The sequence below is a fragment of the Cryobacterium shii genome, from assembly GCF_004402595.1.
GTDB lineage: Bacteria > Actinomycetota > Actinomycetes > Actinomycetales > Microbacteriaceae > Cryobacterium > Cryobacterium shii.
The window spans coordinates 1-112,419 of record NZ_SOFY01000077.1; the positions used below are offsets into that span (position 1 = coordinate 1).

General features: G+C 68.6%; 108 protein-coding genes, 1 tRNA gene and 1 pseudogene (1 of these 110 only partly in view). 68 read left to right on the forward strand and 42 right to left on the reverse strand.

The window, feature by feature from the left end; genetic code table 11:
• The coding region (locus E3O49_RS13990; protein WP_134451799.1) for a 2-oxoglutarate dehydrogenase E1 subunit family protein at window positions 1-280 on the reverse strand (280 nt) is incomplete at its 3' end.
• A 132-nt stretch (window positions 281-412) separates the two neighbouring features.
• On the opposite strand from E3O49_RS13990, the gene guaB1 reads away from it, so the two are divergent.
• From guaB1 to E3O49_RS14005, 3 genes are all read left to right on the forward strand, one after another.
• On the forward strand, window positions 413-1,852 hold the full coding sequence (guaB1, locus tag E3O49_RS13995) for a GMP reductase (RefSeq protein WP_134366163.1): 1,440 nt from the start codon (window positions 413-415) through the stop codon (window positions 1,850-1,852).
• 181 nt (window positions 1,853-2,033) lie between these two features.
• Window positions 2,034-3,395, forward strand: a complete 1,362-nt coding sequence (locus E3O49_RS14000) for a hemolysin family protein (RefSeq protein ID WP_134366162.1) — start codon at window positions 2,034-2,036, stop codon at window positions 3,393-3,395.
• On the forward strand, window positions 3,388-4,449 hold the full coding sequence (locus tag E3O49_RS14005; RefSeq protein WP_134366161.1) for a hemolysin family protein: 1,062 nt from the start codon (window positions 3,388-3,390) through the stop codon (window positions 4,447-4,449). The genes E3O49_RS14000 and E3O49_RS14005 overlap by 8 nt, the downstream gene beginning before the upstream one ends.
• 20 nt (window positions 4,450-4,469) lie before the next feature.
• Here the strand turns inward: E3O49_RS14005 and E3O49_RS14010 are convergent, their stop codons facing one another.
• Window positions 4,470-5,561, reverse strand: a complete 1,092-nt coding sequence (locus E3O49_RS14010) for an NADH:flavin oxidoreductase/NADH oxidase (protein WP_134366160.1) — start codon at window positions 5,559-5,561, stop codon at window positions 4,470-4,472.
• A gap of 73 nt (window positions 5,562-5,634) precedes the next feature.
• On the opposite strand from E3O49_RS14010, the gene E3O49_RS14015 reads away from it, so the two are divergent.
• Both E3O49_RS14015 and E3O49_RS14020 read left to right on the forward strand, forming a co-directional pair.
• Window positions 5,635-6,495 (forward strand): ADP-dependent NAD(P)H-hydrate dehydratase, encoded by an 861-nt coding sequence (locus E3O49_RS14015; RefSeq protein WP_134366159.1) that lies wholly within the window; start codon window positions 5,635-5,637, stop codon window positions 6,493-6,495.
• 46 nt (window positions 6,496-6,541) lie between these two features.
• Window positions 6,542-7,439 (forward strand): IS5 family transposase gene (locus tag E3O49_RS14020; protein ID WP_134366158.1). Its coding sequence is split into 2 segments (ribosomal slippage): window positions 6,542-6,892 and window positions 6,894-7,439, totalling 897 coding nucleotides; the frame shifts between segments, so codons are not numbered across the junction.
• Window positions 7,440-7,608: 169 nt separating this feature from the next.
• Here the strand turns inward: E3O49_RS14020 and E3O49_RS14025 are convergent.
• On the reverse strand, window positions 7,609-8,751 hold the full coding sequence (locus E3O49_RS14025; protein WP_420898206.1) for an IS701 family transposase: 1,143 nt from the start codon (window positions 8,749-8,751) through the stop codon (window positions 7,609-7,611).
• 281 nt (window positions 8,752-9,032) lie between these two features.
• On the opposite strand from E3O49_RS14025, the gene E3O49_RS14030 reads away from it, so the two are divergent.
• From E3O49_RS14030 to E3O49_RS14040, 3 genes are read left to right on the forward strand one after another with little or no spacing between them, the layout of a single operon-like run.
• Window positions 9,033-10,331, forward strand: coding sequence for a glycosyltransferase family 87 protein (locus E3O49_RS14030; protein ID WP_160141118.1), 1,299 nt, complete (start codon window positions 9,033-9,035; stop codon window positions 10,329-10,331).
• A gap of 2 nt (window positions 10,332-10,333) precedes the next feature.
• On the forward strand, window positions 10,334-10,690 hold the full coding sequence (locus E3O49_RS14035) for a thiamine-binding protein (protein WP_134368185.1): 357 nt from the start codon (window positions 10,334-10,336) through the stop codon (window positions 10,688-10,690).
• A gap of 54 nt (window positions 10,691-10,744) precedes the next feature.
• On the forward strand, window positions 10,745-12,022 hold the full coding sequence (locus E3O49_RS14040) for an MFS transporter (RefSeq protein WP_134368184.1): 1,278 nt from the start codon (window positions 10,745-10,747) through the stop codon (window positions 12,020-12,022).
• Between the two features lie 257 nt (window positions 12,023-12,279).
• On the opposite strand, the gene E3O49_RS14045 is transcribed toward E3O49_RS14040, so the two are convergent.
• From E3O49_RS14045 to E3O49_RS14080, 8 genes are all read right to left on the reverse strand, one after another.
• Window positions 12,280-12,945 carry a response regulator gene (locus tag E3O49_RS14045; RefSeq protein ID WP_134368193.1) on the reverse strand — a complete coding sequence of 222 codons (666 nt, stop codon included), beginning with the start codon at window positions 12,943-12,945 and terminating at the stop codon, window positions 12,280-12,282.
• Window positions 12,946-13,001: 56 nt separating this feature from the next.
• Complete coding sequence (locus E3O49_RS14050) at window positions 13,002-14,285, reverse strand: spermidine synthase family protein (RefSeq protein WP_134368183.1); 1,284 nt, start codon at window positions 14,283-14,285, stop codon at window positions 13,002-13,004.
• A complete protein-coding gene (locus E3O49_RS14055; protein WP_134368182.1) occupies window positions 14,282-15,451 on the reverse strand; it encodes a sensor histidine kinase in 1,170 nt (389 codons plus the stop codon). Before E3O49_RS14055 ends, E3O49_RS14050 begins: the two co-directional genes overlap by 4 nt.
• The gene (locus tag E3O49_RS14060; protein WP_174776169.1) at window positions 15,397-16,167 is read right to left on the reverse strand and encodes a hypothetical protein; all 771 of its coding nucleotides are present in this window, start codon (window positions 16,165-16,167) and stop codon (window positions 15,397-15,399) included. The genes E3O49_RS14055 and E3O49_RS14060 overlap by 55 nt, the downstream gene beginning before the upstream one ends.
• A gap of 21 nt (window positions 16,168-16,188) precedes the next feature.
• On the reverse strand, window positions 16,189-17,685 hold the full coding sequence (locus tag E3O49_RS14065) for a DUF4389 domain-containing protein (protein WP_134402620.1): 1,497 nt from the start codon (window positions 17,683-17,685) through the stop codon (window positions 16,189-16,191).
• 53 nt (window positions 17,686-17,738) lie between these two features.
• Window positions 17,739-18,965, reverse strand: a complete 1,227-nt coding sequence (metX, locus tag E3O49_RS14070; protein ID WP_134368180.1) for a homoserine O-acetyltransferase MetX — start codon at window positions 18,963-18,965, stop codon at window positions 17,739-17,741.
• A 236-nt stretch (window positions 18,966-19,201) separates the two neighbouring features.
• Entirely contained in the window at window positions 19,202-20,533 is a 1,332-nt protein-coding gene (locus tag E3O49_RS14075) for a bifunctional o-acetylhomoserine/o-acetylserine sulfhydrylase (protein WP_134368179.1), read from the reverse strand.
• A gap of 117 nt (window positions 20,534-20,650) precedes the next feature.
• Window positions 20,651-21,799, reverse strand: a complete 1,149-nt coding sequence (locus tag E3O49_RS14080) for an acyltransferase family protein (RefSeq protein ID WP_241975857.1) — start codon at window positions 21,797-21,799, stop codon at window positions 20,651-20,653.
• Between the two features lie 50 nt (window positions 21,800-21,849).
• Here E3O49_RS14080 and E3O49_RS14085 point away from each other — a divergent pair, with 50 nt between their 5' ends.
• Window positions 21,850-22,629, forward strand: coding sequence for an SDR family oxidoreductase (locus tag E3O49_RS14085; protein WP_134368177.1), 780 nt, complete (start codon window positions 21,850-21,852; stop codon window positions 22,627-22,629).
• 18 nt (window positions 22,630-22,647) lie between these two features.
• Here E3O49_RS14085 and E3O49_RS14090 read toward each other — a convergent pair whose 3' ends face one another.
• The 4 genes from E3O49_RS14090 to E3O49_RS14105 all read right to left on the reverse strand — a co-directional run bounded on the left by E3O49_RS14090 (window position 22,648) and on the right by E3O49_RS14105 (window position 27,851).
• A complete protein-coding gene (locus E3O49_RS14090; protein WP_134368192.1) occupies window positions 22,648-23,703 on the reverse strand; it encodes a 2,3-butanediol dehydrogenase in 1,056 nt (351 codons plus the stop codon).
• A gap of 137 nt (window positions 23,704-23,840) precedes the next feature.
• On the reverse strand, window positions 23,841-25,484 hold the full coding sequence (locus E3O49_RS14095; RefSeq protein WP_134402619.1) for a solute symporter family protein: 1,644 nt from the start codon (window positions 25,482-25,484) through the stop codon (window positions 23,841-23,843).
• Complete coding sequence (locus E3O49_RS14100; protein ID WP_134368175.1) at window positions 25,481-25,837, reverse strand: DUF485 domain-containing protein; 357 nt, start codon at window positions 25,835-25,837, stop codon at window positions 25,481-25,483. The genes E3O49_RS14095 and E3O49_RS14100 overlap by 4 nt, the downstream gene beginning before the upstream one ends.
• A gap of 79 nt (window positions 25,838-25,916) precedes the next feature.
• Window positions 25,917-27,851 (reverse strand): AMP-binding protein, encoded by a 1,935-nt coding sequence (locus E3O49_RS14105; RefSeq protein WP_134368174.1) that lies wholly within the window; start codon window positions 27,849-27,851, stop codon window positions 25,917-25,919.
• Window positions 27,852-27,939: 88 nt separating this feature from the next.
• Here E3O49_RS14105 and E3O49_RS14110 point away from each other — a divergent pair, with 88 nt between their 5' ends.
• Genes E3O49_RS14110 through E3O49_RS14145 form a run of 8 tightly spaced genes read left to right on the forward strand, consistent with a single transcriptional unit; the run spans window position 27,940 to window position 34,870 of the window.
• A complete protein-coding gene (locus E3O49_RS14110; RefSeq protein WP_241975856.1) occupies window positions 27,940-28,638 on the forward strand; it encodes a GntR family transcriptional regulator in 699 nt (232 codons plus the stop codon).
• 12 nt (window positions 28,639-28,650) lie between these two features.
• Window positions 28,651-30,189: an MmgE/PrpD family protein gene (locus tag E3O49_RS14115; RefSeq protein ID WP_134368172.1), complete on the forward strand. Its 1,539-nt coding sequence runs from the start codon at window positions 28,651-28,653 to the stop codon at window positions 30,187-30,189.
• Window positions 30,189-31,100 carry a methylisocitrate lyase gene (gene prpB / locus E3O49_RS14120; RefSeq protein ID WP_134368171.1) on the forward strand — a complete coding sequence of 304 codons (912 nt, stop codon included), beginning with the start codon at window positions 30,189-30,191 and terminating at the stop codon, window positions 31,098-31,100. The genes E3O49_RS14115 and prpB overlap by 1 nt, the downstream gene beginning before the upstream one ends.
• 34 nt (window positions 31,101-31,134) lie before the next feature.
• Entirely contained in the window at window positions 31,135-32,265 is a 1,131-nt protein-coding gene (locus E3O49_RS14125) for a bifunctional 2-methylcitrate synthase/citrate synthase (RefSeq protein WP_134368170.1), read from the forward strand.
• 14 nt (window positions 32,266-32,279) lie between these two features.
• Window positions 32,280-32,855 carry a phosphoribosyltransferase gene (locus E3O49_RS14130; RefSeq protein WP_134368169.1) on the forward strand — a complete coding sequence of 192 codons (576 nt, stop codon included), beginning with the start codon at window positions 32,280-32,282 and terminating at the stop codon, window positions 32,853-32,855.
• Entirely contained in the window at window positions 32,852-33,571 is a 720-nt protein-coding gene (locus E3O49_RS14135) for a Type 1 glutamine amidotransferase-like domain-containing protein (protein WP_134368168.1), read from the forward strand. Before E3O49_RS14130 ends, E3O49_RS14135 begins: the two co-directional genes overlap by 4 nt.
• Before the next feature lie 7 nt (window positions 33,572-33,578).
• Window positions 33,579-34,265, forward strand: coding sequence for a uracil-DNA glycosylase (locus E3O49_RS14140; RefSeq protein ID WP_134368167.1), 687 nt, complete (start codon window positions 33,579-33,581; stop codon window positions 34,263-34,265).
• A gap of 26 nt (window positions 34,266-34,291) precedes the next feature.
• Window positions 34,292-34,870, forward strand: a complete 579-nt coding sequence (locus tag E3O49_RS14145) for a GNAT family N-acetyltransferase (RefSeq protein WP_174235713.1) — start codon at window positions 34,292-34,294, stop codon at window positions 34,868-34,870.
• Between the two features lie 23 nt (window positions 34,871-34,893).
• Here the strand turns inward: E3O49_RS14145 and E3O49_RS14150 are convergent, their stop codons facing one another.
• Window positions 34,894-35,724: an SDR family NAD(P)-dependent oxidoreductase gene (locus E3O49_RS14150; RefSeq protein WP_134368166.1), complete on the reverse strand. Its 831-nt coding sequence runs from the start codon at window positions 35,722-35,724 to the stop codon at window positions 34,894-34,896.
• A gap of 39 nt (window positions 35,725-35,763) precedes the next feature.
• Here E3O49_RS14150 and E3O49_RS14155 point away from each other — a divergent pair, with 39 nt between their 5' ends.
• Together E3O49_RS14155 and E3O49_RS14160 are read left to right on the forward strand one after the other, a co-directional pair.
• Window positions 35,764-36,126: a hypothetical protein gene (locus E3O49_RS14155; RefSeq protein ID WP_134368165.1), complete on the forward strand. Its 363-nt coding sequence runs from the start codon at window positions 35,764-35,766 to the stop codon at window positions 36,124-36,126.
• A gap of 45 nt (window positions 36,127-36,171) precedes the next feature.
• Complete coding sequence (locus E3O49_RS14160; protein WP_134368164.1) at window positions 36,172-37,608, forward strand: amidase; 1,437 nt, start codon at window positions 36,172-36,174, stop codon at window positions 37,606-37,608.
• A 115-nt stretch (window positions 37,609-37,723) separates the two neighbouring features.
• Here the strand turns inward: E3O49_RS14160 and E3O49_RS14165 are convergent, their stop codons facing one another.
• On the reverse strand, window positions 37,724-39,835 hold the full coding sequence (locus E3O49_RS14165) for an MMPL family transporter (RefSeq protein WP_134451803.1): 2,112 nt from the start codon (window positions 39,833-39,835) through the stop codon (window positions 37,724-37,726).
• 62 nt (window positions 39,836-39,897) lie between these two features.
• Between E3O49_RS14165 and E3O49_RS14170 the strand changes: the two genes are divergently transcribed.
• The 3 genes from E3O49_RS14170 (at window position 39,898) to E3O49_RS14180 (ending at window position 42,591) form a co-directional block, all read left to right on the forward strand.
• Complete coding sequence (locus E3O49_RS14170; RefSeq protein ID WP_241978717.1) at window positions 39,898-40,476, forward strand: MarR family winged helix-turn-helix transcriptional regulator; 579 nt, start codon at window positions 39,898-39,900, stop codon at window positions 40,474-40,476.
• An 85-nt stretch (window positions 40,477-40,561) separates the two neighbouring features.
• On the forward strand, window positions 40,562-41,098 hold the full coding sequence (locus E3O49_RS14175) for a Fur family transcriptional regulator (protein ID WP_134368162.1): 537 nt from the start codon (window positions 40,562-40,564) through the stop codon (window positions 41,096-41,098).
• A complete protein-coding gene (locus E3O49_RS14180; protein ID WP_134402615.1) occupies window positions 41,095-42,591 on the forward strand; it encodes a catalase in 1,497 nt (498 codons plus the stop codon). Before E3O49_RS14175 ends, E3O49_RS14180 begins: the two co-directional genes overlap by 4 nt.
• A gap of 130 nt (window positions 42,592-42,721) precedes the next feature.
• On the opposite strand, the gene E3O49_RS14185 is transcribed toward E3O49_RS14180, so the two are convergent.
• The 8 genes from E3O49_RS14185 to E3O49_RS18875 all read right to left on the reverse strand — a co-directional run bounded on the left by E3O49_RS14185 (window position 42,722) and on the right by E3O49_RS18875 (window position 51,049).
• Entirely contained in the window at window positions 42,722-43,144 is a 423-nt protein-coding gene (locus tag E3O49_RS14185) for a DUF302 domain-containing protein (RefSeq protein ID WP_134368160.1), read from the reverse strand.
• A 131-nt stretch (window positions 43,145-43,275) separates the two neighbouring features.
• Window positions 43,276-44,118: an SDR family NAD(P)-dependent oxidoreductase gene (locus tag E3O49_RS14190; RefSeq protein WP_134368159.1), complete on the reverse strand. Its 843-nt coding sequence runs from the start codon at window positions 44,116-44,118 to the stop codon at window positions 43,276-43,278.
• 30 nt (window positions 44,119-44,148) lie between these two features.
• A complete protein-coding gene (locus E3O49_RS14195) occupies window positions 44,149-44,508 on the reverse strand; it encodes a Fe-S oxidoreductase (RefSeq protein ID WP_134402614.1) in 360 nt (119 codons plus the stop codon).
• Window positions 44,509-44,729: 221 nt separating this feature from the next.
• On the reverse strand, window positions 44,730-46,178 hold the full coding sequence (locus E3O49_RS14200) for a dihydrolipoyl dehydrogenase family protein (protein ID WP_134368157.1): 1,449 nt from the start codon (window positions 46,176-46,178) through the stop codon (window positions 44,730-44,732).
• A gap of 81 nt (window positions 46,179-46,259) precedes the next feature.
• Entirely contained in the window at window positions 46,260-47,078 is an 819-nt protein-coding gene (locus tag E3O49_RS14205; protein ID WP_241978718.1) for a crotonase/enoyl-CoA hydratase family protein, read from the reverse strand.
• 129 nt (window positions 47,079-47,207) lie between these two features.
• On the reverse strand, window positions 47,208-48,041 hold the full coding sequence (locus tag E3O49_RS14210; RefSeq protein WP_134434854.1) for an arginase family protein: 834 nt from the start codon (window positions 48,039-48,041) through the stop codon (window positions 47,208-47,210).
• A 120-nt stretch (window positions 48,042-48,161) separates the two neighbouring features.
• Entirely contained in the window at window positions 48,162-48,893 is a 732-nt protein-coding gene (locus E3O49_RS14215; protein ID WP_134368155.1) for a PspA/IM30 family protein, read from the reverse strand.
• 80 nt (window positions 48,894-48,973) lie between these two features.
• Window positions 48,974-51,049 (reverse strand): TPM domain-containing protein, encoded by a 2,076-nt coding sequence (locus E3O49_RS18875; RefSeq protein WP_134451805.1) that lies wholly within the window; start codon window positions 51,047-51,049, stop codon window positions 48,974-48,976.
• Window positions 51,050-51,285: 236 nt separating this feature from the next.
• Here E3O49_RS18875 and E3O49_RS14225 point away from each other — a divergent pair, with 236 nt between their 5' ends.
• The 3 genes from E3O49_RS14225 to E3O49_RS14235 all read left to right on the forward strand — a co-directional run bounded on the left by E3O49_RS14225 (window position 51,286) and on the right by E3O49_RS14235 (window position 54,132).
• Window positions 51,286-52,083, forward strand: a complete 798-nt coding sequence (locus E3O49_RS14225) for a gamma-glutamyl-gamma-aminobutyrate hydrolase family protein (protein ID WP_134368153.1) — start codon at window positions 51,286-51,288, stop codon at window positions 52,081-52,083.
• Between the two features lie 300 nt (window positions 52,084-52,383).
• Window positions 52,384-53,715 (forward strand): M20/M25/M40 family metallo-hydrolase, encoded by a 1,332-nt coding sequence (locus E3O49_RS14230; protein WP_134368152.1) that lies wholly within the window; start codon window positions 52,384-52,386, stop codon window positions 53,713-53,715.
• A 15-nt stretch (window positions 53,716-53,730) separates the two neighbouring features.
• A complete protein-coding gene (locus E3O49_RS14235) occupies window positions 53,731-54,132 on the forward strand; it encodes a DUF1294 domain-containing protein (RefSeq protein WP_134402609.1) in 402 nt (133 codons plus the stop codon).
• 135 nt (window positions 54,133-54,267) lie between these two features.
• Here the strand turns inward: E3O49_RS14235 and E3O49_RS14240 are convergent, their stop codons facing one another.
• Entirely contained in the window at window positions 54,268-54,651 is a 384-nt protein-coding gene (locus tag E3O49_RS14240) for a DUF1304 domain-containing protein (RefSeq protein WP_134368150.1), read from the reverse strand.
• A gap of 136 nt (window positions 54,652-54,787) precedes the next feature.
• On the opposite strand from E3O49_RS14240, the gene E3O49_RS14245 reads away from it, so the two are divergent.
• Window positions 54,788-55,996 carry a sulfatase-like hydrolase/transferase gene (locus E3O49_RS14245; RefSeq protein ID WP_134368149.1) on the forward strand — a complete coding sequence of 403 codons (1,209 nt, stop codon included), beginning with the start codon at window positions 54,788-54,790 and terminating at the stop codon, window positions 55,994-55,996.
• Between the two features lie 229 nt (window positions 55,997-56,225).
• The gene (locus E3O49_RS14250) at window positions 56,226-56,639 is read left to right on the forward strand and encodes a GreA/GreB family elongation factor (protein ID WP_134368148.1); all 414 of its coding nucleotides are present in this window, start codon (window positions 56,226-56,228) and stop codon (window positions 56,637-56,639) included.
• 172 nt (window positions 56,640-56,811) lie between these two features.
• Here E3O49_RS14250 and E3O49_RS14255 read toward each other — a convergent pair whose 3' ends face one another.
• Window positions 56,812-58,830 (reverse strand): glucose PTS transporter subunit IIA, encoded by a 2,019-nt coding sequence (locus E3O49_RS14255; RefSeq protein ID WP_198416058.1) that lies wholly within the window; start codon window positions 58,828-58,830, stop codon window positions 56,812-56,814.
• Between the two features lie 261 nt (window positions 58,831-59,091).
• Here E3O49_RS14255 and E3O49_RS14260 point away from each other — a divergent pair, with 261 nt between their 5' ends.
• From E3O49_RS14260 to E3O49_RS19055, 3 genes and pseudogenes are all read left to right on the forward strand, one after another.
• The gene (locus tag E3O49_RS14260) at window positions 59,092-59,535 is read left to right on the forward strand and encodes a bleomycin resistance protein (protein WP_134404209.1); all 444 of its coding nucleotides are present in this window, start codon (window positions 59,092-59,094) and stop codon (window positions 59,533-59,535) included.
• A 45-nt stretch (window positions 59,536-59,580) separates the two neighbouring features.
• A complete protein-coding gene (locus tag E3O49_RS16715) occupies window positions 59,581-61,179 on the forward strand; it encodes an FAD-binding oxidoreductase (RefSeq protein WP_241978719.1) in 1,599 nt (532 codons plus the stop codon).
• Window positions 61,160-61,864: pseudogene (locus tag E3O49_RS19055) on the forward strand (class I SAM-dependent methyltransferase); the annotation flags it as partial. The gene E3O49_RS16715 and the pseudogene E3O49_RS19055, both read left to right, overlap by 20 nt.
• Before the next feature lie 267 nt (window positions 61,865-62,131).
• Here E3O49_RS19055 and E3O49_RS19060 read toward each other — a convergent pair.
• Window positions 62,132-62,725 carry a DUF6431 domain-containing protein gene (locus E3O49_RS19060; RefSeq protein WP_198417496.1) on the reverse strand — a complete coding sequence of 198 codons (594 nt, stop codon included), beginning with the start codon at window positions 62,723-62,725 and terminating at the stop codon, window positions 62,132-62,134.
• A 312-nt stretch (window positions 62,726-63,037) separates the two neighbouring features.
• Window positions 63,038-63,232, reverse strand: coding sequence for a nitroreductase/quinone reductase family protein (locus E3O49_RS14275; RefSeq protein ID WP_134368187.1), 195 nt, complete (start codon window positions 63,230-63,232; stop codon window positions 63,038-63,040).
• Between the two features lie 180 nt (window positions 63,233-63,412).
• On the opposite strand from E3O49_RS14275, the gene E3O49_RS14280 reads away from it, so the two are divergent.
• A complete protein-coding gene (locus E3O49_RS14280) occupies window positions 63,413-63,856 on the forward strand; it encodes a DUF6326 family protein (RefSeq protein WP_241975851.1) in 444 nt (147 codons plus the stop codon).
• A 111-nt stretch (window positions 63,857-63,967) separates the two neighbouring features.
• Window positions 63,968-64,483 (forward strand): GNAT family N-acetyltransferase, encoded by a 516-nt coding sequence (locus E3O49_RS14285; protein ID WP_134368144.1) that lies wholly within the window; start codon window positions 63,968-63,970, stop codon window positions 64,481-64,483.
• A gap of 52 nt (window positions 64,484-64,535) precedes the next feature.
• On the opposite strand, the gene E3O49_RS14290 is transcribed toward E3O49_RS14285, so the two are convergent.
• Window positions 64,536-64,988 (reverse strand): hypothetical protein, encoded by a 453-nt coding sequence (locus tag E3O49_RS14290; protein WP_134368143.1) that lies wholly within the window; start codon window positions 64,986-64,988, stop codon window positions 64,536-64,538.
• A 234-nt stretch (window positions 64,989-65,222) separates the two neighbouring features.
• Here E3O49_RS14290 and E3O49_RS14295 point away from each other — a divergent pair, with 234 nt between their 5' ends.
• The 3 genes from E3O49_RS14295 to E3O49_RS14305 all read left to right on the forward strand — a co-directional run bounded on the left by E3O49_RS14295 (window position 65,223) and on the right by E3O49_RS14305 (window position 68,519).
• Window positions 65,223-67,076: an ABC transporter ATP-binding protein gene (locus E3O49_RS14295; protein WP_134368142.1), complete on the forward strand. Its 1,854-nt coding sequence runs from the start codon at window positions 65,223-65,225 to the stop codon at window positions 67,074-67,076.
• Window positions 67,073-68,029 carry an NUDIX hydrolase gene (locus E3O49_RS14300; protein ID WP_134368141.1) on the forward strand — a complete coding sequence of 319 codons (957 nt, stop codon included), beginning with the start codon at window positions 67,073-67,075 and terminating at the stop codon, window positions 68,027-68,029. Before E3O49_RS14295 ends, E3O49_RS14300 begins: the two co-directional genes overlap by 4 nt.
• Before the next feature lie 61 nt (window positions 68,030-68,090).
• A complete protein-coding gene (locus tag E3O49_RS14305; protein ID WP_134368140.1) occupies window positions 68,091-68,519 on the forward strand; it encodes a GNAT family N-acetyltransferase in 429 nt (142 codons plus the stop codon).
• An 859-nt stretch (window positions 68,520-69,378) separates the two neighbouring features.
• Here E3O49_RS14305 and E3O49_RS14310 read toward each other — a convergent pair.
• Both E3O49_RS14310 and E3O49_RS16625 read right to left on the reverse strand, forming a co-directional pair.
• Window positions 69,379-69,450: transfer RNA gene (locus tag E3O49_RS14310), tRNA-Arg, on the reverse strand.
• A gap of 141 nt (window positions 69,451-69,591) precedes the next feature.
• Window positions 69,592-70,230, reverse strand: a complete 639-nt coding sequence (locus E3O49_RS16625) for an iron ABC transporter ATP-binding protein (protein ID WP_160141119.1) — start codon at window positions 70,228-70,230, stop codon at window positions 69,592-69,594.
• 70 nt (window positions 70,231-70,300) lie between these two features.
• Between E3O49_RS16625 and argS the strand changes: the two genes are divergently transcribed.
• The 10 genes from argS to pdxH all read left to right on the forward strand — a co-directional run bounded on the left by argS (window position 70,301) and on the right by pdxH (window position 83,011).
• Window positions 70,301-71,977 (forward strand): arginine--tRNA ligase, encoded by a 1,677-nt coding sequence (gene argS / locus E3O49_RS14315; protein ID WP_134367635.1) that lies wholly within the window; start codon window positions 70,301-70,303, stop codon window positions 71,975-71,977.
• Between the two features lie 2 nt (window positions 71,978-71,979).
• Entirely contained in the window at window positions 71,980-72,756 is a 777-nt protein-coding gene (locus E3O49_RS14320; protein ID WP_134367637.1) for an LmeA family phospholipid-binding protein, read from the forward strand.
• An 88-nt stretch (window positions 72,757-72,844) separates the two neighbouring features.
• Window positions 72,845-73,132 carry a hypothetical protein gene (locus tag E3O49_RS14325; protein ID WP_134367639.1) on the forward strand — a complete coding sequence of 96 codons (288 nt, stop codon included), beginning with the start codon at window positions 72,845-72,847 and terminating at the stop codon, window positions 73,130-73,132.
• 171 nt (window positions 73,133-73,303) lie between these two features.
• A complete protein-coding gene (lysA, locus tag E3O49_RS14330; RefSeq protein ID WP_134367759.1) occupies window positions 73,304-74,758 on the forward strand; it encodes a diaminopimelate decarboxylase in 1,455 nt (484 codons plus the stop codon).
• Window positions 74,755-76,092 carry a homoserine dehydrogenase gene (locus tag E3O49_RS14335; RefSeq protein ID WP_134367641.1) on the forward strand — a complete coding sequence of 446 codons (1,338 nt, stop codon included), beginning with the start codon at window positions 74,755-74,757 and terminating at the stop codon, window positions 76,090-76,092. Before lysA ends, E3O49_RS14335 begins: the two co-directional genes overlap by 4 nt.
• Window positions 76,092-77,213 (forward strand): threonine synthase, encoded by a 1,122-nt coding sequence (thrC, locus tag E3O49_RS14340; RefSeq protein WP_134367643.1) that lies wholly within the window; start codon window positions 76,092-76,094, stop codon window positions 77,211-77,213. The genes E3O49_RS14335 and thrC overlap by 1 nt, the downstream gene beginning before the upstream one ends.
• Window positions 77,210-78,163, forward strand: a complete 954-nt coding sequence (thrB, locus tag E3O49_RS14345) for a homoserine kinase (RefSeq protein ID WP_134367645.1) — start codon at window positions 77,210-77,212, stop codon at window positions 78,161-78,163. Before thrC ends, thrB begins: the two co-directional genes overlap by 4 nt.
• Window positions 78,164-78,613: 450 nt before the next feature.
• Complete coding sequence (gene rho / locus E3O49_RS14350) at window positions 78,614-81,172, forward strand: transcription termination factor Rho (RefSeq protein WP_134367647.1); 2,559 nt, start codon at window positions 78,614-78,616, stop codon at window positions 81,170-81,172.
• Window positions 81,172-82,251, forward strand: coding sequence for a peptide chain release factor 1 (gene prfA, locus E3O49_RS14355; protein WP_134367649.1), 1,080 nt, complete (start codon window positions 81,172-81,174; stop codon window positions 82,249-82,251). Before rho ends, prfA begins: the two co-directional genes overlap by 1 nt.
• Window positions 82,252-82,369: 118 nt before the next feature.
• Window positions 82,370-83,011 (forward strand): pyridoxamine 5'-phosphate oxidase, encoded by a 642-nt coding sequence (gene pdxH / locus E3O49_RS14360; protein WP_134367651.1) that lies wholly within the window; start codon window positions 82,370-82,372, stop codon window positions 83,009-83,011.
• Between the two features lie 8 nt (window positions 83,012-83,019).
• Here pdxH and epsC read toward each other — a convergent pair whose 3' ends face one another.
• Both epsC and cysK read right to left on the reverse strand, forming a co-directional pair.
• Window positions 83,020-83,598 (reverse strand): serine O-acetyltransferase EpsC, encoded by a 579-nt coding sequence (gene epsC, locus E3O49_RS14365; protein ID WP_134367653.1) that lies wholly within the window; start codon window positions 83,596-83,598, stop codon window positions 83,020-83,022.
• A 27-nt stretch (window positions 83,599-83,625) separates the two neighbouring features.
• Window positions 83,626-84,564: a cysteine synthase A gene (gene cysK / locus E3O49_RS14370; protein WP_134367655.1), complete on the reverse strand. Its 939-nt coding sequence runs from the start codon at window positions 84,562-84,564 to the stop codon at window positions 83,626-83,628.
• A gap of 134 nt (window positions 84,565-84,698) precedes the next feature.
• Here cysK and prmC point away from each other — a divergent pair, with 134 nt between their 5' ends.
• The 14 genes from prmC to E3O49_RS14440 all read left to right on the forward strand — a co-directional run bounded on the left by prmC (window position 84,699) and on the right by E3O49_RS14440 (window position 97,023).
• The gene (gene prmC / locus E3O49_RS14375; protein WP_134367761.1) at window positions 84,699-85,541 is read left to right on the forward strand and encodes a peptide chain release factor N(5)-glutamine methyltransferase; all 843 of its coding nucleotides are present in this window, start codon (window positions 84,699-84,701) and stop codon (window positions 85,539-85,541) included.
• Window positions 85,542-85,598: 57 nt separating this feature from the next.
• A complete protein-coding gene (locus E3O49_RS14380; RefSeq protein ID WP_134367657.1) occupies window positions 85,599-86,399 on the forward strand; it encodes an L-threonylcarbamoyladenylate synthase in 801 nt (266 codons plus the stop codon).
• A 3-nt stretch (window positions 86,400-86,402) separates the two neighbouring features.
• Window positions 86,403-87,626: an MraY family glycosyltransferase gene (locus E3O49_RS14385; protein WP_134367659.1), complete on the forward strand. Its 1,224-nt coding sequence runs from the start codon at window positions 86,403-86,405 to the stop codon at window positions 87,624-87,626.
• Complete coding sequence (locus E3O49_RS14390) at window positions 87,623-88,096, forward strand: Cg1360 family ATP-synthase-associated protein (RefSeq protein ID WP_134367661.1); 474 nt, start codon at window positions 87,623-87,625, stop codon at window positions 88,094-88,096. Before E3O49_RS14385 ends, E3O49_RS14390 begins: the two co-directional genes overlap by 4 nt.
• 173 nt (window positions 88,097-88,269) lie before the next feature.
• Window positions 88,270-89,058, forward strand: coding sequence for a F0F1 ATP synthase subunit A (gene atpB / locus E3O49_RS14395; RefSeq protein ID WP_134367663.1), 789 nt, complete (start codon window positions 88,270-88,272; stop codon window positions 89,056-89,058).
• A gap of 50 nt (window positions 89,059-89,108) precedes the next feature.
• On the forward strand, window positions 89,109-89,342 hold the full coding sequence (atpE, locus tag E3O49_RS14400; RefSeq protein WP_134367665.1) for an ATP synthase F0 subunit C: 234 nt from the start codon (window positions 89,109-89,111) through the stop codon (window positions 89,340-89,342).
• A gap of 29 nt (window positions 89,343-89,371) precedes the next feature.
• Entirely contained in the window at window positions 89,372-89,920 is a 549-nt protein-coding gene (locus E3O49_RS14405) for a F0F1 ATP synthase subunit B (protein WP_134367667.1), read from the forward strand.
• Complete coding sequence (locus tag E3O49_RS14410; protein ID WP_134367669.1) at window positions 89,920-90,714, forward strand: F0F1 ATP synthase subunit delta; 795 nt, start codon at window positions 89,920-89,922, stop codon at window positions 90,712-90,714. Before E3O49_RS14405 ends, E3O49_RS14410 begins: the two co-directional genes overlap by 1 nt.
• Before the next feature lie 87 nt (window positions 90,715-90,801).
• Window positions 90,802-92,439: a F0F1 ATP synthase subunit alpha gene (gene atpA, locus E3O49_RS14415; RefSeq protein WP_134367763.1), complete on the forward strand. Its 1,638-nt coding sequence runs from the start codon at window positions 90,802-90,804 to the stop codon at window positions 92,437-92,439.
• Between the two features lie 124 nt (window positions 92,440-92,563).
• The gene (locus tag E3O49_RS14420; RefSeq protein ID WP_134367671.1) at window positions 92,564-93,466 is read left to right on the forward strand and encodes a F0F1 ATP synthase subunit gamma; all 903 of its coding nucleotides are present in this window, start codon (window positions 92,564-92,566) and stop codon (window positions 93,464-93,466) included.
• A gap of 19 nt (window positions 93,467-93,485) precedes the next feature.
• Window positions 93,486-94,949, forward strand: coding sequence for a F0F1 ATP synthase subunit beta (gene atpD / locus E3O49_RS14425; protein WP_134367673.1), 1,464 nt, complete (start codon window positions 93,486-93,488; stop codon window positions 94,947-94,949).
• A 2-nt stretch (window positions 94,950-94,951) separates the two neighbouring features.
• Window positions 94,952-95,218: a F0F1 ATP synthase subunit epsilon gene (locus E3O49_RS14430; RefSeq protein ID WP_134367675.1), complete on the forward strand. Its 267-nt coding sequence runs from the start codon at window positions 94,952-94,954 to the stop codon at window positions 95,216-95,218.
• A 5-nt stretch (window positions 95,219-95,223) separates the two neighbouring features.
• Window positions 95,224-95,994 (forward strand): YaaA family protein, encoded by a 771-nt coding sequence (locus E3O49_RS14435; RefSeq protein ID WP_134367677.1) that lies wholly within the window; start codon window positions 95,224-95,226, stop codon window positions 95,992-95,994.
• A gap of 57 nt (window positions 95,995-96,051) precedes the next feature.
• Window positions 96,052-97,023 carry a malate dehydrogenase gene (locus tag E3O49_RS14440; RefSeq protein WP_241980991.1) on the forward strand — a complete coding sequence of 324 codons (972 nt, stop codon included), beginning with the start codon at window positions 96,052-96,054 and terminating at the stop codon, window positions 97,021-97,023.
• A gap of 52 nt (window positions 97,024-97,075) precedes the next feature.
• Here the strand turns inward: E3O49_RS14440 and E3O49_RS14445 are convergent, their stop codons facing one another.
• The 3 genes from E3O49_RS14445 to E3O49_RS14455 form a co-directional block, all read right to left on the reverse strand.
• Window positions 97,076-97,663, reverse strand: coding sequence for a DNA-3-methyladenine glycosylase I (locus tag E3O49_RS14445; RefSeq protein ID WP_134367681.1), 588 nt, complete (start codon window positions 97,661-97,663; stop codon window positions 97,076-97,078).
• Complete coding sequence (locus E3O49_RS14450) at window positions 97,660-98,160, reverse strand: methylated-DNA--[protein]-cysteine S-methyltransferase (RefSeq protein WP_134367683.1); 501 nt, start codon at window positions 98,158-98,160, stop codon at window positions 97,660-97,662. Before E3O49_RS14450 ends, E3O49_RS14445 begins: the two co-directional genes overlap by 4 nt.
• 124 nt (window positions 98,161-98,284) lie before the next feature.
• Complete coding sequence (locus E3O49_RS14455) at window positions 98,285-99,451, reverse strand: N(5)-(carboxyethyl)ornithine synthase (RefSeq protein ID WP_134367685.1); 1,167 nt, start codon at window positions 99,449-99,451, stop codon at window positions 98,285-98,287.
• A 58-nt stretch (window positions 99,452-99,509) separates the two neighbouring features.
• Here E3O49_RS14455 and E3O49_RS14460 point away from each other — a divergent pair, with 58 nt between their 5' ends.
• From E3O49_RS14460 to E3O49_RS14490, 7 genes are all read left to right on the forward strand, one after another.
• On the forward strand, window positions 99,510-100,472 hold the full coding sequence (locus E3O49_RS14460; RefSeq protein WP_134451809.1) for an aldo/keto reductase: 963 nt from the start codon (window positions 99,510-99,512) through the stop codon (window positions 100,470-100,472).
• Window positions 100,473-100,661: 189 nt separating this feature from the next.
• On the forward strand, window positions 100,662-101,825 hold the full coding sequence (locus tag E3O49_RS14465) for an acyltransferase family protein (protein ID WP_241980990.1): 1,164 nt from the start codon (window positions 100,662-100,664) through the stop codon (window positions 101,823-101,825).
• Between the two features lie 9 nt (window positions 101,826-101,834).
• Window positions 101,835-102,425, forward strand: a complete 591-nt coding sequence (locus E3O49_RS14470; RefSeq protein WP_134367690.1) for a TetR/AcrR family transcriptional regulator — start codon at window positions 101,835-101,837, stop codon at window positions 102,423-102,425.
• 8 nt (window positions 102,426-102,433) lie between these two features.
• A complete protein-coding gene (locus E3O49_RS14475) occupies window positions 102,434-104,167 on the forward strand; it encodes an ABC transporter ATP-binding protein (RefSeq protein ID WP_134367692.1) in 1,734 nt (577 codons plus the stop codon).
• Window positions 104,164-106,140, forward strand: a complete 1,977-nt coding sequence (locus tag E3O49_RS14480) for an ABC transporter ATP-binding protein (protein WP_134367694.1) — start codon at window positions 104,164-104,166, stop codon at window positions 106,138-106,140. The genes E3O49_RS14475 and E3O49_RS14480 overlap by 4 nt, the downstream gene beginning before the upstream one ends.
• Before the next feature lie 309 nt (window positions 106,141-106,449).
• Window positions 106,450-106,803: a YidH family protein gene (locus E3O49_RS14485; protein WP_134367696.1), complete on the forward strand. Its 354-nt coding sequence runs from the start codon at window positions 106,450-106,452 to the stop codon at window positions 106,801-106,803.
• Window positions 106,800-107,135 (forward strand): DUF202 domain-containing protein, encoded by a 336-nt coding sequence (locus E3O49_RS14490; protein ID WP_160141121.1) that lies wholly within the window; start codon window positions 106,800-106,802, stop codon window positions 107,133-107,135. The genes E3O49_RS14485 and E3O49_RS14490 overlap by 4 nt, the downstream gene beginning before the upstream one ends.
• A gap of 39 nt (window positions 107,136-107,174) precedes the next feature.
• On the opposite strand, the gene E3O49_RS14495 is transcribed toward E3O49_RS14490, so the two are convergent.
• Together E3O49_RS14495 and E3O49_RS14500 are read right to left on the reverse strand one after the other, a co-directional pair.
• The gene (locus E3O49_RS14495; RefSeq protein WP_134367700.1) at window positions 107,175-107,561 is read right to left on the reverse strand and encodes a TraR/DksA family transcriptional regulator; all 387 of its coding nucleotides are present in this window, start codon (window positions 107,559-107,561) and stop codon (window positions 107,175-107,177) included.
• Window positions 107,562-107,670: 109 nt separating this feature from the next.
• Window positions 107,671-109,284 carry a molybdopterin-dependent oxidoreductase gene (locus E3O49_RS14500; RefSeq protein ID WP_134367702.1) on the reverse strand — a complete coding sequence of 538 codons (1,614 nt, stop codon included), beginning with the start codon at window positions 109,282-109,284 and terminating at the stop codon, window positions 107,671-107,673.
• Between the two features lie 105 nt (window positions 109,285-109,389).
• On the opposite strand from E3O49_RS14500, the gene E3O49_RS14505 reads away from it, so the two are divergent.
• Together E3O49_RS14505 and E3O49_RS14510 are read left to right on the forward strand one after the other, a co-directional pair.
• Complete coding sequence (locus E3O49_RS14505; protein WP_134367704.1) at window positions 109,390-109,830, forward strand: DUF6325 family protein; 441 nt, start codon at window positions 109,390-109,392, stop codon at window positions 109,828-109,830.
• 64 nt (window positions 109,831-109,894) lie between these two features.
• Window positions 109,895-110,245, forward strand: coding sequence for an SHOCT domain-containing protein (locus tag E3O49_RS14510; protein ID WP_134367706.1), 351 nt, complete (start codon window positions 109,895-109,897; stop codon window positions 110,243-110,245).
• Window positions 110,246-110,383: 138 nt separating this feature from the next.
• Here E3O49_RS14510 and E3O49_RS14515 read toward each other — a convergent pair whose 3' ends face one another.
• The 3 genes in view from E3O49_RS14515 to E3O49_RS14525 are tightly spaced (at most 47 nt apart) and all read right to left on the reverse strand, a layout consistent with a single transcriptional unit that may run on beyond the window.
• Entirely contained in the window at window positions 110,384-111,082 is a 699-nt protein-coding gene (locus E3O49_RS14515; protein WP_134367708.1) for an AI-2E family transporter, read from the reverse strand.
• A gap of 47 nt (window positions 111,083-111,129) precedes the next feature.
• Window positions 111,130-112,281: a glycosyltransferase gene (locus E3O49_RS14520; RefSeq protein WP_134367709.1), complete on the reverse strand. Its 1,152-nt coding sequence runs from the start codon at window positions 112,279-112,281 to the stop codon at window positions 111,130-111,132.
• 32 nt (window positions 112,282-112,313) lie between these two features.
• Window positions 112,314-112,419, reverse strand: partial view of a glycosyltransferase family 39 protein gene (locus E3O49_RS14525; RefSeq protein ID WP_134367711.1) — the final stretch only. It continues 1,412 nt past the right edge of the window; the window shows 106 of its 1,518 coding nt (coding positions 1,413-1,518); its start codon lies off the right edge, out of view; its stop codon occupies window positions 112,314-112,316.

The window sequence follows — 112,419 nt, forward strand, 5'->3', positions numbered from 1 at the left end:
GCTCGGCGGCCGGTGTCGCGGCGGCCGGCGCTGCGGCGCTCGGCGCCTCGGCAGCCGCGGCGGTCAGTGCGGTCTCGGCGCCGGCTGCGGGGGCGCCGGTTGCGGCAGCCGCTCCGTTCGCGGTCTGGTGGTAGCTCTCGAGGACGGGCCACCAGGACTCGTCCACCAGGTTCTTGTCGACGAGGTACCGCTCGTACAACTCATCGACGAGCCACTCGTTCGCTCCGAATTCACCCGACCTGGTCTCGTCGGATCCACTACCGGTCAACTGGCTTGACACAGCCGGTTCCCACTCTCTACGTTGATTTTGAATGTACCGGGCGCACACGAAGGCCCGGATCGGTCTGCCCATTCAGCCTAATCCCATCGGGCATGGCTGCGGGCATCCGCGCGGGGCGCTAGCGTTATTTCCATGCAGTTCTATGGAGCGGTTCCCAGCCACGACCTCACGTATTCGGACGTTTTCCTGGTGCCGAGCCAGTCGGCGGTCACCAGCCGCCTCGATGTCTCCCTCGCTCCGGGCGACGGCACCGGCGCCACGATCCCGATCGTCTCCGCGAACATGAACTCGGTCACCGGGCACCGCCTCGCGGCTTCCCTGGCACGCCGCGGCGGCCTGGGAGTGCTGCCGCAGGACATGCACCTGCAGGACCTCGACGCTGCCATCCGCTGGGTGAAGGCCCAGTCGACCCGGTTCGACACCCCCTTCGTGTTCGGTCCGGACGACACCGTGGCGCTGGCGCTGCGCCAGGTGCCGCCGGTCGCCGGCCAGGGGCTGGTCATCAACGACCGGGACGACACCTACCTGGGCTGCATCGACGCGTCCCGCCTGGCCACGGCCCTGCCCGACGCGCTGCTCGGCGACCTGCTGCACGGCAACCTCACCTCCCTCGACGCCGACGATATCGAGGGCCCGCGCCGCGCCTTCGACGTGATGACCGACGCCGATCTCGACTTCGCCACCGTGCTGCACCACGGCGCCATCATCGGCACGCTCAGCCGCAAGAGCGCGCTGCGTTCCACGCTCTACCAGCCCGCGCTGGACGCCCACGGACGCCTCCGGGTCGCCGCCGCGGTCGGCATCAACGGCGACATAGCGGCCAAGGCGATCGCCCTCGTCGCCGCCGGGGTCGACGTGCTCGTGATCGACACCGCGCACGGCCACCAGGACGGCATGCTGCGGGCGATCAAGATCGTCGCGGATCTCGGACTGGGGATCCCGATCGTGGCCGGCAACGTCGTGACGGCGGATGCCGTCGGCGACCTGGTCGGAGCCGGCGCCACCATCGTGAAGGTCGGTGTGGGCCCCGGCGCCATGTGCACCACCCGGATGATGACGGCCGTGGGCCGGCCCCAGTTCTCCGCCGTGCTGGAGAGCGCGGTCGCCGCGCGCGAGCTCGGCGCGCGCGTCTGGGCCGACGGCGGGGTGCGCTACCCGCGTGACGTGGCGCTCGCGCTCGCCGCGGGCGCGGCATCCGTGATGATCGGCTCGTGGTTCGCCGGAACGATCGAGGCGCCCGGCGCCCTGGACCGGGATGCGGCCGGCGGCCTCTACAAGGAAAGCTGGGGGATGGCATCCACCAAGGCCGTACGCGAGCGCTTCGACCGCCTGGACGCGTACGACCTGGCCCGCAAGACCCTGTTCGCCGAGGGCATCTCCAGCTCGAAGATCTACCTGGACCCGCTGCGGCCCTCGGTCGAGGATCTGCTCGACATGATCACCTCCGGGCTGCGCAGCTCGTTCACCTACGCCGGTGCGACCAACGTGGAGGAGTTCCACGCCCGTTCGCGGGTCGGCATCCAGTCGGCCGCGGGCTACGAGGAGGGCAAGGCGCTGCCCGTCTCCTGGTGAGCCCTGGTGGGCCCGGCTGGTGAGCCCTGCTGGTGAGCCCGGCCGCGAGCGTCGGCCGCGCGCAGTAGACTTAGCGGAATAATGGACGACCCCCCTCCTGCGAATTCGCCCAGCCACTGTTCTCGTCACTCGAACGGTCACTCGCCCCTGATCACGATCCTGATCCCGTTCGGCGGTGGCCATGTTTGAGTGGCTCATGCTCGGCGCGGGGCTCCTCCTCACGGTCGGCACCGGCCTGTTCGTCGCGAGCGAGTTCGCCCTGGTCAACCTGGACCGGTCGGAGCTCGAAGCCCGCCGCGACCGCGGGGAGACCCGTCTCGGCCTGACGATCTCGGCCCTGAAGATCACCTCCACGCACCTGTCCAGCGCCCAGCTCGGCATCACGCTCACCACCCTGCTCACCGGTTACACGATGGAGCCGGCCCTGAGCGCCCTGCTCTCCCCGCCCCTGACGGCCCTGGGCCTGTCGGCGGCGGTCGTCCCGGTGGTCGCGGTCACCACCGCGGTCGTCCTGGCGACGCTGGCGTCGATGATCATCGGCGAACTGGTTCCGAAGAACTTCGCCCTCGCGCTGCCGGTCCAGACCGCGAAACTGGTCATCCCGTTCCAGACGCTGTTCACGACCGTGTTCAAGCCCGCGGTCGTCGTGCTCAACGGCAGCGCCAACGGCGTGCTGCGCTCCATCGGAATCGAGCCGAAGGAGGAACTCTCCGGCGCCCGCACCGCCGAGGAGCTCTCCTCCCTGCTGCGCCGCTCGGCCAGCGCCGGGATGCTCGAGAAAGACACCGCGACGCTGCTGCACCGCACCCTGCTGTTCTCCGGGCACACGGCGTCGGACGTGATGACGCCCCGTCCGCGCGTGGCCAGCGTGCAGCGCACCGACTCAGCCCAGGCGGTGATCGACCTCACCCGCCGCACCGGGTACTCCCGTTTCCCCGTCGTCGACGAGGGCGTCGACGACATCGTCGGGATCGTGCACGTGAAGCAGGCGGTGGCCGTGCCCCGGCACCGCCGGGCGGATGTCCCGGTGTCGGCCCTCCAATCGGAGGCCATTCGCGTGCCGGAGACCATGAAACTCGACGGGCTGCTGGTCGAGCTGCGTGCCCGCGGCTACCAGATGGCGATCGTCGTCGACGAGTACGGCGGCACGGCCGGCGTGGCCACCCTGGAGGACCTGGTCGAGGAACTCGTCGGGGAGGTCGCCGACGAACACGACCGCGCCAGGGCCGGCGTGGTGCTGTCCCCGACCTCGCTGACCTTCCCCGGCATGCTCCGGCCGGACGAGCTGTTGGAACGCACCGGCGTCGCCGTGCCGGAGGACGGGCCGTACGAAACGGTGGCCGGGTTCGTGATGAGCGAGCTGGGACGCCTGCCCGTGGTCGGCGACACCGTGCGCCTCGACGCCGGAGAGCTGTCGGTGGAACGGCTGGACGGCCGGCGCATCGACCGGCTCCGGTTCACCCCCGACACGCCGGCTACGGACGAGGCGGGCACAGACGAATCAGCGGCACGGAAACAGGGCGGGGTGAGTAATCATGAGTGACTGGATGGGACTCGTCTGGCTGGTCGTGCTCCTCGCCGGCAACGCCTTCTTCGTCGCGGCCGAATTCGCGGTCATCTCCGCGCGCCGGTCCCAGATCGAACCGCTGGCCGAGGCCGGCAAGATCAGGGCCATCACGGCCCTCTGGGCGATGGAACACGCCACACTGATGCTGGCCACCACGCAGCTCGGCATCACGGTGTGCTCGCTGCTGATCCTGAACGTCTCCGAGCCGGCCATCCACCACATGCTCGAGATCCCCCTCGGCGCGACCGGGCTGCCGGAGGAGGCGATCACCGCCATCGCGTTCGCCATCACCCTGCTGCTGGTCTCCTACCTGCACGTCGTGTTCGGGGAGATGGTGCCCAAGAACCTGTCGTTCTCCATCCCCGACAAGGCCGTCCTCATCCTCGCGCCGCCGCTGGTGTTCTTCGGCCGCCTGGTCAAGCCCGTGATCGTGGTGCTCAACGCCACGGCCAACGTGGTGCTTCGGGTCTTCGGGGTTCAGCCCAAGGAGGAGGCGACGAGCACCTACACGCTGGACGAGGTGGCCACGATCGTCAGCCAGTCGACCCGGGAGGGCGTGTTGAGGGACGGCACCGGGGCGCTCAGCGCGACCTTCGAATTCACCACCCGCAAGGTGAAGGATGTCGCCGTGCCCCTGGCCGGCCTGATCAGTCTGCCGGAGACGGCCACCCCCGCCGACGTGGAGCGGGCCGTCACCAAGCACGGCTTCTCCCGTTACGTGATCGTCACCGACGGCGGCGAACCGACCGGGTACGTGCACCTCAAGGACGTCATCGACCTGGACGGGGACGCCGCGACCCAGGCCGGGCAGGGCAGTTACCAGGAGCCCATCCCGGGCAAGCGCATCCGTCAGCTGGTGTCCATCTTCGAGGACACCGACCTGGAGGACGCCCTCGCCACCATGCGGCGTTCAGGCGCGCACCTGGCCCGCTCGTTCACCGCCGTCGGCGCCACGAAGGGCGTGCTGTTCCTGGAGGACATCATCGAGGAGCTCGTCGGCGAGGTTCAGGATGCGACCCGCCGGCTCTGACCGGCGTCGACGGCCGCCGCTCAAGCGGCGGGCCACCGGGCCCGCAGGTACTGCGGCGGCCAGTAGTCGAGGCTGACCCCGAGCTCGTGCGCGGCCCGCAGCGGGAAGTGCGGGTCGCGCAGCAGCTCCCGGCCCAGCATGACCGCATCGGCCTGGCCGGACGCGAGGATCTGCTCCGCCTGTGCCGGTTCCGTGATCAGGCCCACCGCGCTGACCGGGACATCCGCCTCGGCCTTCACCTTGCGGGCGAGGGGCACCTGGTAGCCGGGGCCGAGCGGGATCCGCACCCCGGTCACGTTGCCGCCGGAGGAGATGTCGAAGAAGTCGGCTCCGGCGTCGGCGGCCCAGCGGGCGACCGCGGCGGTCTCGTCTTCGTTCCACCCGCCCGGCGCATAGTCGGTGGCGGAGAACCGCACGAACAGGGGCACGTCCTCGCCGATCGCCGCGCGCACGGCGGCCACCACGGCCAGCAGCAGCCGAGCCCGATTCGCCAGCGGCCCGCCGAACTCGTCGGTGCGACGGTTGCTCAGCGGCGACAGGAACTGGTGCAGCAGGTAGCCGTGCGCGGCGTGGATCTCGACCACGTCGAACCCGGCGCCCACCGCCCGGCGCGCGGCTGCGGCGAAGTCGCCGATGACGCCACGGATGCCCGCGGCGTCCAGGGCGGCGGGCGCGGCGTAACCCGGGAACGGCAGGTCGGAGGCCGACACGGTCTGCCAGCCGCCGGCATCCGTGGGCACCGTGCCCTGCCGGTCGCTGCCCCACGCCGGCCAGACGGACGCCTTGCGGCCCGCGTGCGCCAGCTGGATGCCGGCCTTCGCCCCCTGGGCGTGCAGGAACCGGACGATCCGGGACCAGGCGGCCGCCTGCTCGTCGTTCCACAGGCCGGTGTCGCGGTCGGTGATGCGGCCCTCGGGGCTGATGGCACTCGCCTCGGCGATGACCAGGCCGGCGCCGCCCGCGGCGATGGCCCCGAGGTGCACCAGGTGCCAGTCCCGGGGCACGCCGTCCTTCTCCTCGATCGAGTACTGGCACATGGGCGCGGCCCAGATCCGGTTGCGGATGGTGACGCCCCGCAGGGTGAGCGGTTCGAACAGGGCGGCAGCGGCCACGAAATCCCCCAGAGTCGGTTGGGGTCGGCAGCAGGACCGACCCGCAGTGCTCAAAACAACCTATCGTGAGTGCATGAGCGAACCGCGGGGATGGCTGGAATGGGACGCCGAGCAGGCGGGCGATTGGATCGCGGTGCCGCGGGCGACGGATGACAAGTACACCCGCGGGGTGCTCGGCGTGCTGACCGGCGGTCACGACTATCCGGGCGCGGCGGTGCTCGGGGTCGAAGCGGCCATGCGCACCGGCGTCGGCATGGTGCGCTACCTGGGCCCGCCCCGCGCCGCCGACTTCGTGCTGGCGCGCCGGCCGGAGGTCGTCACGGTTCCCGGCCGGGTGCAGGCCTGGCTGCTGGGGTCGGGGATGAACGCCGACCAGCGGGATGAGCAGACCACGGCCGCGCTGCGGGCGGCGCTCGCCGAGGGACTGCCGACGGTGTGCGACGCCGGCGCCCTGGACCTGGCTCGGGGGTGGCAGGCCGGGCCGCTGGTGATCACCCCGCACTACCGGGAACTGGCCCGGCTCCTGTCCCAGGACGGGATGCAGGTGACCGGCGCCCAGGTGGCCGCCGACCCGGGGGACTGGGCGACGCGTGCCGCCGCCGAGCTCGGCGTCACCGTGTTGCTCAAGGGGTCCGTCACCCGAGTCGTGTCCCCGTCCGGCCCCCGGCTGACGGTGTCGCGCTCGCCGGTCTGGCTGGCGACGGCCGGCTCCGGGGACGTGCTCGGCGGCATCATCGGCGCGCTGCTGGCCACCCACGCGGCGGCGATCCGCACGGATGCCGAGGCGCTCACCGACCTCGCCGCCACCGCTGCCCGCATCCACTCGCTCGCCGCGATCCGGGCGTCCGCCGGCGGCCCGATCACCGCACTCGACGTGGCCGAGGCCGTGCCGGCCACGGTCGCGGCCCTGCTGGGTCACACGCCGCCCCACTAGGGCGTGTCTTCTAAAGCCTGGTGAGTGTTTTTGGCAGAATTGGCGCATGTCTCGTACTGCTGTGTTGTCTGAGAGTGAGTGGGCTCGGATCGAGCCGTTGATGCCGTCATCGTCTGGTCGTCCTGGTCGCCCGTTTCAGGACCACCGGCGGGTGATGGAGGGCATCATTTACCGGTATCGGGCGGGGATTCCGTGGCGAGATCTACGCGAGACTTTTGGTCCGTGGCAGACGGTGTGGAAGCGTCATCGGCGATTCAGCGGCGATGGCACCTGGAACAGTGTTCTGGCCCGGTTGCTGGCCGAGGCCGATGCGGCGGGCAAGATCGATTGGGAGGTGTCGGTGGACTCGACGGTGAATCGGGCGCATCAACACGCGACGAATCTTCCGCGCATCACGGGGGGCTCTGTCGACTTACACGAATCTGCTGGAAGAGCCTCCTGATCATGCCATTGGCCGGTCCCGCGGTGGTTTGACCACCAAGATCCACCAGCTTTGCGACGGAAAGATGCGCCCGCTCGTGGTCTTTCTGGGCACCGGGCAAGGCGGCGATTCGCCCATGCTCCCGGAGATCATGGCTTCGCTCAGCGTCGACCGGATCGGACCCGGACGAGCCCGCACCCGACCCGACCGGGTGCTGGCGGACAAGGCCTACTCGGCCAAAGCGCACCGGGCCATGCTGCGAAAACGGGGCATCCAGGTCGTCATTCCAGAACGCTCCGACCAGGTCGCGAACCGGAAACGCCGCGGACGAAACGGTGGCCGCCCAGTCGACCTCGACAAAGAAGCCTACAAACGCCGCAACGTCATCGAACGCTCATTCAACACCCTCAAACAGTGGTGCGGACTCGCCACCCGTTACGACAAACTCGCCCTCACCTACCGGGGCGGCGCTGTCCTGAGCGCCATCATCGTCTGGTTACACGAATTAGGAGACACGCCTTAGTACTACAGTCGCGTTTGTGGGATGTGACCGCGGGCTTTGTAGTGGCATTGCTGGGCGCGGTGTTGATGTTTTCGTCGCCAGAGGGAGCAGCGGATCACGTGGCAGGGGTCTGATTCCCGGTGCCAGACGATCCGTGTGATGAGGTGCCTGATTTCGGGCAGTGAGAGCCTTACCAACTGGTCGGAGCCTGGATGTGGGCCCCTTTTTTTGAGCGGATGACGCTGAGGAAGGCGTGGGCGAACATGGAGAGGGTGATGTGCCGGTACCAGCCGCCATATTGCCGCACCTGGTAGTGGTCGAGCCCGGTTTCGCCTTTGGAGGTTTGGAAGGTTTCCTCGATGGCCCAGCGGGCCCCGGCGACCCGGGCCAGCTCGATCAGGGTGACGTTCTCGGGTGTGTGGCAGATGAAGTAGGCCAGGTCGGTGGGGTCGTTCAGAGAGCGACGGGCCAGCAGCCAGTGTTCCCCTGTCTCGGCGGGGCCGTTGATGCGGATCCTGGCCCAAGAGTAGAGCCGTTCGCCCTTGGTCCCGGTGCCGGCGGTGCGGGTGCGCCAGGCCCTCCCGTCCAGGGCGGCGAAGAGTTGATCGGCCCGCCCTTCGGCGCCCAATGAACCCGGGGTCGGGGTGATGGCGCGCTGGTTCATGGGCACGGCCATCACGTAATGCATGCCGCGGGCCCCCAGCCGGCGGCGCAGCTCGGCGTGTTGGCCGTAGACGGCATCCCCGGTGGTCCATTCGGCCTCGATGCCGGCGTCTAGGGCGCGCTCAATCATCTCGGCGGCCAGCACGGGCTTGGTGGCCATCACCCGGTCCTCGGGGATTCCCGCCCGCTTGCACCGCTCGGAGTCGTCGATCCAGGCTTTGGGCAGGTACAGCTCCCGGTCCAGGAAGGTCCGCCCGGCCGGGGACGCGTAGGTGAGGAACACCCCGATCTGGCAGTTTTCCACCCGCCCGGCGGTGCCCGAATACTGGCGGGCCACCCCGGCCGACGCCGTCCCCTTTTTCAGGAATCCGGTCTCGTCAATCGCCAAAATCCCCTTGGGGTCGCCCAGATGCTTTTTCACGTAGCCGAACAAGGCATCGCGCACGGTATCCGGGTCCCAATCCGTGGTCGAGAGCAGCCGCTGTATCCCATCAGGGGTGCCATGGCCGGCCCGCTCGGACAAGGTCCAGGAGTTCTTCCGCTCCTCGTCCGAGAGCAGGCCGCGAATGTAACTGACCGCGTTGTTCCGCGGTTCCGAGCGTGCAAACTCGTCCCCAATCAACCCGCGGATCTCCTCGAGGCCCTGCGCCCATTCCTGGATCTCTGCCACCCAAATATCATCGCTCACTCGTCATGATTAACAGGATTCGGGGCAAAAGTCCGATTAAAACGCCGATACAGCCAAAAATAAACGCGACTGTAGTACTAGTCCGCCCGCCTAGTTTCCCCCCGAGTCCACCCCCCGCCCGCGGTTCCCTGACGAATTCGACGGAGATTTTGCCCGAATCGGCCACAAACAGCCCGCAATCGCCGTTTTACGGGAAGATCTCCGTCGAATTGGTTCGGCGCCGGACACCGCGCTCCGGCCTCGGCGGTGTGGGACAGTGGAGGGTGCCCGAATCCACCCCAGGACCGACCGCTGCCGCCGCGACGGATGCCACGGCGCACCCCCGCGGCTGGGTGCGGCCGGCGCTGCTGTGGGCCGGTTTCGCGGCCGTGCACGCCGCGCTGGCCTGGCTCTGCTTCGCGTCGACCGGCTGGCCGCTCGGCGATGTGGAGCGGTCCTACCTCGGCTGGGCGACCGACGCGGTCACCGGCGGCGGCGTCGTCGGGATCAGCGCCCCGTTCGTCTACCCGATCCTCGCGATCCTGCCGATGCTCGCCGCCCTCGCCTTTGGCCCCGGGCTGTACTCCCTCACCTGGCTCGGCCTCGTCACACTGCTCGACGCGGTGGCCTTCGCCGTGCTGCTCGGCCCCGGCCGCGACCCCCGGGCCCGGCTCGCGGCCGCTTGGTGGCTGGGCTTCCTGCTGCTCCTCGGCCCCATTGCCGTGGGGCGGATCGACGCGATCACGGTGCCGCTGGCCATCCTCGCCGTGCTCGTGCTGCGGTCCCGCCCGGTCTGGGGCACGATGCTGCTGACGCTCGCCGCCTGGATCAAGATCTGGCCGGCCGCCGTGATCGCGGCGCTGTTCCTGGTCTCCAGGAAGCGGTGGCCGGTGGCGGCCGCCGCGGCGGGGACCAGTCTGGGCATCGTCGTGATCGCCCTGTTCCTCGGCAGCGGCCTGAACGTGTTCAGTTTCGTCAGCGAGCAGACGAACCGGGGAATCCAGATCGAGTCGCCCGTCGCCGGGCTCTGGATGTGGCAGGCCGCGCTCAAGATCCCGGGCAACTACATCTACTACGACCAGCAGATCCTGACCTACCAGGTGATCGGCACCGGCACCCAGGTCGCGATCGCCGTGATGACCCCGCTGCTGCTGGCCTGCATCGCGGCGGTGCTGCTGCTGGGCTGGCAGGCCAACGAGGCCGGGGCGTCCTGGCCCCGGCTCTTCCCGCCGCTCGTGCTGGCGCTGGTGCTGACGCTGATCCTGGTCAACAAGGTCGGCTCGCCGCAGTTCACGGCCTGGCTCGCCGCACCCGTGATCCTGGGGCTCGTGCTGCGCGGGCGCGCCTGGCGGCTGCCGGCAGTGCTGGCCCTCGCGGTCGCGGCCCTGACCCAACTCGTCTACCCTCACCTGTATGACTGGCTGATCGTGGCCGATCCGCTCCTGGTCCTGGTGCTCAGCCTGCGCAACCTGCTCGAGGTGATCCTGCTCGGCTGGGCCGTGCGGGAGGTCCACGCGTCCGGGGCTCGGTCCGAGCATCCGGAGCACGATCTCGTCCCTCCCACCCCGAATCTGAAGGAGTAACCATGCTGGTTGCATTTTCCGTCGCCCCGTCCGGCTCCAGCGACTCCGGCTCCAGCGACGGCGACGGGGAGGGGTCCGTGCACGACGCGGTCGCCGCGGCCGTGCGCATCGTGCGCGACTCCGGCCTGCCGAACCACACCGACTCCATGTTCACCACGATCGAGGGCGACTGGGACGAGGTGTTCGCGGTGATCAAGGCGGCCACCGAGGCCGTCGCCGCGTGGGGGCCGCGGGTGTCCCTGGTGCTCAAGGCGGACATCCGTGGCGGGCGCACCGGGGAGTTGACCGGCAAGGTCGAGCGCCTCGAGAGGGCCCTGGCGGCCGCCACCCCGCCGCCGGCCGCGACCTCCGCCCCGTAGCGCCGAGCCGTCGAGGGAGCCCGTCGGGGGTGGCACGCCCCTTAGGCTGGAGGGATGCGCGCACCCACCAACGGGCCGGTGACCTTGTCCCCGACCCGCATCCGTTTCGCCCTGCTCGCCCTCGCCCTCGGCGGGTTCGGCATCGGCTCGACGGAATTCGTGGCCATGGGCCTGCTGCCGAACCTGGCCAGGGACCTGCTTCCGGCGCTCTACGGCGCGTCACCGGATGCCGCGAACGCGCAGGCAGGCTGGCTCATCTCCGCCTACGCCCTCGGCGTGGTCGTCGGGGCCCCGACGATCGCCGCCGCGGCCGCGCGGTGGCCGCGCAAGCAGCTGCTCCTGGGACTGCTGGCCGCCTTCACCCTGAGCACGGTCGCGTCGGCGCTGTTGCCGACCTTCGGACTGGTGCTGGCGGCGCGGTTCGTCGCCGCGCTCCCGCACGGCGCTTACTTCGGGATCGCTTCGCTCGTCGCCGCGGACCTGATGGGCCCCGGCAAGCGCGCCCGCGGGGTCGCCCTCGTGCTCAGCGGGCTGACCATCGCGAACATCATCGGCGTTCCCAGCATCACCTGGCTCGGCCAGACCGCCGGCTGGCGGGCGGCCTACCTGGTCGTGGCGGCTATCTTCGCCGCCACCTTCGTGGCGGTGGCCCTGCTCGTGCCCCTGCAGGCCGGCAATCCCCACGCGACCATGCGGAGCGAGCTGCGGGCATTCGGCCGGCTGCAGGTCTGGTTCGCCCTGTCGATCGGAGCGATCGGTTTCGGCGGGCTCTTCGCCGTGTACACCTATGTGGCCCCGCTGGTGATGGAGGTCACCGGGCTCGGCGCCGGGGCGGTGCCGCTCGTGCTCGTCGTGATCGGCGTGGGCATGACGATCGGCAACCTCGTCGGCGGTGTCTTGGCCGACCGGAGCGTGCGCCGCACGATGTACGCGTTCTTCGTGCTGATGCTGCTGGCCCTGGCCGGACTCGCGCTGTCGGCCCAGCACCTGCCCGGTCTGCTGCTCGGAGTGTTCTTCGTGGGAGCCGCGGCGTCCGGGCTCTCGCCGGCGATCCAGACCCGGCTGATGGACGTCTCCCACGACAGCCAGTCGATCGCCGCGGCGCTCAACCACTCGGCGCTGAACGTCGGCAACGCCCTGGGCGCGTTCCTCGGCGGCCTCGCCGTCGCAGCCGGGTTCGGCTACGTCGCCCCGGTCTGGATCGGGTTGGGCCTGAGCGTGATCGGGCTGCTGCTCACCGTGGCCTCGTTCCTGCTGGACCGCACGCGGCGCCGCAACGGCGTGCTGCTGCCGTACGGGACCGAGGCGATCGCCGTGGTCCCGGCCCCCTGACCCCCGGCCCGCAGACACCCGCAGCCCCGCAAACCCGCAAACCCGCAAACCCGCAGCCCGCAGGTGCAGCCCGCAGCCCCTCGACGGAGCCCGCTTATCGCCCCCGCCCCGATCGAATTCGACGGAGATTTTGCCCCAAACGGTGCCAAACAGGCCGAAAGAGCGTTCTTAGAGCAGAATCTCCGTCGAATTGGTTCAACGGCCGACGGATGCTCGGCCCACGCCTGCCGGGCCGGGCATCGGCGGCAGGGCGGGTGTTAGTCGCCCTGGAGCAGGATGCCGTCGTGGATTGCCTGCTTGCGCAGCGCCACCTTGGTACCCACGTCGAAGCCCGCGAGGCGGTACTTCTCGCGGATGCGCTTGAGGTAGGACTTGGCGGTCTCCTCGGAGATGCCGAGCTGGTGCGCGACGGCCTTGACCGGCTCGCCCGCGCCGTAGAGCGCCATCACCCGGCGCTCCTGAGCGCTGAGCCGGGGTGAGCCGTTGGCTCCGTTGCTCAGCGCTTCGTCCAGTTCGGCCGAGATGAAGGATTCGCCGTCGTACGCGGCCCGGATCGCCTCGACGATCATGGTCGCCTCCTCGCTCTTCACAAGGTAGCCGAGGGCGCCGGCGGCGAGGGCTTCGCGCACGAGTCCGGCCTCGGAGTAGGTGCTCATCAGAACGGTCTTGACGCCGGCCGTCTTGAGCGTCGAGATCTTCAGCGACACCGGGATGTTGTCTTTGAGGTCCAGATCGAGGAGCACGACGTCGACCGGGAACTCCGGGTGGGTCAGCAGTTCGGGCCAGGTGGTGACCGCGGCGACCATGCTGATGTCGTCCGCTGCGCCCCGGATCCATTCCGTGAGTGCGCCCAGCAGCATCCGGTGGTCGTCGACGAGGGCCAGCCGGATCGGGTTTTCCTTGCTCGGTACCGCACTGGTCATGGTGCTCGTGTTCGTCACTTCTGCCTCCTCATGCTGCTACCCCCGATTCACAGACACTAAGCATCCGCGGGATTGTCGACACTGCACTCGATCTCCACGCACAGACTTCCGTCTCGGCTGGAATCGACGTGAGGGCCTACCACACGGATAGCTTGCCACGTCTCCGGGTCTACCCGACGCCGTGGCACACCCTCGGTGGTCAATTCGATCGGAAATCGTAACTTCTGACCCGCGGTGAGGCCGTGAGCGGGCCGGATCGGTCCGAGGGAAAGCGACACGGATGCCTCAGACCGGTGCGTATCGCTGATCAGCAGCCAGATCGTGCGGAGCAGGGCGTCGCGCTGTGCCGGGTCGAGCATCCCGGCCAGGCCGGCCGGGTCGTTCAGGCTCACCGACGGGCCGAGGAACTCGGATTCGGTGATCGCGTGGTGCAGCCAGGTCTCCCGGCGGCCGCGGATCAGGTGGAGCCGGAGCTGTGTGGCCAGGGAAGCCGCGGTGGTCGATTTCGCCGGGCTGAGCGGCAGCGCCGTGCGCCCCTTCGCGACATCGTCCAGCAGTGTTTCCGCGTCGAGGTCGATCCGGGCCAGGGCCTCGGAGGCGAGCATGCCCAGGGCGAACTGCGGCTGGGACACGGTGCTCTGCACCAGTACCAGGTCGAGTTCGCGCTGGGCCATGCGGCGGAACGAGCGCACCACCGCGACGCCCAGCAGCGGCGGCAGGACCGCCAGGGCGATCGTCAGGAACTCCGGGGCGACGGTGAACGGGTCGATCTGGGTCTCGGCGAACGCCCCGGTCAGGAGCAGCAGGCCGAGCACGATCGCGGCCGTGACGACGTCCCGGCCACGCCGGACCGTGACCAGGGAGATGAGCAGGGTGCCGACGGCGGCGGCCGCCGTGGGGTACACGTTCGGTCCGGTCGCCGCCCCGACCAGGTCGAGGGTCACCACGACGGCGCCGCTGCCGAGCGCGGTGGCGAAGAGCCAGTCCGGCATCCGCGCCGACAATCGCTGCACCGTGACGAGGACCAGCCCCGTCGTCGCCATCAGCAGGGACCAGGCGACCAGGCTGGGAGTCGGGGTCTCGTAGGCGAACCACTGGAAGGCGAACCGCCAGAACAGGAACAGGGCGATGAAGCCGCCGCTGAGCGACAACCCGATGCCCAGGTGGCGGCCGCCGAGGCCGCTCTGGTTCGCGCGGGTGGTTTTGACCGTGCGCTCGGGGCGTCGGAAACTGCGGCCCCGGTCCTGGCGTTCCTGGTCCGCGAGCTTGTCGGCGCCCTTCAACCGCGCGGCCGCACGGATGTCCCGGCGCAGCGCATCCACCATGCCCGGTCTGCTCACTTGGGAACCTCCAGCACGACCGTGGTGCCCGAACCCGGAGAGGAGAACAGCCGGGCGTTGCCGCCCACATCTCGCAACCGGGCCACGACGGATTCGGCGAACCCGAGCCGCTCGGAGCTGACCCCGCGGATGTCGAAGCCGACCCCGGCATCGGTGACCATGGCGCGAACGGTGGAGTCGTCATCCGTGATCGTCACGTCGGCCCGGGCGACGCCCGCGTGCCGGCGCACGTTCTCGAGGCACTCGCCCAGGGCGAGGAGGAAGGAATCGAGGACGTCGCTGGGCAGGAGGACCTGACCGCTGCCGTGCCAGTCGACGTCGAGCCCCATCCGGCCGAACCGTTGCTTGACGGATTCGAGGGTGCTGCCGAGGGTGGACTCGGTGGCCGGTTCGAGCGTGTAGACCCCGGACCGGCGGGGAGTGGGCAGGCCGCCGAGGCGCAACTGGCGGAGGAGTCGGGCGTCGTCTGCGGCCTGCAGGCGGAGGGCGGCCGGGCTGACGCCGACGCCGGAATGGGCGAGGAGGGTGAGGGTGGCGAGCACGGTGTCATGCAGCAGCCGGGCATCCTGTCGGCGCTGCGCTTCGAGCTCGCTGGCGTGCCGTTCCGCCAGGTGGGCGCGGCCGATGGCGGCGATGCGCTCCATCACGCGGGGAACGCTCTGGGCGACCCACCAGCCGACCAGGGCGACCGAGAACCAGCCGCTGGTGGTCAGGGCGAGCGGCACGAGCGACCCTTTCGTGCCGCCGGTGGCCGCGAGGACGCCGGCGAGGGTGACGCCGAACGCGGCCAGGAGCCCCACCAGGCGTGCCGAGCTGACGACGAGGACCAGGGCGACGGAGCTCATCGCGCACGCCGCCACACAGCCGATCACGGTCTCCTCGACCAGGTTCAGCCCGCTCGGGTGCGTCCCGGTCAGGCCGACCGCCAGGATGATTCCGACGCCCGCCAGCACGATCAGCACCACCCAGCGCATCCGGCCGCTCCGGCCCAGCAGGTACAGGCAGTAGACCATCACCAGCAGGAGCGGCAGGCACCAGAACAGGGCCGTCAGGCTCAGCCCGCCGGGCACCAGCATCACCAGGAGAGCCGCGGTTGCCCCGGCGAGGCCGGTCAGGCGCGCGGCTCTGCGCAGCAGGCGGTCGCGCTCCTTGAAGATTCGTTGCATGGCGGCTGGCTTACCCCTCGTTGCACTCTATACAGCACACTAGCGGGCCGATCCGGCGCGCGGGGCCCCACGGTCGCCGGCCGCCGGGCGCCGAGGAGACGGCCCAGGGCCAGACCGGTGACCAGGGCCATGCTCCCGGCCATCAGGATGCCTGCGAAGACCCCGATCAGCAGCGTGAGAACCGGTGGCTGTCCCGGCTGCCACAGCGGAGGCGCGACGAGGAAGAACACCGCCAGGCCCACGCACCAGGCCGCCGCGCTGGCCGCGATCCAGCGTGCGCTGTGCGGCAGATGGCGGCGCAACTCCAGCCACTGGGCGAGCCCGATCGAGCACAGCAGGAGGCTGCCCGTTGCGGCCGCCGCCACGATGATCAGCGGCACCGGCCACGCCGTCCAGACGTCGGCGGAGGCGGAGGCCTGCAGCCCGAGAAACCACGAGAAGGCCGCGGCTGCAGCCGTGCCGCCGATCCAGTTGCTCCTCGACACGGCGGGGATGCGGCTTCGGAGCACCCGCGTCTGCGACCAGCCGAGGACCGCGCCCTCCACCGCCCCGGCGGCGACCATGCTCGGCAGGGCGGCGGCGGGCAGCGACGCCGTGGCGAGCTGGGCCAGGGCTGGGGCGAGGAAGCCCACGCTCTCACCCAGGCTCACCCACACCAGCCAGGAGTGGAGGAAATGCGGGCTCTCCCGGCCGGACCGGGGCTCCGGGTCTGACACGGCTCTCTCAGCGATCGTTGGTCAGGGGGCGGTCGAGGCCGGTGGCGGCATCGTCTGCGTCGCCGGCGGGCTCGCCAGGGGCATGGCGTTCCGGGACGGAGGCTCGGCGGGACCCTGGTCCAGGCGGAACGGCGGGTAGTCGTCCCGGAAGAGCGCCGTGTAGGCGAACACCCGGAAGATCCACCGGTCGATGCCGAGGATCAGGTCGAACAGGCCACGCCGGTACCGGTCGGTGAAAAGCAGGATCACCGCGGCGATCAGCACGAGCACCCCGATCAGGGACGGAGTGCCGGTCGTGACCCCTCGGCCCCAGTCGCCGGACTGCCAGCTCGTGGCGCTGCCGGTGAACGCCGCGACGACCAGCAGGTGCGGGATGGCCAGGAGCCACGACTTGACCAGCACGAGCCCGTGCGAGAGGTGTTCCGGGTAATCGATCTCAAGGTCGGCCGGGTAGTCGGCCGCCGGTTCCAGGCTGAACGGCGGGTAACGGTCCGTGCCGAGCGCGGAGTAGGAGTAGAAAGCCACCCGCCAGCTCCAGCGGAGCACCCCCACGTTGTAGCGGAACAGGCTGACCGGGTACCGTCCCGTGAACAGGATGGCCACCCCCGCGACCACGGTGGTCACGAAGAACCCGAACCAGAAGAACCACAGCACGACGACGTGGGGGATGACCAGGATCCACTTGACCAGCCACAGCCAGCGGGACAGGCCCTCATCGAGGGTGCCGGTCAGCCTGGCCGGGTACGGTCTCGTGTCACTCGTGTCACTCGTGTCACTCGTGGCGGGGCCTGCGGCGATCCCCGCTCCGGGAGGTCCGGCGCCGGCCGCCGGGACGCCTCCGGCCGGGGGCGGGCCGTTCCGGCCCAGACCGATGGCCCCGAACACGGTCAGGACCAGTCCGAGCACCAGGAGGGACACTCCGAGGAGCAGCAGGCCGACGGCCAGCGGGCCGAGGTAGCGAATGAAACCGAGGTGGGCGCCGGCCTGCACGGCCACGTCGACGCCGGGGCTCGCGTCGGCGTTCATCACCACGATCGCCCAGTTTCCGGGGTCGAGCCGCCAGGTGATCTGCTGCGGCCCGGATCCCTCGGCGGATTCCGTCCAGAAGCTCTGGTCTCCCGGGGCGCCCGGCACCGCGTTGCCGGGGATGTCCCGGTAGCCGACGCGGAAGGGACTGCCGGTCACGGTCCTGACCTCGGTGTGGTTCACGCCGGCCAGGTACCGGTCGACGTCCGCCTGCGGGGCGATGCCGACGAAGACGTCGTTCCCGTTCGAGGTGGAGGCCCGCAGCCGCAGGGTGACGAGATCCGACGGGACGCCCTCGCCCTCGACCGCCATCCGGGGCGACGTCAGCGCGTACGCCTCGGTGGAGAGCGGCGCGGCGGGGGTGGTGAAGTAGCCGCTGTCGTCTCGGGTGCTGCCGGCCGCAGCCCCCACCGTGCCGGCGACGGCGAGGGAGAACCCGAGCAGGGAGAGGATGGTGCCGAACACCAGCATGACGACGAATCCGGGTTTCATGGCGCGTCCTCTCGGTCGAGTGGAATTCACGCTCGCCCCGAAGCCGCCTTCTGTCAACCCCGGTGCGGGGGAACCGGCTCCGTCAGGACTCGGGACAGTTGGGCGCCGACCGCCTCGTTCTCGATCAGGAACCCGTCGTGGCCGTAATCGGACCGGATGACCACGGCATCCGTGCCGTCGATGTTCCCCGGCAGGTGCGCCGCGATGAGGCGCTGGCCCTCGACCGGGAACAGCCGGTCGCTGTCGATGCCGACGACGACTGTTCGTGCGGTGATCAGCGACAGAGCGGATGCGACGCCGCCGCGGCCGCGGCCGACGTCGTGCGAGTTCATGGCCTCGACCAGGACGAGGTAGCTGTTCGCGTCGAAGCGACGGGTGAACTTGTTGCCGTGGAAGTCCAGGTAGGACTCGACGGCGAAGCGGCCGCCGGCGCCGATCGGGCTGATTTCGCTCTGCCAGCCCCGCTCGAAGCGCAGATTGAGCTCCTCCGGGCTGCGGTAGTTCAGCAGGGCCATCCGTCGGGCCAGTGCGAGGCCGCGGGTCGGGCCGTCGCCGTCGGCGGCGTCGTAGTAGTCCCCGAACCGGAAGCAGGGGTCGCAGCGAACCGCTTCCATCTGTACGGAGTTCAGGCCGATCTGGTCGGCGGTCGTCACGGGGGGCGCGGCGAGGATCGCCAGCCGGGCCACTCGCGAGGGTGCCCCGATCGCCCACTCGAGCGCGTGCATCCCTCCCATGGAGCCGCCGATGACCGCGGCCCAGCGGTCGATCCCCAGCCGGTCGGAGAAGGCGACCTGGGCGGCGACCTGGTCACGGATGGTCAAATGCGGGAAGCGGGCGCCCCACTCCGAGCCGTCGGGCGAGAGGGACGCCGGGCCGGTGCTGCCCTGGCAGCCGCCGAGCATGTTCGGGGCCACCACGAACCAGCGGTCCGTGTCGATCGCCAGGCCGGGCCCGACGATGCCGCCCCACCATCCGCTCGTCGCGTGGCCGTCGCCGGAGGGCCCGGACAGGTGGCTGTCGCCGGTGAGGGCGTGCAGCACGAGCACCGCATTGTCGCCGGCGGGGGACAGCTCCCCCCAGGATTCGTACGCGATGCGCACGGCATCGAGGCTGCCGCCGGACTCGAAGTGGAGCGGCCCGACGTCGAGGAACCGGCGGTTGCCGACGGGGTCGCCGTCGCGCCAGGCGCCCGTTGCCGGGGGTTTGCCGAGGAGCGACCGAGCCTGGGCTTCCGTGACGAAGCTCGAGGGGACCGTGTCTGCAGCGAATTGCCAATCCATAGGCCCCCTATTCTGCCGGTTGAACGGCACCTCCGGGTGATTGTTACCGCGCAGGCCTGTCGCGCCTGCTCGGCGGATGCCGGCGTCACCACTCCTGCCCGGCGCGCCCGCGCGCCCGGCCGGCACCGGTCCCGGTCCCGCCCGAACGAATTCGACGGAGATTCTGCGCAATCAGACCGAATATGGCCTGAAACACCCGCGTGGGGGCAGAATCTCCGTCGAATTGGTGAAGAGGGTCAGGCGTTGGCGCGGGACGCCTGCACCACCGCGCGGGCGGCCGCGAGGCCGAGCTCGAGGTCGGCCTTCAGGTCGGCGATGTTCTCGATGCCGACCGACAGGCGCACCAGGCCCGGCGTCACGCCGGCCGTGAGCTGCTGCTCGGGGGTGAGCTGGGCGTGGGTGGTGGACGCCGGGTGGATGACGAGCGAGCGCACGTCGCCGATGTTGGCCAGGTGGCTGAACAGCGAGAGGTTGTCGACCAACGCGCGGCCCGCGTCGACGCCGCCCTTGAGCTCGAAGGACAGCACCGCGCCGACGCCCTTCGGGGCGTAGGTGTTCGCGGCGGCATACCAGGGGCTCGACGGGAGCCCGGCGTAGTTCACCGAGGCGATGTCCGGGTGGTTCTCGAGCCACTCGGCGATGTCCTGGGCGTTCTGCACGTGGCGTTCGATCCGCAGGCTGAGCGTCTCGATGCCCTGGATCAGCTGCCAGGCGCTCGCCGGGGCGATCGCGGAGCCCAGGTCGCGCAGCAACTGCACGCGCGCCTTGATGATGTACGCGATGCCGTCGCCGACGGCACCGGTGTAGCTGACGCCGTGGTACGACGGGTCGGGCTCGGTCAGGCCGGGGAACTTCTCGACGTTCTTTGACCATTCGAACGTGCCGCCGTCGACGATGATGCCGCCGATGACCGTGCCGTGGCCGCCGAGGAACTTGGTCGCGGAGTGGATGACGATGTCGGCGCCGTGCTCGAACGGGCGGATCAGGTACGGGGTGGCGATCGTGCTGTCGACGATGAGGGGCACGCCGTTGGCGTGGGCCACGTCGGCCACCAGCCGGATGTCGAGCACGTTGATCTTCGGGTTGCCGATGGTCTCGGCGAAGAACAGCTTGGTGTTCGGGCGCACAGCGCGGCGCCATTCCTCGGCGTCGTCCTGGTTCTCGACGAAGGTGGTCTCGATGCCCAGCTTCTTCAGCGTGTACTTGAACAGGTTGTAGGTTCCGCCGTAGATCGAGCTCGACGACACGATGTGGTCGCCGGCCTGGGCGATGTTCAGCACGGCGAACGTCGAAGCAGCCTGGCCGGACGAGAGGAGGAGGGCGGCGGTGCCACCCTCGAGGGCGGCGACGCGCTCTTCGACCACGGCCTGGGTCGGGTTCATGATGCGGGTGTAGATGTTGCCGAACTCGGCCAGCGCGAACAGGTTCTGCGCGTGCTGGGCGTTGTTGAAGACGTAGGAGGTGGTCTGGTAGATCGGGGTGGCCCGCGCGTTCGTGGTCGGGTCGGGCTGAGCACCGGAGTGCACCTGCTTCGTTTCGAACTTCCAGGCTGCAGTGTTGTCGCTCATGAGGTGGTCTCCCTGATAATCCTCGACGAGCGTGGACCGTCCATCGCTCTGGCAGCGAGTTTAGGCAGGCGGCCGGCGACGTGGCAACGAGGTCTGCAACACGGCGTCACACGCCGTTCAGCGGGCCGCCGCCGGCGGGGCATCGCCCGGCGCGGAATCCGGCGCCGCCGGCGACTCGAGCATCGTGCCCGACGGCCCCAGGTGCGGCAGCACGATCGTTCCGGTGTCGGTCGACGCGTGCTTGCGGAACATCCAGCGCGCACGCGGCTCCACCAGCGGCCGGAACACCTTCTTCACGACCGGGTGCGACAGCACGATGGAGATCAGCACGCTCAGCAGGATCACCCCCGGCAGGACCCAGGCCGGCTGCGGCCCCTCGAGCACGCCGGACTCGCGCAGCGGGAACAGCAGGAAACTGTGCAGCAGGTAGATGTACATGGTGGCCGCCCCGAACGTGCTGAACCAGGTGGTGCGCCGCGGCACGAGCAGCAGGAAAGCGACGATCAGGGCGAACGCGAGCAGCATCAGGCCCAGACGGATGCCGCCGGCCCAGATTTCGTCGAAGCCGAAGACCGGATACGCCTCGTTGTAGAGCAGGAACCGGCGCACCTTCAGGGTGCGCAGCAGCTCGATGTTCATCACGATCACCCCGAACAGCGCCGTGAACAGGGTGAGGGCCCCGATCCGCCACCGCCACACCGCCCCGGCGGCCAGGCCCAGCCAGATCGGGGTGAGCTGCCACTGGCGCAGTTTCCAGCCGAACACGAAGAAGGGCAGCAGGCCCAGGGTGCGGGAGATCGAGAAGCCGGCGTCGATGGATTCCAGGTAGCCGGAGCCGATCGAGATCAGGATGCTGATCAGGAGCGGGTAGCGCAGCAGAACCAGGAACGGCAGCATCAGGCGCCAGATCAGCAGCGCGATCAGGAACCACAGGGTCCAGGACGCGGTCGAGAAATCGGGCACGAAGGCGCCGCCGAGCAGCCAGCGGATGACCGTCCAGATGCTCTCGAAGATGATGTACGGAAACACGATGTCCGTGAGCAGCCGGTGCAGCTGGCGGGTGCCCGGGGGGCTGGATCTGGCGAAGTACCCGCTGACGGCGACGAAGAGCGGAACGTGGAACGCGTAGATGAAGAGGTAGACCTCGTAGGCGACGTTCGACTCGCCGATGAGCTTCAGGATGGCGTGGCCGATCACCATCAGCGTGATGGCGATCCAGCGCCCGTTGTCCCAGAGCGGCACCCGTCGCTTCCGGACCTGGGTCATTCCTGCTACCTGTGAACTCATCGTCCTTCTTCCCCCGCCAGAATAGAGCCATGGCTACCAAGAGAGTTGTTGTGACCGGTGCGAGTTCCGGAATCGGGGCGGCGACCGTTCGCCGGTTCCGCGAGCAGGGCTGGGCCGTGGTCGGGGTCGCACGGCGCGCCGACCGCCTCGCCGAGCTGAAAGCCGAGACCGGTGCCGACGTCTTCACGGCCGATCTCACCCGCCAGGCCGACGTCGACGCCCTGCGGGACTACCTGGCCGAGTCGGGGCCGGTGCACGCGCTCGTCAACAACGCGGGCGGCGCGATGGGCCTGGACAGCGTCGAGGACTCGCGGACCGAGGACTGGGCCTGGATGTTCGAGATCAACGTGCTCGCGGTCAAACGGGTGACAAGCGCGCTGCTGCCCCTGCTGCGGGACGGGATCCGGATGGATGGCGGTTGCGCCGACATCGTCACGGTCACGTCGATTGCCGGTCATGTTGCCTACCTCGGTGGTGGGGGCTACAACGCGGCGAAGTTCGCCGCGCACGCCCTGATGGAGGTGCTGCGCCTGGAACTGAACGGGGAGCCCATCCGGGTGATCGAGGTTGCCCCCGGCATGGTGCAGACCGAGGAATTCGGCCTGGTGCGTTTCCGCGGCGACGCCGAGAAGGCCGCAGCGGCTTACGCGAACGTGCCCAATCCGCTCACCGCGGAGGACATCGCGGAGACGATCGTGTCGAGCGTCGAGCGCCCCGCCCACGTCAATCTGGACCTGATCGTGATCAAGCCGGTCGCCCAGGCGGCCCCCACGCGAATCGCGAGAGGGCCGCTGACGCCGAAAGACTGACGCGGGCATGGCTTCGACCTACGGGTGAACCAGGATCTTCACCGCGGTGTCGTTGTGGTTGACCAGGGTGTCGAAGCCCTCGGTGACCAGGTTCTCCAAGGCGATCCGGCCCGTGATGAACGGCCTCAGGTCGATCGTGCCGGACTGCACCAGCTTGACGGTCTCCTCGTGGTCGCGTACGTAGGCGATCGTGCCGCGCAGGTCGATCTCCTTGAGCACAATCTTCTGCATGTCCACGGTGGCCGGGTGCCCCCAGATGGAGACGTTGACGAGCACGCCGGCGGGACGCAGGGCATCGAGCATGGCGTCGAGCACGGCGTTGACGCCCGCGCACTCGAACGCGACATCCGTGCCGACGCCACCGGTGATCTCGAGGACGCGGGCCTTGAGGTCATCGACGGTCGGGTCGATCACATAGTCGGCGACGCCGCTGGAGATCGCCTTCTCCTTGCGGGCCGCACTGAGCTCGGAGATGATCGTGGTCACGCCGATGCCCTTGAGGATCGAGGCCGTGAGCAGCCCGATGGGTCCGGCGCCGCCGACGATGGCGACGTCTCCGGACTTCGCGCCGCTGCGGACGACGGCGTGGTGCGCGACGGAGAGCGGCTCGATCAGGGCGGCCTCGTCGAGGGGGATATCCCCGATCGGGTGCACCCAGCGCTGGTCGACGACGACCTTCTCGCTCAGGCCGCCGCCGCCCCCGGCGAGGCCGATGAAGCCCATCTTCTCGCACAGGTGGTAGTTGCCGGCCTTGCAGGGCGGGCACTCGTCGCAGACGAAGTAGGGTTCCACGACCACGTTGTCCCCGACGTTCAGGCCCTCGACGCCGTCGCCGACCTCTTCGATGGTTCCGGAGAACTCATGGCCGAGCGTGACGGGCAGGGATTCGTGTGAGAGCGGATGCGGGTGGCCCGGCGCGGAGATGAAGATCGGGCCCTCGAGGTACTCGTGCAGGTCGGTGCCGCAGATGCCGCACCAGGCGACAGCGATCTTCACCGTTCCACTGCGGGTTTCCGGTTCCTCGATGTTCTCGATCCGGATGTCTTTCTGGCCGTAGAAGCGCGCAGCTTTCATGGGAATGATCTCCATTTTTGTCGTGGGCTCGACACAGGCGAATGGCCTGGCCCTCTAGCCCGCGGACGACACTACTCCCCCCCGGCTGAGGGGCGGCCGAGGGGGAGTAGTGGTGGTGCGATGGTGTTGGTTGTTCCCTAGTGCTCGACGGCTTCCTCGGCGCCGAACCCGGTCAGGGACCGGACCGACATCTCGGCGGCCAGCAGCGGGTCTTCCCTGGTCGTCGAGGTGACCGACCCGAGCCAGCCGAGGAAGAACCCGAGCGGGATGGAGACGATGCCCGGGTTGCTCAGCGGGAACCAGGCGAAGTTGACGTCGGCGCCGAACATGGACGTTTCGGTGCCCGAGAAGACCGGCGAGAACACGATCAGCACCATGGTGGCGGCGAGGCCGCCGTACATGCTCCAGACCGCACCACGGGTGGTGAAACCGCGCCAGAACAGCGAGTACAGGATGGTCGGCAGGTTAGCGCTCGCCGCGACGGCGAACGCCAGGGCCACCAGGAAGGCGATGTTCTGCCCCTGCACGCCGATTCCGCCGGCGATGGAGAGGATGCCGATCACCACGACGGTGCGGCGGGCCACCTTGACCTCGCTGTCGGGGTCGCCCTTGCCCTTCTTGATCACGCTCATGTAGATGTCGTGCGCGAAGGAGGTCGCCGCGGTGATCGTGATGCCGGCGACGACCGCGAGGATCGTCGCGAAGGCGATCGCCGAGATGAAGCCGAGCAGCAGCGGTCCGCCGAGTGCGAGCGAGAGCAGCGGTGCGGCCGAGTTCACGCCGCCGGGAGCGGCCAGGATGGTGTCGGCTCCGACGAGCGCGACGGCACCGAAGCCGAGCACCAGCGTGAACAGGTAGAACGCGCCGATCAGCCAGATGGCCCAGACGACCGAGCGACGGGCTTCCTTGGCCGAGGGAACCGTGTAGAAGCGCATCAGCACGTGCGGCAGGCCGGCGGTGCCGAGCACGAGGGCGACGGCGAGCGAGACGAAGTCCAGCGGGTTGGTGCCGTACTTCAGTCCGGGCACCAGGATGGCGTCGGCGGGGGTGCTCCCGGACGCGGCGACGGCCGTCTCGAGCAGCGCGGAGAAGTTGAAGCCGTTCAGGGCGAGCACCCAGACGGTCATCGCGAAGGCCCCGATGATCAGCAGGAACGCCTTGATGATCTGCACCCAGGTGGTGCCCTTCATGCCGCCGATGAGCACGTACATGATCATCAGGCCACCGACGACAGTGACCACGATCGACTGGCCGACCTTGTCGTTGATGCCGAGGAGCAGCGACACGAGGCCGCCGGCGCCGGCCATCTGGGCGAGGAGGTAGAAGAAGCAGACCGCGAGGGTGGTGGTGGCCGCGGCCACGCGCACGGGGCCCTGCTTCAGCCGGAAGGAGAGCACATCGGCCATGGTGTACTTGCCGGTGTTGCGCATCAGCTCGGCGACGAGCAGCAGGGCGACGAGCCAGGCGACGAGGAAGCCGATCGAGTACAGGAAGCCGTCATAGCCGCTGACGGCGATCGCCCCGACGATGCCGAGGAACGAGGCCGCGGAGAGGTAGTCGCCGGCGATGGCGAAACCGTTCTGCGGCCCGGTGAACGAGCGGCCACCGGTGTAGTAGTCGGCCGCGGTCTTGTTATTGCGGCCGGCCCGGATCACCACGATCAGGGTCACCGCCACGAACGCGAGGAAGATCGAGATGTTCAGCACCGGGTTGTTCTCAACCGGTTTGACTGCCTGGGCCAGCTGGCCCGGCAGGGACTGCAGAATGCCGGGTGCGATCATTTCTTGTCCATCCCCTCAAGCTCGGCACGCAGCTCGGCCCCGAGGGGGTCGAGACGACGGTTCGAGTACGACACGTACCACATGGTGATTCCGAAGGTGGTGACGAACTGGCCGAGGCCGAGCACCAGCCCGAGGTTGAACCGCCCGAAGACGGGGATCGCCATCACGCCGGGCAGGTAGGCCGCGACGAGGACGAAGACGAAGTACCAGATGAAGAAGAACGCGGCGAGCGGCAGGACGAACCTGCGGCGCTGCCTCTTCAGCTCCAGAAAACGCGGCGTCTTCTCATAGGCCACGTAGTCGATGGTGGATGCTGCTCCGTCCGGACGTGCATCTTTCAGTGATTCCGTCATGCGGGCTCCTTTGCTCCGGGTGAGGGGATGTGATTGCTGTGAGTGGTGCGGTGGTGAACTGTGGGTGATTTGTGGGGGCTCAACCGTCGTGGTCGGTGCCGTGGACGGCCAGTTTCAGCGCGTCCAGAACCGTCGGATCTTCGATCGTGGGCGGAACCGTGTACGGCTCCCCGTCCACGATCTGACGGATGGTCTTGCGCAGGATCTTGCCGGACCTGGTCTTGGGCAGCCGTTCCACGATGGTCACGTCGCGGAACGCGGCCACCGGCCCGACATGATCCCTGACCAGCCCGATCAGTTCCCGGACGAGGGTGTCATGGTCGATGGACGCGCCGGCCTTGAGGGTGACGAAACCGGCCGCGCGCTGCCCCTTGAGCGGGTCGTGCACACCCAGGACCGCGCACTCCGCGACGGCGGGGTGCAGGGTCAGCACCTCCTCCAGCGAGCCGGTGGACAGGCGGTGCCCGGCCACGTTGATCACGTCGTCGGTGCGGCCCATCACGTAGAGGTAGCCGTCCTGATCGAAGTGGCCGGAGTCCCCGGTCGCGTAGAAACCCGGGAAGGCCGACAGGTAGGAGCTGGCGAAGCGGTCCTCGCTTCCCCAGACCCCGAGCAGTGTGCCGGGCGGCAACGGCAGACGGATGGCGATGTTGCCTTCCTTGCCGGGACGCGTGACGGGCTTGCCCCTGGAGTCGAGGATGACGACGTCGTAGCCGGGCACCGGGAAGGTGGCCGAGCCCGGTTTGGTGGGGATATCGGCGATGCCGCGCGGGTTGGCGCAGATGGCCCAGCCGGTCTCGGTCTGCCACCAGTGGTCGACGACCGGGCAGTGCAGCCCGTCGTTGGCCCAGTGGTAGGTTTCGGGGTCGAGGCGCTCGCCGGCCAGGAACAGCCCGTGCAGGCTGGACACGTCGTGCTTCGCCAGCTCCAGCAGGTCAGGGTCCACCCGGCGGATTGCGCGGATGGCCGTGGGCGCCGTGAACAGCACCGAGACCGCGTAGTTCTCCACGACCCGCCAGAACGCGCCGGCATCCGGCGTGCCCACCGGTTTGCCCTCGAAGATGACCGTGGTGGCGCCGACCAGGAGCGGGGCATAGACGATGTAGGAGTGGCCGACCACCCAGCCGACGTCGGAGGCGGCCCAGAACACGTCGCCCGGCTTCACGTTGTAGATGTTCGCCATCGACCAGGCCAGCGCCACGGCGTGGCCGCCGTTGTCGCGGATGATCCCCTTGGGGTTGCCCGTGGTGCCGGAGGTGTACAGGACGTAGAGCGGGTCCTCGGAGCGCAGGCTGACCGCCGCCACGGGGGTGGCCTCGGTTTCCTCGTGCGCCCAGTCCAGCCAGGCCACGTCGCTCCTGCCGGAGTAGTCGGCCGCGCAGCCGGGGATCATCTCCCGGTCGCGCACGATCACGGTTCGCACGGAGCCCTTGCTGCGGGCGAGCGCCCGCTCGACCAGCGGCAGGTATTCGACCGCGCGACCCGGTTCCAGGCCGCCCGAGGCGGTCACGATCACGGTGGGGCGCGCGTCGTCGATCCGCACGGCGAGCTCGCTGGCGGCGAAGCCGCCGAAGACGACGGAGTGGATGGCGCCGATGCGGGCGCAGGCCAGCATGGCCACGATCGCCTCCGGGATCATGGGCAGGTAGATGATGACCCGGTCGCCCTGGTCCACGCCGTTGGCGCGCAGCACGCCGGCGAAACGCTCGACCCGGCCGAGCAGCTCCCGGTAGCTGAGGCGCACCCGGGTGCCGGACATCGCCGAGTCGTAGATGACGGCGGTCTGGTCGCCGCGGCCGGCGAGGACGTGGCGGTCGAGGGCGTTGTAGCTGGTGTTCAGCTCTCCGTCGGGAAACCAGCGCCAGGTTCCGGGGGAGCGCTCCTCGAGGGCGACGCGCGGCGGGGCCGTCCAGTCGATGGCCTGCGCGGCCTCCAGCCAGAAGTCCGAGCGCGTGTCCGCGTCGATGCTGCGCTGCCACAGGTCGTGATAGCCGACCGCTGGTTCCCCTGACATCCTGAACCTCCCCGTTGAAGTTCCTATGTATACATAGAATCGGTGAAGTCTTGCACAGTGTGGGCGCAAAGGGAATAACATGTCAGTTGTGTATACAGAAACCCCAACGGCGGGGGTTGCGCCGCCGGTCCGCGCGAGTGAACGCGCCTACCGTCAGCTGCGCGGGGAGATCCTCGACGGACTGCTGGCGCCCGGTGCCGGACTCCTCGAGGTCGAGCAGTCGGCCCGGATCGGGGTGTCACGAACCCCCCTGCGCGCGGCGATCGCCCGCCTGATCTCCGACGGTCTGGTGGCCGGGCGCCCCGGCCGCGGCTTCATGGTGACCGAGATGTCGGTGGACAGCATCCGCGAGCTCTACGAGGTGCGGCGGGCGCTGGAGGAACATGCCGCGCGCATCGCCGCCGAGCGCCGGGACCCGGCCGTCTTCGAGGCGCTGCGGGCGCAGTTCGTGCAGGCCCCCGGCCTGCTCGAGCGGGGGCCGGCGGGCCTGAGCCGCTACTACGAGCTGATCACCGAGTTCGACGACGCGCTCGATGCGGCCGTGATGAACCCGTTCCTGGTCGGGGCGCTCGCCGGGGTGCGCACCCACCTCGCCCGCATCCGTCGGCTGGGCCGGGACAATCCCGGCCGGCTGCGGGCCGCAGCGGCCGAGCACCTGCTCATCATCGAGGCCATCCTGGCCGGCGACTCGTCGCTGGCCGCCCATGCCACCCACGTTCACCTCCACCAAAGCCTCACGAACGTCCTCGCGGCGATCCAGGGGCACGCGGCCGATCCGGCCGGCTAATCGAAAGGATCCATCGTGCAGCTTCACCACGTTCGTGTTCACCGCAGTGACGAGAATCTCGCCCGGACGGACCAGCTCGCCTGGAAGATCGCCGAAGTCGCCGCCGACCCGGTCGCGGTCACGGACGAGGTGACCGAGATGATCATCAACCGCGTCATAGACAACGCCGCGGTCGCCGCGGCGTCGCTCACCCGTCGCCCGGTGGTCGCCGCCCGCTCGCAGGCGCTGGCGCATCCGCGGTCCTTCAACGGCGTCGGCGCGACCGTGTTCGGGGAGCAGCGCTCCCGCCGGGTGTCGCCGGAGTGGGCCGCCTGGGCCAACGGCGTGGCCGTGCGCGAGCTCGACTACCACGACACCTTCCTCGCCGCCGAGTACTCCCACCCCGGCGACAACATCCCGCCCGTCGTGGCCGTGGCCCAGCACCTGGCCAACGCCCGCGGCCTGAGCGGGAGCGACCTGGTGCGCGGCATCGCCACCGGGTACGAGATCCAGATCGACCTGGTCAAGGGGATCAGCCTGCACGCGCACAAGATCGACCACGTCGCCCACCTCGGCCCGTCGGCCGCGGCCGGAATCGGCACCCTCCTCGGCCTCGACGTCGAGACCATCTTCCAGGCCGTCGGCCAGGCGCTGCACACCACGACGGCCACCCGGCAGTCGCGGAAGGGCGAGATCTCGAGCTGGAAGGCGCACGCCCCGGCCTTCGCCGGAAAGATGGCGGTCGAATCCGTCGACCGCGCGATGCGCGGCGAAACCAGCCCCACCCCGATCTACGAGGGCGAGGACGGCGTGATCGCCTGGCTGCTCGACGGTCCGGACGCCGCCTACGAGGTGTCGCTGCCGGAGGCGAACGAAGCCAAGCGCGCCATCCTGGACAGCTACACCAAGGAGCACTCGGCCGAGTACCAGGCGCAGGCCTGGATCGACCTGGCCCGGAAGCTGCACCGCGAGCACCCCGAACTGGTCGACCCGGCGAACATCGCCTCCGTGGTCATCCACACCAGTCACCACACCCACTACGTGATCGGCTCGGGCGCGAACGACCCGCAGAAGTACGACCCGACCGCCAGCCGCGAAACCCTCGACCACTCCATCCCGTACATCTTCACCGTCGCACTCCAGGACGGCAGCTGGCACCACGTGGACTCCTACCGGCCCGAACGCGCCAATCGTGCCGACACGGTGGCCTTGTGGAACAAGGTGACCACGACGGAAGACCCGGAGTGGACCCGCCGGTACCACTCCCTCGACCCGGCCGAGAAGGCATTCGGCGGCCGCGTGGAGATCGAGCTCACCGACGGCACCCACGTGATCGACGAGATCGCCGTCGCCGATGCCCACCCGCTCGGCGCCAAGCCGTTCGGCCGCGCCGAGTACATCAACAAGTTCCGTACCCTCGCGGCGGAGGTGCTGGAGGAGGGCGAGATCGTGCGCTTCCTCAGCGCCGCCGAGCGCCTGCCGAAACTCGGCGCCGGCGAACTCGGCCAGCTCACCATCGTGGCCCGCAACGGCCTGCTCGCCTCCCTCCCCACCCCGAACGGAATCTTCTGATGTTGTACTCGACGCTCACCCCGGCCGACAAACGCGCCGGGTTCCGCGCGGCACTGGCCACCGGCCGGCTGCTGCGCTTCCCGGGAGCCTTCAACCCGCTGTCCGCCCGGCTGATCGCGGCCAAGGGATTCGAGGGCGTCTACATCTCCGGCGCCGTGCTCTCGGCCGACCTCGGCCTGCCGGACATCGGCCTGACCACCCTGACCGAGGTGGCCGGACGCAGCCAGCAGATCGCCCGGATGACCGACCTGCCGACGATCGTCGACGCCGACACGGGCTTCGGCGAGCCGATGAACGTAGCCCGCACGATCCAGACCCTCGAGGATGCCGGCCTGGCCGGCATGCACATCGAGGACCAGGTCAACCCGAAACGGTGCGGGCACCTCGACGGCAAGCAGGTCGTGGACGATGACACGGCGGCCAAGCGCATCCGAGCGGCCGTCGACGCACGGCGCGACCCGAACTTCCTGATCATGGCGCGCACCGACATCCGTGCCGTCGATGGATTGGCCGCGGCGGTCGACCGGGCGAAGAAACTCGTCGACGCCGGTGCGGACGCGATCTTCCCCGAGGCGATGGCGTCGCTGACCGAGTTCGCGGCCATCCGTGCCGCCGTGGACGTGCCGGTGCTGGCGAACATGACCGAGTTCGGCAAGGGCGAGCTGTACACGACCGCGCAGCTGGCGGACGTGGGCATGAACATCGTGATCTTCCCGGTCTCGCTGCTCAGACTCGCCATGGGCGCCGCCGAGCGCGGACTCGACACCATCGAGGCGGAGGGCTCGCTGACCACCCTCCTGCCGGAGATGCAGCACCGCGCCAAGCTGTACGAGCTGCTCGACTACGAGTCCTACAGCCACTTCGATTCCGGCGTCTTCAACTTCACCCTCAACCCGAACGTCGCCTCGTAGCGACATTGCATTTTTCTCTACGCAAAGGAGCGACATGAGTCAGAACGAACCGACGGTCTTCAAGGGCCTGGCCGGCGTCGTGGTGGACCGGACCGCAGTGTCCAAGGTCAACCCCGAATCGAATTCCCTGCTGTACCGCGGCTACCCGGTGCAGGAACTGGCGGCGCAGAAGAGCTTCGAGGAAGTGACGTACCTGCTCTGGCACGGTGAGCTGCCGACCGAGGCGCAGCTGGCCGAGTTCGAGGAGCTGGAACGGGGCTTGCGCCACCTGGCCCCCGCGGTGAAGCGCGTCATCGACGAACTGCCGATGACCGCCCACCCCATGGACGTGGTGCGCACCGCCGTCAGCCTGATCGGCGCCAACGACCCGGATGCGGCCGACCCGTCACCGGAGGCCAACCGGGCGAAGGGGCTGCGCCTCTGGGCGCAGATGCCCGCGATCGTGGCCTACGACCAGCGCCGCCGCCACGGCCTGGACCTGGTCGAACCCCGGGACGACCTGGGCTACTCGGCCAACTTCCTGTTCATGACCTTCGGCGAGGTGGCGGAACTCGTGGTCGTGAACGCGTTCGACGTGTCGATGATCATGTACGCCGAGCACTCCTTCAACGCGTCGACCTTCACCGCCCGGGTGATCACCTCGACCATGTCCGACCTGCACTCGGCGATCACCGGTGCGATCGGCGCGCTCAAGGGGCCGCTGCACGGCGGCGCCAACGAGGCCGTGATGCACATCTTCGACGAGATCGGTTTCGGCCCGGGAGCCGGGGAACGCGCGGAGACCTGGCTGAATGAGACCCTCGCCGCCAAGCGCAAGGTGATGGGCTTCGGCCACCGCGTCTACAAGCACGGTGACTCCCGGGTGCCGACCATGCAGACCGCGCTGCTCACGCTGGTCGAGCACTACCAGCGGCCCGACCTGCTCGAGCTCTACGATTCCCTGGCCGCGGGGATGACGGCGCGCACCGGCATCCAGCCCAACCTGGACTACCCGTCCGGGCCGGCGTACCACCTGATGGGGTTCGACACGCTCACCTTCACGCCGATCTTCGTCGCGGCGCGCCTGGCCGGCTGGACGGCGCACATCATCGAGCAGACCGCGGCCAACGCACTGATCCGGCCACTGTCGCTCTACAACGGCCATGAGGAGCGGCACCTGTCGTGACCTAGCATTGGACAATGGCATTCGACGCGGACGACGCAGCAGCAGACCTGGCCGACACCCAACGGGAGGTCCTGGACTGGGGCGTGTTCGCTGACGCGTCCCGCCAGCTGGCGACGGACGTGCTTGCCAGTGGTTTTCAACCGGATGTCGTGATCGCCATCGCCCGCGGCGGGCTGCTGCTCGCCGGGGCGATGTCGTACGCGCTCGGCACCAAGAACTGCGGCAGCATCAACGTGCAGTTCTACACCGGGGTCGACGAGCGCCTCCCGGTACCCGTTCTCTCCGGCCCCATGCTCGACGCGCCGTCCCTGACCGGCCTCCGGGTGCTTCTGGTCGACGACGTCTCCGACTCCGGGAACACGCTCGCCATGGTCGTCGCCCTGCTCCGCGAAGCCGCCTGCGAGGTGCGCACGGCGACCCTGTTCACGAAGCCGCGCACGGTGCTCGTGCCCGACTTCACCTGGTGCGAGACGGACCGCTGGATCGTGTTCCCCTGGTCTTCGCTGCCCGCCGTGACCGTCCCGGTGGACACCACCGCGCCTGCCGTCGCCGTCACCGCTGCTGCCGCTGCCGAGAAGGTCGTCGCGTGAGCGTTCACCTGGTCGGCGGGGGCTGGAACCCCGGAGCCTTCGCCGACGTCTTCGGCCCGTTCCTGGCCGAGGCCGGCCGCCGGGCGGAGGCCGCGGGCCGGGCCGAGCCACGCATCGCCATCATCGCCGTGCGGGACGGTGACGCGGCCGAGCACGCCGCGAACCTGGTCGAAGCGGTCGCCGCCGCCGGTGCTTTCGAGCCGAAGGTGACCGCCGTGGCCCACGGCGACACCGCAGCCCTGACGGCCGTGTCCGAGGTCGACGGCATCGTTGTCGGCGGCGGGCTCACTCCGGCGTACCTTGCGGCCGTCGCACCGATCGCGGGCGAGATCCGCCGCCAGGTGGCCGCCGGCATCCCCTACCTGGGTTTCTCGGCCGGAGCCATGATCGCCGCTGAGCGCGCCCTGATCGGCGGCTGGCGGATGGGCGGGGTCGAGGTCAGCGCCGAACACGCCGCGGAGGGCCTGGACGAGATCACGATCGAACCCGGCATCGGCCTGCTCGACGTCACCGTCGAGGTGCACGCCGCCCAGTGGGGCACCTTGTCCCGGCTGGTCGCCGCCACCGAGGCCGGCCTGATCGACGGCGGCCTGGCCGTCGACGAGAACACCGCGCTGGTCGTCGGCGAGGGCGCGCTCAGCGTCGTCGGAGCCGGCAGCGTCTGGCGGGTCAGCCAGTCCGACGGCGGCGTGCTCGTCAGCACCTTCGGCGCCTGACGCCGGGATGCCCTTCACCTTGCAGGCACTGGCGCGCAGCCGCGCCATGGATCCGGGCTGGGCCGCGGCACTCGAACCCGTCGGGCCCGAGATCGACGCCATGGCCGCGTTCCTGCAGGGCGAGACCCGGGCCGGCCGGCCCTGGCTGCCGGCGCCCGAGAACGTGTTCCGAGCCTTCGCCGAGCCGTTCGACGCCGTGCGCGTGCTGATCGTCGGCCAGGACCCGTATCCGACCCCGGGGCATCCGATCGGCCTGGCCTTCGCGGTCGACCCGCACGTGCGACCGCTGCCGCGCAGCCTGCAGAACATCTGCCGGGAACTGCACGAGGATGTCGGCGTCACGGCCGCCGACGGCGACCTCACGCCCTGGTCGCGCCAGGGCGTGCTGCTGCTGAACCGGGTGCTCACCGTGCAGCAGGGCGTGGCCGGGGCGCACCGCCGGAACGGCTGGGAAGCCGTCTCGGAGCAGGCCATCCGCGCGCTCGTCGCCCGCGACCGGCCCCTGGTCGCCATCCTCTGGGGGAGGGACGCCGCCACCCTCAAGCCGCTCCTCGGGGACACTCCCATGATCGAGTCCGCGCACCCCAGCCCGCTGTCGGCGCGGCGCGGATTCTTCGGTTCCCGGCCCTTCAGCCGGGCCAACGAGCAGCTCCGTCTCGCCGGGGCGGCCCCGGTCGACTGGTCGCTCGGGTAATCTGGAATCTCCCGGAGGAGTCAGCTGTGCTTGAAGAGGAATACCAGCCGCGTCGGCAATTGCCCCGGCATCTGCGACCCGCGCCCCCCGAGGAGGCGCCGTTCGAATACACGATGCGCGACGCGCAGATCACCGACCTGCCGTACATCCGGGAGATCTACAACTACTACGTGGCCAACAGCACGGTCACCTTCGACGTCGACCCGATGACCCTCGCCGCCTGGCGCAGCAAGTTCTACTACCTCGGCAAGCTCGGCATGCCCTTCATCGTCGCGGTGTCGCCGGCGGGGCAGCTCCTGGGCTACGCGCTGGTCAGCCCGTGGAAGGAGAAGCGGGCCTACCGGTTCACGGTCGAGAACTCGATCTACCTCGGCGCGGCCTCCACCGGCAAGGGGCTCGGCCGGGTGCTGCTGGGCGAGCTGATCGACCGGTCGAAGTCGGCCGGCCTCAAGGAGATCATCGCGGTGATCGCGGACCAGGGCGCCGACGCGTCGATCAAGCTGCACCGCGACTTCGGTTTCGACGAGATCGGCCGGATGGGCAAGGTCGGCTTCAAATTCGACCGCTGGCTCGGCACCGTGCTGATGCAGAAGAGCCTCAAGTAGCCTGACTCTCACGTAGCGCGGACTCAGCGCCCCGGGCGGCGGTGGCCCAGCGCGGACAGCCGGCCGACGAGGCCGAGCGAGAAGCGGTGCGGGAGGACGCCCACGATCCGGGCGAGAACGGCGTTGCGGCGGCCGCTGACCACGTACGGCGGCGGGTCGGCCAGGTCCAGCGCGTCGAAGGCGGTGCGCATCACGTCATCCACCGTCAGGACCCGCCGGAACCGGTGCACGTTGCCCGCGATGCCGGCGAACTCGGTGGCGACGGGGCCGGGGCAGAGGGCGGTGACCTTGAGCCCGCCGGCCCGGGTCTCGGCCCAGAGCGCCTCGGTGAAACGCAGGACGAACGCCTTGGTGGCGCCATAGACCGCCATGTGCGGGACCGGCTGGAACGCGGCCGTGCTGGCCATGTTGACGAGGGCGGCGGAGCCGGGCCGTTCCCGGAGGGTTCGGAGCAGATCCGGCAGGAGCGCATGGGTGAGGTCCGTGAGGGCCTGCACGTTCAGAGCCACCTGCTCGTGCGCCCGGTCGGCGTCGGAATCCCGGACGTCGCCCCAGCTGCCGAATCCCGCGTTGTTGACGAGGGTGCCAACCGTGATGTCCCGGCTGTGCAGGTCGGCGACCAACTCGGTGACGGCGCCGGGGCGGGCCAGATCCAGGGGGATCACCGTCGACACGGTGCCGTACTTCTCGGCCAGTTCCACCGCGAGCTCTTCGAGGCGGTCCTGGCGGCGAGCGGTGAGCACGAGGTCCGCCCCACGCTCCGCCAGCTCGCGCGCGAACCCGCGGCCGAGGCCGCTCGAGGCGCCCGTGACGAGTGCGGTGGTGCCGATCGGGTTGAAGATTGTCCGCTTCATGCGGCAAGGCTAGTCCGTCGGGCCGCGTAGGGTCGGAGCATGACCGATGCTCCTCCTGACCTGCCCGAACGCCACACGGTGCTGCGGTCCTTCGCCGGCCATCTGGAGGCCGGCCCCGACGTGGTGTTCCGGCGGCTCGCGGCGGCCCTGGCTCCCAGAGGGGAAGCCGGCGGGACCCTGTACACGGATGCCGAGCGCCGCCTGATCGTGCTGCGGCGCGGCTGGTGGTATCGCGGCGAGTACCAGGTGCGGCCCGAGGACGAGACCGGTTCGCTCGTGCAGTACGAGATCGTCAACGTGGCGCAGCCCCTGCCGTGGGCCGCGACGTGGGCGGCGGCATCCGTGCTGCGTGCCGCGCCGCGCGCCTTCCAGGCGTTGCTGACCGGCCTCTCCCGCTCCTGAGCCGGTGTTGAGCCGGGGGGAGGGCGCGGTGACTAGGCTCGGGGGATGGCCGCTCCGCACGAACTGACCGCTCTCGAACAATGGCAGGCGCTGCAGCGCGGCGAGCTCAGCCCCGTCGAACTGACCGATCACTACCTCGGCCGGATCGAGGACCTCGATCCCTGCCTCGGCGCGTTCGTGACCGTCACGGCGGACGCCGCCCGGGAGCGCGCCCGGTTCGTGCAGGACCACGTGCCGCGCACGGCGCCGCTCTGGGGGCTGCCGTTCGGCGACAAGGATCTCCAGCGCCGCGCCGGCGTGCCGGCCCGGTTCGGGTCCCGGCTGATGCGGGACTTCGTGCCGGACGAATCCGACGGTCTGGTGCAGGCGCTCGACATGGCCGGCGGCGTGAGCCTGGGCAAGACGAACACCCCCGAGTTCGGGCTGCCCTCCTATACCGAGAGCCTCGCCTCGCCGCCCGCCCGCAACCCGTGGGACCGATCCCGCGGGGCCGGGGGCTCCAGCGGCGGGGCCGCGGTCGCCGTCGCGGCCCGCCTGCTGCCGTTCGCTCCCGGGTCCGACGGCGGCGGCTCCGTCCGGATCCCCGCGGCGGCCTGCGGACTCGTCGGCCTGAAGCCCTCGCGCGGCCGCGTGCCGACGTCCTCCGGCATCGACGCCCTCGGCGGCCTCAGCGTTGCCGGACCGCTGGCGCGGACCGTGACGGATGCCGCGCTCCTCCTCGACGCGATGGTCACGCCGCGGGGCGGGCATCCGAAGCACCAGTTCGCGCTGCGCCCGCCCGGCGACGACGCCCCGCTCCTGGCCGCCGCGGTGCGCGGCGAGGGACGATTCCAGCTCGGGGTGATGACCGCATCCGCGTGGGACGACGCCTACCCGATCGAGATCGCGCCGGAGGCCCTGGCCGCGCTGGCGACGGCCACCGACGAGTTCGCGGCCCTGGGCCACGGCCTGGAGGACACCGCGCTCGAACCCGACGACAGCTACTCGCCGGCCTTCCGCACGATCTGGCAGGCCGGAGCCGCGGGCATCCCCGCCGAGACGCCGGCGGAGGAATCGCTGCTCGAACCGCTCACGCTCTGGCTGATGCGCCGCGGGCGTGCCCTGTCGGCCCGTGACCTGGCCGAGGCGCTCGCCGCCCTGGCCGCCTACGAGCGCTCGTTCATCCGTCAGCTGTCACGCTTCGACGCGGTGCTCACGCCGGCCCTCGCGCTGACGCCCCGCCCGCTGGGCTCGTATGACCAGGCGGACGGGGAACGCAACTTCGCGCAGCAGGTGCAGTACACGCCGTTCACCTCGATGGTCAATGTGACCGGGCTGCCCGCGATCGTGCTGCCGGTCGCCCAGACCGGGGAGGGCCTGCCGATGGGGGTGCAGCTGATCGGGCGGCCGGGCGGCGAGGCCACCCTGCTCGCCCTCGGCGCGCAGCTCGAGCGCCGCCTGCGCTGGCAGCACCGCACGCCGCCCGAGCCCCGGCGTCCCTGAACCAATTCGACGGAGAAACTGCTTTAAAAACACGATTACGGACTGTTTGGGACCGATTCGGGCAAAATCTCCGTCGAATTCGTTAGGAGCGGGGCCGGGCGCGCGGGCTCGCCGGCTAGACGCGCTGCGTCGTGCGGGGGGCCGCGGCGCTGGACGGACGCTCGGCCGGTGCCGCGTTCGCGGCCGGGCGGGACGGCCACCAGAACCGGTCGCCGGTGAGGAACACCAGCGCGGGCACCACCAGGGTGCGCACCACCAGGGTGTCCAGCAGCACGCCGATGCAGACGATGACACCGATCTGGGTCAGCGCCACCACGGGCAGCACGCCCAGCACCGCGAAGACGGCGGCGATCAGGATGCCGGCGCTCGTGATCACCGCGCCGGTCGACGAGAGGGCGCGAACCATGCCCTCCTTCGTGCCGTGCGCCATGCTCTCTTCCCGGGCCCGGGTGGTGAGGAAGATGTTGTAGTCCACGCCCAGGGCCACAAGGAACAGGAACGCGAACAGCACCACGTTCGTGTTGAAGGCCGGGAAGCCCATCAGGTTCTGAAAGATCCAGTTGGAGGCGCCGAGGCTGGCGAAGAAGGTGGCCAGAACGCTCCCGATCAGCAGCACGGGGGCCACCAGCGACCGCAGGAGCAGGGCCAGGATGGCGAACACGATGGCCAGGATCATCGGGATGATCAGGTCCTGGTCGGACCTGGCGCTCGTCTTGTTGTCCAACGCGGTGGCGTCGCTGCCGCCGACCAGCGCCTTCGACGCCTCGCCGGGCGCGTCGGCGTAGACCCCGCGGAGGTTTCCGATGGTGGCGAAGGTCGCGTCGCTGCCCGGTTCGCTCGCGAGGGAGAGATTGAGGCGGGTCAGGCCGTTCGCGCTCTCGCCCGGCTGCACTGAGTCGATGCCGGGGGTCTGTTCGGCGAGCGTGCCGGCCTCGGCGGCCGCGGCATCCGGTACCAGAACGATGGTCTGGCTGGTCAGACCGGCCGAGAAGGATTCTTCGACGATGGCCTGCGCCTGAACGGACTCGGGCTTGCCGAGCAGTTGGTCGGCCTGGGAGAGGCCGACGGATGCGCCGATCAGCCCGAGGCTGAGGGCGCCGAGCCCAACGATGGAGACGGCAGTGATCAGCACCGGTCGTCGCTGCACGCCGCGGCCGAGCCGGGTCCAGAACCCCGGGCGCAGCTCGGTGCCGGCCCCCGGCACGAACCGCGGCACGAACGGCCAGAACAGCCCGCGCCCGCAGACCACGAGCGCGGACGGCAGCACGATCAGGGCGAAGAGGATGGCGATGACCACGCCGATCGCGCAGGCGAAGCCGAGCGCGCGGTTGCCCGACAGTTCCGCGAACAGCAGGGTGAGCAGGCTCAGCGCCACCGTGCCGCCGCTGGCCGCGATGGCCGGGCCGGCGCCGCGGACCGCGGTCAGCATGGCGTCGTTGCGGCTCTCGGTGCGGAGCAGTTCCTCGCGATACCTGGCCACGAGCAGCAGGGCGTAGTTGGTGCCGGCGCCGAAGACCAGCACCGACTGGATGCCGGCCACCGACGGGTCGAGGGTGATGCCGAACGGTTGCGCGAGGGCGCCGACGACGACCGCGGCGAGGCCGTCGGCCAGGCCGACGACGACGAGGGGGACGATCCAGAGCACCGGGCTGCGGTAGGTCACGATCAGGAGCACGGCCACCACGATCACGGTGACGAGCAGCAGTCGCAGGTCGGCCCCGGCGAAGGCGTTGGTGATGTCGGACTGGAACCCGACGGCCCCGGTGGCATAGGCGGTCAGACCCGCCGGGAGATCCTTCGACGCGGCGGCACGGATGTCGGCGGCCGTCTGCCCGATGTCGGCGTTGGCCGTGTCCGCATCCAGGGGCACGACGCTGAGGGCGGCCTGCTGGTCCGAGCTGAACTGCGGCGTCGTGGCCCGCGGCGCGGTGGACTGCTCGCCGAGGGCGGCGCCGCGCTCGGTGATCGCGGCGATGTCCGCGTCGGTCAGCTCGGCGCCGTCCCGGCTCCAGACCACGATGGCGGAGGTTTGCTTCGCGGAGGGGAACTCGGTGAGGAGCTTGTCGACCTGGGCGGCCTGGCTCGAGGAGGGGAGGCCCGAGCTGGGAAACTCCTCCGAATCATTGGCCGGGAGGAGCGTGAACAGCAGGCCGACGGCGACGGCCGTCGCGGCCAGGACGATCCAGGCCGTGCCTCGACCGGTGATGAACCGCAGAATCGCAATCACGATTTCCTCCAATTAGCCTGATTGCTAGGCGCCCTAGCTATGTCTCGTAATAGTATGGCCATATGGATGAACGCCGCAAGTTCGTTCCCGGGTCTGAGACGGGCGCTTCCGGTGCGCCCGCAGGCGTCACCCCGGCCACTGCCGCCCGCCCGGGCCCGGCCGCTGCCTCACTGCCGCCCGCCGCCGCGATCGGAGTCTGTCTGCACGAGATCGTGCAGCTCTCGCGCGCCTTTGAACGCCAGGTCGGGCAGGCCCTCGAGGTGAACTCGACCGACCTCTCCGCGATGGAGCACCTGATGCAGGAGGGGCCGCTGACCCCGAGCGAGCTGTCGCGCCGCCTGGACATCTCGACCGCGGCGACCACCCTCGTGGTCGACCGCCTGGTCGCACTCGGGCATGCGCAGCGGCATCCGCACGCCTCGGACCGCCGCAAGGTGGTCGTGGTGCCGGCCCCCTCGTCGGTGGTCCGCGCCTTCGAGGAGCTGCGGCCCGTGATCGGCGGCGTGGCCGCGCTGGCGGAAGACCTGTCGGCGGCCGAGCGGAACGTCGTTGCGGAGTTCCTCGCGCGGGTCGTGGGTGTCTATCGCGACTCCCTGCTAGACGGCGGGCCGGCGCTGCCCGGCAGTCGCCCCGCGGCCTAGCCGAGACCGGCCCGCCCGCCGCGGGCGGGGCGTGGTGAGGGTGGCCTTGTTTTGAGGGAATCAAAACAACTGTTAGCGTGGAGGCATGACGGGGACAGAGGTGACGCAGGCCGGGGCGCCGGAGCCCCTCGACGCGAGCATCCGTGCGTCGAACCTCAAGGTCACCGCGCCCCGCCTGGCCGTGCTCCGGGCCTTGACGGATGCCCCGCACTCCACGGCAGAACGGCTCTTCACTGCCGTGCGGCTGCAGCTTCCCGGCACGTCCCTGCAGGCGGTCTACGGTGTTCTGGCGGCCTTCACCGCTGCCGGAATCGCGCGCAAGATCGAGCCCGCCGGGTCCTCGGCCCTGTTCGAGCGCCGGGTCGGCGACAACCACCACCACATCGTCTGCACCCGCTGCAACGCCGTGCACGATGTGGACTGCGCCGTGGGCGACGCCCCCTGCCTCACTCCCGCCAACGCGTCCGGCTTCGCCGTGCACACGGCCGAGGTCACCTACTGGGGCCTCTGCCCCGACTGCCAGAGCGAAGCGGCCGGCACCGACCCCACCCCGATCGGCGCCACGCCGGTCGACCCCACACTTACCGCACCTGCCCAGCTGTCGAACAAAGGAGCACGATGACTATCAAGCCCACCACCACGCAGACGGGAACCCCCGTCGCCAGCGACGAGCACTCCCTGACCGTCGGAACCGACGGTGTCACGGCCCTGCACGACCGGTACCTGGTCGAGAAACTAGCCCAGTTCAACCGGGAGCGCATCCCGGAGCGCATCGTGCACGCCAAGGGCGGCGGAGCACACGGCGTCTTCGAGGTCACCGGGGACGTGTCCGCGTACACCCGCGCCGCGGTCTTCCAGCCCGGCACCACCACCGAGACCCTGCAGCGCTTCTCCAGCGTCGCCGGCGAGCAGGGCAGCCCCGACACCTGGCGCGACGTGCGCGGCTTCTCGGTGAAGTTCTACACCTCCGAGGGCAACTACGACATCGTCGGCAACAACACCCCGGTGTTCTTCATCCGCGATGGCATCAAGTTCCCCGACTTCATCCACTCGCAGAAGCGCCTGCCGGGCTCCGGCCTGCGCGACGCGACCATGCAGTGGGATTTCTGGACTCTGTCCCCGGAGTCCGCGCACCAGGTCACGTACCTGATGGGCGACCGCGGTCTGCCGCGCTCGTGGCGCGAGATGCCCGGCTTCGGCTCGCACACCTACCAGTGGATCAACGCCGCCGGTGAGCGCTTCTGGGTCAAGTACCACTTCACCTCCAACCAGGGCAACATCGAGATGGAGGGCTCGGAGGCCGAGCTCATCGCCGGCGCCGACGCCGACTACTACCGTCGCGACCTCTCCGACGCCATCGATGCCGGCGACTTCCCCTCCTGGGACGTGTCGGTGCAGGTCATGCCCTACGAAGAGGGCAAGACCTACCGCTACAACCCGTTCGACATCACGAAGGTCTGGCCGCACGCCGACTTCCCGCTGATAAAGATCGGCACGCACACCCTCAACCGCAACCCGGAGAACTTCTTCGCCGAGATCGAGCAGGCGGCCTTCTCCCCGGCGAACTTCGTTCCCGGCATCGCGGCCAGCCCCGACAAGATGCTGATGGCGCGCATCTTCTCCTACCCGGACGCCCAGCGATACCGCGTCGGCACGAACTTCGCCGAGCTGCCCGTCAACGCGCCGAAGTCGCCGGTGAATAACTACTCGCAGGATGGCGCGGCGCGCCACCACTACAACCCGCCGACCGCGCCGAACTACGCGCCAAACTCGCTCGGCGGCCCGGTGGCCGACCCGCTGCTCGCGGCGGAAGGCGGCTGGGAGAACGACGGCGAGCTCCTGCGCGCCGCGGCGAAGCTGCGCAGCGATGACAGCGACTTCGGCCAGGCCGGCACGCTGTACCGCGACGTCTACGACGACGCGGCCAAGGCACGTTTCCTGGACACGATCACCGGCGCCATCAGCGGGGTCCAGCGCCCCGAGGTGACCGAGCGGGCCATCGCGTACTGGACCAGCGTCGACGCCGACCTCGGCGTGAAGCTGCGCGCGAACCTCGCGACCTGGGCCGAAGCCGACCTGCTGGCCGAGGCCGCATCCGGTTACCCCGTCGAGTAGCGGGACCCGCGGCACCGCGGCATCCGTTCGCACGCAACGCCCGGTCTCTCTCGAGGCCGGGCGTTGCGCGTGCCCGGGGCGCCGCCCGGATGGGCACGCGGAGGGGCAGGCACGCGTGGAGTCGCCGGCTTCAGGCGCGGGCCGGGCCGCCCTGCACCGCGAGGAGGGCGGCCCGCAACCGGCTGTCCGCATCGGCCGCGACGGACGCGATCTCCGGGGCGTGGCTGAGCTGCACCATGATGGCTGGATTGATGGCTTGCACGGTGGTGGCTTCGGCGTCGGGACCGCGTCGCACGACCACATTGCAGGGGAGCAGGGCGCCGATCTCGGGGTCGGCCATGATCGCCCGCCGTGCCAGCCCCGGGTTGCAGGCGCCGAGAATCAGATAATCGCCGACCGTCTGGGCCGCGTCCGCGCCGAGTTTCTCCGCGAAGGTGGCGTGCACGTCGATTTCAGACAGCACCCCGAAGCCCTGGGCGGCGAGGGCCACCCGGGTCAGCTGGACCGCCTCGTCGAACGGTGCGTCCACCGTGATCGTGTGTGCGTAGGTCATCGTGTCCTCCTGTCGGCCGGGCCCGCGTTCAGGGTCGGGCGGCCTGTTCTGGAACCATCATGCGCGCCAGACCACCCGCGCGCCACCGCGCCGGGTGACCAACACGAATCCGGTGTGAATCGCGCGTGGATCTAGCCGGGCAGGGGCGCGGCGTGCCCGGTGACCAGGGCGGCGCTCTGCTCCCAGAGCGCCGCGGCCAGGGCAGGGTCGTAGGCCTGCTTGTTGGCCTTCTGGATGACGCGCTTCTCGTAGTACTCGCCTGACACCCAGTCGGTCCCGGGCTTCGCGGTCGCCAGCCAGACCAGGGTGTCGGCGCCCTGTTCCGCCCCGAGCAGCAGTCGCTTGAGCGGGGTGCGGTAGATCAGCCGCATCAGGGTGGTCGACCCGGTGGAGAAGCTCGTCGCGACCACGCCGGGGTGGAAGGCGGCCGTGCTGATTCCCTGGTCGTGGAAGCGGTGGTGGAGCTCTCTGGTGAAGAGGATGTTCGCGAGCTTGCCGTCGCCGTACGCCTTGTTGGCGGAGTACTTCGTCTCGGCCTGCAGATCGTCGAGGTCGATCTTTCCGAAGAGCAGGTTGGCGGCGCTGGACGTGTTGATCACCCGGGCCTGGCTGGCGACGAGCCGCTCCATTAGCAGCGTGGTCAGCAGGAAGGGGGCCAGGTGGTTGACCTGGAAGGTCAACTCGTAGCCATCGACGGTCGTTTCGCGATTGCCCATGATGCCGCCGGCGTTGTTGGCGAGCACGTCGATCCGGGGGTAGCGTTCCAGCAGCTGCGCCGCGAGGGTGCGCACCTCGTCCAGGCGGGCGAAGTCGGCGACGAAGAAGTCCGCGCCGAGCTCCGCGGCCACGGCGGCGGTCTTGGCGGGGGAGCGGCCCACGATCACGACGCGGTCGCCGTCCCGGCCGAGGGCGCGGGCGGCGGCGGTGCCGATCCCGTCGCTGGCGCCGGTGATCAGGATTGTTCGTGCGGTCATTCTGGTCCCCCTGGGTCGAGTGATTCGGTGTTACCTGGCATAGCCGCCCTTCTCGAGGCCGGCTTCGATCTCGAAGCGGTTGCGCAGCGGATTGCGGCCGGCCACCAGGTAGAGCAGCGGAAAGACCATGCCGAAGCGCTGCCACTGGCGTTTGTGCACGGCCTCGTGCTCGAGGATCGCCGTCGACACGTTCTGGTTGGTCAGGTAGCAGGCGCCGACGCAGGATCCGCCGCGGCCGAAGGTCCAGGCGGGCATCCCACGGAAGACGACGAGGCCGCCTCGGCGCTCGACCGTGCCGGTGCTCCAGATCGAACCCCAGACCAGGCCCACCGTGGTGGCGTAGAGGTAGCCGGCCCGGCTGATGGGGGAGTCGAACAGGATGCGGCGCACCCCACCAGCGTAGGCGGCCCCCGCGGCAGAAGGCTGAGTATCCGATGATCCTCGACGGTGACGCTCGACTGTGACTCCGCGGCGCAGGTTGAGCGTGGCGGCGGTGGTTCTAGCCCGCGCCCGCGTCCACAACGTGCGCCGCGACGGGCGGGAGCCTTCGGGGCACGAGGGCGAGGGGGCCGAGGGGACGGGGGACGGCGGCCGGCGGCCCGGCCCGCCGATCAGGGGCGCCCGTACTCCTCGAGCAGGCGCAGCCAGACCTCGCTCAGGGTCGGGTAGCTCGGAACGGCGTGCCACAGCCGGCGGATCGGCACTTCGCCGACCACGGCGATGGTCGCCGCGTGCAGCAACTCCGCGACATCCGGCCCGACGAAGGTGACGCCGAGCAGAACCTCGCGGTCCAGGTCCACGATGGCACGCGCCGACCCGGTGTAGTCGTCGGCGTGCACGGATGCCCCGGCCACCCAGCCGAGGTTGTAGTCCAGCACCCGGATGTGGAACCCTGCCCTCTCGGCAGCGTCCCGGGTCAGCCCGACAGACGCGACTTCGGGGTCGGTGAAGGTGACCTGCGGCACGGCCGCATGGTCGGCGGTGGCGGCGTGGGTGCCCCACGGTTGGTCGTCGACGGGCGTGCCGGCGGCCCGGGCCGCGATCACATCGCCGGCCGCCCGCGCCTGGTACTTGCCCTGGTGGGTGAGCAGGGCCCGGTGGTTGACGTCGCCGGTGGCGTAGAGCCAGGCCCCGGCCAGCTCGGGGGAGGAGCCCTGCACGAGCAGGGTGTCGTCGACCTCGAGCCAGTCGCCCGGGACGAGGCCGACCGTCTCCAGCCCGACGTCCCGGGTGCGGGGCAACCGGCCGGTGGCCACGAGCACCTCGGTCGCGGTGACCCGGGTGCCGTTGGAGAGGGTAAGGGTCACGTCGCCGTCACCGTTGCGGGCGGCCCCGGTGGTCGAGACGCCGGTGAGCACGGTGACGTCGCCGGCCCGCAGCGCCGCCGTGACGAGTTCGCCGGCGAAGGGCTCCTGTGTGCTCAGCAGGCCTCCGCGCACGATCATGGTGACCTCCGCGCCGAGGGAGGCGTACGCGGTGGCCATCTCGGCGGCGACCACGCCGCCGCCGATGATGGCCAGGCTGTCCGGGATGCCCCGGGCGCTGGTCGCCTCGCGGCTGGTCCACGGCGAGACGGAGGCCAGGCCGGGGATGTCCGGCAGCAGGGCCGCGGATCCCGTGCTGATGACCACCGCGTGCGTGGCGGTCAGCACGGTCGCCCGGCCGTCGGCGGAGGTCACGGTCACCTCGCGCACGCCGCTGAGGCGGGCGTGGCCGCGCACCAGGGCGATCCCGGCCTTCTCCAGCCAGCGAACCTGGCTCTCGTCCGACCAGTCGTGCGTGATGGCGTCGCGGCGGCGCAGCACCGCCGCGACATCCACGTCGCCGGTCACAGCCTCGACGGCCCCGCCCACACGCCGGGCTGCGGCCAGGGCGGCGCCGCTGCGCAGCAGGGCCTTCGATGGCATGCAGGCCCAGTAGGAGCACTCGCCGCCGACCAGTTCGGCCTCGACGATGACGGTGCGCAACCCGGACGAGCTGGTGCGGTCGGCGACGTTCTCACCCACGGCGCCGGCGCCGATCACGATCACGTCATAGGTGCTGCTGCTGGCGGCGGGCATCCGTCTCTCCTCGGTCAGTGGTGCGGTCAGTACTTCGGTCAGTGCGTCGGTCAGTGCGTCGGTCGGTGCTTCGGGAGCGGCTCAGCGGCCGACGAAGGTCGCGGGCTTCCGGGTCACGAAGGCTTCCATGCCGATGAGGGAATCTTCGGTCGCGGCCAGGCGGGCCAGGGCTGGCTGCAGCTCCGCCTCGGCGGCCGCGGCGCCGTCGCGCACGGCGGTGCGGGCGTTCGCGAGGGTCGCCTGCACGGCGAGCGGCGCCTGGGCGGCGACCCGCTCGGCCAGTTCCAGCGCACGGTCGAACTGGGTGCCGTCCGGCACGACCTCCTGCACGAGACCGATCCGGTGAGCCTCCGCGGCGTCGAACATGTCGCCGGTGAGGAGCCAGCGCATCGCATTGCCCCAGCCGGCGGCGCGCGGGAAGCGAATGGTGGCGCCGCCGAACGGCAGGATGCCGCGGGCCACCTCGATCTGGCCGAACCGGGTCGACTCGGCCGCGACGGAGATGTCGCTGGTGAGCATGAGCTCGATGCCGAGGGTGAGGCAGGTGCCCTGCACCGCCATCACCACCGGTTTGGACACGCTCCGCCCGTCGACCTGCCACGGGTGGATGCCGCCTTCGGGCACCATGTCGAGGCCGTCCGGCCCGATCCTCGGCCCGACGTCCGCCAGGTCGAGACCGGCCGTGAAATGGTCGCCGACGGCGTAAACGAGGCCGACCCGCAGCTCGGGGTCGCGTTCGAGCTCACCGTAGGCGAGGGCCAGCTGCTGCAGCAGGGCGAAGTCGGCGGCGTTGCGCTTCTCCGGTCGGTTGAACCCGATCAGGAACACGTGTCCGCGCCGCTCCGTGATGATCCTTGGTTCGGGACCGGACTGCTCGGAACCGGAAATCTGCTCGTTCACGGATGCCTCCTTTGGCGTCGTGACGCTCGGCGCGTCGGTCCTATGCTACGGGTGTGCCGCCGGGTCGGTGAGCGCAAGGCCGGGTCAGAGCGGGTTAATGGGGCCTCGGTCGAGACCGGGCCGACTTCGTCAGCGGGTCAGGGCGCCGATGATGCGCAGGATGCTGGGGAGGTCGTCGCTGGCCGCTTCCGGTGACGACGGCGAGAAGCCGGCGATGGTGGCTCCGGCCAGCTCGAAGTTCGCCCGCAGGGCGGTGATCGCCGCGTTCAGCGCCTCGACGCTCAACCCGAACGGGTACAGGTCGGCCAGGCCGCCCAGCACGGACGGGTCCAGCACGTTCAGGTCCAGGTGCAGGTAGAACGCCGTTGCCCCGGTGGCGAGCACGGCGGCGACCAATGCATCGGGGGTGTCCAGGTCCCCGATCGGGAGGCTCACGATCCGGAGTTCCTGAATCAGGTCGGCTTCGGCCGGGTCGATGTCCCGGGCGCCGCCGATCACGACCCGCTCCAGCGGGATGCGGTCGTCGGCGCCGAGGGTCAGACCCTCGGCCCCCTCGCCGGTGATGGCCCGCAGCACCATGCCGGCGAACCCGCCGGAGGGCGAGGACTCCGGGGTGTGCAGGGCCGGGTGCGCGTCGAGCCAGACCAGGGCCAGGTGACCCGGATGCTCCCGCGCGGCGTGTTCGACGGCGGCGAGGGAGATCCCGTTGTCGCCGCCGATCGTCAGCACCGCGTCGGTGCTGCCGCGGAGCGTGGCCGCGAGGCGCTCCCGCACCGTGACCAGGGTGGAGAAGCGGTCGATGCCGGTGCCCTGCGAATCTCCGGCCTCGACCGGCACGGGAACCTCCCGGGTCGCCGACGAGGGAAGGTCGCCCCGGATCGCCTCCGCCCCGTCACTCAGGCGCATCGCGCGCGGAGAAACCGAACCCTGCCACTGCGGCACAACAACGAAGGTGGGAGCCATCTCCTCAGTATGCTCCAAGACCCTGATTCCGCGGGAGATTTCTGCGGGCACAGAGACGGGCGCCGGCGGGATGTTCCCGTCGGCACCCGGTTGCGCCCCGAGCGGAGGCCCGGAGCGTTGCTACTGCGTGATGGAGCTGGTTCCGCCGGCCTTCATGGCGGCGAGCCGGGCGTCGACCTCGGAGAGCTCGCCGAGGTCTTCGAGGCTTTCGAACTGGGCGTCCAGGCTCGATGCGGCCAGCTCGTTGGCACCGCGCACGCGGGCTTCCTCGCGGCGGATCTTGTCTTCGAAACGGCTGACCTCGCTGGTGGGATCCATGATGTCGATGCTCTTGACGGCATCCATCACCTTGGTCTGCGCCTCGGCGGTCTTCGAGCGGGCGATCAGTTCGTTGCGCTTGGAGGAGAGCTGGTTCAGCTTCTCCTTCATCTTGTTCAGGCCGTCCTTGAGCTGGGCGACGACGGCGGTCTGCGAGGCGATCTGCGGCTCGGCCTGCTTCGCTTCCTTCTCGGACTGCATCTGGCGTCCGAGGGCCACCTTGGCGAGGTTGTCGAAGCGGTCCGCGTCGGCCGCGTTGCCGGCCGAACGCAGTTCATCCGCTTTGCGGCTGGCTGCCAGGGCCTTGCTGCCCCACTCGCTCGCCGCCTCGACGTCTTCGCGGTAATCGTCCTCGAGCAGGCGCAGATTGCCGATCGTCTCTGCGATGGCGCTCTCCGCGTCGGCGATGCTGTTGGTGTAGTCGCGCACCATCTGGTCGAGCATGCGCTTCGGGTCCTCCGCGGAGTCCAGAAGCGCGTTGATGTTCGCCTTGGCCAGCTGGGAGATGCGGCCGAAGATTGACTGTTTCGTCATTGCGGTGTCCTTTCGAATGTCCGGATGAACGGATGTTTCCATTGTGTCGGGAAGTGGTGTGAAACGGATGTGCCCGGCGCCTAGAACCTGCCCCCGCCGCCGCGGCGTGACCGGGCGCCCGCGCCGCCGAAACCGCCGGGGATGCCGAAGCCGCCGCCCCCGCCTCGGCGACCGCCCCCGCCCCCGCCGCCGAACATGCCGCCGCTCCGGCCGCCTCCGCCGCCGGACAGGATCGAGCTGATCAGGATGCCGCCGAGGATGGCGCCCATCGTGCCGTTGTCGCCGCCTCCGCCTCCGTAGCCGGCACCGCGGGCGCCCTGGCCGGCGAACCCGTCCACATCGTTTCGGGCGCGGGCGATGGCGTCCGCGGCGAGGGCGTTGGCGCGCTGGGAGGCCGCGAGGGCTGCGGGAGGGTCGGTGGCCGCCGTGGATTCGGCTTCGACCAGGAGCCGTCCCGCCTCGGCCAGCCGGGTCCGGGCCTCCGCGCCGACGGCCCCGCGGCGGGCGGTGATGAAGTCCTCCGCGGCCGACACCCGGCCGCGCGCCGCCAGCAGGTTCTGGTTCAGGGCGGCCTGGGCGCGCTGGGCCTGGGCGACGGCGTCCCGCACGCCCTGCAGCGCGGCATCCATCTGGGTGTTGGCGGCGTCGAGCAGGCGCATCAGTTCCAGCGGATTGACGTGGCCGGCGCCGAGCCGGGTTGTGACCTCGGCCAGCGTCTGCTCGGCCTGCTCGATCGCTCCGGGCAGCGCGGCCGACGCGGGGGTGTCGGTCGGCAGGCCGCGCGCCGTGATGATGTCGGACTGCAGCTCGGCGACCGTGCCGGCGACGCTCTGGTCGGCCGCCTGCAGGTCGGCACCCAGCCGGTCCACCGCGTCGAGCAGCAACGTCGCCTGGTCGACGGATTCCTCGGCGGCACGGATGCCGACGGCGGCGGCGGCCGTGTCGCCGCCGGCCAGCCGCGTTCCGCCCTCGGTCAGCGCGGTCGAGGTGAACGCCAGCCGCTCCCGGGCCTCGCGGGCGTTGTCGGCGACCGTGCCCAGCACTTCCTCGGAGTAGCGGGCCCCGAGCGCAGCGAGGGCGGCCTCGGCGGACGCCACTCGGTCGGAGACGGCGGCGGCCTTCCGGGCGACGGATGCCGCCATCTCCGGCGCGTTCTTCTCCAGCTGGCGCAGCTCGTCGAAGCTGTCGGCCTGCGCGTCCAGGGCGGCGTTGGCCTGGCCGCAGAGGTCGATGATCGCGCCGTACCAGGCCCGCTTCTGCTCCTCGGAGTCGGGGATGGCGTCGTCGAGCTGCTGCTGCAGTTCGAAGGCCTGGGTGAGCTGGGCCTTCGCCGTGACCAGGGTGGCCTGGAAGGCATCCGTGGCGGCGGCGCCGTACTGGGCGATCGCGAAGCCGAGTTCCTGCTCACTGGAACGGATCGCGTCGTCGGTCTGCACCAGGGTGCTCGCGGCGCGCCGTTTGAGTTCGGGGGTCGGCAGCGCCGGGAGCCCGGTCGCCGGAGCGCCCCCGGCGGACAGGGCGCCCTTGCGGCGGCCGCGGAGGACGAAGTACAGCACCAGGCCCACGATCAGGAGCACGATCACGGCGATGACCACGAACGCCAGGACGAGGAAGCCGCCGCCCCCGCCGGCCCCGCTGCCGCCGGGGGCGCTACCCGGCGTGATCGCGGGCGCGGTGACCGGTTGGCCCTGCAGGCTGGCGGCGAGGCCGTCGGCGGCCCCGATGGCGGCTCCCGCCCAGTCGTTCTCGCGCAGGGCCGGTTCGATGGCGACGGTCTCGACCTCGGTCAGCTGGGCATCCGTCAGGGCGAAGTCGGGTGCGACCGACAGCTGGTACTCCCGGTCGCCGGTGGCGACGGCCAGCAGCACGTCGTTCGTGCCCAGCCCGTTGTTGTCGGCGGTCTTGTCGGCCCACTGCGTGCGGTCTGAGACGCCGGTGAAACTGTCGACGTAGACCACGAAGAGGTCGGTTCCGGTGTCGGCATACAGCTTGTCCAGGGCCGCGGTGACCTCGTCGCTGCGTTCGGTGACGGCACCCGCCGGGTCGGCGATGTGGCTGGCCCCGAACGTGACCGGGTCCTCGGCCCACGCGACCGTGGGAGGGGCGCAGACGCAGGCCGCTGCCACGACTACCGGGATCAGCCACCGTGACCGCATGGGCCCACTTCCTCACACAGTATCGATGCTCAGGGGTTCCTTTTTCGAGCATAGAGCGGTGTGCGGGGCGAGTCCACCGTGCGCGGCGCGCTGCGGGTGCGCGGCCGGTGCGCGGTTGCGCGGGCTGCGTTGCGCCCGGTCTGTTGCGCCCTGTTACGGCTCCGCGGGGCCCGCGGGCGGGTTCCCTGCAGACTGGTGCGACACCCCACCCCCGGAACCGGCAGCGGAAGGCGACCATGACCTCAGCATTCAGCTCGCCGCCCTACCCCGCCTCCGCTCCCGCCTCCGCGCCGCGGCTGGCCGTCGTCGAAGTCACCCGTCACCGGCCCGACCTGCCCGAGTACCACGCCAAGGTGCAGGTGCTGATCGGGAACGCCGTGACCGCCGGGGAGCGCGGCGGCTGGCAGGTCACCCGGGTGGCCGCGGCCGACCTGACCACCCCCGAGCTGCTCACGGCGACGGATGCCTGCGACGCCATCCTGATCATGGGCGGTGAAGACATCGCGCCCCGGTTCTACGGCGGCTACACCGGGTACGAGGGCGAAACCCGCCACTACGAGACGGCGGATGCCGGCCAGATCGCCCTCGTGCGGCGGGCCCTGGACCGCGGCACCCCGCTGCTCGGCATCTGCCGGGGCCTGCAGATCATCAACGTGGCCCTCGGCGGCACGATCGTGCAGCACATCGAGGACGGCATCCACCGCAACGTGGGAGTGCCCATCGACCGGATCCTGAGCGAGCACCCGGTTCGGCTGATCGCCGGCAGCACACTACAGGGCAGCCTCCGCGCCACCCGGATCTCGGTGCAGAGCGCGCACCACCAGTGCGTGGGCCGGCTCGGCGAGGGCCTGTCGCCGGCCGGCGTGGCCCCGGACGGTCTGGTCGAGGCCATCGAGCACGCCTCCGCCCCGATCACGGGCGTGCAGTGGCACCCCGAGGCCCCGGATTCCCCCGCCGAGCAGCTGCCGCTGCTACTGGCCGCCCTGCAGACCCAGCTGGCCCCGGCCCGCGTCGCCGAGCAGCTCGCCGCCTGAGCCCCCTCGCCGCGCACGCCACCCCGCACCCCAAGCCCCGCCCCTAACGAATTCGACGGAGATTTTGCCCCAATCGGGCCCGAACACCCCTGAAAACGCCCTTTTTCGGCAAAATCTCCGTCGAATTGGTTCGGCGCCCACCCGGCGGGCGGACCGGTGCCGGAACGGGCGCACCGGATGCCGCGCCTCGGCATGCGACGCGTCATCCGCCGGCGACGGCACCGGGTAGAGTTCAGGCACTTCCGAAAGGACCGGTCCCATCATCGAACCGAATGCCGTGCCCAGCGGCCGCACCCGCGCATGAGCGACCAGGAAGCCCTCACCCGGCAGACCATCAACCTGCTGCGCGACCTCATCCGCAACGCCTGCGTCAACGACGGCAGCCCCGATTCGGGCGGCGAGATCCGCAGCGTGCGCACGCTGGAAGGGTTCTTCGCCGGGTCCGGGCTCGACCTCGAGGTCGTCGAACCGCACCCGGGACGCGCGTCCCTGATCGCCCGCATCCCCGGCACCGACCCCACGGCGCCCTCGCTCGCCCTGGTAGGCCACCTCGACGTGGTCCCGGTCAGCGACGGCGGCTGGACCCGCGACCCGTTCGCGGCCGAGATCGTCGACGGTGAAATCTGGGGGCGCGGCGCCCTCGACATGCTCTACCTGACCGCCAGCTACGCGGTCGTCACCCGCGCCATCGCGACGGGTTCGTTCCGCCCCCGCGGCGACCTCATCTTCGCGGCCGTCGCCGACGAGGAGGACGGCAGCCGGCTCGGGGTGGAATGGCTCACCGAGAACCGGCTCGACCTGATCGACGCCGACTACGTGCTGACCGAGTCCGGCGGCGCCATGGTCGGCCCCCGGCCGTTGATCTCCGCCGCGGTCGGCGAGAAGGGCATCGCCGGGCGACGCCTGGTCGTGCGCGGCACACCGGGTCACGGGTCGGCCCCGTGGGGCGCCCGAAACGCCGCCGTGATCGCAGCGGATGCCGTGCAACGGCTGGCCCGTTACCGCGCCCCGGTGCAGATCACCACCGACTGGCGGCACTACGTCGCGGCCCTGCACCTGGACGCACCGCTCGCCGAACGGCTGCTCGACCCCGCCCGGATCGATGACGCCCTGAACGAACTCGGCGTGCTGGCGGGCTTCGCCCACGCGTCGACGCACACCACCATCTCGCCCAACATCGTGCGGGCCGGCGTCAAGGACAACGTGATCCCGGCGCTCGCCACGATCACCCTCGACATCCGGGTGCTGCCCGACATCGCGGCCGCCGACGTCGACGCCTACCTGCGGGACGCCCTCGGCGACCTGGCCGACGACGTCACAATCGAGGGGGACGACTTCGCCGCCGCCACCCGGTCCCCGGTCGACACGCCGCTGTTCCACTCGCTCGGCAAGGCCGTGCGCCGCGCCTATCCCGACGCCGACCTGCTCCCGGTGCTCAGCGTCGGCGGCTCCGACGCCCGCTTCTACCGCCGGCGCGGCATCCCCGCCTACGGGTTCGCGCTGCTGAGTCGCCACTGGGACTACGGCACGTTCCGCCAGCTGTTCCACGGCAACGACGAGCGCATCGACATCGGTTCCATCGCTCTCACCGTCGCAGCCCTCGACACCGTCGTGCGCGACTTCCTCGACTGACCCGTGAATCGAACCATGCAGACCAGGCGGCGACGGATGCGCTCCCGCGCCAACTCCGGAGCCGTCTCCTACCTCGCCATCCCCGCGTTCCTGGCGATCTACCTGGTCGTCGGCCTGTACCGGCCGGTGCCGCTCTGGGTCGCCGGGCTCTACCTCGTCGTGAGCGTCGCCTGCTTCGTCTTCTACGCGGTGGACAAGTCCGCCGCACAGAACGGCCGCTGGCGGGTCTCGGAGAGCACTCTGCTCCTGCTGGGGCTGGCCGGCGGCTGGCCCGGCGCGATCGTCGCTCAGCAGACGCTGCGCCACAAGACCCAGAAGGCCAGTTTCCGCTCCGCATTCTGGGGGAGCGTGATCGTCAACGCGGTGGTCTTCGTGGCCTGCTTCTCGCCGCTGCTCTACGGGGTGCTCGCCGGCTGACAGGCTCGCTCAGTACCCCGGCTCGCTTGCGAGCCCCGCCGAGTTCGACACTTGCGGTCGAGTTCGACCGGCGTGCGAGGCGAACTCGACCGGAACGGGCGAACTCGGCGCGCGCCGGGGAGCGCGGGGCCGGTTTCAGCGCGCCAACGCGAACAGCACGAATCCGATCAGCGGCAGCGTGCCCTGGATGAGCGCCGCCCGTAGGTAGCCGGGTCCGGTCGTGGTGAGCACGGTGGCCGCGAGCACCATCGCGCCGGTCGTGAAGAGGATCAGGGCTGCGCCGGCGGCAGTCTCGCCGCTGAAGTACAGGACCAGGCCGATGGCCGCACCCACGCCGAGGAACAGATTGTAGAAGCCCTGGTTGTAGGCCAGGGAACGGGTGGTGTCGGCATCCGCCTGGCTGGTCAAGTTGAAGCGTTTCCAGGTGGCCGGTCTGGTCCACCAGACGCTCTCCATCAGGAAGATGTAGCCGTGCAGGATGGCGGCGAGGGCGACGAAGACGCCGGCAAGGATGCTCATCCGAGCAGCCTAAGGGGACGAGGCCGCCGCCGGTCCAGAAGCGCCGTAACCACTTGACACCTTTTCCCCGCGTGCAACCCTGCTAGATGTCTCAGTCTTGGCGCCGCGCCTGGTCTCGAGCGACCTGGAGGATGTCATGGGAATTGTGGAATACGAGCCCGGAACGCCGTTCCCCGGCGTGATCGGCCGAACGACCGACGAGTCGAGTCCGGCCTGGCCGGCGCCCATCCGGGCGAAGAAAGATGCCCCGAACGTGCTGACCATCGTGCTGGACGACACCGGCTATGGCCAGCTCGGCTGCTACGGCGGCCCGATCGCCACACCGAACTTCGACGCCCTCGCGGCATCCGGGGTGCGGTACAACAACATGCACACGACGGCGCTGTGCTCGCCGAGCCGTTCGTGCATCGTCACCGGGCGCAACCACCACAGCAACGGCATGGCCGCGATCACCGAGCTCGCCTCGGGGTACCCCGGCTACGACGGGGTCATCCCGTTCGAGAACGGATTCCTCTCCGAAATGCTGCTCGAGCAGGGCTACAACACCTTCATGGTGGGCAAATGGCACCTGACGCCGAGCAACCAGGAGACCGCCGCCGGTCCGTACACCCGGTGGCCGCTTGCCCGGGGGTTCGAACGTTTCTACGGCTTCCTGGGCGGCGATACCAGTCAGTGGTACCCAGACCTGGTCTACGACAACCACCAGGTCGACCCGCCGAAGACCCCGGAGGACATGGTCCCCACCCTGCTCGACCTGCTCGAGGTCAAGCCCCCGGCCACCAGCAGGGGCGTCACCCAGTCGCCCCTGCAGGGGGTGAGTTTCGTCGACACGCTCAACGACCAGTCGGCGCCCACCCGGCACCACACCCAGTACTTCGAGATGCTCGGCCACCGGGCGATCTACCATGACGGATGGCGCGCCGTCTGCCCCTGGCCTGGCCCGTCGTTCGCGGAGGCCGGGATGCCCTTCGGTGAGCCCATCACCGCGGAGAAGCTGTCCGAGCTCGACGCGACCGGCTGGGAGGTCTACCGGGTGGCGAGCGTCCCGGCGGAGCCAGGTTCGCGGCGCACCCTGTGGACGCCGGCGCAGCATAGAACGTGCGCCGGCGCCCATAAGGTGCGCCGTGACACCGCCGCGAGCAAAAGCCCGCGCGTCCGGCACAGCGGAGTGGCGCACACTGGATGGATGACAGAAATCGGGTTCGACGGTGATGGGCTGGCCTGTCCCGCCTGCGGCGTCGAGATGACGGAGGACGGCGTGGACACCGCCGAGGGGCTCGAGTCCTGTCATCGCTGTCCGCGATGCCGCCTGGTGGTCGTCGTGCCCGGCCTCTGGTCGACCTGAGCCAAATCTCCGCCGAGCCGTGACTTTCGCCCCCTTCTCTTAAGCTTTAAGGAGATCTGCTCACGGCTCGGCGGACCCGACAGGGGTGCTGCGGCCCAACGGCGTGCGTGAACGAACACGCCCACTCAGGCCGATTCCGCCTGGATCACGCCTCACGCGAGTAGCCTGTTGCATTCATCATTGCGCGGAGCAATGGCCGTTCGCGAAGTTCGAAGTTACGGAGCAACCCATGACCGCCGAATCAGTCTGGATACCACCCAACGCGCTCGCTCACTTGACGGAGGAACTCGCGCGCCTGGCCACCCACCCCAATCCCGACCGCGCCACCCTCGAGCGGGTGCGCGAACTGCGCAAGACCCTCAGTCAGGCAGAAGCCTCGATCAAACCGGATGACGGCCTGGTGGAACCCGGGATGAGGATCACGGCGATGATCTCCGGGGACACCCGCGCCACGGTCTTTCTTCTCGGCCAACGGGAACTCGTTGCACTCGACCCTAACGTGGGAGTCGATGTCTACTCCCCGTCGTCCCCGGTCGGCCAGGCCATCATCGGAAGCCGGGTCGGCGACATCGTCACCTACGACACCCCGGCCAGAGCCGGCATTCAGATCGAGATTCTGGCGGCCGCTCCCTACAAAGGATAGTCGGAGAGAAAATCCACAGGCGCGGGCGGCCGTTCCTGACCGAGCCGGCCACATTCATCCGTGGGCTTGAGTCTGAAGCGCCTGTCGCGGAACCACCGCCGGTCTAGACAGCAAAAGGTGGGCAGAGAATTCTCTGCCCACCTTTTGACTGGGGGTGTCCTACTGAGTTGTCTTACTTGGCAGCGACCGTGATGAGCGGGGCTCCGGCCGTCACCTGACCAGAGGATACCTCGTCGATCGAGCCGAACTTGCGGGGGTTCGTCACCAGGACCGGGGTCACCAGCGAGTAGCCGGCATCCTCGATCACCTTGCGGTCGAAGGTCACCAGCGGAGTGCCCGCCTCAACCCGGTCCCCCGCGGCTACCTTCACGTCGAATCCCTTGCCGGCCAAGTTCACGGTGTCGATGCCCACGTGAATGAGCAGTTCCACACCGCTGTCGAGCAGCAGGCCGAAAGCGTGACCGGTCGGCTGAGCGACGACGACCTTGCCCGCAGCGGGTGCATAGACGGTGTCCTCGGTCGGATCCACTCCGACTCCGATTCCGACGATGCCCTTGCTGAACACGGGGTCGGGAACGTCGGCGAGCGGAACCACGATACCGGCGACCGGTGAACCGATCGTTGCCAGCAGGGTGGCGACTGCGGTCGCCGTGCCGGTGCCACCGGCAACAACCGGTGCTGCAGCGTTCGAGGCAAATGCCGCGTCTTCATTCGACTCAGCGGCCAGGGCGATCGCAGCGGAAGCTTCCGCCTTCTGCTCGGGAGTCTTGTAGCCGGAGATGATCACGAGGACCATCGCGGTGATGAAGGATGCAGCGACGGCACCCGCATAGAGCGGGATGTTGTCGAACGCGGGGATGGTCAACAGCGAGGTGAAGACGAATGCGCTTGTCTTCACGCCACCGCCGAGGCCGATGATGACGCCACCGACGAGGCAACCGACGAGCATGCGCGGGTAGATGCGCTTGAACCGCAGGTGGATTCCGTAGAGCGACGGTTCAGAGATGCCACCGAGGAGGCCGGCCGCGAGCGCGCCCGTTGCCGTCTGCTTCATCAGGCGGTCCTTTTCACGGATGGCGAGGAACAGCACGCCGGCAGTTGCGCCGAAGCACGCGAAGTTCCATGCACCCATGGGGCCCTGGATGAAGTCATAGCCGAGGGACTGGATGTTGAGAAGCATGATCGCGTTCAGGGGCCAGTGCAGGCCGAGCGGAACCATGAACGGGTAGGCCAGCGGAATGACAACCGCGAAGATGAACGGCGAGAAATCGTTGATCGACTTGAGGAAGTTACCGAGACCGGCACCGCCGTAGACGCCCATCGGGCCGATCAGGAAGGCGGTCAGCGGGATCATGATCAGCATGCTGAGGAACGGCACGAAGATCAGCTGCACGCTGGACGGAATGATCTTCTTGAGACCCTTCGTCAGTAGACCGAGCACAGCGGCCATCATCAGCGGCGGGAAAACCTGCGAGCTGTAGTCTGTGACGGTCAGCGGCAGTCCGAAGATCTGAACGACGGATGCGTGGCCGCCGAAGACGGATTCTGCACCTGCCGTCTGTCCCAGAGCGGCGAAGCCCGGCAGCATGACGACGGCCATGATTCCGAATCCGACCCAGGGGTCGGCGCCGAGCCGCTTGGAAGCGTTGTAGGCAACCATGAGCGGCAGGAAGACGAAAACGCCCTGCCACATCAGGTTGATGAACTGCCAGGACGGGTCGAGGGTCACGCCCGGGGCGTTCCAGGCCGGAATGACGCCGAGGGTTGCCATCAAGGCCATGAACGTGATGAACAGGGATGCGCCCAGCAGCGCGCCCAGGATCGGGCGGAAGGAGTCGGACAGGATCTCGAAGAAGGTGTCGAGCGCGGCGAATTTTCCGCGGGGGCCCTTCGCGCGCTCCGCGGCCTTCACATCGGCAATGCTGTCGCCCGTGCCGTGATTCTTCATCTCGGGAAGCGCCATAATGTCGTTGTAAACGGTCTCGACTGCTCCGCCGATGACAACCTGGTAGCGGTTGCCCGTCTGCGGAACCGCACCCAAGACCAGGGGTATCGCCTCAACGGCCGCTTGATCGATCCCCGATGCGTCCTTCAGCGTGAAACGCAGTCGGGTGGCACAGTGGGTGAAGCCGACGATGTTGTCGGCCCCTCCAATACTATTAATTATGTCTGCAGCGGGTTTCGATGCCACCTGGGGCTCCTTAGGGTGTTGAAGCGAGAGATGTGATTCCCGCATGGTGCAGCTCTGCACGACGGTTCTGGCGAGCAGAGCAGATCGTGTCGAGTAACACGTATCATTAGCAATGGTAACGGTTTATTCGCCTACCTGAGAATTTCCCTTGTCAAGGCCTTGTCGATTGGAAGTCGTGAGCGCGGGTCTCGGCCAGAGACACGGACGAGCTCCGGGTCGCAGAAAACGCGTGCGATCAGGACGGCATGACACCATAACTGGATGACTACCGGGATAGACCCAGGGCTGGTGCCGGAACTTTTGGTGCGGAACATTAAAGCCAGCATCGGATTCTGGTGTGCGCTCTGTGGCTTCGAGATTAGGTACGACCGCCCGGACGAAAGCTTCGCGTACATCACCCTGGGAATGGCCCACCTGATGCTCGAACAGGCCGACGTCGGGAGAAGCTGGATCACGGGGCCGCTCCAGGTCCCTTACGGACGGGGCGTCAACTTTCAGGTGGCCGTGCCCGACGTCGAGCCGATCCTGGCGGCATTGCGCGAAGCCGACGTCTCGCTGTTCATGCAGCCCGAGACCAAGTGGTACCGCATGGCCGACCAGGAAGCCGGTGTGCGTCAGTTCCTCGTCACCGATCCCGACGGATACCTGATTCGGTTCCAAAGTTCAATCGGCCGGCGCGGCCGCACTGACGGAGGACTAGCTTGAACGCGTGTCCCCTTCCGCGATCGACGCACCGCTCACGCTGCCGGCGTGGAGCGCCTTCTGGAGAGCTATCGAGCGGTGCCGCCGACGGCGTCCGTTCGACTCGCCAAGCCCACCTCGAACCTGTTCCGGTCACGCACGAAGCCGAACGCCAGGGGCCTCGATACCTCGGGTTTGACGGAAGTGATCGCGGTGGACCCGGATGCGCGCACGGCCGACGTGAGCGGCATGTGCACCTACGAGAGTCTCGTCACTGCGACTCTGATTCACGGGCTGGCGCCGCTGGTCGTGCCGCAGCTGAAGACGATCACCCTCGGCGGCGCGGTCACCGGCCTCGGTATCGAGTCGACCTCGTTCCGCAACGGCCTGCCGCACGAGTCCGTGCTGGAAATGGACATCCTCACCGGTGCGGGTGAAGAGGTCACCGCCTCGCCCGACGAGCACGCAGACCTTTTCCGCGCCTTCCCGAACTCTTATGGCACCCTCGGCTACGCGGTGCGCTTTCGAATCGAGCTGGAGCCGGTGGCGCCGTTCGTCGAGCTCCGGCATCTGCGGTTCCACGCGCTCGCTGACCTGGTCGCGGCGACGGATGCCATCATCGCAACCGGTGTGCTGGACGGAGCTCGCGTGGACTACCTCGACGGAGTGGTGTTCAGCGCCGAAGAGAGCTGCCTCTGTGTGGGCACGCAGACCGCGGCGCCCGGGCCGGTGAGCGACTACACCGGCCAACAGATCTACTACCTCTCCATCCAACACGATTTCGGCATCAGGCACGACCGGCTCACGATCCACGACTATCTGTGGCGGTGGGACACGGACTGGTTCTGGTGTTCGGAGGCGTTCGGCGCCCAGCGGCCACGCATCCGAGCGCTCTGGCCGCGCACGCTTCGGAGCAGCGGTTTCTACTCGAAACTGATGCGCTACGAACAACGATTCCACATCGGTGATCGCATCGAGCGCCTCCACGACCGCCCGCCCCGTGAACGCGTCGTGCAGGACGTCGAGGTGCCGATCGAGCGATGTGCAGACTTCCTCGGCTGGTTTCTCGACACCGTGCCGATCCAGCCGATCTGGTTGTGCCCTCTGCGGTTACGCGGCCACAGCGGCTGGCCGCTCTACCCGATCCGGCCACAGGAGACCTACGTCAACGTCGGCTTCTGGTCCACGGTGCCGAGAAACCAGACGAGGAAACTCACCCTCTCCGAGATCCTGGAGATCCTCACCGGCGGGCAGCTTCCACTCCGATTCACCGCCTACGACGGGAGTTCGGCGGGCCCGCCCGACGCCCCGCTCGGACTGGAGCTGAGAACGCCGCGGGGTACTTACTATCTGGCAACCGGCCGCGGAGACCTGGGCCTGGCCCGCGCGTACATCGCCGGGGACCTCGAGGTCCACGGGGTGCACCCCGGCGACCCCTACGAACTCCTCAGGGCCCTCGCCGGCGACCTCGTCTTCAAGCTGCCGCCGCCGCGAGTGATGGCCACCATCATCCGTTCCATCGGTCTGGAGAACCTGCGCCCGATCGCGCCGCCCGCCCAGGAAGGGCCGCCGCGCTGGCGCCGCGTCGCCGGGGGGACTGCGGCACAGCAAGACCCGGGATGCCGAGGCCATCCACCACCATTACGACGTGTCGAATACCTTCTATGAGTGGGTGCTCGGGCCGTCGATGACCTACACCTGCGCGTGCTACCCGCGCCCGGACGCATCGCTGGAGGAGGCGCAGGAGAACAAGTGCCGGCTGGTTGTCGAGAAGCTGCGGCTGAAGCCCGGTGATCGGCTGCTCGACGTCGGGTGCGGCTGGGGCGGCATGGTGCGCTATGCCGCTCGCCGAGGCGTCGAGGCCACCGGCGTGACGCTGTCGGAACAGCAGACCGCCTGGGTGCAGCGGGCCATCGCCGCAGAGGGCCTGACAGGTCTGGCCGAGGTCCGGTTCGGCGACTACCGAGACATTCAAGAGACCGGTTTCGACGCCGTGTCGTCGATCGGGCTGCTCGAGCACATCGGTGTGCGCAACTATCCGTCGTACTTCGATTTTTTGCAGTCACGGATGCGTCCCGGCGGCCTGTTGCTCAACCACTGCATCACCCGGCCGGACAACCGATCCGAAGCGTCCCCTCGCGGGTTCATCGACCGCTACGTGTTCCCGGATGGCGAGCTCACCGGCTCGGGCCAGATCATCAGCGCCGCGCAGGATGTCGGGCTGGAGGTGATGCACGAGGAGAACCTGCGCACCCATTACGCGATGACACTACGCGACTGGTGCACCAATCTGGTCGAGCACTGGGATGAGGCGGTCGCCGAGGTGGGGCTGCACACGGCGAAGGTGTGGGGCCTGTACATGGCTGGGTCGAGGCTCGCCTTCGAGACCGGTGGGATCCAGCTTCACCAGGTGCTGGCGGTCAAGCCGGATGCCGGTGGCGGCGTCGACCTGTTGTCCGTCACGTTGAATGACGATGAGGCTTCATCCAGTTTGACGATGAGTTTTGGGGGTGTGGTCGGCACGGTGACGTGGTGGTCGTCAGCGGTGACGGCGGGGATCGTCGTGGTCGTCACGATGACGGCGGTGTTCGGGCACGCGAGAGCGCCCCAGCGCTGGATCTCAGGTGCGCAAGGGTGGGGGCAGGAGCCGGCCTCGGGTGAACATGCCGATCAGCGTCCACACTGGCAGCGGGGAATCCCAACGCTGCTGGCAGGCCAGCGCCGCGCCGGCGAGGAGATTCAGTGCGTCCCCGAGCGGAGTCGGCCAGACCAGGTCGCGGTTCAGGATGTCAGGATCGGCACGGTACGCGTGCTGCACGCCCTGTTCCTGCAACCAGTCGGCGTGTGGTTCCCGCGCCCGCCGCAGCCAGCGGCGCACCGTGGAGACCGGGCGGTCCAGCTGGGCCGCGATCGTGCGGTGCCCGTCGCCGCGGGCCTTCGCAGCCAGGGCCGTGCCGATCACCTGGGCCGTGTCTGCCCGGCGCAGAACCAGTCCGGCGGGCAGCAGCACGTGCGTGGCCGCGCAGGAGAAGCAGCGGGCACGGCGGGGTCGCACCGTGACCGGTGCCTCGCCGAGGCTGCGCACCCTGCGGATGCGGCCATACCCGCGCGGGCGTAACGCCCCGGGACAACCGGGACAGCCCAGCTGCCCCGCGTCGAGCAGGGCCTCGGCCTGCTCCGGCGAGGCGACCACGATCATCGCGTCCGGCTCCATTCTGCTGCCACAAGGTCATGCCAGCAACTCTTGACTACCACACCCGGCCGGGGAAGGGGCCACCTCGTGTTGACGATGTGGCGGCCGCCGTCACCGCGCCGACCAGCCCGGCCAGGCTCAACGCGACGACCCCGGCCCGAGCCTTCCTCCGAGACCATCGCTGCTCGTCACGATGACGCCGCCGACGTCGACAACCCCATCGTCACCCACCGCGACGCACAACCCCGGCCTCATCGTCACCCACGGAGACGTACAACACGTCGACCTGCCGCTGCGGCCGTGGTGGACGCCCTAGTCCGCCAAGGGAGTCGCTCACGTCACCGGTTCGAAGACCTCCACGGCCGTCTCCGTCGGCCTACGACGGGCGTACCCGTCGAGGTCCTTGTCCAGCGACCGCCACCGGGCCCATAGCCGGTCCCGCTCCGCTCCCGTCGCGGCGTGGGCGACGACCTGCCGTTTCCCGTCGGCGAGCTGGACCCGAGCCTTCGGATGCGCCTGGAGGTTCAGCCACCATGCGGGATAAGTGGCTTACGCCCCGGCCGTTTGGAACCTCCACGGCGGGACCCTTGTCCCCTCGCCGAGCACTCGTCCTTGTGAGACCATGCAGATGGCCGCCCTTGAGGCAACCCTCGGGGCGACTCTTCGGGCGTCGCCGCCCGTGGTGCCCAACGAGAGGATCAGATCCCCGTGACCACGACATCAACCAGGCAGTACCGAGATACCAAAGTCGATGTGAAACTCGTGCTCTGCGCTCTGTGGATCGCGATACTGTTCGTGTTCGCCTACGTGGATATCTTCGGGTTTCTCCGCGCTGATGTTCTCAACGCTGCGCTGGATGGCAAGGTGGCGACCACGGGATTCGCGATCAACCAGGTATTCCTCATCTTCACCCTGATCTACATCCTGCTTCCGGCCCTGATGGTGGTCCTGTCACTCGTGCTCAAACCACGAGTCAACCGGACCGTCAACATCGTCGTTAGCGTCCTCTACATAATCACCATCATCGGTTCGACCATCGGCGAAACGTGGTTTTACTACTTCCTCGGTAGCTTCATCGAAGTGATACTCCTCGTCGCCATTGCCCTGACCGCCTGGAAGTGGCCGCCACCTGAGATCGCACCCCGACGCTAAGCCGCTTGACGCGGACTCTGGCACGCCCCAGATCGAGCCGGCCCCACTCGCGAAGCGCCTCATCGTGATTGTCGTTCCTCACGCCGTCGCACCAGTCGGTATGGTCGGGGCATGACTATCGAGCTGCTCGCCGTATCCGCCGACGACTGGCGGGCCTGGCGGTCGGTGCGGATCGCGGCGCTGACCGACGCGCCCGGCGCCTTTGGCTCACGCCTGCAAGACTGGGCAGACGCGCCGGATGGCCGCTGGCGTGAACGCCTGTCGATCCCGGGATCGATCAATCTCCTGGCCGTCGACGTCGACGGGAGCGCTCCTGTCGGCATGGCCACTGGTACCCCGGCCACGGACCGCGGCAGCCGCGCCGAGCTCATCTCAATGTGGGTCGACCCCGCCGTTCGCAGTCGTGGTGTCGCCACTGCGCTCATTACTGCGATCGCACGCTGGGCAGCGAGCACTGGCGCGGCGACGCTGGCCCTGTCCGTGAGGCCGAACAATGTCGAAGCCCGACGAGCCTACGAAAGAAACGGTTTTACCGTCTCCGACGAACTCGGCGATCTGCTCCCGGGTGGCCAGCGGGAGCTCGTCATGCTCCGCGATCTCAGCCCCGAGCGCACCGTGAGCGACTAACGGCAGCTGCCGAACACGATTCGAGGTATCCGGAGACTGGATCTGCACGGGTTCACGAGAGGGTTGCGTTCGATGATCTCGGTTCAGGCGGTAGAGGAGCACGGTGGACGGGCCGTGCGAGGATCAGAACGCTAATGAGGGCAGTAGCGGCAATTGGTACCGCCAGGAAGTAGCTCAGTTGCGGGAAAAGTGTGTTTCCCGCGAAGAAGGTGAGGCCCCCAACCAGAGCCGCCGGGATGGCGACCAGAATGCAGGCCCATAGCGGGACGTGCATCAAGCGCGCCCAGCCCGCACCGACGAATAGGCCGATCGAGCCGCCAAGAATCAGCAGGTTGCCCGTCCGAGCTTCCGCGAGTTCCTCCCCGGTGGGTTCGAAGTGGAGCGTCATGTGTGCACCGCGACCCAACAGCACAGTGCAGGAAACGACGAGGGCCGACCACGGAATGAGGATCCCTGCCCAGGCCATGACTGAGCCCGCGTACCAGCGTCTGACCTGGATGTCCATGCGTTCAGGGTATCGACGACAGAGATATCCGTGCGTGTAATTTGGGCCGCATATTTCGAACCTTCAGCGGGGACCCACTGTCGGCGGGGTGCTTGTGGAGCACTCGGGGAATTGCCATTACACGGGCGATGTGGGCCGGGGTTGGACGATCCGGACGATCCGGATAACTTCAGAGCGGAGGAAGTCTCATTTTATTCGTTCTGGGTGGGCAGGTTGCTAAGAAGGAGGCTCCTCGTGTTTATCCCCTTGTGGCGGTTCCGGCATTCCATGGCGCCGAGAGCCTGGGCGTTGACCGGGGGCGTCGGCCTCGTTATTCTGGCCGCGGTCATGCAGGTGGCGTTGCCCTGGCCCTTGAAAGTAGTCGTGGACAACGTCCTCCAATCCTCGGGCAAGCCCCCGGAGAACGCCCTGCTGCGGGTCTTCGGCGCCGAAGGGATGGACCGCCTGCAACTGCTGACCGTCGCACTCGCGGGGCTGCTGGTGTTCACCCTGATCTACGCCGGCGCCAGCTACCTCGGGTCACGGCTGTTGAATGGCGTCGGGGAGAGGATCACGGCCAGCATCCGGGTTGACGTGTTCGCCCACCTTCAGCGATTGTCGCTGTCTTTCCACGACAAACAACGCCTGGGCGACCTGGTCACTCGAACGACGACGGACGTTGACTACCTGCGCACCATGATCATCTCGATGATGGCGGTGCTCGTGCCCAACGTCCTGATTCTGGGTTTCATCGCGACCATCTGTCTGGTCGTGGACCCTGCCTTCGCACTGATTGCGCTTGCCGTCGCGCCACTCCTGTTCGCCACGGTGCTGGTCTATCGGCCGCGAGTGAAGTCAGCCTCACGGGCGGCACGAAGCAAGGACAGCGATATCGCGTCAGCAATGACGGAGACCTTCTCCTCGGTGCGGGCAATGCAGTCATCAACCAGCGAAGGGCGCCATGAGGCCGACTTCCGGGATCGGAATATCGCACGGATGAACGCGGGCCTGCGGCTGGTCAGACTCCAATCGGCGCTCTCACCACTGGTGGATGTCATCGTTGTCCTCGGAACAGTCCTCGTTCTCTGGGTGGGTGTGGGCCGGGTGCTGGACGGCACGATGACGCTGGGTTTGCTGCTGGTCTTCCTCGCCTATTTAAAGGCGCTCTACGATCCGATGAAGGAACTGGCCAAGCTGACCACGGTCATCAGCCGGGGTCAGGTGAGCGCAGAACGGCTGCTCGAGATCCTCAGCACGGCCCCGGCAATTGTGGACCGCCCCGGCGCCAGGCCGGCCCCGCGGCTGAAAGGCGCGGTCGAGCTCAGGGAGGTGAGCTTCGGCTACGCCGGTTCCGAGATTCTGCACGCGATCAACCTTCGGGTTGAGCCCGGCCAGATGGTCGCGATCGCCGGGCCGACCGGCGCGGGAAAGTCAACGGTTGTCAGTCTGATTCCGCGCCTGTACGACGTCACCCACGGGTCCGTTCTGCTGGATGGCATCGACGTCCGGGACCTGCAGCTCGCGACGGTTCGGAAGCAGATCTCCATGGTTCTGCAGGACTCGATCCTGTTTCGAGGCACCATCTACGACAACATCGCCTACGGCGCGGACCACCCCACTCGCGAGCAGGTGCTCGCTGCCGCGGAGGTTGCCAACGTCGACGAATTCGTCCGAACGCTGCCGCTGGGCTACGACACCCCCGTGGCCGAGCGGGGGGTGAGCCTGTCCGGCGGCCAGCGCCAGCGCATCGCGATCGCCCGTGCGCTGGTTCGCGACACACCTATCGTGATCCTTGATGAGCCGACGTCGGGCTTGGACGCGATCTCCGAACAATACGTCATGCGGGGCCTCGACCGGCTGATGATTGGCCGAAGCGTGATTGTGATCGCCCATCGGCTCTCCACTCTCCGTCGCGCGGACGTCATCCACGTTCTTGACCACGGTCGGATCGTCGAAACAGGCAGTCATCGTGAGCTGGTCGCCGCCAACGGCCTCTACAGTCGGCTCGACGGGATTCAGCACGCGCCTGACATCCCTCGGCTGGTGAAGCCGTTGCCGACCGCGGTTGGTATGACACCGTTGTCAACTGAATTTGGAACAGGACCATGAGCGGCTCAGGCACGATGGATCGAACGTGGACGAGGACCTCGGGCGCCCTTCCCTGGCGCATCGGCCCGGACGGCAATCTGGAGGTCCTCCTTGTGCACCGGCGCAGCCGCGACGACTGGTCGATCGCCAAAGGCAAAGCGGAACCCGGCGAGTCCGATCAGGACTGTGCTCTCCGCGAAGTGCGTGAGGAAACCGGATTCGACTGCCGGCCGGGTGCGGAACTGCCCAATATCGTCTACCTTGATCGACGGCGGCGAGTCAAGACTGTCCGTTTCTGGGCCGCCACAGTCCAGGCCGGTGTCTTCACGGTCAACGACGAGGTGGATGCCGCCCGCTGGCTCACCCTGCCGGTGGCCGTGCGCACGCTGACACAGGCGAGGGAACGATCCGTTGCCCTGGCCCTCGGCTTTATGCTGGCCGGGCATCTGGGCATCTCGCCCGTTCCAGCCAAGGAGCGGATGCTGCTGCTTGTGCGGGGTGCCGCGGCGATGCCGCGAGAAACGTGGAGCCTGGCCGAGGAGGACCGGCCCCTCGCGCCGGAGGGCAGGGCCATGGCGCTCTCGCTCCGGGCGCTTAGCGCGTTTTTTGAAATTGACCGGATTCTCTCCGCGCCCGCCGCGCGGTGCATCGAAACGGTTGAACCGCTTGCGCGCAGCGAAATTCTCCGAGTGGACGTCTCTCCCCATCTGTCCGACGGGCCGATCGACAGGGCAATGGAACTCATTGAGGACGCCCGCGGCACCGGCACCGTTCTCTGCACGCATGAGGAGGTCGTTTCGGGGATCCTCACCGAGCTGGCCAGGCAGGACCACACGAGGGTGGAACCGCACCCTGGCCGTCGGCGCGGCTCCGTGTGGGCTCTCATGGGCGACCACGCGCGCTACACGTCCGCGTACTACCTCCCGCTGCCGGAATTGAGCCGCATCGGTGGTGAACTGAAGGTTCTGCGGTGAAACTCGGCACCGCCCGGCGATTGGTCGGGCCCAGTCCGCCTGATACCGATTAGATGGGGGGATGGATTCGAAGTATCGGTTCTCAGCCGACGTTGCAGATATAGACCGTGACCAGGTGCACCGCTGGATCAGCGGCCAGTCTTACTGGGCTCCCGGGAGGTCACGTGCCAGGCAGGATGCAGCCATAGACGGCTCACGAAACTTCGGCGTCTACGACACTGAATCGAAGAGGCAAGTCGCCTACGCCCGGGTCATTACGGATGGAGTGACTTTTGCATGGCTCTGCGATGTGTTCGTCGACCCCGAGGTTCGCGGCCTCGGCATTGCCGGGGTCCTCATCGCGGGAGTCCTGGAAGTGTGCGAGCCGCTCGGTCTGCGGCGCATCGCTCTCTCGACCGATGATGCGCACGGCTTGTATTTCAAGTCCGGGTTCACCGCTTTGGGTATCCCCGAGACGTGGATGGAACGCATCGGCAACTTGAGCGCTTAGTCATCGGCAGACCAGAAACGCCACGGCTTCGGGTTGAGAACTCACCGATGCCGGCCCGCCAGGTTGGGTGTTGCGAGGGAACCAGGAACGCGTCAACTACTTCATAGTCCGACTGTCCTACCCGGCACGCCGCTGGACCCATCTGGTGGGCCAGCGACGCATTCCCCAGATCGTGCAGGATCTTAACTTGCCCGCACGGTTACCTTTCCCGACCAATTGGCGTTGATGGTTACGCTCCCAAGGGTTTCTGTGGAGCCCTCGAAACGGCCATTGTGGCTAGAACCATCAGTCGGTGCGGCCTCGTTTGGACATCAGTAACTCCGCGGCCGGCACGTAGAACAGGACAGGCACCAGCCGGGCGACGCTTGTCAGCCACCCCGTCGGAGAGAGCGGTCCCTCCGCAGGCACTACCGCGAAGCCGCAGAGTAGGGATGTGATCGCACAAAGAACAGCAATCCAGCCTAACCACTCGGGAAAGGCCCGGCGGGTGAGTGGGAGGGCGGCCGATCTCCCCGCAGTGCTCGGTGAGCCAGGGCGGTAGCTGTGCACGAAGCTATGAGACTCAGCGTCCGCGAAGTGATGAGATTTAGTGTCCACGATGTCACGAAATATCACACCAACTCGCCGGACTGCCGCTACCATCAAGCGCTACTCGCCACCTTCGCCATCGGCGCCTCTACTGGATCCCTGCGCGAATCTGACGCACCTAACGATCGAGTGATCGGTTTGGCTTCCAGCGGAAGTCGCGGGCCGATGGCGCGGCTACGCGCGGCCTGCAAAGCCGAAGTTGTTCCGATTTGATCGCGGTTGTCCGAACTAGGTGGCAAAAGTCCGAACTAGCGTGTCACACGACACAATGTGCCCCCAGGCAGATTCGAACTGCCGCCCCTGCCTCCGGAGGGCAGTGCTCTATCCCCTGAGCTATGGGGGCCAGGGAAAACACTAGGTTATCAGCATCTCGGAGCCCGATGTGCCGCATCGAGTTCCACGGATGCGTCCGAGCCCGCCCGGCATGCCGCCCGAACTCGACCGAAAGTGTCGAACTCGGCGGCGGTCGAGCCGGTCAAGCCGGTTACTGCAGGTTGGCCAGTGCCGCGGATACGACCTTCTCGGCGTCACCGGGCTCACCGAATACCGGCGAACTCAAGGTTACCCAGTAGGTCTCTGTGAAGACCTGCACCTCGCCCTTGCCGCCGGAGGTGCCGAAGTAGCCCTCCACGGCGGGCGGGGTGCCGTAGGTCGGCACGATCTGCCCGGCGGAGGCGGCCGTGTTCTTGAGCTGGTTCAGGAGCACGTCGTTCGGCTGAGCCACCGAGATCTCGATCATTTCGCCGCTGGTCTGGTTGAGCAGGCCGCAGGTGAGTCCGTCATACTCGACGGCCTTCTTAGCGAGAGCACCGCCCGGTTTGAAGTCGGGCGCCGTTCCGTAGTTCGGGTTGAACTCATACACATCGTCGAGCGTGAGCACCTGGTCGCAGGCGAGCGTGACCGGGGTGCCAGAGGGGGTCGGCGTCGGCGTCGGGGCAGCCGAAGGAGTCGAGGTCGCCGCCGCGGTCGCCGACGCCGTGGCTGTGGCTCCGGGGGTCTTCGCCGGCGCGGAATCTGAGGAGCAACCGGTCAGCGCCACCAGCGCGACCGTGCCGGCGGCGAGGAGCAGGCCGGCACGCAGGCGCCGCTCCTGACGGAACGTGGGCGCAAGAAAGTCATTCACGGGTTGACTTTACCAAGACGGATGCCCGCAACCCGGCCGGTCAGGACCGCGCCGGGTAAGATCGGTCTTTGTGACTCCCGCTGAGCTTTCCCAATCCCTGTTCGACCTCATCCTCCAGTTGAGCGAGCGTCGACGCGCGGCCGGAACCGAGGTGGCCGACCTCGGCCTGACCGTGGCGGACGTCACCCTGGAACGGCCGAGGAACCGCGACCACGGCGACTGGGCCTCCAGCATCGCGATGAAGATCGCCAAACCCCTCGGCGCCAGCCCGCGTGAAATCGCCGCGGAACTCGCCGCCGGCCTCGAGCAGCTTCCCGACATCGCATCCGTCGACGTGGCCGGACCCGGCTTCATCAACATCCGTCTCGAGGCGGCCGCGGCCGGCGCCCTGGCCAGGACCATCGTCGAGGCCGGCCCCGCCTACGGCACCGGACACCTGTACGACGGCATCAGGATCAACCTCGAATTCGTCTCGGCGAACCCCACCGGCCCCATCCACATGGGCGGCGTGCGCTGGGCGGCCGTGGGCGACAGCCTGGCCCGCGTGCTGCAGGCCGAGGGCGCGGATGTCACGCGCGAGTACTACTTCAACGACCACGGCTCGCAGATCGACCGCTTCGCCCGCAGCGTCCTCGCCGGCTACCACGGCGAGGCCACCCCGGAAGACGGCTACGGCGGAGCGTACATCGGTGACATCGCCGACCAGGTGGTCGCGAAATACGAGGGCGACATCGCAGTGCTGGCCCGCGACGAGCAGCAGGAAGTCTTTCGCAGCGTCGGCGTCGACCTGATGTTCACCGAGATCAAGGAAAAGCTGCACGGCTTCGGCGTCGACTTCGACGTGTACTTCCACGAAGACTCCCTGCACGAGTCCGGCGCGGTCAACCGTGCGATCGAGCGGCTGCGTGAACAGGGCCATATCTTCGAAGAAGACGGGGCCATCTGGCTGCGCACGACCACCTTCGGAGACGACCGCGACCGGGTCATCATCCGTTCGAACGGGGAGCCGGCCTACATCTCCGGTGACCTCGGCTACTACCTCGACAAGCGCGAACGCGGCTTCGACCAAAACCTGATCATGCTCGGCGCCGACCACCACGGTTACGTCGGCCGCATGATGGCGATGGTCGAGGCGTTCGGTGACGTGCCCGGCGTCAACCTGCAGATCATGATCGGCCAGATGGTCAACCTGCTGCGCAACGGCGAACCGGTGCGGATGAGCAAGCGGGCCGGCACCATCGTGACCCTCGACGACCTCGTCGACGCCGTCGGCGTGGACGCCGGGCGTTACTCCCTCGTGCGCTCCAGCAGCGACACCCAGCTCGACATCGACCTCGACCTGCTCGGAAAGCGCACCAACGAGAACCCGGTGTTCTACGTGCAGTACGCCCACGCCCGCACCTGCTCGGTGGCCCGCAACGCGGCCGCCGCCGGTGTGGAACGCACGGCGTTCGCGCCCGAGCTGCTCACCCATGAGAGCGAGTCGGCCCTTCTCGGCGTGCTGCAGGAGTACCCGCGGGTCGTGGCCCAGGCCGCGGAACTGCGGGAACCACACCGCATCGCCCGGTACATCGAAGAGGTCGCCGGCTACTACCACCGCTGGTACGACAACTGCCGGGTCATCCCGCTCGGTGACGAGCCGATCACCGACCTGCACCGCACCCGGCTGTGGCTGAACGACGCCACCGGCCAGGTCATCCGCAACGGCCTCGGCCTCCTCGGCGTCGCCGCCCCGGAGCGCATGTAACCGTGGACGCGAGTGCCAGGAGAACACGGCGCCGAGGCCTCGGCGCCCAGATCGTGGTCGGTCTGAGCCTGCTCGGGCTGGTCGCGGCCTTCTTCTTCGTCGACGCCGGGATGCGCGGCTACGCCGAACGCCAGGTGAAGCAGGAGATCGCCTCGAACCTGCCGAAGACGGTGACCGGCGACGTGTCCGTGTCCATCGGCGGGCTGTCGGTGATCTGGCAGTACCTGGCCGGCAGCTTCGACCGGGTCGACCTGAAGTCCTCGGCGCTGAGCGTGGACGGCGTGCCGGCATCCGTGCATGTGGTGGCGACGGATGTCCCGCTCGACCGCTCCCGCCCCGTGGGCGACGTGCGCGGCATCGTCGACCTCGGCCCGGCCGCCCTGAACACCCTGCTGAGTGACTCGCTGCTCAGCGGGGCGGCCGACGCCGGCCTCGAACTCGGGCAGGACGAGGTCAGCTACACCGGCAGCATCGACCTGCTCGGCTTCCCGATCGACTACCGGGCCACGGCCAGCCCGACCGTGGACGCCGGCTCCGTCCTGCTCAGGCCCACCGGCGCCCGCATCACCTCCGGCGCCGGCGGCTTCGACGTCGGCGACCTGCTCTCCCAGGTGATGGGCGAGAAGCCGGTCCGGATCTGCGTGGCCTCGTACCTGCCCGACGGAGTCACCCTGTCCGGTGTCACGGTCACGCCGGAGCGGGCCCGACTCACCCTCCAGTCGAGCAGCCTGACCCTGAACCGCGCATCGCTCACGACCCTCGGCAGCTGCGCGGGCTGAAGTCCCCCATATTGAGGCCTGACAGTTCGGGCCGACCGCCGTACCCTTGGTATACCCGCTGATCGCGTTCCTTGGTCGAGGAGGCATCATGACCCTGCTTCGCATTCAACACCCCGTGCCCGACTACGACCGTTGGAAGCGCGCCTTCGACCTGGATCCCGCCGACCGCAAGGCATCCGGCGTCATCCGCTACACGATCCTGCGGTCCCGGACGGATCCGAAGTTCCTCATGATCGACCTCGAATTCGCCACGCCGCTCGAAGCCGAGAAGCTGCTTCTGAAGATGCGCCGCCTCTGGAGCACCAGTGGGTCCAGCGTGATGAGCGACCCCGAGGCGTGGATCGTCGACATCGTCGAAAGCGTCGAACTCGGCTGATCGCCACACGAAGACACGCGATTCGGCGCGGACCCGGGGCGTTCGCTAGAATCTTGGCAGGTCCCTCGCGTACAGACGCAGGCATCCTTTCACTGGCTTCAGGGACCAACCCGGGTTCGCTCGCCACTCAGTGAGACACCCACTCGACTCTTTCCCGTGAGGTTTTCACCCGTGGCCACCAACCCGCTCGCCCCCGACTGGCTCGGCCTTCCCGACGACGCCAACGCGCTCGCCCGGGGCCTCTGGCCGGCCACCCTCCTGCGTGCCCCCGAGGGCGAACTCGTCATCGGCGGCGTTCCCGCCTCGGCCCTGGCCGCCGAATTCGGCACACCCCTGTATGTGGTCGACGAGACGGATGCCCGCGCTCGCGCGGCCACCCTGCGCGAGGCATTCGAGGCCGAGTTCGCCCGCATCGGCACGACCGTGCACATCTATTACGCCGGCAAGGCGTTCCTCTCCACCGAGGTCGCCCGCTGGATGCTGGCCGAGGGCCTCAACATCGACATCTGCAGCGGCGGGGAACTCGCGGTCGCCCTCGCCGCGGGAACGCCGCCGCACCGCCTCGGCTTCCACGGCAACAACAAGTCCCTGACCGAGATCGACGACGCCTGCCGCCTCGGAGTCGGCACCATCGTGATCGACAGCCCGGTGGAGATCTCCCGGGTCGCCGAGGCCGCCGCCCGGCACGGCGCCCGCCAGACCGTGCGCCTGCGGGTGAACAGCGGTGTGCACGCGCACACGCACGACTTCCTCGCCACCGCGCACGAAGACCAGAAGTTCGGGGTCGCGCTCGAAGACGCGCCCGCACTGGTGGCCCGTATCCGCGCCGAACCGAGCCTGCGCTTCCTGGGTCTGCACTGCCACATCGGCTCGCAGATCTTCGGCGCGGACGGCTTCGCGGAGTCCGCGTCCCGGCTCCTGGCCGTGCACGCCGACCTGCTGGCCGGCGGGCCCGTGCCCGAAATGAACCTGGGCGGCGGCTTCGGCATCGCCTACACCTCCGCCGACACGCCCACCCCGATCCGCGAGCTCGCGGCCCGCCTGGCCGACATTGTCGCCGCGGAGTGCGCGGCCCGCGGCATCCCGGTGCCCGTGGTCGCGTTCGAACCGGGCCGCGCCATCATCGGCCCGGCCGGAGTCACCCTCTACGAGGTCGGCACCACCAAGGCCGTCAACCTGGGCGGCAACACGCGCCTGTACGTCAGCGTGGACGGCGGCATGAGCGACAACGCCCGCCCGGCCCTGTACGGCGCCGACTACACGGTGCGCCTGGCCAATCGTTCCTCGCAGACCGACCCCGTGCTGGTGCGCGTGGCCGGCAAGCACTGCGAGAGCGGTGACATCGTCGTCGACGCCGACTACCTCCCGGGTGACGTGGCCCCCGGCGACCTGGTGATGGTGGCCGCGACCGGCGCCTACTGCTGGTCGCTGTCGAACAACTACAACTTCGTCGGCCGGCCCGCCGTGGTCGCGGTGGCCGGCGGCATCCCACGGATGCTCGTGCGCGGCGAGACCGTCGCCGACCTGCTCGCCCGCGACACGGGGTTCTCACCGGCGGCCGACCCCGCCGACACCCGACCGAAGTCACCGAAGTCACCGAAGTCACCGAAGGAACCCGCCCGATGATCGAATACCGCAATCTGCGCGTCGCCCTCCTCGGTGGCGGTTCCGTCGGCGCCCAGGTGGCCCGGCTGCTGCTCGAGCACGGCGAGGAACTCGCCAACCGGGTGGGTGCGAGCCTGGAGTTGGTCGGCATCCTCGTGCGCGACCTCGACGCCGAACGCACCGTCGACCTGCCGCGCGAGCTCTTCACCACCGACGCCGAGACCCTGATCCTCGGCGCCGACGTCGTGATCGAGTTGATGGGCGGCATCGAGCCGGCCCGCAGCTACATCCTGATGGCGATCAACTCGGGCGCGGATGTCGTCACCGCCAACAAGGCGCTGCTGGCCACGCACGGCCCCGAACTCTTCGCTGCCGCCGCCCAGGTCGGCGCGCAGCTCAACTACGAAGCGGCCGTGGCCGGCGCCATCCCGATCGTTCGCCCGCTGCGCGACAGCCTCGGCGGCGACCAGGTCAACCGCATCCTCGGCATCGTCAACGGCACCACCAACTTCATCCTCGACCGGATGGACGTCGAGGGCGACACCCTCGAGGACGCCCTCCGCCTCGCCACCGAACTCGGCTACGCGGAGGCCGACCCGACCGCCGACATCGAGGGGTTCGACGCGGCGCAGAAGGCGGCCATCCTCGCCAGCCTCGCCTTCCACACGACCGTTCCGCTGGAATCGGTGCACCGCGAGGGCATCACGGCGATCACCCCGGCGCAGATCGAATCGGCTCGGAAGGCCGGCTACGTCGTGAAGCTGCTCGCCATCTGCGAACGCCTGGTCGACCCGGAGACCGGACTGCCCGGCGTCTCCGCCCGGGTCTACCCGGCCATGGTGCACCGCAATCACCCGCTCGCCGCCGTGCACGGCGGCAACAACGCGGTCTTTGTCGAGGCGGAGGCCGCCGGCAGCCTCATGTTCTACGGCGCCGGCGCCGGGGGAGTGGAGACAGCCTCCGCCGTGCTCGGCGACCTGGTGTCCCTGGCCCGGCGGCACATCGCCGGCGGCCCGGGAGTGGCTACCTCCACCCACGCCGACCTGCCCGTGCTCGACATCGGCAGCATCGCCACCCGCTACGCGGTCACCCTGGAGGTCACGGACGAGCCCGGCGTCCTCGCCGCCCTGGCCAGCGTGTTCAGCAACCACGGTGTGTCGCTGGCCCTGGTCGAGCAGTCCATGACGCAGGCCACACCGCGCACCGCGAATCACGCGGCCGTCCCGTCCACGGCTACCCTAGTGATCGGAACGCACGAGGCCAGGGAGTTGGCACTGGCCGCCACCGTGCGCGATCTCGCGGCCCACAAATTCGTCACCAATGTCGCATCCGTTTTGAGAGTTGAAGGAGTCTGATGTCCAGCGAACGAGAGTCCCTGCCGAACACCGCCGTGAAGACGGCTTCACGGCAGTGGCGCGGCGTGCTGCGCGAATACGCCGACCGCCTGAACATCACGGATGCAACGCCGATCATCACGCTCGGCGAGGGTGGCACCCCGCTCATTCCCGCTCCCGCGCTCTCCGCCCGCACGGGTGCGAAGGTCTGGGTCAAGTACGAGGGCATGAACCCGACCGGTTCCTTCAAGGACCGCGGCATGACCATGGCCATTTCCAAGGCCGTGGAGGATGGCGCCAAGGCCGTCATCTGCGCCTCCACCGGCAACACCTCCGCCTCGGCCGCCGCCTACGCGGCCTACGCCGGCATCCAGGCCGTCGTGCTCGTCCCCGAGGGCAAGATCGCCATGGGCAAGCTCAGCCAGGCCATCGCGCACAACGCGCAGCTGCTGCAGGTGCAGGGCAACTTCGACGACTGTCTCGACATCGCCCGCGACCTGTCCGCGAACTACCCCGTGCACCTGGTCAACTCGGTCAACCCCGACCGCATCGAGGGCCAGAAGACGGCGGCCTTCGAGGTCGTCGAGGTGCTGGAAGACGCCCCGGACATCCACATCGTCCCCGTCGGCAACGCCGGCAACTACACCGCGTACACGCGCGGCTACACCGAGGAACTCGAGCGCGGCGCCACCACGAAGCTGCCCCGGATGTTCGGATTCCAGGCTTCCGGCAGCGCCCCGATCGTGCTCGGCCACCGCGTCGACCACCCGGAGACCATCGCCAGCGCCATCCGCATCGGCAACCCCGCATCCTGGGACCTGGCCCTGGCCGCCCGCACCCTGACCGACGGGTACTTCGGCGCGATCAGCGACGAGAAGATCCTCGAGGCCTACCGCATCCTCTCCGCCGAGGTCGGCATCTTCGTCGAGCCCGCCTCCGCGATCAGCGTCGCCGGCCTGCTCGAGCGGGCCGAGGCCGGACTCATCCCCGCCGGCTCGACCGTGGTGCTCACCGTCACCGGCCACGGCCTCAAGGACCCGCAGTGGGCCCTGCGCACGGCGGATGGCTCCGACGTGAAGCCGACCATCGTGCCGGTCGACACCGCCGAAATCGCGAGCGTCCTCGGGCTGGTTCAGAAATGACCATCGCCGAGGCCGTCTCCGGCCGGTCGGCGCTGGCCGGTCGCTCCGTCACGGTGCAGGTCCCGGCCACCACGGCTAACCTCGGCCCGGGTTTCGACACCCTCGGCCTGGCCCTGGCGCACTACGACCACCTCGATGTCAGCGTTCGGGACGAACCCGGCGTCTTCGTCGAGGTGCAGGGCGTGGGCGCGGGAGAGGTGCCGACCGACGAGACCAACCTCGTCGTGCGCGCCATCATCCACACCTTCGCCGCCTACGGCCAGGAGCTTCCGGGCCTGAACCTGGTCGCGCACAACGTCATCCCGCACGGGCGGGGCATGGGCTCCTCGGGCGCCGCCATCGTGTCGGGCATCATGGCCGCCAAGGGCCTGCTCGAGGGCATCGTCGATATCGACGCGGAGGCGCTGCTCGCCCTCGCCACTGAGATGGAAGGCCACCCGGACAACGTCGCGCCGGCGCTCTTCGGCGGTCTCACCATCGCCTGGATGGCCCCGGAGGGACCGCGGCACAAAAAGCTGATGGTGCACCGCGGCGTCAAGCCGCTCGTTTTCGTGCCCGAGCACGCCATGTCCACCGCGCTGGCGCGCAGCCTGCAGCCGGAAACGGTGCCGCACGAGGACGCCGTCTTCAACGTGTCCCGGTCGGCCCTGCTGATCGCCGCGCTGATCCAGAGCCCGGAACTGCTGCTGGCAGCCACCGAGGACAAGCTCCACCAGAGCTACCGCGCCGCCGCGATGCCCGAGACCAGCCGTCTGATCACGCTGCTGCGCGACCACGGCTTCGCCGCCGTCGTCTCCGGCGCCGGTCCGTCGATCCTCGTTCTGGCCAGCGACCCGGGCCAGCGTCTCGTGGCCGCGGATCTGGTCGCCGCCGAGTCGGAGACGCCGTGGCAGGCTCTCATGCTCGCCGTCGACTCCCTGGGCGCGACGGTCACCCGCACCGACGCCTAAAGCCCCGCGCCTCCGTCCCGCACCCCACGTCCAACCTTCGTCCGAGCGCCTTGAACCAATTCGACGGAGATGTTGCTCTAGATAGGCGATTTTCGGGGTTTTGACTCTGATTTGGGCAAAATCTCCGTCGAATTCGTTCCGGGCGGGGAGGCTCGCGGGAGCAGGGGGTGCGGGACGGGGTAGGAGACGCCGGGACACGCCGGAGCTCCGCGTGTCCGCGCGATCTGTCGGTTCTGCTAGAGTCAAGGGGTACCCGATGGACACGCTTAACGCGCGAGTCCCTTCTCCGGTGCATTCCCTGTAACTCACTGCTATCGCATCATCTATGCGTAGCTGTGTGTGTTCACTTCAATCCACATCATTTTGGGATTGGACCACCCGCAGCGCGTGAGACGCTGCAACAGCTTCCCTGGTACGCACGTATGTCGCCAGGGGAAAGGACAATTTTTCGTGACTGACGTCAACCTTCGTACCCTCGGTACGGATTCCTCGCGCCTCTCCACCCTTCGCGTTGCCGAGCTTCAGGCTCTGGCGCTCGAACTGGGCATCCCGGGCGCTTCCAAACTCCGTAAGGGAGAGCTCGTGGACGCTATCACTGCGGAACAGGCTCGGAACACCCCCGCGGCTGAGTTCGCCCCGGACGCCCCAGTGATCTCCGGTCCCCCGGTTTCCTCCGACTCCGCCGGTGCCGCGGGCGATTTCGCCGCGCCGGCCGCCGACGCTGCCGTTGCCACGGCACCGCGCAAGCGGGTCTCCCGCCGCGCCACCACCGCGACCGCGGCACCAGCCGTGGCGCACGTCAACGCTGACGGTGACCTGGGCATCGGCATCATCGTCGCGGACTCCACCACCAAGCGCCGCACCACGGCCCCCACCACGTATGCCGGCCCCTCCGCCGACTCGGTGACGACCGAGCCGACCACCCCGGCCGCCGAAAAGCCCGTTCGCCAGGCCCGCAAGCGCGCCACCTCCGTCACGGTCAAGGCCGCCGCTGCCGCCGAGGCCGCCACGGAGACCGGCGCCGCCGAATCCGCCGCACCTGAGACCGCAGCAGTGGCGACCGGCACGGTGGAGACCGCGGCCTTCCAGCCTGAGGCCGCCGTCGAGGCAGCCCCGGAGACTGCGGCTGAAGCACCCGCCGAAGCCGAAACGGCGACCGGCTCCGGCCGTTCGCGTCGCAGCAGCTCGCGCGGCGGAGCCCGTAACGGGACCGCCCGCAACGCCATCGACGCCCGCAGCAGCATCGACGCCCGCAACACCGCCGATGAGCTCGCCGCCGAGGCTCCGAACGTCATCGAGCAAACCACGCCTGCCGAGCCGGCCGAGGTCGAAAAGGCCGAGGCGACCGAGCAGGTCGAAGAGACCGAGCAGGCCGAACAGCCCCGTCAGGGACGCAACCGCAACCGCAGCCGCGGCGGCGACCGCAACCAGGGCGCCGACCGCAGCCAGGGTGGCGCCGAGCGCGGCGAGGACACCGGACGCCAGCAGAACCAGCGTCAGGCCGGCAACCGCCAGCAGAACCAGGACAATCAGGCCGACCGCGGCCAGGAACGTCAGGCGCAGGGCCAGGACCGTCAGGGACAGGACCGTCAGGACCGACAGGGTCAGGGTCAGGGACAGGACCGTCAGGGTCAGGACCGTCAGGACCGTCAGGGCCAGGACCGTCAGGGTCAGGACCGTCAGGGCCAGGACCGTCAGGGCCAGGACCGTCAGGGTCAGGACCGCAACGTCGGCCAGGACCGCAACGGCCCGGACGACGACCTGAACAGCCGCAGCAACCGCAACCGTTTCCGTGACCGCAAGCGTCGCGGCGTGACCACGGGCGACGACTTCGAGCCGGAGCTGAACGACGACGATGTGCTGATCCCGGTCGCGGGCATCCTCGACGTGCTCGATAACTACGCCTTCGTGCGCACCTCCGGCTACCTGCCGGGGGCCAGCGACGTCTACGTGTCGCTCGGCCAGGTCAAGAAGTACAACCTGCGCAAGGGTGACGCCGTTGTCGGTGCCATCCGCCAGCCGCACGAGGGTGACCAGAGCGGCCGCCAGAAGTACAACGCGATCGTCAAGGTCGACTCCATCAACGGCCTGACCGTCGAGGAAGCCGCCAACCGGGTTGAGTTCCAGAAGCTCACCCCGCTCTACCCGCAGGAGCGCCTGCGGCTCGAGACCGAGCCGGGGAAGCTCACGCAGCGCATCATCGATCTCGTCGCCCCGATCGGAAAGGGCCAGCGCGGCCTGATCGTCGCACCGCCCAAGGCCGGCAAGACCATCGTCATGCAGCAGATCGCCAACGCCATCGCCACGAACAACCCCGAGGTCCACCTCATGGTCGTTCTCGTCGACGAGCGTCCCGAAGAGGTCACCGACATGCAGCGCACGGTGAAGGGTGAGGTCATCGCCTCCACCTTCGACCGCCCCGCGGAGGACCACACCACGGTCGCCGAGCTCGCCATCGAGCGCGCCAAGCGCCTGGTCGAACTGGGCCACGACGTCGTCGTGCTGCTCGACTCGATCACCCGCCTCGGCCGTGCGTACAACCTCACCGCGCCGCCCTCGGGCCGCATCCTCTCCGGCGGTGTCGACGCCTCCGCGCTGTACCCGCCCAAGCGCTTCTTCGGCGCCGCGCGCAACATCGAGAACGGTGGCTCGCTCACCATCCTCGCCTCCGCTCTGGTCGAGACCGGGTCCAAGATGGACGAGGTCATCTTCGAGGAGTTCAAGGGCACCGGCAACATGGAGCTCCGCCTGTCGCGCCAGCTGGCTGACAAGCGCATCTTCCCAGCGGTGGATGTCAACGCATCCGGCACCCGTCGTGAAGAAATGCTGATGAGCACGGATGAAGTCAAGATCACCTGGAAGCTGCGCCGCGCCCTCGCCGGGCTCGAGCAGCAGCAGGCGCTCGAGGTCATCCTCGGTCGCCTCAAGGAGACCACGTCCAACGTCGAGTTCCTGATGCAGGTTCAGAAGTCGATGCCGACCCTCGGCGGGTCAGACAAGGATCACTGATGTTCGAGTCTGTTCTGACTCTGCTGGCTGAGCACGACGAGCTGCAGTCTCAGCTGGCCGATCCGGAGCTGCACGCGAACCCAGCCCGCTCGAAGAAGGTCAACCGCCGCTACGCCGAGCTCAGCCGCATCATCGCGGCGTGGAACGAGTGGAAAGAGATCGGCGACAACCTCGAGGCAGCCCGCGAGCTCGCCGCCGAGGACGCCGACTTCGCCGCGGAGATCCCCGGGTTGACGGAACAGCTGGAAGCCGCAGCCGAAAAGCTGCGGCGTCTGCTGATCCCGCGCGACCCGCTCGATGCCCGTGACGTGATCATGGAGATCAAGATGGGGGAGGGCGGCGCGGAATCCGCACTGTTCGCCGCCGACCTGCTCCGGATGTACCTGCACTATGCGGAATCGAAGCGCTGGAAAACCGAGATCATCGAGCAGACCACGAGCGATCTCGGCGGGATCAAGGACATCCAGCTCGCCATCAAGGGCAACTCGAGCGACCCCGCAGAGGGCGTCTGGGCGCACCTGAAGTACGAGGGCGGCGTGCACCGAGTTCAGCGGGTGCCCGCCACGGAGTCCCAGGGACGCATCCACACCTCCGCCGCCGGCGTGCTCGTCTTCCCCGAGGTCGACGAGCCCGAAGAGGTCGAGATCAACGCGAACGACCTCAAGATCGACGTGTACCGGTCGAGCGGCCCCGGCGGCCAGTCGGTCAACACGACCGACTCCGCCGTGCGCATCACGCACCTTCCGACCGGCATCGTCGTGGCCATGCAGAACGAGAAGAGCCAGCTGCAGAACAAGGAAGCCGGCATGCGCGTTCTGCGTGCCCGCGTTCTCGCCCGGCAGCAGGAAGAGATCGACGCGGCAGCCAGCCTCGTGCGCAAGGGGCAGATCCGCACCATGGACCGGTCCGAGCGCATCCGCACGTACAACTTCCCCGAGAACCGCATCGCGGACCACCGCACGGGCTACAAGGCCTACAACCTGGACACCGTGATGAACGGCGCCCTGGAGGCCGTGATCGATTCCTGCATCACCGCCGACGAGGCCACTCGCCTGGCCGAGATCGGCGACCACGACTAGATCTCAGAATGATTCGCACGAGATCAGAGGCTTTCTGTGGCCCCGTCCCTCCTAGGCTGGAGGGGCAGGCCGGGGAGCTTTCGCATTCTGCCGGCCCAAACCGAGGGCGAGGATGCCGATGGAATCCCTGACGAGTCACACCGACTACGGCGCGGTGGGCCTGAACAAGTCCGGGGTCGACCCCGACCCGATGATCGAGTTCGCCGCGTGGCTGGCGGCCGCCGAGCAGGCGGGGCTCTACGAGCCGAACGCCATGGTGGTCGGCACCGTCGACCCGGACGGCCGGCCGAGCAGTCGCACGGTGCTGCTCAAGGGCCTCGACGGGAGCGGATTCGAATTCGTCAGCAACTACGGTTCCCACAAGGGCCGGGCGCTGGCCGCCAATCCGGGCGTCTCGCTGTTGTTCCCCTGGTTCGCGATGCAGCGCCAGGTGATCGTCTACGGCACGGCCCACCCCACGGATGCCGCCACTAGCGACGCCTACTTCGCGCGCCGACCGCGGGCCGCCCGCATTGCCGCTGTGGCCAGCGACCAGTCGCAGCCGATCGCGAGCCGTGCCCTGCTCGAGGAACAGGTGCGCCGGGTGGAAGCGCGCTACCCGGGCGACACGGACATTCCCCGGCCGGACGACTGGGGCGGCTACCGGGTGACGCCGCACGCGATCGAGTTCTGGCAGGGGCGAACGTCGCGGCTGCACGACCGCCTGCGCTTCACGGCCGCCGCCGCGGGCGGCTGGACCCTGGAGCGGCTGCAGCCCTAGCGGCAGCGTCAGTCGTCGGTGAGCGGCAGTCCCCTCGCGCTCTCGATCGTGTCGGGCCTGGCCGGCTGCACGGTCGCCGGAATTCCGAGGAGCACGGACTTCGCCGGGGCATCCCGCGTCACCACAGCGTTGGCGCCGACGGTGCTCCAGGCGCCGAGCGTGATCGGGCCGAGGATCTTGGCCCCGGCGCCGACCGTCACGCCGTCGTGCAGGGTCGGATGCCGCTTCTCGCCACGGGCCACCCCGTGACGGGATTTTCCACCGAGCGTGACGCCGTGGTAAAGCATGACGTCGTCGCCGATCTCCGACGTTTCACCGATCACCACTCCCATGCCGTGGTCGATGAACAGCCGTCGCCCGATCCGGGCGCCCGGGTGGATTTCGATCCCGGTCAGGAACCGGGTGAACTGGGACAGCAGCCGGGCCGGCAGCCACAGCCCGGCCGTCCAGAGCCGGTGCGCGACCCGATAGGACCAGACCGCGTGCAGGCCGCTGTACGCGAGGAACACCTCGATGTTGCTGCGGGCCGCGGGGTCGTGGGCGCGCGCCATCAGCACGTCTTCCCGGATGCTCGACAAGACTCCCATCGGCTGCTTCCGCCGCCCTCTTCTCGCCTAGTCCAGCAGGTCTTCGTAGAGAACGGTCGAGATATACCGCTCGCCGAAGCTCGGCAGGATTGCCACGATGGTCTTGCCAGAGTTCTCGGGCCGCTTGGCCTGCTCGAGGGCCGCCCAGACCGCGGACCCGCCGGAGATGCCGGAGAGGATGCCTTCGTCGGTCGCGAGGGCACGCGCCGTGGCCAGCGAGTCGGCCAGGGTGACGTCGGTCACCTCGTCGTACACGGTGGTGTCGAGGACCTTCGGCACGAAGTTGGCACCGATGCCCTGGATCTTGTGCGGCCCCGGCTTGCCGCCGGTGAGGATGGGGGAGTCGATCGGTTCGACCCCGACGACCCGAACGGAGGGTTTGCGCTCCTTGAGCAGCTGACCGGTGCCCGTGATGGTGCCGCCGGTGCCGATGCCCGCCACCAGGATGTCCACGGCGCCTTCGGTGTCGTCCCAAATCTCCACGCCCGTGGTCGCGCGGTGGATGGCCGGGTTGGCGGGGTTGTCGAACTGACGGGCGAGGATCGCCCCCGGCGTGCCGGCGGCGATCTCTTCCGCCTTCGTGACGGCGCCGCGCATGCCTTCTCCACCGGGCGTGAGCACGATTTCCGCGCCGTAGGCACGAAGCAGCACGCGGCGCTCCTTGCTCATGGTCTCCGGCATCGCCAGGATCACCCGGTAACCGCGGGCCGCCCCCACCATGGCCAGGGCGATGCCGGTGTTGCCGCTGGTACCCTCGACGATGGTGCCGCCCGGGGCCAGTTCGCCCGACGCCTCGGCGGCGTCGACGATCGCGATGCCGATCCGGTCCTTCACACTGCCCGAGGGGTTGTAGAACTCCAGCTTCACCAGCACGGTCGCGTCCAGGCCGGCGGTGAGCCGGTTCAGTCTGACCAGAGGGGTCCCGCCGACGGCAGCGGTGATATCGGAGTGAATCTTTGCGGGCATCGGTGAGCGCCTTTCGATCGGTTTTCAGGACCTCGCCCAGCCTAGGGCCACGGCATTGGGCGAGCGAGTGCATTACATTCCAAAGAGTGACAACTCCGCCAAGCGACCATTCCATTCCCGCCGCCGTCGACGAAATGCGCGACCTGGCCATCCGTTCACTCTCCGCGGCCGGGATTTCCGACGCCGAGGTGGACGCCGATCTACTGATCGGCCACGTCCTCTCCCAGAGCCGGGGGCAGGTGCAGGCCGCCGGCATCCTGCGCACCAGCCTCAGCGAGACGGATGCCGCGGCCATCCTGGAACTCGTTCACCGCCGCTCTCTGCGCGAGCCGTTGCAGCACATCACCGGCCGTGCCCCGTTCCGCTCCCTCGAACTGAACGTGGGACCCGGAGTGTTCGTGCCTCGGCCCGAGACCGAACAGGTGGCGCAATTCGCCATCGACGCCCTCCGTTCCCTGCCCGACCCGGAACCGATCGGCGTGGACCTGGGCACCGGCAGCGGCGCGATCGCGCTGGCCATGGCGGTCGAGGTGCCCCACGCCCGCGTCTGGGCGGTGGAGAACTCTCCGGATGCGTTCCCGTGGACCACCCGCAACTTCACCGAGGTCGGTGCCGACAACGCCACCCTCGTGTTCGGCGACCTGACCGACGCGCTGGCCGAACTCGACGGAACCGTCGCCGTGGTCATCTCGAACCCGCCGTACATCCCCGCGGACGCCATCCCGCGCGACCCGGAGGTGCGCCTCTTCGACCCGGCCCGCGCGCTGTTCGGCGGCCGGGACGGCCTCGACGTCGTGCGACACGTGTCCCGCACGGCCCTGCGCCTGCTGCGCCCGGGCGGGGTGCTGGTGATCGAGCACGGCGAGTTGCAGGGCGCCGAAATCCGGGCCCTCCTGGCCGCCGACGGCTGGCGTGCCCCCGCCACCCACCGCGACTACACCACCCGCGACCGCGCGACCACCGCCCTGCGACCCTGAGGTCGACGAGGCGGGCTGCCAGCCTCCCGGGAGGTGGCTGCACTAGAATCGGTCGAAATGACACGCATCTATGACTGCTCGGTTGACTCGGAATACGCAGCCGGCATGAGACTCGCACGATCGGCCATCGGCCGTGGTGCGCTCGTCGTCATCCCCACCGACACCGTCTACGGGCTCGCCGCCGACGCCTTCAGCCCGGAGGCCGTGCAACGGCTCCTCGACGCCAAAGGGCGGGACCGCACCTCGCCGCCGCCCGTGCTCATCCCCGGCATCCCCACCCTCGACGCCCTCGCGCAGGACGTCCCTCCGCCCGTACGTGAGCTCGTCGCCGCGTTCTGGCCCGGCGGCCTGACCGTCGTGCTCACCGCCCAGCCGTCTCTGGTCTGGGACCTGGGCGAGACTCGCGGCACGGTTGCACTGCGGATGCCGAGCAACCGGGTCGCCCTCGACCTCCTGGCCGAGACGGGACCCCTGGCCGTGTCATCCGCCAACATGAGCGGCCTTCCCGCCGCCATCGACGCGATCGGCGCCGAAGACATGCTCGGCATCAATGTCGCCGTCTATCTTGACGGGGGAGTCGCGGGCCTCGACTACGAGCCGATCGGCGACCGCGCCGGAGACACCTCGTCGACAATCGTGGATGCCACCGGCTACGGCTCCAACGGAGGCAAGGTGGTCATCGTGCGCAACGGCGTGATCTCGCGGGCGGCGATCGAAGCCGTGATCGGGGACGCCCTTGCCCCGGTCGGGTTCGCGCCCCCCGCCGCTGCTTCGGAGCCCGCCGCCGAGCCCGCCGCCGAAGCGTCCACGGCGCCCGCCGGCGACACCGCACCCGACCCGGCCGCAGACGCGGGCTAATCGATGACCGTCTTCGTTCTGCTGGCCCTCGTCTCGGCCTTGATCACCTTCGGGTTCTCGATCCTCGTGCTCAAACTGAGCCACCGCTACAAGCTGTACCCGAAGATCCGCGAACGCGATGTGCACACCCGGCCCACGCCCCGCCTCGGCGGCATCGCCATCTTCCTCGGCATCGTCGGCGCCTTCGGGGTGTCCTACCTGATCGCCGCCGCATTCGCCCCGCTCCGGCTCATTTTCAGCGACCCGCAGCAGATCCTCGCCATCCTCGGAGCCGCCCTGCTGATCGTCCTGCTCGGCGTGGCCGATGACCTCTGGGACCTCGACTGGATGACCAAGCTGGCCGGCCAGTTCATCGCGGCCGGGCTCGTCGCCTGGCAGGGCGTGCAGGTCCTGTCGCTGCCGATCGGCGGGCTGACCGTCGGGTCGTCCTGGATGTCCATCCTGATCACCGTGATCGTGATTGTGATCGTGATGAACATGATCAACTTCATCGACGGGCTCGACGGCCTGGTCGCGGGGGTCGCCCTGATCGCGAACGGCGTGTTCTTCGTCTACAGCTACCTGCTCGTGCGGGACACGTCTCCGAGCAACTACTTCAACCTGGCCTCCCTGATCGCCGCTATCCTGGTGGGGGCCTGCGTCGGGTTCCTGCCGCTCAACTGGCGTCCGGCGAAACTATTCATGGGCGACGCCGGCGCGCTGCTGGTGGGCCTGCTGATGGCCACCTCCGCGATCGCGATCACCGGTCAGGTCGACCCCACCGCAGTCAACCGGTCCCAGCTGTTCCCCGCCTTCATCCCGATCATCCTGCCGGTCGCGATCCTGATCATCCCGCTGCTCGACTTCGGCCTGGCCGTGTTCCGGCGGGTTCGGGCCGGGAAATCGCCCTTCAGTGCCGACCGCAAACACCTCCACCACCGGCTCCTCGACATGGGGCATTCCCACCTGCATGCCGTGCTCATCTTCTACGGCTGGACGGCGGCCGCATCCGTCGGCTGCCTGCTCTACTTCGTACTGCCCGTGTACTTCGGCCTGCCCACCTGGTACGCCACGATCTTCCTGATCTTCGCACTGCTGGTCTGCACCCTTGTCACGCTGGCTCCGCTCAGCCGGCGCAAGGCCGTGGAGGCCGCCAGTCAGCTTGCGAGCCCGGCCACCCAACCAGTCGAGACCGCCCGATTCGACCCTCTCGATGAGGCGGCGACGACGGCCGAGGAGAACGTATGAGCACCATGGCACCCCGTCCGGCCCAGCCCACTTCGATTCCAGTGTTCCGCCGCATCCTCGTCTACGGCAGCGTCCTCGCCGCCGGCATCGCCGTCGTCGGGGCCGTGGTCGGCGGTCTGGCCGCGGGGGCCGAGGGCGTCGTGAGCGCCCTGATCGGAACCCTGCTGTCGGTGGTCTTCATGGGGATCACGGCCGGCAGCATCCTGGTCGCCAATCGTTTCGCCGGCACCGCCGCGGCCATCGGCGCGTTCTTCGGAATCGTGATGGGAGGCTGGCTGGTCAAGTTCGTCGTCTTCCTGGTGCTGATGGTGCTGCTCAAAGACCAGCCCTGGATCCAGCCGGTCGTGCTGTTCCTCAGCATCATCGCCGGAGTCGTCGGTTCGCTCCTGGTCGATGTTTTCGTGCTGATGAAGAGCCGAATGACGTACGCCAGCGACATCACCCTGCCGACGGCGGCACACGACGACTGAGCGCGGGCTCTCGATTCGGTCTCCCGGCCTTTTCTTGCTAGGGTAATGACCGATTCGTCCCGTGTTGTTTCTGCCTTCTTGCAGAACAATCCGGCCACACATTCGTCATCGCGAGAGCAGAGCTTCTTGCCCCGAAACAGGAGAAAGCGCTGCTAGAAACCGCCGTAAACCTGATGATTCCGTTTGCCACCGATGAGGGTGGCTTCCACGGTCCGACGATTGGTGAATTCTTCCCCGAAGCGATCTTCTTCGCCGGGACGCCATTCGAAATAAATCGCATCATGCTCATCCGCTTCCTGGCAGTCGCCGCGCTGCTGCTAATTTTCTGGATCGGCACGCGCCGCATGAAGGTCATTCCGACCCGCATGCAGAGCGTCGTCGAGATGGGCCTGGACTTCGCCCGGGTCAACATCGCCGAAGACATCCTCGGCAAGAAGGACGGCAAGCGTTTCCTGCCGTTGATCACGACCATTTTCTTCATGGTCCTGTTCCTCAACATCACCGGCCCGATCCCGTTCCTCAACATCGCCGGAAGCTCCGTCATCGGAGTTCCGCTGGTGCTGGCGCTGGTGGCTTACAGCGCCTTCATCTACGCCGGCGTCAAGAAGAACCCGGCGAACTTCTTCCGGAACGCCCTGTTCCCACCCGGAGTTCCGCCGTTCCTCTACATCATCGTGACGCCGATCGAGTTCATCTCGACGTTCCTCATCCGCCCGGTCACTCTGACCCTTCGGCTGCTGATGAACATGATCGTCGGCCACCTGCTCCTGGTGCTGTTCTTCAGTGCGACGCAGTTCTTCTTCTTCACCGCCACCGGCGGGTTCAAGTTGTTCGGTGCGGGCACCCTGGTGTTCGGCTTCGCGTTCACACTCTTCGAAGTGCTGATCGCGCTGCTCCAGGCCTACATTTTTGCCCTGCTCACCGCTGTCTACATCCAGCTCGCGCTGGCTGAGGAGCACTAAACCTCGAATCCGGCATTCGCTGTATTCGTCACTACGGAAGGAACCATACGTTGGACGCAACAACCGTTCTCGCGGCAATCAACGGAAACATCGCGACTGTCGGTTACGGCCTCGCCGCAATCGGCCCGGCAATCGGCGTGGGCATTGTCGTCGGCAAGACCATCGAGGGTGTTGCTCGTCAGCCCGAACTGGCCGGCCAGCTCCAGGTCCTGATGTACATCGGCATCGCCTTCACCGAGGCGCTCGCCTTCATCGGTATCGCCACCTACTTCATCTTCGTTTAGTCCTCTTTTCTCTCTAGTCAGGAGGCACGATGTTTAACGCAGTGATTGCAGCTGCTGCTGAGAAGGCGGAAAATCCGCTTCTCCCCGCGGTCTACGACATAGTCTGGTCCTCGCTCATTTTCGTGGTCATTCTGTTCTTCTTCTGGAAGCTCGTGCTTCCGAGGATGCAGAAGCTTCTCGACGACCGCGCAGAGGCCATCGAGGGCAACATCGCGAAAGCGGACGATGCCCAGCGCAAGGCCGAAGCTGCTCTCGAGCAGTACACGGCCCAGCTTGCTGACGCTCGCGCCGAGGCCGGCCAGATTCGCGAGCACGCTCGCATCGACGGCCAGAAGATCATCAACGAGCACAAGGAACAGGCCCTGGCCGAAGCCGCTCGCGTGACCACCAGCGCCAAGGCTCAGATTGAAGCAGAACGTCAGGCGGCAGTCGTGTCCCTTCGTTCCGAAGTGGGCACCCTGGCCATCGACCTCGCATCCGGTGTCATCGGCGAAAGCCTGACCGACGACGCGAAGGCCACCGCCATCGTCGACCGTTTCCTGGCCGACCTTGAGGCCTCGGAGAAAGCAGCTAAGTAATGGGAAGCGCCACCAGAGAAGCTTTGGCCTCGTCGCGGGCGGCACTGGCTGCCCAGGGCAGCACGGCCGATCTGGCGACGGGCGAGAGCCTGTTGAACGCCGGTCGCGTGATCGGTGACTCCTCGCAGCTCCTGTCCGCTCTGGTCGACCCGGCAGCGGATGCCGCGGCGAAGGCGGCGCTCGTTCGCGCCGTGTTCGCCTCGGCCCTGACCCCCACGGCACTGGAGCTTCTCCAGTCCGTCGCTGCGACTCGCTGGTCGAGTCACAGCGACCTGCTGGCCGGGGTCGAGGACCTCGGGTTGCGTTCGATCGCATCCTCGACCGACGACGGGATCGTCGAGGCCGAGCTGTTCGCCTTCGGCAGCGCCGTCTCGTCCAACGCGGAGCTCGAACTCGCTCTGGCCAGCAAGTTGGGAAAGGCGAGCGCCAAAGTCGGCCTCGTCAACTCCCTGCTGGGCGGCAAGGTCACCGAACAGACGCTGTCGATCGTGCGGCACCTCGTGCAGCAGCCTCGCGGCCGCCGCATCGGCGAGTTGCTGCGCTACGCGGCATCCGTCGTCGCCGACCAGTCAGGGGCCTCGATCGCCACGATCACGTCCGCCGCAACGCTCGCGCCCGAACAGGTGGAGCGCCTCCGCACGAGCCTCACCGCTCGTTACGGTCGTCGGCTCACGCTCAACCAGGTCGTCAACCCGGCTCTGGTCGGGGGAGTCCATGTTCAAATCGGTGACGACGTCATCGATGGCAGCATCGCCACCCGCCTGAAAGACCTCCGAAGCAAGCTCGCTGGCTGAGCGTTCAGCCAGTAACACACACACCTCGGGACGGCAGCGTCCCGTGCACGACAGAACCTGTACATCCGGTACAGAAAAGGGAAGATGATGGCAGAACTAACGATCAGCCCCGATGAGATCCGCGACGCTCTCCAGGACTTCGTCAAGTCCTACGAGCCGAACAAGACCGCAACGACCGAGGTTGGCTACGTCACCACGGCCGGCGACGGGATCGCACACGTCGAAGGCCTTCCCAGCGTGATGGCGAACGAGCTCATCAAATTCGCTGACGGCACCCTGGGCCTGGCCCAGAACCTCGACGAAGACGAGATTGGCGTCGTCGTGCTCGGCGAGTTCACCGGCATCGTCGAGGGCATGGAGGTGCACCGCACTGGTGAGGTTCTCTCCGTACCCGTCGGCGACGGCTACCTCGGCCGTGTCGTCGATCCGCTCGGTGCTCCCATCGACGGCCTCGGCGAGATCAAGACCGAGGGCCGTCGTGCCCTCGAACTCCAGGCTCCCGGCGTCATGCACCGCAAGTCGGTTCACGAGCCGATGCAGACCGGCATCAAGGCGATCGACGCCATGATCCCGATCGGGCGCGGACAGCGTCAGCTGATCATCGGTGACCGCCAGACCGGCAAAACGGCCATCGCGATCGACACGATCATCAACCAGAAGGCCAACTGGGCTTCGGGCGACGTCAACAAGCAAGTTCGTTGCATCTACGTCGCCATCGGCCAGAAGGGTTCCACGATCGCCGCCGTCAAGGGCGCGCTCGAGGACGCCGGCGTGATGGAGTACACGACCATCGTCGCGTCCCCGGCCTCCGACCCCGCCGGCTTCAAGTACCTCGCCCCGTACACCGGTTCGGCCATCGGCCAGCACTGGATGTACGCCGGCAAGCACGTCCTCATCATCTTCGACGACCTGTCCAAGCAGGCCGAGGCCTACCGTGCGGTCTCGCTGCTGCTGCGTCGCCCGCCGGGGCGCGAGGCATACCCGGGCGACGTGTTCTACCTGCACTCCCGTCTGCTCGAGCGTTGCGCGAAGCTCTCCGACGAACTCGGCGCCGGATCGATGACCGGTCTTCCGATCATCGAGACCAAGGCCAACGACGTCTCCGCGTACATCCCGACCAACGTGATCTCGATCACCGACGGCCAGATCTTCCTGCAGTCCGACCTGTTCAACGCCAACCAGCGTCCCGCAGTCGACGTGGGCATCTCGGTCTCGCGAGTCGGCGGTGACGCTCAGGTCAAGTCGATCAAGAAGGTCTCCGGAACTCTCAAGCTCGAACTGGCCCAGTACCGCTCGCTCGAGGCCTTCGCGATGTTCGCGTCCGACCTCGACGCGACCAGCCGTCGCCAGCTGGCCCGTGGCGCCCGTCTGACCGAACTGCTCAAGCAGCCCCAGTACTCGCCGTACCCGGTCGAAGATCAGGTCGTCTCGATCTGGGCCGGCACGAACGGCAAGTTCGACGAGGTTCCGGTCGAGGACGTTCTGCGTTTCGAGCGCGGGCTGCTCGACCACCTGGGTCGCACCACCGAGGTCCTCAAGACGCTGCGCGAGACGAACATCCTCGATGACGCCACCGTCGCGACGCTCGAACTCGAGGTCGACAAGTTCAAGCAGGGCTTCCAGACCGGCGAGGGCAAGCCACTCGCCTCGGTCGGCAAGGAAGAATTCACGGCCATCGCCGTCGAAGACGTGAATCAGGAAAAGATCGTCAAGCACCGACGCTAAGCGCCCCGGTCGCGTTCCCCACCGGGTCTGAACGAACAAAACTCGTTCGGACCAGGGGGAGCGCGGCCAGGCTCGCACGGCCACCGCACCACCCCACCCACTGACAAGGAAGCACAGGAGACACATGGGAGCGCAACTTCGGGTCTACCGGCAGAAGATCAAGTCTGCCCAGACGACTAAGAAGATCACTCGGGCCATGGAGTTGATCTCTGCCTCGCGCATTCAGAAGGCCAAGGCCCGCGTCGCGGCGTCGACACCGTTCGCCCGCGCGATCACGCAGGCGGTCTCCGCCGTCGCGACGTACTCGAATGTCGCTCACGTGCTCACGACCGAGCCGGAGAAGATCGAACGCGCAGCGGTCGTCATCTTCGCGTCCGACCGTGGCCTCGCCGGGGCGTTCAGCTCCCAGGTGCTGCGTGAAGCCGAGTCGCTGAGCGAACTGCTCCGTGGCCAGGGCAAGGACATCGTCTACTTCCTCGTCGGACGCAAGGCGGTCGCGTACTTCAGCTTCCGTCGTCGCCCGTCGGAACAGGTCTGGACAGGTTCGACCGACCAGCCCGACTACGAGACGGCGCGCGAGATCAGCGACGCGCTCCTCGAGGCCTTCCTCCGGGAAGCGGACGACGGCGGCGTGGACGAGATCCACGTGGTGTTCAACCGTTTCGTGAGCATGGTCACCCAGGTTCCCCAGGTTGTTCGGCTCCTTCCGCTCGAGGTCGTCGAGGGCGTCGAGGAACCCGGTGAAAACCAGGTTCTCCCGCTCTACGAGTTCGAGCCGGACGTTGAAACGGTGCTGGACTCGCTCCTGCCCGTCTACATCGAGAGCCGCATCTTCAACTCCATGCTGCAGTCCGCTGCAGCCGAGCACGCCGCGCGTCAGAAGGCCATGCAGTCGGCCTCCGACAACGCGGACAAGTTGATCAAGGACTTCACCCGGCTGTCCAACAACGCCCGGCAGACCGAGATCACCTCGCAGATTTCCGAGATCGTGGGTGGAGCCGACGCGCTCTCATCCGCCAAGAACTAAAACCAGAGAAGAGAGAGCAATGACTGACACCATATCCGCGCCAGTCCACGCACCGGTGGATTCCGTCGCCGTTGGCCGGATCGCCCGCGTCACGGGCCCGGTCGTCGACATCGAGTTCCCGCACGACTCGATCCCGGGCATGTACAACGCACTGAAGACGACCATCGTCATCGATGATGTGACCACCGTCATCACGCTCGAGGTCGCCCAGCACCTCGGCGACGACCTCATCCGCGCGATCGCGCTCAACCCGACCGATGGTCTGGTCCGTGGCCAGGAGGTCCGGGACACCGGTTCCCCCATCACTGTCCCGGTCGGCGACGTCACCAAGGGCCGCGTCTTCAACGCCATTGGCGAGGTGCTCAATGCGGAGCCCGGCGAAAAGATCGAAATCACCGAGCGCTGGCCCATCCACCGCAAGCCGCCGCCCTTCGACCAGCTGGAGTCCAAGACCCAGCTGTTCGAGACCGGCATCAAGGTCATCGACCTTCTCACGCCGTACGTTCTCGGTGGCAAGATCGGACTCTTCGGTGGAGCCGGCGTCGGCAAGACCGTCCTGATCCAGGAAATGATCCAGCGCGTCGCGCAGGACCACGGTGGAGTGTCCGTGTTCGCCGGTGTCGGGGAGCGCACCCGTGAGGGCAACGACCTGATCCACGAGATGGAAGAGGCTGGCGTCTTCGACAAGACCGCCCTCGTATTCGGCCAGATGGACGAGCCGCCGGGAACGCGTCTGCGCGTCGCCCTGTCGGCCCTGACCATGGCGGAGTACTTCCGTGACGTGGCCAAGCAGGACGTGTTGCTCTTCATTGACAACATCTTCCGCTTCACCCAGGCCGGTTCCGAGGTGTCGACCCTTCTGGGCCGCATGCCGAGCGCCGTAGGTTACCAGCCGACCCTGGCAGACGAGATGGGCATCCTCCAGGAGCGCATCACGTCGACCCGTGGCCACTCGATCACGTCGCTGCAGGCCATCTACGTTCCTGCCGACGACTACACCGACCCGGCGCCGGCGACGACCTTCGCCCACCTCGACGCCACCACCGAGCTGTCGCGCGAAATCGCGTCGAAGGGGCTCTACCCGGCCGTCGACCCGCTCACCTCGACCAGCCGCATCCTCGACCCCCGCTACCTGGGCGCCGACCACTACACCACGGCCGTGCGCGTCAAGGCGATCCTGCAGAAGAACAAGGAACTCCAGGAGATCATCGCGATCCTGGGTGTTGACGAACTCTCCGAGGAAGACAAGGTCACCGTCTCCCGCGCGCGCCGCATCCAGCAGTTCCTGTCGCAGAACACCTACATGGCCAAGAAGTTCACGGGTGTCGAGGGCTCCACGGTGCCGCTCAAGGACACCATCGAGTCCTTCACCGCCATCGCCAACGGCGACTTCGACCACGTGGCCGAACAGGCCTTCTTCAACGTCGGTGGCATCGCCGACGTCGAAGAGAAGTGGGCGAAGATCCAGAAAGAGAACGACTAGTCATGGCCGGGACCCCGCTCACGGTCAGTGTCGTCGCGGCCGACCACGAGGTCTGGTCCGGCGAGGCCAGCATGGTGGTCGCCCGCACCGTGGAGGGCCAGATCGGTATCCTTCCCGGGCACGAGCCCATGCTGGCGATCCTTGCCAGTGGCGAGGTTCGGGTGACCCTGAGCGGCGGTGAGAAAGTCGTCGCCGAGGCGGCGGACGGCTTCCTGTCGGTCGCCAACAACGTGGTCACGATCGTCGCACGCAAGGCAGAGCTCGTTTAGTTCGCTTGCTGATCCTGCTGCCGCCGTCCGAGACAAAACGTCTCGGTGGCATCGAAGTACCGCTTGACCTGCAGTCCCTCCAGTACCCGTCGCTTGCATCCAAGCGGCGGGTACTTGTGCGTTCGCTCCGCTCGCTCGCCCGGCATCCGGATGAGATGATGGCGGCCTTGAAGCTGGGCCGCACCCAGTCCGCCGAGGTCGGACGGAATCTGGCGCTGTCATCGTCACCGACCATGCCGGTGCTGGACCGCTACACCGGGGTGCTTTACGACGCCCTCGACGCCGGCACCCTGTCGCCGGCCGACCGCGACTGGGCCCGGCACCACGTGCTGGTGCACTCCGCACTGTTCGGGCCGGTCGGCGCGCTGGACCTCATTCCGGCCTACCGCCTCTCGTGCAGCTCGAAGCTGCCCGAGATCGCCCTGAAGAAGCACTGGGCGGAGTCAATCGCGCGTGTGCTGGCCGAGTCTGAGGGGCTCCTGCTCGACTTCCGCTCCGCGGGCTATGTCGCGCTCGGGCCCGCGCCGGTGCGTCCCGGCTCCGTCTATCTCCGCGTCCTCGCCGAGACTGCGGACGGCCGCACGCGCGCCCTGAACCACTTCAACAAGCAGGCGAAGGGCCGCTTCACCCGGGCCCTCGTGCAGCACGGCGAGTCCTTCACGACGCTCGACGCGTTGCTCGGGTGGGCGGCCGGGGCGGGCTTTGTTCTGCGCCCCGGATCGGTCGGGGAACTCGACCTGGTCGTCGACCAGTCGATTGCCGCCGCCACGGTCTGAAAGCGGCCCCACCGACGGGCATTCCGGCCCTAGGCTGTGACCGTGCCCACACCACCTATGAACGTCACCGTCACCGGCGCCGGCGGCCAAATCGGCTACACCCTGGTCTTTCGGATTGCGTCAGGCGCCCTGCTCGGCCCGACCACACCGATCAACCTCACCCTGCTCGAGATCCCCGGGGGACGCGCCGCCGCGGAGGGCACAGCCCTCGAGCTGCAGGACTGCGCGTTCCCGCTGCTGCGGTCGGTCACCGTCACGGAAGACCCTGTCCGCGCCTTCGACGGGGTCAGCATCGCGCTGCTGGTCGGTTCCCGGCCCCGGGCCGTCGGCATGGAGCGGGTGGCTCTGCTCGAGAGCAACGGTCGCATCTTCGGGCCGCAGGGGCTCGCGCTCAACGAGGGCGCGGCATCCGATGTGCGCGTCCTGGTCGTGGGCAACCCCGTGAACACCAATGCCCTCGTTGCCAGCGCTTTCGCTCCGGACATTCCGGCGGAACGCTTCACGGCCATGACCCGGCTGGACCACAACCGCGGGCTCGGCCAGTTGGCCGCCCGGCTGGGCGTGCCCGTTCCCGAGATCGACGGACTCACCGTGTGGGGGAACCACTCCGCCAGCCAGTACCCGGATGTCTCCCACGCGACCGCGGGCGGGCGCCCGGTGTCCGGCCTCGTGGACGAGGCGTGGCTGACCGGGGAGTTCATTCCCCGGGTCGCCAACCGCGGTTACGAGATCATCCAGGCACGCGGCGCGTCGTCCGCGGCGTCCGCGGCCAGTGCGGCCATCGACCACGTCTACGACTGGGTCAACGGGACCGGCGACCGATGGACCTCCGCGGGCGTCGTGTCGGACGGCTCCTACGGCGTGCCGGAGGGTCTGGTCTGTTCATTCCCGGTGCGCGGCGTGGACGGGCGATACGAGATCGTGCCGAACCTCTCGATCGACGCCTTCTCGCGCGCCCGGATCGACAACTCGGTCGCCGAGCTGCTTGAAGAGCGCGCCGCGGTTCTGTCTCTCGGCCTGCTGCCCTGACCTCCGGTCGGACCTCCAGCCGATCCTCTGGTCGGCGCCTCCAGCCGGTCCTCTAGTCGGCGGAGGCGCGGTGGCAGCCCTGCACGTGATCGTCGACGAGGCCCGCGGACTGCATCAGCGCGTACATCGTGGTGGGGCCGACGAACCGGTAACCGCGGGCGCGCAGCTCGCGGCTGAGCGCCGTCGATTCCGGGGTGATGGCCGGGATCTCGCTGAGCGTTACCAGCCGGGAGCTGCGGCCTGGCGGTGCGAAGCTCCAGATCAGCGCGGCCAGGCTGTGACCGAGGTCCCGGGTGACCCGGGCGTTGCCGATGGTCGCCTCGATCTTCCCGCGGTGGCGGATGATGCTGGGATCGGCCACGAGACGGGCGACGTCTGATTCGTCCATGACGGCGACCCGGTCCACCTCGAAGCCGTGAAACGCGGCCCGGAAGGCGGGGCGTCGCCGCAGGATCGTGATCCACGACAAGCCCGCCTGGAAGCCCTCGAGGCACAGCTTCTCGAACAGCGCCCGGTCGTCCCGAAGCGGACGTCCCCACTCTTCATCGTGGTATCGCCGGTATTCGGCGTCGTCGCCCACCCAGCCGCAGCGGGCGAGCCCGTCCGCGCCCACCCGGAGCGAACCGGTCGCGTCGGTCACGACCGGTGCTCGATGCCTTCGTGATCGAGCAGCCAGACCTTGGTGGGGATGCCGCTGCCTCCGCTGTACCCGGTGATGCGCCCGTCAGCGGCCAACACCCGGTGACAACCGACCAGGATGGGCACGGGATTCGCACCGATGGCGCCGCCGACGGCCCGACCTGAGCCCGGCTTTTCCAGCGACCTCGCCACTTCTCCGTACGAGGTGACGTCGCCGAAGCCCAGTGCGGCCAGGCGCGCCCAGACATCCTTCTGGAACGCAGTGCCCTGCCGCGGCCGGACGGGCACGTCGAAGCTGGTGCGGGTTCCGGCGAAGTACTCCGTCAGCTCCCGGGCGGCCTGGGCGAGCAGGGGGGAGGGGGCCTCTGCCGACGCCTCCAGGGGCAGATGCCCGTCGCGCTCGATCGAGAGCGACAGGATGCTCTCACCGTCGCTGGTCAGTTCCAGCCGCCCAATGGGGCTGGGCAGCCGGATCAAAGACGTTTCGATGCTGATCATGACTCGACTGTAGTCGGCGCCGCAGCGGGACTCTGGCGGCTTTCGGACCTGAGGGGAACTGGCACCGTCGCCCACTGGGGAGGAGGCTTCGGCCATGGCCACCCGACCGGACCAGGCCCCCGGCTCAGGCCAGCGGTAGGTGCGGGTAGTCGGCGGAGCGGTTCTGGAAGGCCAGGATGCTGGGATTCTGGATGACCCCGTTCCTGATCTCGATCGCCCGGCGCAGGGTCTCGTCGGCACCCCAGGCGTTCTCGCCCCTCAGCACGTCCTCGAGGTAGGGGAGGAGTGCCGCACTGATCTCCCAGGTGGCGGAGTCCCACAGATAGGAGGGACTGTGGTCGACCGCGTAGTACGTGACGTTGTCGCCGACGGTGAAGACCGGGTTGGCGAACGTGGTCGGCCGGGCCCAGGCGAACCCCATGCCGGCATCGCACGACACGTCGACGACGAGGGTTCCCGGGGCGAGCAGCGCGAGGTCCGCATCCCGCAGGAAGGTGAGCGGCTGGTTGGGGTCCTGCAGCACGCAGTTCACGATCACGTCGTGGCCGGCCAGGAAGTCGGGCAGCGGCATCCGTTTGCCCTCGACCAGAACGGAGTCGACCGAACCGGCGGCGACACCACCGGAGTCGCCGGCGCCATCCTCGCGCACGAGCGGCACGATCCGGGCGGCGTCGAACACCGACCCCGGCGCGATGGCGCGCGGGGTGACCAGGCTGACGTCGGTGACTCCGTGGGCCCCCAGGGCCGTCACGGCTCCGCGGGCGGTGGACCCGGATCCGATCACGGCCGCGCGCAGCGGGCGGCCGTACACGCCGGTCGAGCCAACGAGCGACAGGGCGTGCACCACCGAGGCGTAACCGGCGAGCTCGTTGTTCTTCTGCAGGATGTGCCGTTTGAAGTCGCCGTCCGCGGTCCACTCGTTCATCGCCTCGAAGGCGATCAGGGTGAGTTTCTTGTCGATGGCGAGCTGGGTGAGGGCCGGGTCCTGCACGCAGTGCGGCCAGCCCCAGAGGATCTGCCCCTCCCGCAGCTGGCCGATATCCGCGAGCAGCGGCTTGGCCAGCAGGATGACGTCACACTCCGCGATCAGCTGCTCGCGGGGGAGCAGGCCGCCCACCAGCGGCGCGAGCCGTTCGTCGGGCATGCCGAACTGTTCCCCGTAGCCCTGCTCCAGATAGATGCGGCCGCGCACGTCGGCATCAATCTGGTCGAGGTGAAGCGGATGCAGCGGAAGGCGACGTTCGTCCACCTTGCCGGAACGGGACATGACGCCAATGGAGAGCCGGTTCATCTGATGCCTTTCGGGTCACGACCTGTTTAGCACAGCGCTGTGAGCCTAATGTGGGGGCATGGCGCAGATCGACTACCGCAGGCTGGGCGATTCGGGACTGATGGTCTCCACGATCGGCCTCGGCTGCAACAATTTCGGTCGTGCGGGCACGGCCACCCAAAGCCAGGCGGGCACCTCCGCCGTCATCGATACGGCGGTCGACGCCGGGATCACCGTGTTCGACACGGCGGACATCTACGGCGCGGAACGGGGCCTCAGCGAAACCCTGATGGGCCACGCTCTGCAGGGCAAGCGGGACCGGATCGTGCTGGCGTCCAAGTTCGGCATGGACATGAACGGCCGGAACGGGCCGGACTGGGATGCGCGCGGCTCGCGCCGGTACATCCGCCTGGCCGTCGAGGCCTCGCTCCGGCGGCTGCAGACCGACTGGATCGACCTGTACCAGCTGCACACGCCCGACCCGAACACGCCGATCGAGGAGACGCTGCAGACGCTGGACGACCTGATCCGGGAGGGCAAGGTGCGCTACATCGGCCACTCCAACCTGGCCGGCTGGCAGATCGCGGAGGCCGAGTTCACGGCTCGGCTGCACGGGCATCCGCGGTTCATCTCCGCGCAGAACGAGTACAGCCTGCTCGTGCGCGACGCGGAGGAGGAGGTGCTGCCGGCCGTCAACGCCTACGGCCTGGGGTTCCTGCCGTTCTTCCCGCTCTACAACGGCCTGTTCACGGGCAAGTTCTCGCGTGCCGGGGGCCCGGCCGACAGTCGGATCATGATGTTCAGACCCCATCTGGCCGAGACGGCCCCCTGGGACGTGATCGAGAAGTACGAGGCGTTCTGCGACGAACACGGCGTGACCATGCTCGCGGCCACGTTCGCCTGGCTCCTGGCCCAGCCGGGGCTCACCAGCGTCATCGCCGGCGCCACGCGGCCGGAGCAGGTCGTGCAGAACACCCTCGAAGCGAACGAGTGGCAGCCGACGCCCGAGGACGTCGCCTGGATCTCCGACCTGTTCGCGTGAGTTCACGCGGGGCCGGCCGCCGCGGATGGGCCCAGGGGGGCCGGCTTCCGCACGGGTTAGGCTTACGGGATGCTCGGCGGGAGTAGCCGGTCGCCCGGGGCGAATCATCCTCCGGCAGGTGGCTATCGTCGCTTGAGTGTTCGAGCGCACGCTCACCCTCGTGCCGACAGTGAGGCTCCACCCGTGACGATGCAGACCACCCGGCGGCCGCGCGTGAAGCGCCCCGCCGCCCAGCTCAACACCGTGCAACTGGCCCGAGGGTTCGCGGCGCTCGCCGTGGTGGCCTACCATCCGCAGTCGACCGAGGTGAAGTACTTCTCGGGCACGAACATCCTGCCGGAATTCCTCGGCCGAGGGCTGTCCGGCGTCGACCTCTTCTTCGTGATCAGCGGTTTCGTCATGGTCCTGACCACCCGCGGCAAGCACGGAACGCCCCGCCAGGTAGGCAAATTCGTGTGGAACCGGTTCTTCCGCATCTACCCCACCTACTGGGTCTACAGCCTGGCGCTGCTGCCCGTGCTGCCCGTGCTGTTCCTGGCCCCCGCGTTCATCAACTCGTCCCAGGGCGGTCAGATCGACATTCTCTCGTCCTTCCTGCTGCTGCCGACCGAGATCCTGCCGCTGCTCCTCGTGGCTTGGACGCTGACGATCGAGGTGTGGTTCTACGTCGTGTTCGCGGTGGTCCTGTTCCTGCCGGAGCGGATGCTGGTGCCCGCCCTCGCGGTCTGGTTCGCCCTGCTGGTGATCGTGAACTGGGCCGGCCCCATCTCGGCGAACCCGTACCTCGAACTCCCGACCAACGCCATGGCCATCGAGTTCATCCTCGGCGGGGTCGCCGCGCTGCTGTTCCGGCACGTCAACCGGGTCGTCGCCGCCGTGCTGGCCGTCACCGGCATCGTCGTGCTGCTCTCCTTCGGCGCCACCACTCCTGCGGACCTCTACGCGGGTCCCGGCCTCGACCGCCCACTCACCCTCGGCGTCGGGTTCGCCCTGCTGCTCCTGGCGGCAACGGCCCTCGAGCACCGTCGCGGAATCGGCGCCCTGTCCCGGCTCACGGTTCTCGGCGACATGTTTTACTCCGTCTACCTCTGCCACGTGCTCGTCCTCGCTGTGACGGGTCGCGTCTGGCTGACCATCGCCGGCTCGTTCGCCGCCAACCCGATCATGGTCGCCGGCTGGTGGGTCGTCACCCTCGCGGCCGTGCTCACGGTGGGCTACCTGAGCTACCGCCTGATCGAGCGCCCGGTGATGACCGTGGCGCATCGCTGGCGGGCAGCCGTGTTCCACGAGAAGGACACCGGAAGCCCGGCGGGCGCCACATCCCTCCTTGTGAGTGAGCGCTCACTCAGTTAGTCTGAACGGATGACGCGGAAGCCGGCCCGAGCCAGGTCGCTGTCGGTCGAGGACCGGCAGTCGATGATCATCGACGCCGTCACCCCGCTGCTGATCGAACACGGCCAGGGCGTCACGACCCGGCAGATCGCCGAGTGCGCCGGCATCGCCGAGGGCACCATCTTCCGGGCTTTCGACAGCAAGGACGAACTGATCCGGGCCGTCGTGGCCCGGCAACTCGATCCGGAGCCGCTCCGGGTGCAGCTGGCCGCGGTGGACCTCGCCCTCCCGCTCGAGGAACGGGTGGGCGCCATCGTGGGGCTCCTCCGTGCGCGCTTCGCCCGGGTCTTCACGATCCTGAACATGGCCGGATCGATGGGCAGGCCCCACACCCATGAGGCCGCGCACGAGTTCACCGAGATGCTCGCCCACCTGCTCGCCCCGGACTTCGCGCGCCTGAGCGTGCCGCCGATCCGGGCGGCGCAGATCATCCGGATGGTCGCGCTCGCGGCATCCGTGCCCCAGATCCGGTCCGGTGCCGCCTTCGACGACGACGAGCTGACCGCCCTCATCCTCTACGGCATTGCCGGTGCACCCGCCCGGCCGATCGCCACCCCCTAGGAGAACCGATGTTGTGGAAATTGCTTGTGAAGTACCTGCGGCCCTACTGGCGGCTGCTGGCGGCCGTCGTGTTCTTCCAGCTCGTTCAGTCGATCGCGTCGCTCTATCTGCCCACCCTCAATGCCGACATCATCGACGAGGGCGTGGCCAAGGGCGACACCGGGTACATCCTGCAGACCGGCGGCCTGATGCTGGCGATCACGCTCCTGCAGATCCTCGCGGCAATCACGGCGGTCTACTTCGGGGCCAAGGCGGCCATGGCGCTGGGGCGTGACCTGCGCGGTGCCGTCTTCACCCGGGTCGGTGAATTCTCCGAGCAGGAGGTCACCCGGTTCGGAGCGCCCTCGCTGATAACCCGGTCGACCAATGACGTGCAACAGGTTCAGATGCTCGTCCTGATGACCTCCACCCTGATGGTGTCCGCGCCGATCCTCTCGATCGGCGGCGTGATCATGGCCATCCGGCAGGACGTCCAGCTGTCCTGGCTGATCGCCGTCAGCGTGCCCGTGCTCCTGATCGGGGTCGGGCTGATCATCGTGCGGATGGTTCCGCTGTTCCGGCTGATGCAGACCAGGATCGACACCGTCAACCGGGTGCTGCGGGAGCAGCTCACGGGCATCCGGGTGATCCGGGCCTTCGTTCGCGAGGACGTCGAGTCGGCACGCTTCGGCCGGGCCAACGAAGACGTCACGGACACTGCCCTCCGCGCCGGCCGACTGATGGCCCTGATGTTCCCCGTCGTCATGCTCGTGCTCAACGTCTCGAGTGTCGCAGTGATCTGGTTCGGCGCGTTCCGGATCCAGGACGGATCCATGCAGGTGGGCACCCTGATCGCATTCCTCAGCTACCTGATGCAGATCCTGATGGCCGTGATGATGGCCACGTTCATGGCCGTGATGATCCCCCGAGCGACCGTCTCCGCGGACCGGATCGGCGAGGTGCTCGACACCCCGTCGAGCGTGCGACCGCCAGCGCACCCGGTCAATGAGACCGTCGGGCAGGGCGAACTCGAGCTGCTGGACGTCGGTTTCGCCTACCCGGGCGCCGAGCAGCCGGTGCTGCGCAACGTGAGTTTCCTCGTGCACTCCGGGGAGACGACGGCCATCATCGGCAGCACGGGCTCGGGCAAGACCACCCTGGTGAATCTGCTGCCCCGGCTCTTCGACGCCACCAGCGGCAAGGTACTCGTGGACGGCGTGGACGTGCGCGAACTCAAACCGGACCTGCTGTGGGGGCACATCGGCCTCGTGCCGCAGAAACCGTACCTGTTCTCCGGCACCGTGCGCAGCAACCTGCTCTACGGCAAACCGGATGCGACGGAGGAGGAACTCTGGCGGGCGCTGACGATCGCGCAGGCGAAAGACTTCGTGCAGGAGATGGAGGACGGCCTCGACGCCCCGATCTCACAGGGCGGAACGAACGTGTCCGGCGGCCAGCGGCAGCGCCTCGCAATCGCGCGGGCCCTGGTCAAACGGCCGGAACTGTACATCTTCGACGACTCGTTCTCCTCGCTCGACCTGGCGACGGATGCGCGCCTGCGGGCGGCGCTGCGCACGGGCGCCGACGGCGCCACGATGGTGATCGTCGCCCAGCGGGTGTCGACGATCATCGACGCGGACCAGATCCTCGTGCTGGAGGGCGGCCGCATCGTCGGCCGCGGAACCCACGAGCAACTGCTCGAATCGAACCAGACCTACCAGGAAATCGTGTCATCGCAGCTCACCGCGGAGGAAGCAGCATGAGCGAATCAACCGCGGCGAAGACCCCGCCCCGTCCGCCCATGCGCGGCCCGGGACACGGCGGCGGCCCGTTCGGCGGGATGAACGTTCCAGCCGAGAAGGCGATGAACTTCGGCCCGTCGGCCAGGCGGCTGCTGGGCAAGTTGCGCCCCGAACGGCTGTGGCTCATGCTGGTGCTGTTCCTCGCGATCGCAAGTGTCACCTTCTCGGTGATCGGCCCGAGGCTGCTCGGCGAGGGCACGAACCTCATCTTCGCCGGCGTCGTCTCCAAGGGCCTGCCCGCCGGTGTGAGCCAGGCTGACGTGATCAACCAGCTGCGCGCATCCGGTGAAACGGGCAAAGCCGACCTGCTCAGCGGGATGACCCTGACTCCGGGCCTGGGGATCGACTTCGCGATGCTGTCCACCGTGCTGCTCTGGGCGATGGTGCTGTACGTGCTGTCCTCCGTCTTCAGCTACGTACAGGCGTACGTGCTGAACGGGGTCGTGCAGCGCACGGTGTTCCGCCTGCGCAGCGAGATCGAGGCGAAGATCAACCGGCTGCCGCTGCGGTACTACGACACCGTGCAGCGCGGCGAACTGCTCAGCCGGGTCACCAATGACGTGGACAACGTCTCGCAGAGCCTGCAGCAGTCGCTGAGCCAGGCGGTCACCTCACTGCTCACGGTCGTCGGCGTGATCGTGATGATGTTCCTGCTCTCGCCCCTGCTGGCCGTGATCGCCCTGGTCACCGTGCCGTTGACGCTGGTCACCACCGTGCTGATCGCGAAGCGCTCGCAGAAACTCTTCGTCGACCAGTGGACGCACACCGGCGAACTGAACGGTCAGATCGAGGAGACCTTCACCGGGCACGCCCTGGTCAAGGTGTTCGGTCGTCAGAAGGAGGTCGAAGAACGTTTCCGGGCCAAGAACGACGAACTGTACCAGGCCAGCTTCGGCGCCCAGTTCGTCAGCGGCCTGATCATGCCCGCGATGACGTTCATCGGCAACCTGGTCTACGTGGCCATCGCCGTCGCCGGCGGCCTCCAGGTGGCGTCCGGCGCGATGCAGCTCGGCGACGTGCAGGCGTTCATCCAGTACTCCCGGCAGTTCACCCAGCCGCTCGCCCAGCTCGGATCGATGGCGAACCTCCTGCAGTCCGGGGTCGCCTCCGCCGAGCGGGTGTTCGCCCTCCTCGACGCGGAGGAGCAGAGCCCGGACCCGGAGCCGGCGACGAGCCCCGAGGTCGTGCACGGACGGTTGACCTTCGAGGACGTCTCCTTCCGATACACCCCCGACAAACCGCTGATCGAGAACCTCAGCCTGGTGGCCGAGCCCGGCCAGACCGTCGCCATCGTGGGTCCGACCGGGGCCGGAAAGACCACTCTGGTCAACCTGATGATGCGCTTCTACGAGCTCGACGCCGGCCGGATCACGCTCGACGGTGTGGACGTCAGCGGGATGACCCGGGACGACCTGCGAGGCCGGATGGGCATGGTGCTGCAGGACACCTGGCTTTTCGGCGGCACCATCCGCGACAACATCGCCTACGGCCGACCGGATGCCTCGGAGGAGGAGATCCTCGCGGCGGCGCGCGCCACCTACGTGGACCGGTTCGTGCACACGCTGCCGGACGGTTACGACACGGTCCTCGACGACGAGGGCGGCAACGTCAGCGCCGGCGAGAAGCAGCTGCTCACCATCGCCCGCGCCTTCCTCGCGAAGCCGAGCGTGCTGATCCTCGACGAGGCGACCAGCTCCGTCGACACCCGCACCGAGGTGCTCGTGCAGAAGGCGATGAGCGCCCTGCGCGCCGACCGCACCAGCTTCGTGATCGCGCACCGCCTCTCCACGATTCGGGACGCCGACCTGATCCTGGTGATGGAGGCCGGCCGGATCGTCGAACTGGGCACGCACGATGAGCTCCTCGCCGCCGGCGGCGCCTACCACGCCCTCTACAACGCGCAGTTCGCCGCGGCGGTGACCGACGAGGCCTAGCCCCCGTCTCCGGTCGGCCCCGAACCAATTCGACGGAGATTTTGCTGCAAATCGGCCGTTCCGGCGGGTTTGAGGCCGTTTCGGGCAAAATCTCCGTCGAATTCGACAGGGGCGCGGGGCTACCGCGGACACCGCCTGGGCCACAGACGGGCGGCCGGCGACGGGTGGCCGGCGGCGGCGGCGGACCAGCCGGACCGTCCGGCGGGTACTGTGGTGTCGCGGTCCGGAACGGAACGGAACGGAACGGGCACCGGTGCGCGCCGAGACGGGGTCAGTCCGCACCGCGGTGCATTTTCGAGAGGACACGTCGTGACACGGTTTCCCAGCTCGGTCTACCGGCACGGTCAGGAGCCTGACCCCCGGTTCAGCCTGGCGAACGAGCGCACCTTCCTCGCCTGGATCCGCACCGCGCTCGCCCTGATCGCCGCCGGGGTGGCGCTGGAGGCGCTGCCGCTGCCCATCCGCGCCGACTTCCGTCTCTCGGCGTCGGGCCTCTTCGTCGCCCTCGGGCTCATCGCCCCGGCGCACGCGTGGATCAGCTGGATGCGCATCGAACGGTCGATGCGCCAGAACCGGCCGCTGCCAGCGCCGGCACTGTCCGGCATCCTTGCGGCCGGAGTGGTGGTGGCCGGCCTGCTGATCGCGGCCGGAATGTTCCTGTGACCTCGGAGCGGCCCTTCGACCCGGGGCTGCAGCCCGAGCGAACCCTGCTCGCCTGGCAGCGCACGGTGCTTTCGCTCACCGCCTTCGTCGCCGTCGGAGTGCGCCTGACCGCACCGGACCGGGGAGCCGTCGCCGTGGCCACCGGCCTGGTCGGGCTGGCCCTGGCGATCGCGGCCTACCTCGGCGTGAGTGTGCGCTATCGCCGCGCCCACGCCGCGCTCACGCGGTCCGCGTCCCTGCCGCCCAGCGGTGCGTGGCCGTTGCCCGCCCTGGCCGGCTCGACGGTCATGCTGGGACTCCTCGCCGTGCTCTATCTCGCAGCCGGCCCGTGACACCGCTTCAGTCTTGATCCAACCCAGCCCCGAAACGACTCAGGCCTTGAGCTGGGCCTCCAGCTCGCGGGCGCAGTCGATGCAGAGTTCCGCGGCGGGTCTGGCGTCCAGCCGGGCGCGCCCGATAGGTTCGCCCCGGCGGGTGCAGAACCCGTAGCTGCCGTTCGCAATCCGCACGAGCGCCCGGTCGATTTCGGCTGATTTGACCTCCAGGTCGCTGTGCACGCCGGAGATGCGGGACCATTCCATCGTCAGGGTGGGGCCCTCGGGGTCGTGTTCGTCGTCGGCCGTGCCCCGGGCCTCGATCACCCCGTCGAGCGTGGTGACGATGCGACCGAGGGCGATGTCGAGGTCGTGGCGCTGAGCACGGAGGAGCTTCTCGAAATGTCGCAGGTCGGCTGCAGACAGCTTCGTCTGGGTGCGCATGATGGACGTCCTCTCAGGCCGGGCACGGCCCAACGCCGGCACCATGGTTTTCGGTGTTGAGGATACGCCCGGGCAGCGCTTCTGTCGCGGTGCCCCGGGGCCCGGGTGACTACCCGACCGTCACCGGGATCGAGTGCAGCCCGGTCGCCCCGTCGGGCAGCACATCGCGCACCGTAGAGGTCTGCACCTGCCCTGCGGCATCCGTCGCCCGCACGGTGAGCGTGTGCCGTCCGGAGGCGGCCGGCCACACCCAGGTCCACTGCCGCCAGGTGTCGGCGGAGATCGCGTCGGCGAGGGTCGCCGCGTTCCACCCGCCGTCGTCGACCCGCACATCGACGGCACGGATGCCCACATGCTGGGACCAGGCCACGCCGGCTACCGTGACGGGCCCCGCGGGCATCTGCACGTTCTGCCGGGGCACGTCGATCCGGGAGGACAGCTTGACCGGGCCGCGTTCGGTCCAGCCGCGGCTGGTCCAGTAGGCGGTCTCCTGGTCGAACCGGGTGACGTGCAGCTCGACGACCCATTTCGTGGCCGAGACGTAGCCGTACAGCCCGGGCACGACCATCCGCACCGGGTAGCCGTGCTCGAGGGGGAGCGGCTCGCCGTTCATCCCGACCGCAAGGATCGCGTTGCGGTCGTCGATGAGCACCCCCAGCGGAGTGCTGGCCGTCCAGCCGTCTTCGCTGCGGGAGAGGACCATGTCGGCGTCCGCGCGCGGCTTGGCCCGCGCGAGAAGCTCGCGGATCGGGTAGCCCAGCCAGGTCGCGTTGCCGATCAGGTCTCCGCCGACGTCGTTCGACACGCAGGTGAGGGTCGTCGTGCTCTCCTCGAGGGGGAGGGCGAGCAGCTCGGCGAAGCTCAGCTCGACCTCGTTCTCGACCATGCCCGTGATCTTCAGGGTCCAGGCGCCGGGATCGATCCGGGGAACCTGGAGGGCCGTGTCGATGCGGTAGAAATCCGCGTTCGGGGTGATCAGCGGGGCGAGGCCGGGAATGTCCAGGGCTGCCCCGGCCGGCACGGGTGCCGCGGCCACGGCCGGCGTGGGGAGGGTGAAACGGGCGCGGGCGGCATCCGTGGCCCTGACCCCGGCCGAGATCATCTGGCCCCCGATCGCGGCGAGCAGTCCGAGGCCCGCACCGGCGCCCGCATAGGCGAGGAAGCGCCGACGGTCGGGAGCGGATGCCGGCGCACCGGCCGGCATGCGGCGGAGCGTGACGATGAGCAGGGTGAGCACCACCGCGGCGACGACCATGGCCACGACGGCGGGCATCGCGTCGAAGGGCGCCGCGTTCGCCCGGGTGAGCACCGCGGCGACGGCGAGGGTACCCGACGCCGCGACGATGACCCGTCCCGCAGGCGGCCGGAGGAATTCGAGAACCCCGGCCGCGGCGGCGAGGAGGACGGCGCCGAGCGCCACGCTGACGATCAGCACGACCTTGTCGCCCGTGCCGAACAGGGAGATGACGAGTTCCTTCAGCCACCCGGGCGCAAGGTCGACGACCACCGCTCCGACGGCCAGGATCGGGTTGCCGGCCGGGGCGAAGAGTCCGGCGGCCAGCTCGGCCGCCCCGAGGCCGGCCAGCGCGGCGGCCACGCCCGCGAGGGCGGGCCGCCACAGTCGCGACGTTCGCGAGGATGCCCCGGGCGGCGTTTCGGGCGTCGGGGACGACAACGTCGACGGGGGCGGCACGGGGGACGGGGAGGCGTCGCGGCTGACCATCAGCCCAGCTTAGATACGCGGGCTGGGAGTCGGTCCCGCACTTGATGCACCCCCCGAACGGGTTTATCGTCCCAGTGTCCTGATGCTCAATCGGAGGAGTCACCCATGCTTGGTCCCATCGAAATACTGGTCATCGCGTTCCCCGGAAACAGGTTCACCGGTGAGATCCTCCCGGCACTGGCCGACCTCGTCGACACGGACACGATCAGCATCATCGACGGCGTGTTCGTGCGAAAAGACGAGGACGGCACAATCTCGTACTCGGAGTTCGAGGAACTCGGCGTGAACGAGGACGCGATGGCGCTGACCGACGTGATCGAGATGATCAACGGCCTCGTCTCCGACGAGGACGTCGAAGAACTTGCGGCAGACCTGGAAAATGACAGTTCGGCCGCGATCCTCGTCTTCGAGCACACCTGGTTCAAGCCGCTGCGCGACGCCATCGTCTCGTCCGGCGGGGTGCTCGTGGACACGGTCCGGATTCCGGGAGCCGTCGTCGACGAAGTGCTCGAGGCGCTCGCCGAAGCCGACGCCGACACGGACTGATCGCCACACCTCCATCGGCCCTGCAGCTCAACCGGCTCCGCGGGCCACAGCGAAAGGAATCAGCATGCCCAGACGAATCGGCCGTCCCGGCCTGATCGGCACGATGGCCCGCACAGCGGTGGTGGCCGGAACCGCGACGGCCGTCGCCGGCGGCGTGAACCGCAGGCAGCAGTCACGGGCCCAGGCCTCGGCCGACGAGCAGGCCGCCGCCGAGCAGCAGCAGTACGAGGCTCAGCAGTACGAAGCGCAGCAGGCGCGGCAAGCCGAGCAAGCCCAGCAGGCTCCGGAACCGGCAGCCGCGGCGGGAGGCGACGACCTCAGCGCGCAGATCGAGAAATTGGCCACACTCAAGACGGCCGGCGTCATCAGCGACGAAGAGTTCGCGGCGGCAAAGGCCAAGCTCCTCGGGATGTGACCCGCCCCCCGTTCCGCCCCCGAATGTGCCCGTTCCGGTCGAGAGTGCCCGCTACAGCGGGCACTCTCGACCGGAACGGGCACTGTGGCGGACAGCCTGGTCAGGGGAGCCTGGTCGGGCCAACGGGGGCGGGGCTGCCTAGCCGGTCTGGATCGTTGGCGGTGCGGTTGGCGGAACCGGTATCGGAGGGCGCTTCCTGGCCCGGCGCCCGGCTTTCCGCTCGGCCGCCTCCCGCGTCATCAGGGCCCGCGTCGCCGCCAGGTCGCCGAGCAGAGGGCGCCACCACCGTGACCGGGGATCGGAATCGACGAGGATCGTTCGCACGAGAAACGTGAGGGGGATGGCCAGCAGCGCACCGATCGGCCCCATGATCACCGACCAGAACATCACGGAAACGAAGGTTATGGTCTGGCTGAGGGCGACGGCGTTGCTGACCAGTCGGGTCTGGATGGCGCCCTGCACGACCGCGTTCACGAGGGTGTAGACGACGATCACGGAGATCGCCGTGGACCAGCCGCCTTCGAGGAATCCGAAGACCACGGGCGGGACGATCGCGATCAGGTAGCCGACATTCGGGATGTAGCTGCACACAAACGACAGCAACCCCCAGAGGAAGGCGCCCGGAACGGCGAGGACCACCAGCGCGAGTGCGTTGAGGGTGCCCTGCACGAGCCCGAGCGCCGTGGTCGTGACCATGTAGCGGCGCACATTCGACGCGTAGGCACGGAGCGCGTCGACCAGACTGGAGCGGGTCGGTTCGAGCCGCCCGGTACGGGAATTCTCTTTCGGTGCCAGCGCATATGAGTCCCCTCCGACGGGCCGATGCTTGCCCCGAATGTAGACCCAGGGGCCCTGCCCGGATAGCTCGAGGACAGACGGGGTCTCTACCGCGCCCTGGCGTCGTTCCCCGCGGACCGGTCCGCGAGGAAGCCCGGCGCGGCCTCGACGCCGTAGCCCGCGGACGACGTGCGCTTCGGCCGGTAGACCACGCGGGAGTGGTACACGAACCGAAGCACGAAACCGGCGGTGAGCAGCGCCGCCTGGGCCGCGACACTGGGGATGGACGTCACGCTGACGACCACCCAGAGCAGGTACGTGCGGAGCGTCGTCTCCGCCCCGTTGAAACCGAATGACTGCGCCAGTCGAGTCCAGACGTGTCGCCCCTCTTCCCGGAGGTCGTGGAAGACGAACCGTTCCTGCAGCAGGAAGTTCGTCACCATCGTGACCACGGCGGCGATGATCGCCGCCAGCAGGTACCAGACGCCGAACGCCTGCAGCAGGGCCATGATCGCGAGGTTGCCCACCGCTCCGAGCGCGCCGATCAGCGCGAATCCGGACAGCCGGCCGAATCGGAGCGTCGCCAACTGAGTCACGAACCGCAAGCCCTGGCGGAAGTCGGCCTTCGACTCACCCGCGTGACGTTCCCCGAACACGAACGGCACCTCGACGACCGTGACCGCATTGCGCGCCAGGATCTCGAGCAGGATCTTGAACCCGCGCGGCCGGAGCGAACCGAGATCCACCGACGACCGCCTGACGGCGAAGAACCCGGTCATCGGGTCGGTGCAGTTGCGGAGCCGGGTCGGGAACATGGCCCGGGTGAGAACGGTCGCCGCCGAAGACACCAGCCGGCGGACAAACCCGCTCAGGCCCGCGGACGATCCGCCGCTGATATGGCGCGAGGCGACCACGACGTCGGCGACCTGGTCGACGCCCGACGCCAGCAGAACCGGGATGAGTTCCGGCGGATGCTGCAGGTCGCCGTCCATCACGACGCACCACTCGCCGACGGTCGCGGCCAGGCCGCCCAGAACAGCCCCGGAGAGTCCTCCGGCCGGGTGGTCCCGGTGGATGAGTCGCACCGGGATCTGCGCCCGGGCGGCCGCGCGCAGGATCGCGGCCGGAGTGTCGTCGGTCGAATCATCGACGAAGACGATTTCGGCCGTGCGTCCCTCCAAGGCGGTTTCGATCCGCCGGACGAGTTCCGGCACGTTCGGCGCCTCGTTGAAGGTCGGGACGATGACGGAGACATCCACGGTATTCCTCTTCCCATCGGGGTGGTCGGGAGTCATGATCGCCGGTCCAGTTCGTAGACGATCGTGCGGTGGGCCATCCGGGTGGAGACGACCTCGAACCCTTCACTCTCCAGCGCACCGAGGTCGCTGCCCCGGACG

What these genes read in the sequence shown, in the direction of transcription:
- E3O49_RS14200 (WP_134368157.1), bottom strand. Translation starts at nt 46,178, where the DNA reads ATGCCCGCCGCCAGCAGCAGCACCTATGACGTGATCGTGATCGGCGCC.
- prpB (WP_134368171.1), top strand. Translation starts at nt 30,189, where the DNA reads ATGTTGTACTCGACGCTCACCCCGGCCGACAAACGCGCCGGGTTCCGC.
- E3O49_RS14420 (WP_134367671.1), top strand. Translation starts at nt 92,564, where the DNA reads ATGGGAGCGCAACTTCGGGTCTACCGGCAGAAGATCAAGTCTGCCCAG.
- E3O49_RS14470 (WP_134367690.1), top strand. Translation starts at nt 101,835, where the DNA reads ATGACGCGGAAGCCGGCCCGAGCCAGGTCGCTGTCGGTCGAGGACCGG.
- E3O49_RS14105 (WP_134368174.1), bottom strand. Translation starts at nt 27,851, where the DNA reads ATGTCAGGGGAACCAGCGGTCGGCTATCACGACCTGTGGCAGCGCAGC.
- E3O49_RS14210 (WP_134434854.1), bottom strand. Translation starts at nt 48,041, where the DNA reads ATGGCTCCCACCTTCGTTGTTGTGCCGCAGTGGCAGGGTTCGGTTTCT.
- E3O49_RS14190 (WP_134368159.1), bottom strand. Translation starts at nt 44,118, where the DNA reads ATGACCGCACGAACAATCCTGATCACCGGCGCCAGCGACGGGATCGGC.
- E3O49_RS14410 (WP_134367669.1), top strand. Translation starts at nt 89,920, where the DNA reads ATGGGAAGCGCCACCAGAGAAGCTTTGGCCTCGTCGCGGGCGGCACTG.
- E3O49_RS14160 (WP_134368164.1), top strand. Translation starts at nt 36,172, where the DNA reads ATGGCCGCTCCGCACGAACTGACCGCTCTCGAACAATGGCAGGCGCTG.
- E3O49_RS14150 (WP_134368166.1), bottom strand. Translation starts at nt 35,724, where the DNA reads ATGAAGCGGACAATCTTCAACCCGATCGGCACCACCGCACTCGTCACG.
- E3O49_RS14305 (WP_134368140.1), top strand. Translation starts at nt 68,091, where the DNA reads ATGGATTCGAAGTATCGGTTCTCAGCCGACGTTGCAGATATAGACCGT.
- E3O49_RS14260 (WP_134404209.1), top strand. Translation starts at nt 59,092, where the DNA reads ATGACTACCGGGATAGACCCAGGGCTGGTGCCGGAACTTTTGGTGCGG.
- E3O49_RS14125 (WP_134368170.1), top strand. Translation starts at nt 31,135, where the DNA reads ATGAGTCAGAACGAACCGACGGTCTTCAAGGGCCTGGCCGGCGTCGTG.
- prfA (WP_134367649.1), top strand. Translation starts at nt 81,172, where the DNA reads ATGTTCGAGTCTGTTCTGACTCTGCTGGCTGAGCACGACGAGCTGCAG.
- E3O49_RS18875 (WP_134451805.1), bottom strand. Translation starts at nt 51,049, where the DNA reads ATGCGGTCACGGTGGCTGATCCCGGTAGTCGTGGCAGCGGCCTGCGTC.
- E3O49_RS14155 (WP_134368165.1), top strand. Translation starts at nt 35,764, where the DNA reads ATGACCGATGCTCCTCCTGACCTGCCCGAACGCCACACGGTGCTGCGG.
- E3O49_RS14140 (WP_134368167.1), top strand. Translation starts at nt 33,579, where the DNA reads ATGCCCTTCACCTTGCAGGCACTGGCGCGCAGCCGCGCCATGGATCCG.
- atpB (WP_134367663.1), top strand. Translation starts at nt 88,270, where the DNA reads ATGATTCCGTTTGCCACCGATGAGGGTGGCTTCCACGGTCCGACGATT.
- E3O49_RS14080 (WP_241975857.1), bottom strand. Translation starts at nt 21,799, where the DNA reads ATGACCCAGGTCCGGAAGCGACGGGTGCCGCTCTGGGACAACGGGCGC.
- E3O49_RS14175 (WP_134368162.1), top strand. Translation starts at nt 40,562, where the DNA reads ATGACGGGGACAGAGGTGACGCAGGCCGGGGCGCCGGAGCCCCTCGAC.
- E3O49_RS14045 (WP_134368193.1), bottom strand. Translation starts at nt 12,945, where the DNA reads ATGACCAGTGCGGTACCGAGCAAGGAAAACCCGATCCGGCTGGCCCTC.
- E3O49_RS14015 (WP_134366159.1), top strand. Translation starts at nt 5,635, where the DNA reads ATGAGCGAACCGCGGGGATGGCTGGAATGGGACGCCGAGCAGGCGGGC.
- E3O49_RS14005 (WP_134366161.1), top strand. Translation starts at nt 3,388, where the DNA reads ATGAGTGACTGGATGGGACTCGTCTGGCTGGTCGTGCTCCTCGCCGGC.
- E3O49_RS14475 (WP_134367692.1), top strand. Translation starts at nt 102,434, where the DNA reads ATGTTGTGGAAATTGCTTGTGAAGTACCTGCGGCCCTACTGGCGGCTG.
- E3O49_RS14455 (WP_134367685.1), bottom strand. Translation starts at nt 99,451, where the DNA reads ATGAACCGGCTCTCCATTGGCGTCATGTCCCGTTCCGGCAAGGTGGAC.
- E3O49_RS14240 (WP_134368150.1), bottom strand. Translation starts at nt 54,651, where the DNA reads ATGAGCATCCTTGCCGGCGTCTTCGTCGCCCTCGCCGCCATCCTGCAC.
- E3O49_RS14390 (WP_134367661.1), top strand. Translation starts at nt 87,623, where the DNA reads ATGAGCACCATGGCACCCCGTCCGGCCCAGCCCACTTCGATTCCAGTG.
- E3O49_RS14180 (WP_134402615.1), top strand. Translation starts at nt 41,095, where the DNA reads ATGACTATCAAGCCCACCACCACGCAGACGGGAACCCCCGTCGCCAGC.
- E3O49_RS14290 (WP_134368143.1), bottom strand. Translation starts at nt 64,988, where the DNA reads ATGGACATCCAGGTCAGACGCTGGTACGCGGGCTCAGTCATGGCCTGG.
- E3O49_RS14170 (WP_241978717.1), top strand. Translation starts at nt 39,898, where the DNA reads ATGGATGAACGCCGCAAGTTCGTTCCCGGGTCTGAGACGGGCGCTTCC.
- E3O49_RS14000 (WP_134366162.1), top strand. Translation starts at nt 2,034, where the DNA reads ATGTTTGAGTGGCTCATGCTCGGCGCGGGGCTCCTCCTCACGGTCGGC.
- E3O49_RS14095 (WP_134402619.1), bottom strand. Translation starts at nt 25,484, where the DNA reads ATGATCGCACCCGGCATTCTGCAGTCCCTGCCGGGCCAGCTGGCCCAG.
- epsC (WP_134367653.1), bottom strand. Translation starts at nt 83,598, where the DNA reads ATGGGAGTCTTGTCGAGCATCCGGGAAGACGTGCTGATGGCGCGCGCC.
- E3O49_RS14100 (WP_134368175.1), bottom strand. Translation starts at nt 25,837, where the DNA reads ATGACGGAATCACTGAAAGATGCACGTCCGGACGGAGCAGCATCCACC.
- E3O49_RS19060 (WP_198417496.1), bottom strand. Translation starts at nt 62,725, where the DNA reads ATGGAGCCGGACGCGATGATCGTGGTCGCCTCGCCGGAGCAGGCCGAG.
- pdxH (WP_134367651.1), top strand. Translation starts at nt 82,370, where the DNA reads ATGGAATCCCTGACGAGTCACACCGACTACGGCGCGGTGGGCCTGAAC.
- E3O49_RS14090 (WP_134368192.1), bottom strand. Translation starts at nt 23,703, where the DNA reads ATGAAAGCTGCGCGCTTCTACGGCCAGAAAGACATCCGGATCGAGAAC.
- prmC (WP_134367761.1), top strand. Translation starts at nt 84,699, where the DNA reads ATGCGCGACCTGGCCATCCGTTCACTCTCCGCGGCCGGGATTTCCGAC.
- E3O49_RS14130 (WP_134368169.1), top strand. Translation starts at nt 32,280, where the DNA reads ATGGCATTCGACGCGGACGACGCAGCAGCAGACCTGGCCGACACCCAA.
- E3O49_RS14465 (WP_241980990.1), top strand. Translation starts at nt 100,662, where the DNA reads ATGCAGACCACCCGGCGGCCGCGCGTGAAGCGCCCCGCCGCCCAGCTC.
- thrB (WP_134367645.1), top strand. Translation starts at nt 77,210, where the DNA reads ATGACCATCGCCGAGGCCGTCTCCGGCCGGTCGGCGCTGGCCGGTCGC.
- metX (WP_134368180.1), bottom strand. Translation starts at nt 18,965, where the DNA reads ATGGATTGGCAATTCGCTGCAGACACGGTCCCCTCGAGCTTCGTCACG.
- E3O49_RS14225 (WP_134368153.1), top strand. Translation starts at nt 51,286, where the DNA reads ATGACCTCAGCATTCAGCTCGCCGCCCTACCCCGCCTCCGCTCCCGCC.
- E3O49_RS14075 (WP_134368179.1), bottom strand. Translation starts at nt 20,533, where the DNA reads ATGAGCGACAACACTGCAGCCTGGAAGTTCGAAACGAAGCAGGTGCAC.
- E3O49_RS14430 (WP_134367675.1), top strand. Translation starts at nt 94,952, where the DNA reads ATGGCCGGGACCCCGCTCACGGTCAGTGTCGTCGCGGCCGACCACGAG.
- E3O49_RS14335 (WP_134367641.1), top strand. Translation starts at nt 74,755, where the DNA reads ATGATCGAATACCGCAATCTGCGCGTCGCCCTCCTCGGTGGCGGTTCC.
- E3O49_RS14040 (WP_134368184.1), top strand. Translation starts at nt 10,745, where the DNA reads ATGCGCGCACCCACCAACGGGCCGGTGACCTTGTCCCCGACCCGCATC.
- E3O49_RS14405 (WP_134367667.1), top strand. Translation starts at nt 89,372, where the DNA reads ATGTTTAACGCAGTGATTGCAGCTGCTGCTGAGAAGGCGGAAAATCCG.
- E3O49_RS14480 (WP_134367694.1), top strand. Translation starts at nt 104,164, where the DNA reads ATGAGCGAATCAACCGCGGCGAAGACCCCGCCCCGTCCGCCCATGCGC.
- E3O49_RS14300 (WP_134368141.1), top strand. Translation starts at nt 67,073, where the DNA reads ATGAGCGGCTCAGGCACGATGGATCGAACGTGGACGAGGACCTCGGGC.
- E3O49_RS14505 (WP_134367704.1), top strand. Translation starts at nt 109,390, where the DNA reads ATGCTTGGTCCCATCGAAATACTGGTCATCGCGTTCCCCGGAAACAGG.
- E3O49_RS14230 (WP_134368152.1), top strand. Translation starts at nt 52,384, where the DNA reads ATGAGCGACCAGGAAGCCCTCACCCGGCAGACCATCAACCTGCTGCGC.
- atpA (WP_134367763.1), top strand. Translation starts at nt 90,802, where the DNA reads ATGGCAGAACTAACGATCAGCCCCGATGAGATCCGCGACGCTCTCCAG.
- E3O49_RS14185 (WP_134368160.1), bottom strand. Translation starts at nt 43,144, where the DNA reads ATGACCTACGCACACACGATCACGGTGGACGCACCGTTCGACGAGGCG.
- cysK (WP_134367655.1), bottom strand. Translation starts at nt 84,564, where the DNA reads ATGCCCGCAAAGATTCACTCCGATATCACCGCTGCCGTCGGCGGGACC.
- thrC (WP_134367643.1), top strand. Translation starts at nt 76,092, where the DNA reads ATGTCCAGCGAACGAGAGTCCCTGCCGAACACCGCCGTGAAGACGGCT.
- atpD (WP_134367673.1), top strand. Translation starts at nt 93,486, where the DNA reads ATGACTGACACCATATCCGCGCCAGTCCACGCACCGGTGGATTCCGTC.
- E3O49_RS14055 (WP_134368182.1), bottom strand. Translation starts at nt 15,451, where the DNA reads ATGCAACGAATCTTCAAGGAGCGCGACCGCCTGCTGCGCAGAGCCGCG.
- E3O49_RS14450 (WP_134367683.1), bottom strand. Translation starts at nt 98,160, where the DNA reads ATGATCAGCATCGAAACGTCTTTGATCCGGCTGCCCAGCCCCATTGGG.
- guaB1 (WP_134366163.1), top strand. Translation starts at nt 413, where the DNA reads ATGCAGTTCTATGGAGCGGTTCCCAGCCACGACCTCACGTATTCGGAC.
- E3O49_RS14235 (WP_134402609.1), top strand. Translation starts at nt 53,731, where the DNA reads ATGCAGACCAGGCGGCGACGGATGCGCTCCCGCGCCAACTCCGGAGCC.
- E3O49_RS14085 (WP_134368177.1), top strand. Translation starts at nt 21,850, where the DNA reads ATGGCTACCAAGAGAGTTGTTGTGACCGGTGCGAGTTCCGGAATCGGG.
- E3O49_RS14380 (WP_134367657.1), top strand. Translation starts at nt 85,599, where the DNA reads ATGACACGCATCTATGACTGCTCGGTTGACTCGGAATACGCAGCCGGC.
- E3O49_RS14215 (WP_134368155.1), bottom strand. Translation starts at nt 48,893, where the DNA reads ATGACGAAACAGTCAATCTTCGGCCGCATCTCCCAGCTGGCCAAGGCG.
- E3O49_RS14460 (WP_134451809.1), top strand. Translation starts at nt 99,510, where the DNA reads ATGGCGCAGATCGACTACCGCAGGCTGGGCGATTCGGGACTGATGGTC.
- E3O49_RS14250 (WP_134368148.1), top strand. Translation starts at nt 56,226, where the DNA reads ATGACCGCCGAATCAGTCTGGATACCACCCAACGCGCTCGCTCACTTG.
- E3O49_RS14285 (WP_134368144.1), top strand. Translation starts at nt 63,968, where the DNA reads ATGACTATCGAGCTGCTCGCCGTATCCGCCGACGACTGGCGGGCCTGG.
- E3O49_RS14510 (WP_134367706.1), top strand. Translation starts at nt 109,895, where the DNA reads ATGCCCAGACGAATCGGCCGTCCCGGCCTGATCGGCACGATGGCCCGC.
- E3O49_RS14245 (WP_134368149.1), top strand. Translation starts at nt 54,788, where the DNA reads ATGGGAATTGTGGAATACGAGCCCGGAACGCCGTTCCCCGGCGTGATC.
- E3O49_RS14035 (WP_134368185.1), top strand. Translation starts at nt 10,334, where the DNA reads ATGCTGGTTGCATTTTCCGTCGCCCCGTCCGGCTCCAGCGACTCCGGC.
- E3O49_RS14385 (WP_134367659.1), top strand. Translation starts at nt 86,403, where the DNA reads ATGACCGTCTTCGTTCTGCTGGCCCTCGTCTCGGCCTTGATCACCTTC.
- E3O49_RS14440 (WP_241980991.1), top strand. Translation starts at nt 96,052, where the DNA reads ATGAACGTCACCGTCACCGGCGCCGGCGGCCAAATCGGCTACACCCTG.
- E3O49_RS14325 (WP_134367639.1), top strand. Translation starts at nt 72,845, where the DNA reads ATGACCCTGCTTCGCATTCAACACCCCGTGCCCGACTACGACCGTTGG.
- E3O49_RS14065 (WP_134402620.1), bottom strand. Translation starts at nt 17,685, where the DNA reads ATGAAACCCGGATTCGTCGTCATGCTGGTGTTCGGCACCATCCTCTCC.
- E3O49_RS14495 (WP_134367700.1), bottom strand. Translation starts at nt 107,561, where the DNA reads ATGCGCACCCAGACGAAGCTGTCTGCAGCCGACCTGCGACATTTCGAG.
- E3O49_RS14500 (WP_134367702.1), bottom strand. Translation starts at nt 109,284, where the DNA reads ATGGTCAGCCGCGACGCCTCCCCGTCCCCCGTGCCGCCCCCGTCGACG.